We start from the raw sequence: 111,984 nt of genomic DNA on the forward strand, positions 1-111,984 counted from the left end.
CGTCGCTTTGCCCCATGAGGCGGATGTTGCGCGCCACGGCCTTGGTGGCGGCCATGGCGATGTCATCGGTGTCGGGCGCCTGGGCCCCAATCACCGGGGCGATGGCCGTGTGGAGCGGTTGCCACTCGCGGTCGAGCTTGTGCCACAGCTCGCGCAGCGCCTGCGGGTCGATGCCGAACAGGCGGAATTCAGCGTCGGCGGCCATCGATGCCTTGAGCGCCGCCAACCCGTCGTTGAAGCCTGCTGTGCCCTGGCTGAGCTGGGCCATGCTGGTCTGGATGGGCAGGCCCTCGCGCTGCTCGGTCTGCAGCGTGAGCAGGGACTTGGTGATCTGCTGCGTCAGCATGCGCAGCTCGCCCGCGGTGTTGATGCGGCTGGCGTCGCGCTCCAGCTGGATGGACGCAAAGAAGTTGAAAAACAGAATCCCCAGGTCCAGCACGATGAACAAGAGGATGGCGAGCAGCAGGTCGCGGTACTTTCCCAAGCCCAGCGAAGTTTTCATGGTGTCAGTCGAAGTAACAACCCCGCGATGGTGCCTTCGCTGTGTTGCACTTGCGTGACGCTACCCGCCCCGCACCAGGGTTTTTACTTATGCATCATTTTGGCCTCCAGCGCTTTATTCATAAGCGCCAGTAGCTACTGTTTTTATAGCACCCTTCGCCCTGTGTGCGTCACAGTGCGAAGGGTGCGCCGCCGCGCTCAGCGGCGGTCGAAACGGTCCAGCTCCATGACCTTGACCCAGGCGGCCACGAAGTCGCGCACCAGGCGCGCCTGCCCGTCGGCCTGGGCATAGACCTCGGCCAGCGCGCGCAGTTGCGAATGGGAGCCAAAGGCCAGGTCCACGCGCGTGGCCGTCCAGCGCAGCGCGCCACTGGCACGGTCGCGGCCCTCGAACAGCTCCTGCGCCTCGGACGTGGGCTGCCACACGGTGCCCATGTCCAGCAGGTGCACGAAGAAGTCGTTGCTGAGCTGCCCCACGCGCTGCGTGAACACGCCATGCGCTGCCTGCCCCACGTTGGCGCCGAGCACACGCAGGCCGCCGATCAACGCCGTCATCTCGGGCGCGCTGAGGGTGAGCAACTGCGCCTTGTCGATGAGCAACTGCTCGGCCGGCACGCGGTAGCTGGCCTTCTGGTAGTTGCGGAAACCATCGGCCTGGGGCTCCAGCACGGCGAAGGATTCCACATCGGTCTGCGCCTGCGCGGCATCCATGCGGCCGGGGGTAAAGGGCACCGTCACCGCGTGGCCTGCGGCCTGGGCAGCGGCCTCAATGGCGGCGCCACCGGCGAGCACGATCAGGTCGGCGAGCGAGAGCTTCTTGCCGCCGGTCTGCGCGGCGTTGAAGCGCTGCTGGATGCCTTCGAGCACCGCCAGCACCTGCGCCAGTCGGGCGGGCTGGTTCACTTCCCAGTCCTTTTGCGGTGCCAGGCGGATGCGTGCACCGTTGGCGCCGCCGCGCTTGTCCGAGCCACGGAAGGTGGAAGCCGAGGCCCAGGCGGTGGACACCAGCGCCGCCACCGGCAGGCCGCAGGCCAGCACCTGGGCCTTGAGCGCGGCGATGTCCTGCGCATCGATCAGCGCGTGGTCGCAGGCGGGGATGGGGTCTTGCCAGACCAGCTCCTCGGCAGGAACCTCGGGGCCCAGGTAGCGCGCCTTGGGGCCCATGTCGCGGTGCGTGAGCTTGAACCAGGCGCGCGCAAAGGCGTCGGCAAAGGCCTGTGGGTTCTGGTGGAAGCGCCGTGCGATTGGCTCGTACACCGGGTCCATGCGCAGCGACAGGTCGGCCGTGGTCATCATGGGCGGGTGCTTTTTGGACGGGTCGTGCGCATCCGGGATCAGATGCTCGGGCCGCACGTTTTGCGCTACCCACTGCTGGGCGCCTGCCGGGCTGCGGGTGAGCGCCCACTCATAGCCAAACAGCATGTCGAAGTAGCCGTTGTCCCAGGTGGTGGGGTGGGGCTTCCAGGCGCCTTCGATGCCGCTGGTGGTGGTGTCTGCGCCCTTGCCGCTGCCAAAGCGGTTGATCCAGCCCAGGCCCTGCGCCTGCAGCGGTGCGGCCTCGGGCTCGGGGCCCACCAGGGCCGGGTCGCCCGCGCCGTGGGCCTTGCCAAAGGTGTGGCCACCCGCCACCAGGGCCACGGTTTCCTCGTCGTTCATGCCCATGCGGGCAAAGGTTTCGCGCACGTCACGGCCCGAGGCGACGGGGTCGGGGTTGCCGTCCGGGCCCTCGGGGTTCACGTAGATCAGGCCCATTTGCACGGCGGCCAGCGGGTTCTCCAGGTCGCGGTGGCCGCTGTAGCGGCTGCCGGGCTTGTCGCTGGTGGCCAGCCACTCGGTCTCGGCGCCCCAGTAGATGTCTTCTTCGGGCTGGTAGATGTCCACACGGCCCGCGCCAAAGCCAAAGGTCTTGAAGCCCATGGATTCGAGCGCCACGTTGCCCGCCAGGATCATCAGGTCGGCCCAGGAAATGGCGTTGCCGTACTTCTGCTTGATGGGCCAGAGCAGGCGGCGCGCCTTGTCCAGGTTGCCGTTATCGGGCCAGCTGTTGACGGGCGCAAAGCGCTGGTTGCCTGTGCTGGCACCGCCCCGGCCATCGCCCGTGCGGTAGGTGCCCGCGCTGTGCCAGGCCATGCGGATGAACAGGCCGCCGTAGTGGCCCCAGTCGGCGGGCCACCAGTCCTGCGAGTCGGTCATCAGCGCCGTCAGGTCGGCCTTGAGCGCCGCATAGTCCAGCCCGGCAAAGGCCTGGGCATAGTCAAAGTCCGCGCCCAACGGGTTGGATGCGGGTGCATGCTGGTGCAGGATGCCCAGGTTCAACTGCTCGGGCCACCAGTCGCGGTGCGAGCGAGCGCCCTGCGTCGCACGGGCGCTGGCGCGGGCCACGGCGTGGAAAGGGCATTGGGCGGCGGATGGGGTGGCGTGGTCGCTCATGGTGGTTCTCCTGGGGGTGCAATGGAAGAACCCTTACTTTAGGCACGATCAATCGCCGTGTAAAAGCAATTGAACCAATCAAACAGATAGCAAAAACCCGTGCCGGGCAGTCACTGCACCAGAGATACCGCCGCCGAAAAGCTGAGAAAGGAGGCCGCCGTCGTCACCAGGATGATGCGCGCGATGCGCCCGTTGTCAGCCCCCATGCGCTCGGCCAGCAGCGACACGTTGCTGGCGCTGGGCAGCGCGGCGGTCAGCACCATGACCGTGAGCGCAAAGGGGCTCAGCCCCGCGCCCCACTGCATGGCCGTGGCCCCCACCGCCAGCACCAGCAGCGGGTGCAGCAGCAGCTTCATCAGCGCCACGGGCAGGTAGTCCGACACCGGCATGGGGTGGCTGGCCTGGATCTGCGAGCGCGCCAGCACCGCGCCAATGGTGAACAGCGCCACCGGCGAGGCCGCATCGGCCAGCAGCCAGGCGGTCTTTTCCACCGGCGCGGGCAGGCGCCACTCCAGGTACGAGGCCAGCGCGCCGCCCAGAATCGCCCAGGGCATGGGGTTGGCGGCCACACCGCGCAGCGCCTTGCGCGCAGCATCCAGCATGGCGGCGCGGCCATGGCCCTGGCCATCGTCCAGGCGCGAGAGCGCCACGCACAGCGAGCTGGTGACCACCATGTCCACCACGATCATCACAATCACCGGCCCGGCCGCCTGCGCGCCCAGCAACGCCACCAGCAGCGGCACGCCCATGAAGCCTGAATTGGGAAACGCCGCCACCAGCGCGCCAAAGGCCGCATCGTTCCAGCGGATGCGCTCGTTGCGCGTCACCGCAATGGCAAACGCCACCAGCACCAGGCCGCACAGCAGGTACACCGCCGCCACCGACAGGTCGAGCAACTGCGCGATCGGCGTGGTCGAGCCAAAGCGGTACAGCATGCACGGCAGCGCGAAAAACAGCACAAAGCCGTTGAGCCCTGGTATGGCCTCCAGCGGCAGCATGCGCCGCTGCGCCGCCAGGTAGCCGGCGAGCACAAGCGCGAAAAAGGGGAAGGTGACGAGCAGGATGGAGAGCACGGTGCCTGGGATTGTCTCAGCAGTGCCCAGGGCATGCCTGACCCCTGGCTTGCGCCGGTATGATCCAGCGCTTTGCCCCTTGCGCTACCCCATGTCTGCCGGTCTTAACCTCGCCCAGCTCCAGGCCGTCCGTTTCACCAGCGGGCCCTGCCTGGTGCTGGCCGGCGCCGGGTCGGGCAAGACGCGGGTGATCACGCACAAGATTGCGCACCTGATCGAGCAGGGGATGGAGCCCAAGCGCATTGCGGCCATCACCTTCACCAACAAGGCGGCGGCCGAGATGCGCGAGCGCGCCAAGGGGCTGATCGGCAAGGCGGCCAAGGACGTGGTGGTGTGCACCTTCCACGCGCTGGGCGTGCGCATGGTGCGCGAGGACGGCAAGGTGCTGGGCCTCAAGCCCCAGTTCAGCATCCTGGACCAGGATGACGTGACCAGCATCCTGAAGGACGCCGCAGGCGGCACCACCGACGCCGCCACGGCGCGCCAGTGGCAGTGGACCATCAGCCTGTGGAAGAACATGGGCCTGAACGCCGCCCAGGCGCTGGCCCAGGCCAAGGACGAGCACGAGCGCAGCATTGCGCTCATCATGCAGCGCTACGAAGAGCGCCTGACGGCCTACCAGAGCGTGGACTTTGACGACCTCATCAGCCTGCCGCTCAAGCTGTTGCGCGACCACCCCGAGGTGCGCGCCAAGTGGCAGCAGCAGCTCGGCCATGTGCTGGTGGACGAATACCAGGACACCAACGCCACGCAGTACGAGCTGCTCAAGCTGCTGGTGGGCGAACGCGGGCGCTTTACCGCCGTGGGCGACGACGACCAGTCCATCTACGGCTGGCGCGGCGCCACGCTGGACAACCTGAAAAAACTGCCGGTGGACTATCCGCAGCTCAAGGTCATCAAGCTGGAGCAGAACTACCGCTCCACCAGCGCCATCCTGCGTGCGGCCAACAACGTGATCGGGCCCAACCCCAAGCTGTTCCCCAAGACGCTGTTCAGCGAGCTGGGCGAGGGCGAACCCGTGCGCGTGGTGGACGCCGACAGCGAGGAGCACGAGGCCGAGCGCGCCGTGGCGCGCCTGCAGGGCCTGCGCGCCGCCGCCAACCCGCCGCCGGACTGGAAAAGTTTCGCCATCCTGTACCGCGCCAACCACCAGGCCAAGCCGTTCGAGAAGGCGCTGCGCAAGGCCAACATCCCGTACAAGGTGTCGGGCGGAACGAGCTTTTTTGACCGTGCTGAAATCCGCGACCTGTGCGCCTGGTTCCGGCTGTGGATCAACAGCGACGACGACCCGGCGTTTCTGCGCGCCATCACCGCGCCCAAGCGCGGCATCGGCCACACCACGCTGGGGCAGCTCGGCGCTTTTGGCGCGGCCCACCACACCAGCCTGTTTGCCGCGCTGTTTTCGCCCATGCTGCCCGCCACGCTGCCCCGGCGTGCGCTGGACGGCCTGCACGAGTTTGGCCGCTACATCAACGACCTGGAGTACCGCGCGCGCCAGACCCGGGGGGCCGAGGCAGCGCGCGCCTTTCTGACCGAATGGCTGCAGGAGATCGGCTACGAAAAGCACCTCTACGACGGCGAGGACAGCGAGAAGGTGGCGGCCGCGCGCTGGAGCAACGTGCTGGAGTTCTGCGACTGGATGGCGCAGCGCGCGGGCGGCCAGATCGACGACACGGCGGGCGCCACCACGCAGATGGAAACCAAGAGCCTGCTGGAGGTGGCGCAGAACATTGCGCTGCTGTCCACCCTGTCCGAGCGCGAGAAGGACCAGGACGTGGTGACGCTCTCCACCCTGCACGCCTCCAAGGGCCTGGAGTGGCCGCATGTGATCCTGGCGGGCGTGACCGAGGGCATGCTGCCCTTCAAGCTCGACGATGACGACGGGCGCCAGCAAAAGCTGAGCGACGACACCATCGCCCGCCTGCAGGAAGAGCGCCGCCTGATGTACGTGGGCATCACGCGCGCGCAGCGCACGCTGGCCGTGAGCTGGACGAAAAAACGCAAGAAGGGCCGCGAGATGGTGGCGGCCCAGCCCAGCCGCTTCATCGCCGAGATGGCGCTGTCGGCCACCACCGCGCGCGAAGACCCGCGCGAAAAGCTCAAGGCCCTGCGCGCCGAGTTCGCACGCAAGGCCCAGGAACGCGCCGAGCCCCCGGTGGCTTGACGCATTTTGCTACTGTTTTTATAGCTGCTTGCGCTTGTAGAATAAGCGCCACAGCCTATTTTTTACTTCAATTTCTGCCATGCTCCCATCCCCTCGTTCTCCGTCCCTGAAGGCCGCAGGTGTGGTGCTGGCTGGTGCGCTGGCCGCGCCACTGGCCCAGGCCAGCAGCGCCGCAGACCCCACCCACCCCGCCTGGCAGCGCTGCACCGCGCTGGCCGACAGCGCCCAGCGCCTGGCCTGTTTTGATGCCTGGGCCGGCCAGCAGGCCTGGCAGGCCCCAGCCGCCAGCAGTGCGCAAGCGGCTGCCCAGGAGCCCCCCAGCGGACTGCCTGACCCGGTGGACACCACCCTGCCTGCCACGCGCATGATCGAGGTGGCCCAGGTCGAGGGCTGCCGCGACACGCAGTATTCCGAGCTGTCGCGCTTCTGGGAGCTGGAGATGGGCAGCAGTTGCGGCACCTTCCGCTTTCGGGGCTACCGGCCGCTGAGCGCCTCGGTGGTGGCCTCCGACAGCGTGAACCGCCAGCCCAGCTCCCCCGCGCCCGAGCACACCGCCCTCTCCAGCGTGGCCTACCGCAGCACCGAAGCGCGCCTGCAGCTTTCGGTGCGCACCAAGATTGCGCAAAGCCTGCTCACGCAGGACCACCCCACGCACAAGGATTCGCTGTGGTTTGGCTACACCCAGCAGTCGTACTGGCAGTTGTTCAGCCCGCACATCTCGCGCCCGTTCCGCACCACCGACCACGCGCCCGAGGTGATGTACGTGTATCCCACCGACGCGCAGCTCCCCTGGGGCTGGCGCTGGCGCTACAGCGGCATCGGCTTGGTGCACCAGTCCAACGGCCAGAGCCTGCCGCTGTCGCGCAGCTGGAACCGCACCTACCTGATGACTGGCATGGAGCTGGGCAACCAATGGAGCGTGAATGCGCGTATCTGGAAGCGCATCCCCGAAAAGGCCGAGAGCGACGACAACCCCGGTATCAGCGACTACGTGGGCCGGGGCGAACTGTCCGCCTTCTGGAACCTGAACCGCGACCACACCCTGGGCGTGACGCTGCGCCATTCGCTCTCGTCCACCTCGCGCGGCTCAGTGCGGCTGGAATGGATGCAAAGCCTGGGCGCAGGGCTGGGCGGCGGCAAGAGCAACCTGCGCCTGCACACCCAGCTCTTCAGCGGCTACGGCGACAGCCTGGTGGACTACAACCGCAAGCGCACCGTGTTCACCCTGGGCCTGAGCCTGGTGGACTTTTGAGGGATAAGCTGATCTGACACAAGCCGTTACGCAATCGCATGCCGGTTTTCTTGTGACGGACATGTCCCCACGCGACAATCCGCAGCGCGCCCGGCGGCCCGTGACGGCGTGTCGGCGATAAGCGGCACATTACCGCCTTTATTCCAACGCATTGCGGGTGGCCACAGACCGGACAATTCAGCCATCGGAGATGACGACCCATGGACTTGCAATACCAGCTCAAGGCAGGCAGCTACTACCTGTACGACATGCGTGAGGCCCCCAGCGCCATCACCGGCGAGCGGCGCTTCAAGCTCAAGACCGACACCGTGGCCATCGCGTTCGACATGCACACGGGCCAGGTGCACCAGCACGGCAGCCCCACGCGCATCCAGTCCTGGGCCAGCAACATGCGCCGTCGCCTGCGCGCTGCGGGCGCGCAGGAAGTGGCCAACGACATCGTGGTCGTCTCCGGCCCGCTGCCCGTGGATGAGCTGAACAAGTGCCTGTGGGTGCGTGGCTATGTGCGCCGCATGTTTTCGCGCCTGTCCACCCTGCCCCACGGCAAGCTGCAGGCGCCGCGCGAGCCTTTCCGCAAAGCCGCTTGAAACCGCGGCCAGCGCCTCTCACCCATCAGGTGGATGGCTCAGCGTCTTCTTCGCCCTCTTCGCCTTCCTCCAGCACCTCAGCGTGCTTGACGACGGTCACTGGCACCGGGCTGGCATGCACCAGTTCCTGCGATACCGAACCCAGCAGCGCGCTGCTCAGCGCCCCCTGACCGCGCGCACCGATCACCACCATGTCGCAGCCCGTGCTCTCGGCGATGTCCACCAGCGTGTGCGCCGGGTCGCCCACGCCCACTTCGGTCACGTAGTCCAGGCCGGCCTCGTCGAGCAGGGCGCGGGCCGAGGCCATCAGGTGCTCGCCGGCCTCGATGCTGGCGGCGGCGATCAGGTCGGGGTCGCGCGAAACCACCAGCTCGTACAGCGAGGCCGGCTCCTGCACATTGGCCAGCACGAAGTCGGCCTGCAGGCCGTCGCGGGTCAACTGCACCGCGTGGTGCACGGCATCGAGAGCGAGTTCCGAGCCGTCAACGGCGATAAGGATTCGGGGCATGGCAATTCCTTTGGTGATGTCTTTGATCCAGTGTAGCGGCCCCGGACGTGCGCACCGCACGACCGCGTCCATCTGGGACAATCGCGCCCATGCTGCAGTTTGAACTCCTCACCACCGACACGGGCAGCCACGCCCGTCGCGGCCGCCTCACGCTCAACCATGGCGTGGTGCAAACGCCCATCTTCATGCCCGTGGGCACCTACGGCACGGTCAAGGGTGTCATGCCCCAGAGCCTGCACGACATGGGCGCGCAAATCATTCTGGGCAACACCTTCCACCTGTGGATGCGCCCTGGGCTGGACGTGATGCAGAGCTTTGGCGGCCTGCACGCCTTCGAGCAGTGGCACAAGCCCATCCTCACCGACTCGGGCGGTTTCCAGGTCTGGAGCCTGGGGCCCATGCGCAAGATCACCGAGGAGGGCGTGCACTTTTCCTCGCCCGTCAACGGCGACAAGCTCTTCATGTCGCCCGAGGTGAGCATGCAGATCCAGACGGTGCTCAACTCCGACATCGTGATGCAGCTCGACGAGTGCACGCCCTACGAAACCAACGGCCACAAGACCACCGAGCACGAAGCGCGCAAGTCCATGGAAATGAGCCTGCGCTGGGCCCAGCGCTCCAAGGACGAGTTCCAGCGCCTGGGCAATCCGAACGCACTGTTCGGCATCGTTCAGGGCGGTATGTACAAGAACCTGCGCCAGGAATCGCTCGAAGCCCTGGTGGCCATGGACTTCCCCGGCTACGCCGTGGGCGGCGTCAGCGTGGGCGAGCCCAAGGACGAGATGCTGGACATCATGGCGCACACCCCGCACCGCCTGCCCGCCCACAAGCCACGCTACCTGATGGGCGTGGGCACGCCCGAAGACCTGGTGGAAGGCGTGGCCCAGGGCGTGGACATGTTCGACTGCGTGATGCCTACCCGCAACGCGCGCAACGGCACCATCTTCACGCGCTACGGCGACCTGAAGATCCGCAACGCGCGCCACAAGGCCGACCACCAGCCGCTCGATACCAGCTGCACCTGCCACGCCTGCGCGGGCAAGGACGCCGTAGCCTGGGACGCTGGCGGGCGCGGCGGCTTCTCGCGCGCCTACCTGCACCACCTGGACCGCTGCGGCGAGATGCTGGGCCCCATGCTCACCACCGTGCACAACCTGCACTACTACCTGAACCTGATGCGCGAAGTGCGCGAGGCGCTCGACGCCGGGCGCTTTGGCGAATTTCGGGCGCAGTTCAAGGCAGATCGGGCGCGGGGAGTTTAATTTTGCGGTCACGCTTATCCTTGCATTTTCGACATGTACATGCATAAAATGCAAGAATGTTTGAGCGAAAAATCATGGCCAGTCTGCGCGAAGACCTGGCCAGCACCCCTGCTGTAGCCCTTCTGGGGCCCCGCCAGGCGGGCAAAACCACCGTTGCGCACGAACTGGCCCAGCAGTCCGACAACGTGTACCTTGATCTGGAATCAGAGCTGGATCGCGCCAAACTCGCATCGCCGGAGCTCTACTTGGCAGAGCGTCTGGACAGGCTGGTCGTATTGGATGAAGTGCACCGCGTTCCTGGCCTGTTCCCAGTGCTACGCGGACTGATTGACCGGGCACGGCGCAGCGGCCGACGCAGTGGCCTGTACCTGCTGCTGGGTTCCGCCTCACTCGATCTGCTGCAGCAAGCCGGCGAGAGCCTGGCGGGGCGTATCGCCTACCGCGAGCTGACTCCTTTCAACGTCCAGGAACTGCCAGAGGCCGAGCACACGCGCCTGTGGGTACGGGGCGGATTCCCTGAAAGCTATCTCGCCCGCACCCCTGCCGCCAGCCTGCGCTGGCGGCAAGATTTCATTCGCACCTATGTGGAGCGCGACATCCCACTGTTTGGCGGGCGCGTAGGCTCCGAGGCATTGCGCCGCCTGTGGGGCATGTTGGCCCATCAGCAAGGGGCATTGGTCAACGCCTCGGTGCTGGCACGCAGCCTCGCCCTGGACATGCGCACCGTCAACCGCTACCTGGATCTGCTGGTCGAAATGTTTTTGGTGCGGCGACTGGAACCCTGGCACGCCAACCTGGGCAAACGCCTGACCAAATCGCCCAAACTCTATGTGCGTGACAGCGGCTTGCTGCACGCACTGCTGGGCCTGCCCGACGAAGAGGCGCTGCTGGGCCACCCCGCCGTGGGCGCGAGCTGGGAGGGCTTTGTGCTGGAGAATCTCATCGCCGCCGCAGGAACCAGCGCCAGCGCCCACTTCTACCGCACCAGCGGCGGCGCTGAGGTCGATTTGCTCTTGAACTGGCCCAGCGGCGAATGCTGGGCCATCGAAGTCAAGCGCAGCCTCGCGCCCAAGGTCGAACGCGGTTTCCACAGCGCCTGCGAAGACCTGCAACCCACGCGCAAACTAGTCATCTACCCCGGCGACGAACCCTTCCCCCTGGGCCATGGCGTGCAGGCTATGCCGCTGGCCACGTTGTGCCACGAACTTGCCATGAGGGCCTAGCCATAATCCCGCTACCATGGCACGCATGCTGACCGTACACCACCTCGAAACCTCGCGCTCGCAGCGCGTCCTGTGGCTGCTGGAAGAACTGGGCGTGCCCTATGACCTGCGGCTGTACCGGCGCGACCCGCGCACCAAGCTGGCGCCCGCCTCACTCAAGGCCGTACACCCTCTGGGCAAGTCGCCGGTCATCACCGACGGAGACGACGTGATCGCAGAATCGGGCGCCATCATCGAATACCTGGCGGAACGCTTTGCCTGCGGCGCTCCGGCCGATCTGGCTCACCTGGTGCCCAAGCCCGGCACGCCCGAGCACCGCCAGTGCCGCTTCTGGATGCACTATGCCGAAGGCTCGCTGATGAACTGGCTGGTGATGAAGCTGGTGTTCCTTACCATCCCCACGCAGCCCATGCCCTTTTTTGTGCGGCCCATTGCACGCACGCTGTGCGATCAGGTGCAGAAGAAACTCACCGACCCCAACCTGAGCACCGCCCTGGACTTCATGGAGGGCCACCTCGCGCAGCACGCCTGGTTTGCGGGCGAGCATCTGAGCATGGCGGACTTCCAGATGAGCTTTGCCGTGGAGGCCGCTCTCTCGCGCACCGACGCTGCATCGCACCACCCCCACCTGCTGGCCTACCGCGAGCGCATGCAGCAGCGCCCGGCCTACCAGCGCGCGCTGGCCAAGGGCGGGCCGGTGGTGATGCGGGGCTGAACAGCCCGGCGGGAAGAAAGCCTCTGCGCCGGGGTCGCCGTGCGGAGCGGGTTGTCAGTCCAGCAGCTCGGGGGGCAGCGTGCCGCCGTGGGCGGCAATGCGGCTCATCACTTGCTTGTGCAGCCAGATGTTCCAGGCAGCAGAACCAGGCTCATCGTTGCCAGAGTAGCCCAACTCAGCCGCCAGTTCCTTGCGAGCCGACAGGCTGCTGTCCAGCCCCAGCAACTTGAGCAGGTCCACGATGGAGGTACGCCAGTTCAGCCCCTTGGCTCCGGGCATGGCGTCCAGAATGGGGGCCACTTCCCCCAGCGGGATGGAAGCCGGACCTGCGGGCACGGGGGATGCCGCAGGGGCAGCACCAGACGCTGCAGCAGGCGGCGCCGCCACTATTTCTTCGGCCTTGGCCGAGGGGAAAATCTTGGAAAAAATCTTGGCGAAAAAACCCATGGGGTATTACCTCCTGTAGCAGGGTGGAACAGAACCGGACACGCTGCAGGCCTGCAGGGTGCCCGGTGGGGTTCTATCACACCTCTGTGGCAGGCCTGCCCGACTGGGCCCCCGTGCCGCAGGCATGGCAGAAACGGGCAAAGGCACTCTTGCGCGTGCTGCAATGGCCGCAGCGATCGAACAGACCAATGCCGCAGTGCGGGCAGAAGTCGATCTTGTCGTTTTTCAGGTCCACCAGCCGCTCGCAACCTGGGCACACATTCTTGGCCAGGCGCGCCAGGGCCACGTCGTAGCCCAGCTCCTTGCGGCGCTCCTGGTCGGGCATGGATTCGGCCTGCTTCTGGCGCTCCAGGTAGCGGTTGAGCGCCAGGATGGCGTAGCGCCCCACCAGCACCGTGATGGCTATGCCCACCACATAGCGCACATAGCCGCCATAGCTGGGCAGGTAGGGCACCAGTTCGACGAAGAAGGCGAACAGCGCGAAAAAGATGAAGCCCCAGACAAAGGGCCAGTAGGTGCCCTTGCGCTTCTTCACGAACAGCCAGCCTGCCACCACCAGCAGCGGCAGCGTGAGCGCCAGGCGGTACAGAAAGACGCGCAGCTCCACCTTGCGGCGCTCCACACCCAGCTTCTCATAAGCGCTGGATTCCATGCGGCTGAGCTGCCGCTGCGCGGCCGTGGCGGCCTGGCGGGCATCGAGCAAGGCCTGCTGCTGCACCTCGACCGCCTGCTGCGTGCGCTGTTCGGTCTGCTTCAGCCCATCCAGCACCTTGGTGCGCGCCATTACCTCCGGGTCGTGCTCCACCCGCTGCGTCACGCTGCGCGCGGCCAGCCAGTTGTTGAAGGTCTCGCGCGCCGCCTGGCTTTCGCTGCGCGCCTTGCTGCGCTGCAGTTGCGCTTGCTCCAGCGCGGTCTGCGCATCCTGCTCGGCCTGGCGCTGGTCCCGGATTTGCGCGCGCAGCTTCTCGGCCTCGGCACGGTCCAGAAAGTCATCCACCTGCAGCGGCGTCTCTACCTTGGGCAGGTCGCCCACGATGGTGCCGCCCAGGCCGATCAGGAAACCCGCAAACACCACCGCCACCAGCCACAGGCCGCGACGGAACCATTTTTCAGACAGTCGCAATGCTTTGCTCATGATTCCCCTCTCGTTGATGCACTACCAATTTGATAGCTGATAGCGCTTTACCGTCAAGCGTTAGCGCCCGATTTGATTCAATATTTCACGGAAAACACCACGGGCTTGGATGCCAGTTGCGCCCGCGGCAGCCAGGCCAGCACCGAATCGACGGTGACGGTTTCGATGCGGTCGGCGAAGCGCTGCTCGCCCGGGTGGTCGTCAAACGCGATGTTCGCCGAGCCCATGCGCCCGCCCAGCCGCGTGAGCGCGCCGATCTTCAGCACGCTGGGTTGGTAGCCCTTGAACTGCAGCCAGGCCTGGGCCTGGTCGCGCGTGCGCACGCTGTCGGGCTCCATGGCCAGGGCCAGGGTCTCCAGCGCCCACTGGTTGGACTGCTGGTATTTGCGCCCCCAGGCGTAGCTGACCATGCTGTAGGGCGCGTGCTGCAGCGCGCGAGCGCGCGCGCCATCCTCCAGCACCGGCAGCAGGCGCTGCTGCACCTCGGGCGTGGGCACGGCCCAGACGGCCTCGTAGCGCCACAGGTCGTCGAGGAAGAACTCGCCCAGGCCCTGACGGTACAGGTGGCCCACGGCGCTGCCGCATTCGTTGAGCTTGTGCACCACGTGCCAGGGGCCGGCGTCGGTGCGGTAGGCCCAGCCCAGGTGCGAGTAGCGCAGGCCATACTTGCCCAGGTCCTGCCCGGCGCGGCCCAGCACCACCACACGGGCGCCGCTGCGCGCATGCTCGGCGTCGAGCGCGGCAGCCGTCTGCTGCGCCAGTTGCATGCCGCGCTCGATGAGCTGGGGCGTGGGCTTGCGCGCCTCGCAGGAGCGGCCGGCGTGGGCCGGCGCGGCGGCCAGCAGCAGCGCCGCCAGGGCGAGCGCGGTGAGGGGAACGGTGCTACGTGCCATGGTGGTGCTCCTCAGAGGCGTTCGTTGTGCAGCAGGGCGCGGCCCAGGGCATTGGGCACGAAGGCCAGCACCTCGCCCGCCACCGACAGCACCACGCCGGTGCCGATCACGCTGCAAGTCACTACCGTGCCCACACCGTAAGCGGAGGCCGCCACGCCGCGCCCCGCCACCTCGACGCTGACGCGCGCACCGTCGGAGGCCCGCTCCAGCACATATACCGTGCCCACGGCCGAGGCCTCGATGGACTTCACGGTGAGCACCGCCCCGGCCACCGACAGCGCGGCAGGCAAGGCGACCACCGCGCCGGACGCCGCTGCACCCACCGAGGCCGTGCCCACCACCGAGGCCACGGGCAGCAGCGAGAGTGCGGCCGAGGCCTCGCTCTGGGCACGCGCGGGCGCCGACACCAGGGCGCAGGCCAGGCCCGCCGCCAGCAGCAGGCGGGCCAGGGTTATGTTCAGCAATGCAGTCATGGATCACTCCTTGGGTTTGTACACATCATTCGGCACTGGCGGCGGCGCGGGTGGCCTCGCGGCGGCCCTGCAGACGCGCTTCGAGCAGGTCGGCCTCGTGGCGGTCGCGCAGCATCTTGGCCAGCGTGAAGGCGGTGGTCACCAGGTACAACCAGCTCACACCGAGGAAGGCTTTGTAGGTCACGTTGATGTCCATGCCCAGAAGGCCCCAGCCGGTCAGGCCCATGGCGACGGCAAAGCCACCCCAGACGACCAGCTTCCACAGCGGGGTATCTCCCGCATCGCGCCGACTGCCAGCGTTGTCGCGCACGAACTTGGCCAGCGCGAACACGGTGGAGAGGCAGAAGACATAGCCCATCACCATGAACACCTGCTCCAGTGGCTCGCCCGGCAGCCAGGCCAGACCGACGGCGCAGAGGAACACGGCAATGCCGAAGGAAACCCAGACCTGAAGCTGCCAGGCACGGGTATCACGCTGGACGACGATGGGAGCAGAGGACATGGCGGTCTGGGCACTGGGGCCGTGGTTGAACATGGGCCGCATGGTGCCGGTGCGGCGCTGCGCTGTCCGTGCCTGGATGACAAAGCGCTCCCACTCAACCCTCAAAGTATCGTTTTTCGATACTTTGAGCCCGTATGCCGCACAAAAACCCTGTGTCGGCAGCGGCCGGCGCGTACGCGACACCCGTGCACGACACGCCTCTTTCACAATCGCCGCTTGCGCCCCCTGCGCGCAAACAACCGAGAAAGAGACATGCCATGACCAAACCCTTTGACCTCGTCGTCCACGGCGCCACAGGCTTCACCGGCCGCCTCGTCGTCGAATACCTGCTGCAGCGCTACCCCGCCGGCAGCAGCCTGCGCTGGGCCATGGGCGGGCGCAGCGCCGAAAAGCTCGCCGCCGTACGGGACGAACTCGGCGCCCCGGCCGACACGCCGCTCGTGGTGACCGACACCGGCAACCCCGCCAGCCTGCAGGCGCTGATGGGCTGCACCCGCCTGGTGCTGACCACCGTGGGCCCCTACCAGCTCTACGGCAACGAACTCGTGGCCGCCTGCGCCAAGGCCGGCGTGGACTACGTGGACCTGTGCGGCGAACCCGCCTGGATGCGCCGCATGATCGACGCGCACGAGGCCCAGGCGAAGGCCAGCGGCGCGCGCATCGTGTTCTCGTGCGGCTTCGACTCGATCCCGTTCGACCTGGGCGTGTTCCTGCTGCAAACCGAAATGAAGGCGCGTTTCGGCCAGCCCGCCCACCGCGTGCGCGGCCGGGTGCGCAAGATGAAGGGCACCTTCTCGGGCGGCACGGCCGCGAGCCTCAAGGCCACGCTGGCCGCTGCCGCCAGCGAGCCCGGCGTGCTCGACCTGCTGCGCGACCCGTTCGCGCTCACACCCGGCTTCACCGGCCCGCGCCAGCCCTCGGGCAGCAAGCCCATGGTGGACGAGGCGCTGGGCGCGGACATCTGGGTGGCACCGTTCGTCATGGCGGCCATCAACACGCGCAACGTGCACCGCTCCAACTTCCTGCTGGGCCATGCCTATGGCGCGGACTTTGTGTACGACGAGATGCTGGTCACCGGCCCAGGCGCCAAGGGCGAGGCTTTTGCCAACGCCGTGGCGGCCGACAAATCGCTGGGTTCGGACAGCGGCCCCAAACCTGGCGAAGGACCCTCGCGTGAAGAACGCGAAGCCGGGCACTACGACGTGCTGTTCCTCGGCGAAGATGCCCAGGGCCACCGCCTGCGTGTGGCCGTGACGGGCGACCGCGACCCCGGCTACGGCTCGACCTCCAAGATGATCGCCGAGGCCGCCGTGTGCCTGCTGGAGAACCGCGGCACGCCCGGCGGCATCTGGACCACCGCCCCGGCGCTGGGCCAGGCGCTGATCGATCGGCTGCAGGCGAATGCTGGGCTGACGTTCAGCGTCGAATAAACGCCTCACGCCTGCAGCAGACCGGCCACGCGCGCCTGCAGGGCCTCGGGCTGCGCCTGTGCGGGCGGCACGGGCGCGCCCACGTTCAGCCCCACGCGGTTGAACAGGCCGCGCCGGAACGGGCGCACCATGGCGCCGCCCTGCTCGATGCGGCTGAAGTACGAGCCCCACAGGTTGGTCAGCGCCATGGGGATCACGGGCACGTCCAGGCCGTCGGCACGGGCACGTTCCAGGATCTTGACGATGCCGCCCTTGAAGGGCTGCAACTGCCCGTCGCGGGTGATGCCGCCCTCGGGGAAGATGGCCAGCAGGTCGCCCTCGCGCAGCACCTGGGCGGCACGCTCGAAGGCGGCCTCGTAGGTTTGCGGGTCTTCCTTGTAGGGCGCCACCGGGATGGCCTTGGCCAGCTTGAACAGCCAGCCCAGCACCGGGATGCGGAAGATGCGGTGGTCCATCACAAAGTAGATGGGGCGCGGGCTGGCGGCCATGAGCAGCACGGCATCGACAAAGCTCACATGGTTGCAGGCCAGCACGGCGGAGCCTTGCGCGGGCAGGTACTCATCGCCCTGCACCTTGAAACGGTACACAAAGCGCGAGAGCACCCAGGCCACGAAGCGCAGCAGGTACTCGGGCACGAGCAGGAAGATGTAGAACGCCACCACGGCGTTGGCCAGGCCGGTGAACAGGAAGATCTGCGGCACGGTGAAGCCCGCGCCCAGCAGCGCGCCGGCGATCAGCGAGCTGGCGATCATGAACAGCGCATTGAGGATGTTGTTGGCCGCGATGATGCGCGCGCGGTGCGTGGGCTGGGCGCGCATCTGGATCAGTGCGTACATGGGCACGCTGTACAGGCCCGCGAACAGCGACAGCAGCGCCAGGTCCAGCATCACGCGCCAGTGCGCGCCATGCTCCAGAAAAGCCGCCAGGCCCATGATCTCGGCGGGCGGCAGACTGCGCGAGGCGAAATACAGGTCGATGGAGAACACGCTCATGCCGATCGCGCCCAGCGGCACTAGGCCGATCTCGACATGCCGGCGCGAGAGCACCTCGCACAAGAGCGAGCCGATGCCGATGCCCACCGAGAACACCACCAGCAGCAGCGAAGCCACCTGCTCGTTACCGTGCAGCACCTCCTTGGCGAGGCTGGGGAACTGGCTCAGGAACACGGCGCCGAAGAACCACATCCAGCTGATGCCCAGCAGTGAGCGGAACACCACGATGTTCTGGTGCGCCAGCTTGAGGTTGCGCCAGGTCTCGCTCACCGGGTTCCAGTTGACCTTGAGCCCCGGATCGGTGGCGGGCAGCGAGGGAATGAACTCGGCCAGCACCCGCCCCACGATGGCTGCGCCCACGCAGGCAAAGCCCACATGGTGCGCGCCGATCTCGGGCACGGCGATGATCAGCCCGCCCGCCACGTTGCCCAGCAGGATGGCCACGAAGGTGCCCATCTCCACCATGCCGTTGCCGCCGGTCAGCTCGCGCTCGTTGAGCACCTGCGGCAGGTAGGCGAACTTGACCGGCCCGAACAGCGTGGAATGCAGCCCCATGAGGAAGGTGCAGCCCAGCAGCACCGGCACGTTGTGCGAGAAAAAGCCCCAGGCGGCCAGCGCCATGATGGCCATCTCCAGGCGCTTGACGAAGCGGATCAGCACCTTCTTGTCGTACTTGTCGGCCAGCTGCCCGCTGGTGGCCGAGAACAGCAGGAAGGGCAGGATGAACAGCGCGCCGATCACCAGCCCGGCCATGGCGGGCTGCAGCCAGGCCACGTTGATCTGGTAGGTCACCATGACCGTGAAGGCGAACTTGAACAGGTTGTCGTTCGCGGCGCCGGAGAACTGCGTCCAGAAAAAGGGCGCGAAGCGCCGCTGGCGCAGCAGGGCGAACTGGTTCGGATCCTCATGGCCGCTGCCATGGGCTTGGGGTGCGGGTGTGCTCATGCGTCTCTCCGTGCTTCTGGGCTTCTTCTTGGCTTCTTGTTGTGGCGGGCGGGGCGCTGTCAGTGCAGGCTGCAGGCGACACGCGGGCATGGGGCGCCATTGTGCCCGCCGACCATGGCCGGAGCATGACCCCTGGCCGTAACCGAATGCAACGCGCGCAGCACCGGCCAGGCCGCCCCGGCAGCCGCCAGGTGCTTGAGGCTGTGGCCTGCCACCCACTGGCCTGTGGCTTCGTACACGGCGTGGTCGGACAGCTCCAGCAGCTTGGCCGCGCCGTACCAGGCGATCACTGCCCCCAGGGGCACCACCCATGCGCCCGCACGCTGCGGCAGGCAGGCCAGGGCCAGCACCAGCAGCATGCCGCCCAGTTGCACCACGGCCCAGGGCAGCAGGTTGCCGGTATGGGCCCACCACAGCACGGCCAGCGGCCCGGCGGCCAGCACCACCAGCGCGGTGGTGCCCCCAGCACGGGCGCTCACCCGCTGGGCTGCAGCCAGCCCCAGCATGCCGGCAAACGCCACCGTCATGCCCAGGCGGTCCCACAACAGCCCGGCATCGTCGGGCTGCCAGTGGTACCACGACGAACCTGCCGCCGTCAGCACCAGACCCATGCAGAACAAGCGGGCCGTGGCACGCGTGGCGCCATCCAGCACCCCCGACCGCACACGGCCCAGGAGCACCAGCCCCCAGGCACCCGCCAAGGCAAACGGCAGGTTGCTCAGCACATCCAGCGCGCAAGGGATGCCCCACAGCGTGCGCTGATCGGCAAAGGCATGCTGGTGCGGGCTGGCATGCAGCACCGGCCCCCACAGGGCCAGAGCCAGAAACACCAGCCCGGCGCACAGCAGGCCGACTTCGGCGGGGGACAGACGGCGCCGGTGTGCGGCGGGAAGAACGGTGGGGGTGCGCATGGGGCCCTCCTGGTCAAGTGGTTGCGATGGGCGCAGTCTCCTGGTCGAAGCCAGCCGCACGGCCCAAAAGTTGCCACAGACGCCACCAGACCCACCATCGGTATCCATTTTTGATACCGATGCTGCGACGTCCGCGACCCGAACCCGCGCACCGCTGGGCGTCGCTTGATATGGGTCAAGGCAACGCGGCCCCGGAAATCCGTACAGTCTCCCCATGCACACCTTCCGAAATCTCCGCCGCCTCGGCCCGCTGGCTTTGCTGCTGGCCGCCTTCGCCTCCCAAGCGCAAACCCTCTCCTGCCCGACACAGGAACAAATGCGCCAGGTCAACGCCTGCCCCACCGAGGGACAGTTGCTCGCCAGCTTCCACGGCTTCTGCGGCGACGACAGCAAGGCCTACCAGGGCCAGACCGGCCCGTGCGCCGACTACGAAGTATTTCGCCGCATGAAGAACACCGCGCTGTGGGAATCTGCCGATGGCGCCTTCGACGGCTACCTGTCGTGCGAGGCCCCCGCCCCGGTCATCGCGAAATCAAGCCTGACGGCGATGCGCGTGACCAAGAAAGGCTCCATCACCGCCGTGGTCTGCCACTACGGCCCGGAGGTGCAGCTCACGCACCGCACGCGCAAGGCCTGCACCGTGCCGGCCTCGTGCGCCAGCGATCCGGCCCAGTGCCAGGCCGTGTGCGAATGAAAGGCTGACGAAGCCGGCGGCGGGTCTCCATAATCGGTGCCCATGAGCACCACCGCCGACCTCGTCACGGCCCTGAAGAAGGAACTCAAGGCCGCCCAGATGACCTATGCCGACCTGGCGCAGCAGCTCGGCATGGCCGAGTCCAGCGTCAAGCGCATGCTGGCCAAGGGCGACATGCCGCTGTCGCGCATCGACGCGATCTGCCGCGCCCTGGCGCTGGACTTCGCCGACCTGGCGCGGCGCGTGGCCGACAACCAGCCGCTGCTCCAGGAACTGACCCAGGAGCAGGAAAAGGCCGTGGTCAGCGACAAGAAGCTGCTGCTGGTGGCCATCTCGGTACTCAGCCAGTGGACGCTGGAGCAGATCGTGGCCACCTACCGCCTGAGCGAGGCCGAGGGCATCAAGTACCTCGCGCAGCTCGACCGCATCGGCATCATCGAGCTGCGGCCGCTGAACCGCTACCGCCTCAAGCTGGCCAAGACCTTCCGCTGGCGAGCGCACGGCCCGGTGATGAACTACTTCCGCGAGCACGCGCTGCTCGACTACTTCGCGGGCGGCTTCGACGGCCCCGGTGAAGGCGTGTTGCTGGTACACGGCAGCATCAGCCGCGCCCTGGCGCCCGCCTTCATGGAACGCATGCAGCGCGTGGCCCAGGACTTTGCCCAGCAGCACCTGGCCGACCAGCGCCTGCCGCAGGCCGAGCGCGAGGGCTACACCCTGCTGCTGGCCCTGCGCAGCTGGGAATTCGAGGCCTTTGCCCACATGCGGCGCTGAGCGCTCCTGCGGCGCCAATTACTCATTTTTTGATAGCACATGGCGCTTGTTTGACGAGCGCCAGGGGCAAAAACACCTCCATATTCTGCGCGCCCTGGCCGCGTACTCGCGTCGGCCAGGCACTGCTTGACACCACAAACAGAAATTACTATTCTTTAAATACAGAAATTAGCAATTTAAAGAATAGCGACATGAAAACCACCCGCCAACAGCAAGACGCCACGCGCCGCCAGATCGTGGCCAGCGCGGTGGATCTGATGACCCGCCAGGGCTTCGACGGCACGACGATGAAGGACATCGCACGCGCCGCCGGCATTGGCGACGCCACCATCTACAAGTACTTTCCCACCAAGGACCGCATCGTGCTGGGCTACCTTGACGCGGTGATCCAGCAAGCGCTGGCCGACACCCTGCAGACGCCCTGCTTCACCGATTACCAGTTGCAGGAGAAGCTCCAGCGCCTGACGGACGCTGTGCTCGAAGGTCTGCTGCCCGACCGCGAGTTCGTGACCCAAGTGCGCGCGCTGGCCCGGCGCTCCCCCTTGACCCTGCTGGCCGAGCCCCTGGCGGCGCGACAGGCCCTGCGCGAGGCCGTGACCAGCTTCCTGGATGCGGCCGAGGCGGCGGGCGAGATCGAACCCTGCGATTTCAAGGGCATGGCAGGCGGGCTCTACACCGACTACCTTGCCGGAGTGGTGAGCTATTGGCTGGCCGACACCTCCGACGAGTTCGCCGACACTGCACAGTTGGTGGACCTGTCGCTGGGCGTGCTGGTGCAGACCCTGCGCAGCGGCCTCATCAACCGCGTGCTGCAACTCGGCGGCTTCGTGCTGCGCAGCCAGATGGCGCGCCTGGCCCAGCACGGCAGCGGCTTGCTGGGCATGCTGCACATGGCGCAGCAGGCCATGGGCAGCCCCCCCCGCACAGCCACGGCTCCCGCCGCACCGCCCCAGGCCACCACCACCCGTGCGCCGCGCAAGTCGCGCGCCACGGCCGGGACTGCCGCCCCTGCCACCCCGCGCAAAAAGAAGGCCGCATGACATCCCCCGCCACCGTGAAATCCATCGCCATCCCACCCGGCACGGCCATCCACGCCGCCATGCCCGGCGCGCAGTTCTTCGACGCCTACGAGGTGGCCGACCCCCATCCCGCCCGCACGGCACTCCAGACCTGGCTGGACGTGGTGGCCCGCACGCCGCGCTGGACGCAGCAGCTCATGGCCCTGCGCAACCGGCTGGTGCGCCTGGTGGGCCTGAAAGACCTGGGCCAGCTGCACGACGCGCACCCGCCCGCCAGCGGGCGCGCCCCGGGCGACTACCGCGTGGGCGACCGCGTGGGCATCTTCCTCATCCGCCACCTGAACGACACCGAGGTGGTGCTGGGGCAGGACGACAAACACCTGGACGTGCAGGTGTCGCTGAGCAAGCACCGCCCGGGCGATGCGCCCGCCACGCTCGCGGTCAGCACCGTGGTGCACATCCACAACGCGCTGGGGCAGGCCTACATGGCGGTCGTCACGCCCTTCCATCGCCGCATCGTGCGGGCCATGCTGCAGCGGCTGGCAGACCATGGACAGCGCTGACGCGCCGCGCACCAGCCGGCTGGCGCGCGGCGCCATCACGGGCGTGGCGGCGGCACGCATTGGCGCCGCCCGCCTGGGCCAGCGCCTGCGCACGCCGTCGCCCCAGGCGCAGGCCGAGCACGAGGCCGCCGTGGGCCGCATCCTCTTTGGTGCGCTGGGGCAGTTGCGCGGCACGGCGCTCAAGGTGTCGCAGTTGCTGAGCATGCACCCCACGCTGCTGCCCGAGGGTGTGCGCCACGAGCTGGCACGCGCCCAGCACCAGGCGCTGCCGCTCAACCGCGCCCTGGTGGGTCGGGTGTTCCGCCAGGCCTTCGGGCAGGAGCCCGAGGCGCTGTTCGCGCAGTTCGAGCCCACTGCCTTCGCCGCCGCCAGCCTGGGCCAGGTGCACCGCGCACAGTTGCCTGGCGAGGGCCTGGTGGCCGTGAAGGTGCAGTACCCCGGCATCGCCGCCACCATCGCCAGCGACATGCAACTGGCGCGCGCGGCACTGCGTGCACTGGCCCACACCGATCTGCCGTTGCCCACCGATCCGGTGATGGACAGCGTGATGGACGAGATCGAGGCCACGCTGCTGCGCGAGGTGGACTACCTGCAGGAGGCCGAGCAACTGCAATGGTTCGCCGAACATGCCGCGCTGCCCGGCGTGGCGATGGCGCGGCCCCTCCTGTCGCACACCAGGGCCCAGGTGCTCACGCAGCAGTACCTGCCGGGGCTGCACCTGGACGCCTGGCTGGCCACGCAGCCGCAGCAGGCGCTGCGCGACCGGGCCGGCCAGCACCTGTGGGACTGGTTCATGCACTGCATCTTCGGGCTCGGCCGGGTGCATGCCGACCCGCACCCCGGCAACTTCCTGTTCGCCGCCGATGGCACGGTGGGCGTGCTCGACTTCGGCTGCACGCGGGAGCTCTCGGAAGGCTTTCGGACACAGATGACACGCGCCTGGTCGGCGCTGCTGCGCCCCGCCGCCGACCCGCAGCGTGACGCCCTGGTGCTGCAGGCCTACCAGGCGCTGGGGCTGGCCGGGCCCGACCTGGCACTGGCAACCTACAGCGCCGAGCTGGCCCCGGCCTTGGCCGACATGCAGGCCTGGCAGCTGGAGCCCTTCACCCAGGCCGTCTTCGATTTCAGCACCAAGCAGCCGCCCCCCATCACGCCCCCGGAGCACCAGCGCGTGCTGGGGCGCCATCTGGCGCAGGTGCCGGGCGAGATGCCCGCGTTCGATCGCATGTGGATGGGCCTGATGCACCTGCTCACCCGGCTCGGGGCACGGGTGCACACCCGCGCCGCTGGTATTCCTGAAACCGCCATTGAAAGCTCCTTGCCATGAACAACCCGCTCCTCCTGGCAGCCGCAGGCCTCGCCCTGGTCGGCCTGATCCATTCCGTGCTTGGCGAAGTCCTGGTCTTTCGCACGCTGCGCACACACGGGCTTGTTCCCACGGCCGGGTACCCGGTTTTGCGCGAGCGGCAGGTGCGCATCCTGTGGGCTTCCTGGCATCTGGTGACCGTGCTGGGCTGGGCCCTGAGCGCACTGCTCTGGCGCCTGGGGAGCGGCCCCTGGGAGCAGGATCTTGCGGCATGGGTCGCCCACACCACTACGCTCGCCCTTCCGGCCTGCGCGCTGCTGGTGGGCTTCGCCACCAAGGGCAGGCACCCGGCCTGGTGTGCCTTGCTGGTGGTCAGTGCCCTGGTGGGCTGGCGCTGACGCTGTGTGCGAAATATCACGGCAACGCCGCCCAATAGCGTTTCGGGAAACATGCCTACACAACTCTTCGCCGGACAGCTACATTGGCTTTACGCAATTCCCGCACGATAGAGCTTCCGGTTCCGCAAGGAATCACTTGTGAGGAGACCCCCATGGCACGCACCACCCTCGCCGCGGCATCCATCGCCCTGCTGGCGCTTTGCGCATTCACGGCCCCCGCGCAGGCCCGCACCACGGCCACCATCGTCATCCAGACGGCCCCGCCGCCACCGCGCTACGAGGTAATGCCGCCCCCCCGACGCAACATGGTCTGGGTGCCCGGCCACTGGGAGTGGCGCGGCCACCATCATGTGTGGGTAGAAGGCTATTGGATCAAGGCACGCCCCGGCTACCGCTACCGTGCGCCCGAGTGGGTGGAACGCGGCGGCCAGTGGCACATGCAACCGGGCGGCTGGGATCGCGACCATGACGGCATCCCCAACCGCTACGACCCGACGCCCGATGGCCGCCCCATGCCCCACCGCCCCTACGCGGACCGTGACCGCGACGGTGTACCCGACCATCGGGATCGGGACCGTGATGGCGACGGTATTTCCAACCGCCATGACCCGACGCCCGATGGCCGAGGCCGCCCCCGCGGTGACAGGGATCGCGATGGCGTGCCGAACCGCTATGACCGCGACCGCGATGGCGACGGCATCTCCAACCGCCACGACCCGACACCCGACGGCCGGGGCCGAGGCCATCCCCGTGGCGACCGGGACCGCGATGGCGTGCCCAACCGCTACGATCGGCAGCCGGGCAATCCCTACCGCAACTGACGCCTTGCGCGACGCGCGCGGCCGATGCCCCATAAGCATCTGTTGTGATGCATTAGCCAGCACGCGCGCCTAGAATGGCCCATGCAGGAGAGCAGGCGGCCCATGCCGCCTCACCGAAGGCGCAAACTCCCATACACGCTCAGGTTCCGTACTGCACCATCATCAAAGCCGTCTGGAGAGCCGCCACAGCCGTGGCGCACCGAAGGAGCAAGCCCCGTGCCGCGTTGGCACGGCGTGAATCTCTCAGGTAACAAGGACAGGGGGAGCGGCAGCTTGGCAGACGCGCCAACTGCACGCTATCAAAAATATAGCTGCTCGCGCACGCCTGACAAGCGCCAGAACCTTAAAAGGCTCTCAAAATGCGCGTGATCGTCCTCGGCGCCGGCTTGCTCGGCGTGACCTCGGCCTACTACCTCCAGCAACAGGGTCACGAAGTGACCGTCATCGACCGCCAGGCCACGCCGGGCGCGGAAACCAGTTTCGCCAACGGCGGCCAGATCTCGGTCAGCCACGCCGAGCCCTGGGCCAACCCGAGCGCACCGCTCAAGGTGCTGCAGTGGCTGGGCCAGGAGGACGCACCTCTGCTGTTCCGCCTGCGTGCCGATATGCGCCAGTGGCTCTGGGGGCTGTCCTTCCTGCGCAACTGCACGCCCGAGCGCACGCGCCACAACATCCGGCAGATCGTCAGCCTGGGCACCTACAGCCGCAGCGCGCTGCAGCAGTTGCGCCGCGACACCGGCATCCAGTACGACCAGCGCACGCAGGGCATCCTGCATTTCTATACCGACCCCAAGGAATTCGACGGCGCGCTCGGCCCGGCCGAACAGATGCGCCAGCTGGGCTGCGAGCGCCAGGTCATCAGCGCCGACGAGGCGGTGCGCATCGAACCTGCGCTGCGCCACATCCGCCCGCAACTGGCGGGGGCCACCTACACGGCCGAGGACGAATCGGGCGATGCCAACCTGTTCGTGCGCGAGCTGGCCAAGCTCTGCAAGCAGGCCGGCGTGCGTTTCCAGATGGGCGCGCACATCACGGCGCTGCGCACGGCGGGCGGCGAAATCGACCATGTGGAGCTGACCAACGCCGAGGGGCGCTTTGAGCGCATGCGCGGCGACGCCTATGTGCTCGCCATGGGCTCGTTCAGCCCGCTGTTGGCCCAGCCGCTGGGCATCCGCCTGCCCATCTACCCGGCCAAGGGCTATTCGGTCACGCTGCCGGTGAAGGATGCGCGCCTGGCGCACCAGGTGAGCCTGACGGACGACGAGTACAAGCTGGTGTTCTCGCGCTACACCAGCGCACAAGGCGACCGCCTGCGCATTGCCGGCACGGCCGAACTCAACGGTTACGACCGCAACCTGAACCAGGTACGCTGCGAGGCCATCGTGCGCCGCGTCGAGCAGCTCTTCCCCGGCGCGGGCGATACCACGCGGGCCGAGTTCTGGACCGGCCTGCGCCCTGCCACGCCCAGCAATGTGCCACTGATCGGCCGCACCCAGCTGCCCAACCTGTTCCTCAACACCGGGCACGGCACGCTGGGCTGGACGCATTCCTGCGGCTCGGGCAAGGCGCTGGCCGACATCGTGAGCGGTCGCGTGCCCGAGGTGGATTTCGCCTTCACCGGCATGCCGCAAACGCCCCAGCCCCGGTTGCTGCCTGCGGTCTGATCCCGCAGCGCCGCACGCCGCCGTTCAGCCACTCACCCCATGGTCGTGGCTGCGGCGGAAGGCAGGCGCAGTTGGGTGCGCAAGAAGCGTTCGCACTCCGCGGCGGGCAGCGGGCGACTGCAGAGGTAGCCCTGGATTTCATCGCAGCCCTGCGCCTGCAGGAAACGCCGCTGGTCCTCGGTCTCCACGCCTTCGGCAATCGTTTGCAGCCCCAGGCTGGACGCCATGTGGATGATGGCGCTGACCAGGGCCTTGTCCTCGGCATCGACGCTGATGTCGCGCACGAAAGACTGGTCGATCTTGAGCTTGTACACCTGGAAGCGCTTGAGGTAGCTCAGCGACGAATACCCCGTGCCGAAGTCGTCGATGGACATGCGCACGCCGCGCGCATGCAGGTCAGCCATGATCTCCACGGCGCGCTCGGGATCGTCGCTGGCCACGCCCTCGGTCAGCTCCAGCTCCAGGCAGGCCGGATCGACCCCCGCCTCGCTCAGCACCTGGCTGACCAGGCCGGGCAGATCCGGGTGCCTGAACTGCACGGCAGAAATGTTGACGGACATGGTCAGCGCAGGCAGGCCGGCATCCCGCCAGCGCGCCACTTGCGCCACGGCCGTGCGCAGCACCCATTCGCCGACAGGAACGATCAGCCCGGTTTTTTCGGCGAGGGGAATGAACTCGGCCGGAGACACCATGCCCCATTCGGGGTGCTCCCAGCGGATCAGGGCCTCGGCGCCGACGATGCGGTCATCGCTCAGGCGGCGCTGGGGCTGGTAGTGCAGCAGCAGTTGCCCACGTTCCAGCGCACGGCGCAATGCGCCTTCCAACTGCAAGGTGCGAGCTGCCTGTGCCTGCATATCGGGGGAATAGAAGTGGTAGGCGTTGCGCCCTTCCTGCTTGGCACGGTACATGGCCACGTCGGCATGCTGCGAGAGGGTTTCCAGGTCTTCGCCGTCCTCGGGATACATGGCAATGCCCAGCGACGGCGTCACCATGAGCTCATGGCCGCGCACCACCAAGGGCGCCGCCACCGCCTCGAGCAGCTTGCCAGCCAGATGGGCGGCGCCGTCCTTGTCGGTACCCGGAAGCACCAGCACAAACTCATCGCCCCCCATGCGGGCCACGGTGTCCTGTTCACGCACCTGTTCATGCATGCGCCGCGCCACAGCCACCAGGAGTTCATCGCCCACGCCGTGCCCCAGCGAATCGTTGATGTGCTTGAAATGGTCCAGATCCATGAACAGCACCGCCAACGGCTCGCTGGCGCGCTGGGCCATGCTGACATCGTGCGCAAAGCGGTCGGCCAGCAGGGCGCGGTTGGGCAACCCGGTGAGCAGGTCGAAATGCGCCATCCAGCGGATGCGCTGCTCGTCGGCCTTGCGTTGGCTCACGTCCGAGAAAATGCCGATGTAATGCGTAGTCTGCCCCTCGGCGTCCTGGATGCGGCTGACGGTGAGCCACTGGGGATACACCTCGCCGTTCTTGCGCCGATTCCAGATTTCGCCCTGCCACAGGCCGTGTGCCTGGATGTGGCGCCACATCTCGCTGTAAAAACCGCCGTCATGCCTGCCCGAGGCCAATACCCGGGGGTTGCGCCCGGCGACCTCCGCCAGTGAGTAGCCCGTGATGGCGGTGAACGCCGGGTTGGTGAGCAGGATTTTTTGGTGCGCATCCGTCACCGTGATGCCGTCGTTGCTGTGCGAGAAGACCTCGGCGGCCAGGCGCTGCTGGGCCTCGAAGGCCTTGCGCTGCAACCCACTGCCCAGAAAATGGCATACGCGATCGATCAGCGTGCGGTCATGCTCACGCAACGCTGCCTTGGGCTTGCTGAATACGTCCAACACGCCCAACACCACACCATTGTCCGAACGTATGGGCAGTGCCGTGCAGTGGGTCCAGCCACTGGCGAAGGCCACCGAGTGCAAGGCGCCGCGCAGCGCGGGGTTGGTCAGTTCGGGCGGCTCCTCGACGCCCGCAGCCCACTCCACCGCACCCCAGGCATCGGAGCCGGGCCGCAACGCCAGGGCACTGCGGGCATCCTCGAGCATGCCGCCCATGGCAGCCGTGCGCGGCGCCCAGACGCCAGATTGTTGCTCCAGCAGCCAGACCGTGGCACGGGCGCCAGGCAGATCGGACTCCAGCTTTGCGAGCAACCGCGTCACGATGCGACCCACATCCCGTTCGTTGGCGATCAGCTCCAGCGCATAGGCGCGCAAGGCTTCCAAGCGGCGGGTCTGGTGCTGCAAGGTCAGATCCATGACCGTGCCGGTCACCCGCACCGCCTTGCCTTGCGCGTCGCGCGTGACATAGCCGCGCGCGAGGACAGGCACATGGTGACCATTTTTGTGTTGCAAGCGCAACTCTTGCACTACCACCGTGGCGTCCGAGTGGCGCAATTCCTCGTGCAGCTTGAGCAACACCGACACATCGGACCGATGGACATGCGACTTCCACTGCACAGGGCCCGAGGGCATGTCCGCCATGCCATAGCCCAGCATGTGCCATCCCTGGGCCGAGAACTCCAGCCGCTGCCGAGACAGATCCCAGTCCCATGGCGCATCGGTTGATCCCTTGAGCACCAGTTCCAGTTGCTGCTGCGATTGCCGCAGCTTGTTTTCGGCATGTTTGCGCTGGCGCTCGTTGGCAAAGTACCCCAGGGCAAAGTCAACGTCCGCCGCCATGGCGAGGAGCAAGCGCTTGGCCTCGTCATCAAAGGCCTGTCCAGGCTCTGCCACCAGGACAAACACCGCATCCACCGCCCCATCGCAGTGCAAGGCGATGGCCACTGTGGGGGCCGAGCCAGACAATCCGTCGATCCAAACCGCTCTGTCTTCGCGCAATGCCGTGCGCGCCGTGCCCTGGCCGGGCAGGTCCTGCCCACGCACGCCACTGGTGGCCAGCGCCACCATTTCTCCCGTGTCTCGGGAGTACCTGCCAATCCACGCGGACTGCATCCCTCCCAGGCACACAGCCGCCTCACAGACGTGAGCGAACAATACGGACTCATCCGGACTCTGCACGATCGCTTGATTGCAAGCGCTCAGCGTTGCATACAGGCGTTTCTGGCGTTGGATGCGCGCCTCGGAACGCACCCTGGAAGTGATGTCCTGTATCACCACCACGCACTGCGCACTGTCGCCCTCCTGTGCCGCCGTCAGCCGCCTGATCTGCAGGTTGACCCAGGCGCTGGATCCATCACCCCTTTTGATGCTGCGATCCACCGCATACGCACTCTGGCGCCCCTGGATGACCCGCGCAAGGCCGCGCAGGTCCCGCAGTTTGTCTTTCTCGGACACCAGTGACGCCCACGTCATGGTTCGCATGCGCTCAAAGGTCAGGCCCACAATGTCCACAAACTGCTGGTTGATGCGCCCCCACTCGCGCTTGTCCAGATCAATGGTCGCAATGCCTACGAAGGGCAAGGAAAAAAACTGCTCCATCAGCCGGTCTGTACGCTGGCGCTGCACCCATTCACGCCATTGGTGCGTCTGACGGATGTGCCTCCAGAACAATGCCAGCACCACGCCCAATGCCAGCATGGCCAGCGTGATCACACCTGCCACCCACCATGCCAGCACATGCACTGGTGCAAGCACCTCCTCCCTGTCGATCTTGGCCACCACGCGCCAATCGGTGCCGGCCACGCCACGGTACGCGGCAACGACAGGAACATCGCGGTGGTCCCGGCCGATCACCTGCCCCGGAACGTCGGAGCGCAGGGCCACGGCCGCCGGGAGATCCTTGCGTGATACCGGAAACCGGAGCTTCATGGCTGTACCGCTGCGGTGGCGCAGTTCGTTCATGAACACCGCCTGATCACCATCGCGAACCACCAACAGCGTCTCACCGCTGGGGCTGGAGGTGGGCCAGGTCTGGATCACGGGGAACAGGAAGCGCTGCGGCGAAATGCTCAATCTCACCCAGGACAAGAGCCTGGGCTCTGCCGCTGACAGCTGGTACACCGGGACCAACCACTGCAACAAGGCGCCGCCACCCCCGGCCTCCTGCATGGACAGGCGAACCACGCTACCGCCCCAGCGCTGGTCTTGTGGCAGTCCCTCGACCCGGCCTGGCAAATCCCATGCCTCTACGATGGATGTCACCACCTCCCCCTGGGGCGTGATGAGCTCGATCTGGTCATAGTCGAAGGCTGACCTCAAGAGCGAAAACCGCTCCAGAATGGCCTGCTGCGCCTCATGCCCGGTCGCCGGATGCTCAATCAACCGCGCGACTTCCACCGCGAAATGTGCGTCGGCGGCCAGCAATTCGGCGTTCTTCTGGCGCTCCCCCAGCCAGTTCTCGATCTGATCGGTCTTGAGCCGTGCGATGGCCGCCAGGTTGGCGAAGGCATCCTTCTCGGCCATGGGCCCCTGGATACGCACCACCAGCCACCCCGTCAACGGCAGCACCATCGCCACCGCCAACAGCAGCGCAATGAAAGGGCGGGAGGAACCCTGCGGCGGCGTCGCCACATCCTGAACCGAGCCCGCCCCAGAACGATGCGTCATTGAAGCAAAGGCATCGCGGTACGCCTGTCGGTGGTCACTCCAAGGGGCTGTGCATCGCCCTTTGCTTCACCGAGCCTGAAAACATCCACCTCGGCGACCAGCTCCTGCGCCTGCGTCTTGAGGCTGTCCGCAGCCGAAGCCATTTCTTCCACCAGGGCAGCGTTTTGCTGGGTCACCTGATCCAGCTGGGTCACGGCTTCGCCCACTTGCGAGACTCCCAGGCTTTGCTCGTGGCTCGCTGCGCTGATCTGGCTCATCAGATCCGTCACGCGCTGGATGGCACTCACCACCTCGTTCATGGTGGCACCGGCCTCGTCCGCCTGTGCGGTACCTTGCTCCACACGCTCGACGCTGGCCGTGATGAGCTGCTTGATTTCCTTGGCCGCTTCGGCAGAACGTTGCGCCAGGCTGCGCACCTCTCCCGCCACCACCGCAAATCCGCGGCCTTGTTCGCCCGCCCTTGCGGCTTCGACCGCTGCATTGAGCGCCAGGATGTTGGTCTGGAAGGCAATGCTATCGATCACCTGGATGATGTCGGCGATCTTGCGCGAACTCTCGTTGATACCCTTCATGGTTTCCACGACCTGCGCCACCACATCGCCGCCCTTGGTCGCCACCGTACTGGCGCTGTGGGCGAGGTTGTTCGCCTGGCGCGCGTTGTCTGCGTTCTGCTGAACCGTAGAGTTGAGCTGCTCCATGGATGCAGCCGTTTGTTCCAGGGCGCTGGCCTGGCTTTCGGTGCGTGCAGCGAGGTCATGGTTGCCCGTGGCAATCTGGGCGCTCGCCGTGGCAACCTGGTGCGAACCAGCGCGCACCTGATACACCAGCGCCGCCAGGCGCTCCTGCATGTCCGAGAGCGACCGCGTGAGCACACTCACTTCATTGCTCCCCTGGGCCACCTCCACACGTGTGGCCAGGTTTCCAGCAGCAACGGCCTGCGCCAGAACCACGGCCTGACGCACAGGCTGGGTAATGCTGCGCACGAACATCAGCGCCAGCAAGAACGCCACCCCGATGCCAACCACCAGCAACGCACACATGCCATACGCCAAACGACTGGCCTGCGCAGCACGCTCCTGGAGCACCCGCGCAAGTTGCCCCACCGCATCGGTATTGAAGGCATACAAGCCGTCAATGGACTTGGTGAAGGTGTCAAAGTACACCTCCGGCGAGATGCCTGCCTGCTGCGCCTCGATCACTTCTTTCTGCGCCAGCATCAGTGTCGCTGCAGTCACCTCACGCTGCTGCCTGGCTGGCGCTTCCAAAGCATTGCGCATGGCTGCATCCGAGCCCAAGGCCTTGCCGAGGTTGCGGTTCCAATCGTCACTGAATTGCTTGGCCTGTCTGGCAAGGGACTCCAGCGCAGCGCGGCCCTGCGGGGAAATCTCGCCCTGGCTCAGCATACTGGTTCCCCTCGCGCGCATCTGGCCCATCATTTCGGTCAGCATCATGGCGTCCACGAGGCTGGAACGGGACAGCATGTGGGTGGAGAGGTTCTGATCGAGCGAAAGACCAAACTCATCCATCAATGCATCCGAGAATGCGAAATGTCCCGTGATGAACTCCGTGTGCAATCGGGTGCTCTCCAGCGCCGTCAACTGGCGCCCGGCAACACTGGGCTCCAACACCGCCCAGACCTGCCGACGCTGCGCCCACAAAGCCTGCAACGATGCACTGGCCTGGATGGACTTCAACAGGCCATCCACTCGCTCCATGGTTTGCCCCAGGGAAGCACCCACCCCCGGACGGCGCTGTGCCAGCGCCTCGTTGCCGCTCAGCATGCCGGCCGACAACCCCCGGTGGATCTGACTGAACTGGATCACCCGGTTCACCTCCACCATCGCCTTGCCACCCTCCAGTTGGCGCTGGGCCAGTGCCACATCGGCAAAGGCACGCTGCAAATACAGGGCGGTGGGCAGAGCCACCATCAACAAGGCCAGCAGACCCAGGATCAGGAACTTCTGGGCCAAGCCCAGTCGGTGCAGAAAGGAGGACATGGTCGGCACTGTAAAGAGATACACAATTTGAAACAATTCCCCCGCGCTGGTAGCAAGACTACCTAAAAACAGGTAGTGCACCACCCAAATTTCACTGGATGAAATTCGGTGGAGACTCACGCCACTAGCTGATGCCGCGCTCGTGGTTGATCACGTAGCGTGTCAGCTCTGCGACACTGTGCAGGTTGAGCTTGCGCATGATGTTGCGGCGGTGCACATCCACGGTGGAGGATGCAATGTGGAGCACTTCTGCAATCTGGTTGGAGGTACAGCCTTCGGCCACCAGTTTGAGCACCTGCCGTTCACGCACGCCCAAGCGCACAGAACCAGGCGCACCACCAGACTGGGCCACGGCAGCCCCTGTCACCACGGCGGCTACGTCCGGACACAGGTAACTGCGCCCCTGCAGAACCGCGCGGATGGCTCGCAACAACTCCTCACTCGCCTCGGCCTTGGTGACATACGCCATCGCTCCGGCCTGCAGCATGTCCAGCACATACTGCCGATCGGAGTAGGCCGAGAGCGCCACCACCTTGACCAGGGGCAGCGCCGTCAATAGGCTGCGTGTGACCTCGGCACCATTCATGCCCGGCATGCTGATATCCATGCAGACGATCTGCGCTCCCGTGCGGCGGGCTTGTTCCACCACCTCCAGGCCATTGCCCACCTGCCCAGCCACTTCGAGGTCAGACTGCGAATCCAGCAGATGGCACAACGCCTCTCGGAACAGCTGGTGATCATCGGCCAAGAGAATCCGTGTTTTCATGGGTATCGCCTGGGGGTTGGCGCGGGCATCAGATTTCAACACAGATGCGCGTCCCTTGGCCGGGAGCACTCTCCAGGCTGAACCGCCCACCCGCAAACTCAGTGGTTTCGCGCATGTTGATGAGGCCCAGACCTGCGGTGCGTCGCTCACGCATGACCTGCTCCACATCAAACCCTACCCCATCGTCAGCGATGCAAATCCGCAGCGGCCGATCCTGCAATTGCAGCTGCACGGTGATGCTCCGGGCATGGGCGTGCTTGGCTGCATTGGTCAGCGCTTCCTGGACGACACGGAACAGCGCCAATTCCAGGTCCGGAGCCAAGCGCACTTCTGCATGCTCGCACAGCACCTGCACCTGCACACCCGTACGGCGAGCAAACGGCTCGGCATAGCTGCGCACCACGGCCAGCAAGCCTCCCCGGTCCAGCACGGGGGGGTGCAACTCGGCACAGATCTCACGCACACTGAGCGTGGTGTCTTCGATGAGTGCGCGCATGTCCTCCAGGCGTTCCTCGTACTCCGGTGCACTGCGCTGCTGCGGCGGTGCCTGGCTCAGCATGTCCAGGTTGATGCGCAGGGCCGCGAGATTGGGGCTGGTGCGGTCGTGCAGTTCGCGCGAAAAGCGCCTGCGCGCTTCTTCCTGCGACTGCACCAGCCTGCGCGAGAGCTCTTCGATGTGCAGGGACATGCGCAGGCGTTCCTGCTCCTGGCGCTTGGCATCGGTGATGTTGCGCCCCACGCCCCGATAGCCGACAAACCGCCCTTGCGCATCCCAGACTGGTGTCCCGCTTACCGCACCCCAATGCACGTGACCGCGAGGATCCTGGTGTGCAACCACAAGGTCCCGAAACGGCATCCGCGCCTGGAGCACGGCCTGGTGTGCACGCCAGTCCTCCGGGGTCATGTTGAGTGTCGATAGCTCCCAGCCCGTCTTGCCCAGAAACGCCTGTTCGGACATCCCCATGTTTTGCTCAATCCCGCCTTCCAGGCGAACAAACCGGTACTGTGCATCCTGCTCCCAGTACCAATCGGCGGAGAGGCTCGCGAGCGTACGAAATCGCTCTTCGCTCCCAGCCAGATGGGTCAGGAACCGTTCGCGGCTGTCCAGCATCCGATTGAACTCCACCGCCACCGCCTGCAACTCGCGCGGGCCGACCTCCAGCATCACGCGGGCCTGGGTCTGCCCTGCAGACACTTTCGCAGCCGCCGAGTGCAGCGCATCGATCGGTCGCACAATGCGCTGACTGATGCGCCAGACCAGCAACAGCGCGAGTACCACCAAACCCAGCGCCGACATCGCCCCCCAGCGGAAGGAGCGATCCGCCTCGGCAAACACTTCGGCGGTAGGCACTCCCGCCAGCACCCTCCATCCCGCCAGCGGCACATCGGCCACGGCAAAAAGCCGCTCCACGCCATCGGCACTCAGTACTTGGGACGCATCTGCCTGGTCGTCACCGACCATGGCCCGCAAGGCATCGGGCAAAGGCAGGCCCATCCAAAAGCTTGCATCCTTGGAGCGCAACAACATGCGTCCCTGCGCGTCAGACACCGCCACCAGGGCATTGCTGGGTACGGCGGCCAGCAAGCGCTCGCCCAGAACTTCCAAATCGATCGACAGGCTCACGAGTCCCGCCACCTCCCCCTGCACATTGCGCACCGGATGGAACAAGACCACCACCCATCGACCTGACAAAGGCCCCACCGAGACCCCCCCCACGGTCATGCCCTCGGCGGTGCGCGCCTGAACGTAGCCAGGCACCAGCGCCAATTGTTCGGGCGTGATCTTGCTGTCCAAAAATGAACAATCGTTGCCTCCCTTCAGGTCTTGCACCACCAAATTGGTGAACCCAGGGTACAGGCGCACGAACTCCGCAATCAACGGATCGCATGCACGAGCGTCCAACGCCCGTACTGAAGGACGCAGCCCAATGCGTTGCAACACCGCTTCATAGTCGCGCAGCACCAGGTTCAGATTCTGCGCGGTTTGCTGCGCCAGGATGCGCACCTGATCGTTGGCGCGCTCCCTGGCTTCCAGGCGCTCCAGGTAGATCTGGCGAAAAAGCAGCCCCAGCAACGGCAGCATGGCTGCACCCAGCAGCCACAGGAGCTGTGTCCGTACAGACTGACGATAGAGGCTCCACAACGGCATGCACACTCCATGGATGCGGCGCGATGGCAGGACCATCGGCAAACCCCTTGCCGATGCGTTGCAATGCCCACTGCCGCCCTGAGCGCCGCAGTGTATGTCGTGTCAGCGCGCAGCGCCGCTGGAGTGCGCCACAAACGCAGCCAGCGCGCGCATGTCCTGCTCGGTGAGTTGCCCTTCAAACGAAGGCATCACACCCAAGCCTTCGCGCACGGCGCGCAGCACGCGGTCAGCGTCGGGCTGCAGCTCATCCAGGTTCGGCCCCACCTGACCGCTGGAAGCGGCTGCCTTGAGGGTGTGGCACAAGGCGCAGGCGGGCTGGACGGTGGAAAACAACGCCTTGCCGCGCGCCAGCACCTGCGGATCGGCGGCGTTTGCAGGGCCCGCAAGCCCCAGCAGCAAAGTCCCCAGCACGCCAGCGCCGCGAACCCACCCGAGCACAGGAGCCCTCATGCCACAGTGACGGTGACGGCGTGGTCCAACCAACTATTGTTGTTGTAACCAGAATTGTTTTCTACACGCTCTCTGGGCTGCGCATTTCCTGCTGCATCGGTGGCACGGCTCACAAGCACATGTGTTCCTGCAGAAAGCTGTACTGGCAAAACGAACTGGCGCCAGGCAAAACGCCCCAGGTTCGGCCCGACCAGTTGTGCCTGATGCCAGCTCATGCCGCCATCGATGGACACCTCCACGCCACGCACTTCTCGGGTTCCCGCAAAGGCCACTCCATGGATCTGTGTCCATCCCGCACGCAAGGCGCCCTCCTCGGACAAGGGGCCATTGATCCAGGATTTCACCACCATTTCCCACACGGAGGGCAGACCAGGATTGCCCTTGCCCCCCGGCGGAACCATGCGGTAACGGTTGGCCATGATGCCCGCGCGGGACTGCTCGCGGGTCAGGGCCACCCGCTTGACGTATTTGACGTTGTTGACGCCCTGGTACCCCGGCACGATGAGGCGCAGGGGGCCCCCATGCGCCAGGGGCAAAGGCTCGCCGTTCATCTCCCAGGCCAGCAGCGCATCGTCCAGGGCCTTGATGGGGACCGAGCGCTCCACCATGACCGTCAACGGATCCACGCCCTCGGGCAACTTCTCGCCACCGGTGCCGGTGAGGTAGGCCATGCCTTCTTCCGCACCGCCCAGCACATGGATCACCGTGCGCAGTGGCACGCCACTCCACAGCACGCAACCAGCGGCGCCCACTTGCCAGGGCGTGCCGCTGGGCTTGCTCGGGAAGAAGCCCCGACCGTTGCCCGAACATTGCAGCACGGTGGCCACGGTTTCGACGCCCAGGGTCTTGAGATCGGCCAAGGTCAGGGAGCGGGGACCCTTGACGCCTTCAAACGCCACCGTCCAGGCATCACGATGCTCCAGGATGGAGGCATCGGGAGCCGGCAGGTTGTTGCGCACAAACAAGCGATTGGTCGGCGTGACGACACTGGTGCCAAACGCCGCACGCCGCGTTTCCAGCGTATTACTGCTGTGCACGATCATGGCCTTGGGGTCTTTCCAGGCAGCCACGGCAGGCAGCGGCTTGGCACCCGCAGCGGCGCTCGATTGGGCATGGGCCTGCGTTCCCAAGCCCCCCAAGCCCAGAGCACCCAGGCCCGCCGCACTGGCGGCAAGCATCTGGCGACGTTGCAATGTGTTTGCTGGTTTCACGGTGTCTCCACTCCATCAAGAATGTTGGTCACGCCCGGTGCCGTGCACGGGCAAACGCCGAACACCCCCCGCACCAGACGAACCAAGCCATTCTCACGGCACACCCCCGTGTTGCGAGGCTTTCTCATTGTCAGCAAATGTAAAACATTCGTATTTATTGGAAACATTCGTTCCTGCACATGCCAGGCTGATGCATATTAGACGCTGCCAAACGCCGCCCTCACCATGACCCTGCGAGATGCCATGACTACAGCGCCCACACCCTTTTCTTTGTTGCGCACTGGCTTGGTAGCACTGGGCTTGGGGTGCGCCTGCGCCACCAGTCTGGCGGATATCACCGCCATCGTCGCGGTGGAGCCGACGGCCAAAAAGGCAGCGCACACCATCTTGCGCAGCCAGATGGAAGCCGGCCTGGGCAAAGCGGCGGGGCAAACCGCATCGGTCACCGTCAGCGAAGACCTTGCCGACGTGATGCGGGCCACGCGCAGTGCCGGTTACGACATCTTCATTGGCCCAGCACAGGTAGCGGCGTCCGCCCTGGACCGGGGTTACGAACTGGTGGGCGCCAACCACAAGTCGCAAAAATACGTGCTGGTCGCAGCGCCCACCACCGCTGCCGTGGGCGCATTGAAAGGGGGGCGGTTGTACCTGCCCCAGCAGGATTCGATTTACACCTACATGGCCCGCGGCATGCTCAACGAGGCCGGCCTGTCTTTCAAGGACCTGAAACAGGTGCAGTACGAGAAGTACCCGCAAGCAGGCCTCACGGCGCTGTTGCTGGGCTCCACCGACGCCACCGTGGTGCGCGAGGACGACTGGGCCGAATGGTCTGCCGCACAACCCAAGGCCGCCAAGCTGCTGGCATCCAGCCAGCCCGTGCCGGGCGGATTCACGGTGGTGGTGAAGAAAGACCTCCCGCCCGAGTTGCGCAGCCGCGTGGCACAGTGGTTCGCCACCGCCAGCGAACCCTCTGGCCTGGCCCTTGCCACTCTGAAGCCGGAGACTGCGCAATACAAGCGTGTGGCCGAACTGGGCCTGTTCACCCCGGTAGCCCTGCCCGGCGTGCAACGCGTGAATGCCAAGGAGGCGCAGCAGCTCCAGGGCCAGGGCGCATTGCTGGTGGATACGCGCACCGAGAAGGAATTCCGAACCAAGCGCATGAAAGGCGCGGTGTGGGCGCCCTACGTCGAAAAGAGCCTCAAGGACGTGGCCTTCGACCCTGCCACCGACGACTTCAGCGCCTTGGACAAGCTGCCTGCCAAGCCCATGGTGTTTGCCTGCAATGGAGCCGAATGCTGGAAGTCCTACAAAGCCGCCAAGCTGGCCGCCGCCAAAGGCCACAAGAATGTGTACTGGTTGCGCGGCGGCCTGCCGGAATGGGCGGCCGAGGGCCTGCCCACCGAGAAGGACTGATCCCGGCGCTTCAATCGGGCGTGGTGCAGAAAACCGTCAGCACGCCGGTGTAACCGTACAGCTGATTGCGCGCAATTTCGCCGGCAGCGAAAAAACCGACCAAGGGCACATCACCCAAGGCGTGGCGCACGATCTGCAGCTCGGCACCCGGCGCGCCAAAATGCGGCCCGCCCCGGCCCGAGCAGCTCACGTAAATGGCCCCCGCCACCTCTCGCTGGCGACCGGACGCCAGCGCTGGCGCTGCACCCGGCACTGGCCGCGAAATCTGCACGCCAACCGCCGAAGGCTCGGTTTCCTCAGGGGTCAACTCCTCGCGGATCTCGGTGCAAATGCGCACCAGGTCGGCCCGCGCAGCCCCGGCATTGCGCTGGCAAAAGGCCAGTAGCATGCCCGGCTCCACCGTATCGGCCAAGGCCACACCCTGGCGCGCTCCATCCAGCCCGAGGATGTGCCGCACCCGCGTGTCGTTCCCGAAATGCCCGGTGCGCCCAAAAGCCACCGCGCTGTCGGCGTTGGTCAAACCGGCCAGGGTGGACCGGATGCGGCGCACTGCTTCCTGTGGATCGTCCTGCAGGGAAACATCCAGCGTTTGCAGCAGCTCGCCCAGGGCCGGCTTGCCGTCCAGTTCCAGCACCACGTTGCCATCGGCGGCGGTGATGCGCTGCGTGGGCCCCACGGGCTGACACCCCTGGGTGACACGCGAAACCAGTTCCACCCCCGCGCCAAAAGCCACGCCCGAGAGGCCGCCGCTGAAGACACCACCCGCCGCGCCATGTCCGGCCAGGTTGCCGTTGCCCGCCACGGCAAACTGCACGCCCGCGCCACGGCTGGCACACACGCCTCCAAACAGGTAGCCCGTGCGGGTGCGCTGCGCCATTTCATCGATCAGCCCCGGAAGGTCAGGGGTGTGCCCATCGGCATGGACCAGCGCCGTGTGCGCAGCAAACGCACCGCTGCCGCCGCGCGGAAGCGGCGCCACGCCGGAAAACACGCGGTACTGGTCTGGCGGAAGGTCCAGCAGCATCACGGACAGGGCGGGCTCGTCCAGGTACTCGGCCCCGGCGGCACACACCCCCACGCCCACGGTGCCACTCCAGTCAGTGACCTCGGGCAGCTCGGCGGAGAGCACATCCAGCAGCGCCGCCGCCTCGGCCGCGTAGTGGTCGGTGATATAGAGCAGGCCCAGGGTGGGCGCGGCGGCGTACCCCGGCAAAGCCATCTGCGCGCGCAGTTGCGCCAGCACCAGGGCCACGGCCATGCGCCACTGCGGATGGGTGGCATGGGCGGTGGGAAATCGCTTCATGGACCGTCCTGCGGCGCGGGGCGCTGTGTGCTCGGCAGCACCCTCAACCGGTCGTCTTGCGCACTGCCTTCTTGGCCGGGCTGCGCTTGGCCGGGCTGCGCTTGGCCGGTGCCTTGCGGGCGGCCGCCTTGCGTGCCGGGGCCTTGGCGGCCGCGCGGGGGGCGGCTGGCGCGGACGCGGCAGGGGCTGCCGCACGCCGCGCGGCACCCTGCACCGACTGCACGCCCCGTGCAGCCATGCCGGTGGCGGTCTTCAGCGCCTCCTTGGCCAGGCCGGTGGCCATGTTGCGCGTGGTGTCCAGCGCCGTCTGCTTGGCGGCATCCTTCATGGCGCTGGCGGCAATCTGCTGGAACTGCTGCGTCAGCGCGCCCCACCATTGCATGGGATCGATCAGGCCCGCGCCCGCCCCGGCATCGGCCTTGGCGCCTGCCTTGGCCTTGGGCTTGGCCGTCTTGCGCGCAGCAGGAGCGGCTGCGGGCTCCTCAGGGGCTGCAATGTCTGCCACGCGGCTGGCCGCACCGGAGACGGCCTGCGCTGCATGGGCCAGCGTGTCGCTGGCCTTGTGCACGCCCTCCATCACGGTATCTGCGGTCTTGAGCTTGAAGGCGTTGGCCACATCACCCACGCTGAAATTCATGCCCTTGAGGGTGGCCAGCGTCATCTTCTGCACCTCCAGCGCCTGGATGGTGGCGGCCAACGCACGCGAGTTCTGCTCGAGCCAGAACTGCACTGCCTTGAGTTCTTCGATGCGCTTTTCCAGTTCTTCCACGCTGATGGTGGGAGCCACCCAATGGGACAGGTTGGGCAACTGCGGAATGCTGTTGGAAGCACCCTTGGCCAGGTTCTGGAGGAATTCGAAACCCGGCACGTATTTGCCGAAACCGAGGGGGGATGAGTCGCTCATAGCCGCTCCAATGGATGGAAAGTCGAGGATACGAACAGCTTACCCCAACGCGGCCCCTGTGCGCCATGGGCACCACCCTGCCCTGCGCACCCGCCCTGTGCCTGCACGACAGGCCAGGGCCGGTGGCGCGGGGGGATTACTTGTGCATTCCGTGGCTGCCATGGCCGCCCTGCATGGCGGGCATCTGCGCCTGCACAGGCACCTGCAGCTCCAGCTTGCTCTCGGCGCCCTGGGCGTTCTTGAACGTCAGTGTCACCGGCACGGTGCTGCCCTTGGCCAGGGGCGCCTTCAGGTCCATCAGCATGACGTGGTAGCCACCGGGCTTGAGCTCCACCGCCTGGCCTGCGGGAAGGTCCAGGCCGGTGACGGCGCGCATCTTCATCACGTCGCCTTCCATCTTCATTTCGTGCACTTCGGTCACGCCGGCCGCTGGCGAGGCGGCGCCCACCAGGCGAGTGGCCTCGCTGGCGGTCAGGCGCATGAAGGCACCCGTGGCCTTTTGCCCCTGCACGCTGGCACGCACCCAGGCACCATCCACGGTGACGGGGGCTGCCGTCTGGGCCTGGGCCAGACCCGAGGCCAGAGCGGCAGCGACGAGCAGAGAGGAAGTGATGCGGGGGAAGTTCATGGTTTTCTCCAAATCAAGACATTGCCATGGAGGCAAAAAATACAAGCAAAAATCGACTCTAGCGCCCTATCATCAAGCGCTGATAGCTATTATTTTTATAGCATTTGAGGGGGCGCCCGTGCCTGCGGCAAGGCGCCCACCATGGCCAGAGCCCACGGTTCACGCCTGGGCTCCGCGGGTGCAGCGCTGGCAGGCGCCAGCACCATGGCGTGGGCCGCTGGCGGCCCGAGCCACAAGGGGGGCAGGCACAAAAGACAGTCCGGGGCATGCACGGACGAAGGCGCTTCGGGCGCGTCCAGCGGCAAGACCAGCCGCCACTGACCGGGCGCCTGCGCGGAGCAGATGCGCTGCACTTCCAGCGCGCCGGGAACGGGTGCCCCGGCCACCGCCTGGACCACGGCCCAGCACGCCAGCAGGAAACCGGCAAACCGATGGCGGCAGCGCGTGGTCAACATGTGGCGATTGTAGGAGGCAGCATGGCTGGTGGCCTCCCGCACGTCGGAATTTCTTGACTCCGGTCAACCCCTGAACGCCGCGCACGGCGCAAGATGAAGGCATCCTCTACAAACCACGCAGAACCCATGAATACCGAACAAGCCAGCCCTTTCCAACAACAGTTGCTCGCACTGCGTGCCCAGGTGCTGGCACAACTGGCAGCGCAACGTGGCGGCACCGTGGGCCGTGCGGATGTGGCTGCGGAGCATTTTGGTCACCCCGAGGACTCCCGCGCGCAGGTCAACACTGAGCGCGACATCGAGTTCGCTCTGGGCGAACACGAAATCGCCCACCTTGCGGCCATCGACGCAGCGCTGGAACGCATCGCGGCCGGCAGCTACGGCGAATGCACGGACTGCGGCGCCGACATTGGCACGGCCCGCCTGCATGTTGCCCCCGAGGCGGCACGCTGCCTGGGTTGCCAGGAAAAGGCCGAGAAGTAAGCCCACCTGAAGCGCCTTCCCCCGCTCTCGAATCGCCGCGCGATTCGGGAGGGGGGACGCTCCCGGCGCGGCGGGGCGGCCCTTGCGCGGGAGCCCTGGCATGGGGCGCGCCAGTTTCATGCATCGCGGGCGGCCCTGACCTGGGGCGCGCCGGTGGCATACGTTGGGGGTGCCGCGTTCGCGCAATGGATCGCTGAGAGGTCAAGCCTGCAGCCGCGCAGGCAGGCCGCTGCTGCGCTGTGTGCGCTGGCGCAGCGCCTGCTCCAGCACTGCGGGCTGCGCGGCCACCAGGGTGAAGGCGTCGCGCGCGCGGGTGATGCCGGTGTACACCAGCTCCCGGCTGAGCAAGGCCCCGGCGGCCTGGGGCGGCAGCACCAGGGCGGTGTGCCCGAACTCCGAGCCCTGGCTTTTGTGCACAGTCATGGCAAAGGCGGTTTCCACATGCGCCAGCCGGGCCACACCCACCGAGCGCAGCTGCGGCCCGTCGGCAAAGTAGGCACGCAGGCCACCGCCCGGCGCCTGCAGCACGATGCCGATGTCGCCGTTGAAGACGCCCAAGCCTGCGTCGTTGCGCGTGACCATGACGGGGCGGCCTGCATACCATTCACCCCGCCCCTGCAGGAGGCCCGCGCCGCGCAAGGCCGTTTCGACCGCACGGTTGAGCCCGGCAGCTCCCCACGGGCCTTCGCGCACAGCGCACAGCAGCCGAAACCCGTCGAAGGCCCGCAGCACGCCTTGCACCCAGGCCGTGTGGGCGTCTTCCTGGGCAGGCACGGGCACGGCCATCGCGCGCAGGTAGTCGCGGTAGCAGCCCGCCGCACCCAAGCGGCCGCGCAGGGCCAGTTGCACGGCCGCCGCCGGATCGCTGCTGGCCAGCAGGTGCACGGCACCCTGGGGGTCGGCGTCCAGCACACGGCGGGCCTGGGGCGCATCGCCCTGGTTCACGGCCAGCGCCAGCGCGCCGATGGGGCCGCCAAAGCGACGGCTTTTGCGCAGCATGACCATGTGCTGTGCCAGGGCTGGCGCCTGGGCGCCGCTTTCGAGCAAGGCATCGGGCAGGGTCTGGCCCGTGGTGGCCTGCAGGTAGCGGCGGGTCTCTGTGCTGTAGCGGCCTGCCGCGGCGTCGCGGCACAGGTCGCCCAGCACGGCACCGGCCTCGACCGAGGCGAGCTGGTCCTTGTCGCCCAGCAGCACCAGGCGTGCGCTGGCGGGCAGCGCGTCGAGCAGCGCCGCCATCATCTCCAGGTGCACCATGGAGGCTTCGTCCACCAGCAGCACATCCACATCCAGCGGGTGGCCCGCGTGGTGGCGCATCTGGCGCGTGTGCGGCTGGGCGCCCAGCAGTGCGTGCAGGGTGCGCGCCGGGCCCAGGCGCTGGGCCAGGGCCTGCACGTCCAGCACACCCTGCAGCGGCGTTTGCAGGTCTTGCAGTGCACCGTCGATGGACTGGCGCAGCCGCGCAGCCGCCTTGCCCGTGGGTGCGGCCAGGGCCACGCGCCAGGGCCTGCCCGGTGGTTCCATGGCGGCCAGCAGGGCCAACAGGCGGGCGGCGGTGTAGGTCTTGCCGGTGCCCGGCCCCCCGGTGAGCACCGCCACGCGCGAGCGCAGCGCCACGGCACAGGCCAGTTGCTGCCAATCGACATCGGTATCGCCCTCGGTGCGGGCTGGGGCATCCGGCACCTGGCCTGGCTGCGCGGGCGCAAACAGGCGGGCCAGCCACTGTCTTGCCAGGGCTTCATCGACCGGCAGCGGCGCACTGGCCCGCTCACGCAGCGCCTGCGCCACGCGGGTTTCGTAACCCCAGTAGCGGCGCAGGTACAGCAAGGGCGCCGTGGCGCTGCCCCCCAGCACCAGCGGCTGGCCCTGGTCTGGCGCCACGCCCTCCTCGTGCACCACCGGGCTGCGGCGCAGGGCCTCCAGCCAATCGTCCAGACCCTGCGGCAGCGCGTGCCAGGCCTGCGCGAGGGCCTGGGGCGCCGGGGCGGGCCAGGCCAGCAGGGCTGCCGGTTCGCGCACCAAGGCCTCCAGCGGGAGGCAGGTGTGGCCGCGCCCTTCCAGGTGCGCCAGCAGCGCGGTGGCCATCAGCAACTCGGGGCGGGCCTGGGGGTCGAGCTCCGCCACCCAGCGGGCCAGTGCGCGGTCCAGGTGGCGCAGCCAACCGGCGTCCACCCATTGCTGCAAGAGTTCGAGGGGCTTGTTCATGCGGCGTTCTCGGCAGGGTCCAGCATGGCGTCGAGCGCGTCGAGCAGGGCCGTGGGCGGCGTCAGGTGGCACAGGCCCGCCTGGGGCCCGTCGATCCCGCGCAGGAACCAGAACAGCGCACCGCCCAGGTGCTGCTGCGGTGTGTAGGCTGCCCCCAGGCGCGCGCGCAGCAGGCGGTGCAGGGCCAGCAGGTAGAGCGCGGCCTGCACGTCGTAGCGGTGCGCAGCCAGGGCGGCGTCCAGCGTGTCTGCGGTGTAGGCGGCGCCGCTGTCGCCCAGGTGGTTGGATTTGTAGTCCAGCACCCAGTAGCGCCCGCCCTGCTCGAACACCAGGTCGGCAAAGCCCATGAGCATGCCGCGCAGCTCACGCTCGGGCAGTGCCGGGCGTTCGCGCCCCGCCAGCAGGTGGGTGCGGCACAGTGCATCGACCTCGGCAGCAGGCAAACGGTGCACGGGCAACCAGAACTCCATTTCGGGCAGCATGCGCTGCAGGCCGCGCAGCGACGCACCCACCGGCGGCAAGGGCAGGTGCACCACGGTGCTGAGCCAGTGCACCAGCTCGGCGGCGCGTTCGCCATGGCCCGCGCGCTCGCAGCGCCTGCGCAGGCGATCGGCCAGGGGGCCTTCGGGCTCCAGCGAAAAGCCTTCGGCCGCCAGCCATTCGAGCTGCTGGTGCAGGAAGTTGCCAGCGGCGCTGCCGCGCACGAACTGGTGCCAGGGCGCTGCCTGCGCTGCCGGGGAAAGCAGCAGGCCCTGGGCTGCGGGCGGGGTGTCGTCAAACAGGTCCAGCGTGCGGCCCCGGGGAGTAGCGGCCCAGGGATCGGGCGTTGCAACCCCGGCGGCTGGCGCGGCCAGCGGCACCAGGGGCGCAAGCTCATCGTCGGCCGGACGCTGGAGCGCCAGGGCGGCCAGGGGCACTGAACTTGGGGCGCTGGCGCGCACCAGCTGCGAAAAACTGCCGATGCCCCAGCGCCGGTCGAACTGCGCGGCATAGGGCACGCTGGGGGCCAGCACCGGTGCATCGGCCACCGGGGCCAGGGCCTGCAGTGGCACGGGCAAGGGGGTGGCCGGCTGCACGCGCAGCAGCGCGGGCTGGGCCTCGGCCAGGGCCTGCAGTTGCGTGTGCCAGTCGTGCGGCTCCAGCGCGGCCTGGGGCCCGGCCAGCAGGCAGCCCAGGGCGCTGTCGTGCGTGCGGCACTGCTTGCCGTTGCCCACGCGCACGGCGGCAAAGCCCATCCATACGCTGTGGCGCGCGCGGGTGAGGGCCACGTACAGCAGGCGCAGGTCTTCGCGCAGGCGCTCCTGGGCGGTCTGCGCCTTGAGCTCGTCGGTCCAGTGCAGGTGCTGGTGGCGCTGGCCCTGGGCATCGGGGAGCACGGGGTAGTCGCCCGCGCGCGTGCGTCCGCCGGGCACGCTCCAGGCAAAGGGCAGGCAGACCACGGGGTATTCCAGGCCCTTGCTCTTGTGCACGGTGACGACCTGCACCAGGTCGGCGTCGCTCTCCAGGCGCAGGATTTGTTCATCCCCGGCCAGGCGGTCTTCGTGCACCTGGGTGTGCAGCCAGCGCAGCAGGGCGTGTTCGCCCTCCAGGTGGGTGCTGGCCTCTTGCAGCAGTTCGGCCAGGTGCAGCACGTTGGTCAGGCGCCGCTCGCCGCCGTGATCGCGCAGCCAGCGCGCGGGTAAATCGAACTGGTGCAGGGTCTGGCGCAGCATGGTGAGCACGCCCTGGCTGTGCCAGATGGCGTGCAGCGCGCGCAGCTGGGCGCTGCGCTGCTCGAAGGCCTGGTCGTCGTCGGCCAGCGCGGCCAGCTCGTCCAGGCCCAGGCCGATGAGGCGGGTGGCCAAGCCGGTACGCAGCAGGCTGGCGTCCTGCGGATCGGCCACGGCCTGCAGCCACCAGACGAGGTCGTGTGCCTCGTCGCTGTCGAACACCGAGTCGCGGTCGGACAGGTACACCGAGGCCACGCCCCGCTGTTGCAATTGGCGCCGCACGGCGGCGGCCTCGGTGCGCGAGCGCACCAGCACCGCAATGTCTGCCGGGCGCAGGCGGCGCAACGGGGCGTCGGCCTGCGCAAAGCCGGTTTGTGCATCGGCCAGCCACTGCACGATCTGGGCGGCGCAGCGCGCGGCAAAGCGTTCGCGGTGCTCGGGGATCCCCGCCAGTTCCAGGTCGTGGTGGATGTCCAGCGCAGGCACGGGTCCATCGGCAGTCTGGAACTGCTCGGGCCGCCCGCGCGCCTGCACGGGCACAAAGGGCAAGGGGTTCTCGCCGCCCTCAGGATCACGCAGCAAAAACGCGCCCTCACCCCCGCGTGCCTCGGCACGGGCGAACAGGTGGTTGACCGCACCCACCAGCGCCTGCGTGGAGCGGTGGTTGATGACCAGCAGGTAGTGGCGCCCCTGGGTGGCGCGGCGCGCCTCCAGGTAGCTGTAGATGTCGGCCCCGCGAAAGCCGTAGATGGATTGCTTGGGGTCGCCAATGAGCAGCAGCGCGGTGTCGGGCTGGGGCGCGCGGGGCGCGTACAGCAGATCGAACAAACGGTACTGCAGGGGTGAGGTGTCCTGGAATTCGTCGATCAGCGCCACCGGGTACTGGGCCGTGATGCGCGCGCGCAGGCGTGCGCCCTGCGGTGCCTGCAAGGCCTGCACCAGGCGCTGCAGCAGGTCGCGAAAGCCGAGCACGCGGCCCTGGCGCTTGAGCAGGGCCACGCGCTGCTGCACCTGGGTGGCGGCGTGCAGGCGCAGCCGGGCAGCCAGTGGTGTTGACGCGAGCAGCGCCTGCTGCAGGTGCTCCAGCGCGGTAGAGGCTTCGGGCAGATCGAGCGGCGGCGCGCTGGCAAGGCGCGCGTCCATCAGGCCCTGGGGCGTAAGGCGGCGCCAGGCCGCCTCAGGCCACTCCAGCGACTGCCACAAGTCGCCGTCCAGCCACTGTTGCAGCGCGTCAAGCCAGGTGGTACAGCGACCGATCTGGATCTTGCGCCCGTCCCAGTGGGCCTTGTGCTGCTGCAGGTGCACCTCCAGCCAGTCGCGCAGGGCCTGCACATGCTGCGGCCAACCCGCACGCAGGGTTTGTTCCTGCTCTGCATGCGCTTGCAGGCACTGCACCAGCGTGGCGGGCTGCGCCAGCGCGGGCAGGTCGGCGTCCAGCAGCTTGTGCAGGTCGGCATGCAGCGCATCGACATGGGGCCAGATGCGGGACACGGCTTCGAACTGCGCAGGGGTCAGCCCATAGCATTGCTGGCGCCAGTAGTCCTGCACGGCCTGGGCCTGCAGGCTGTGCTCGTCGGTGCTGAGTTCTTCTTCGTCGAGTTGGCCGCTGTCCACGGCGTGCTCGCGCAGCATGCGCTGGCACCAGGCATCAATGGTGAACACGGCCGCTTCGTCCATGGCTTCGGCGGCGAGCGCGAGGCGCCAGGCGGCATGCTCGCGCTGCGGGCCGGGGGCATAGTGCTGCAGCAGCGCGGCGAGAAAGGGGTCGTCCGCAGGCACGGGGGCCAGGCCACGAAAGCACTGTGCGGCCTGGGCCAGCCGTGCACGGATACGGCTCGAAAGCTCGCGCGTGGCGGCCCGGGTGAAGGTCATCACCAGGATCTGCGCGGGCATCAGCGGCGCCCCCCCGCCATGGCCCAGCACCAGGCGCAGCACCAGGGCAGCAATGGTCCAGGTCTTGCCCGTGCCCGCGCTGGCCTCGATGAGGCGGCTGCCGTGCAGCGGAAAGGACAGCGGCTCCAGCGCCTGCGGCAGCATATCGTGCGTGCTCACAGCGATGCCTCCGTGCTGCTTGCTGCAAGGGTGGCGGTGGCAGCGCCATGGTCATGCACGCGCACCGCATCGCGGGTCCACTGCTCCAGCGGGGCCCACAGGGCCTGGGCGGCCTCGGCCAGGCTGCCGTCAGCGGCCAGGGCGTCGTAGTTGGGGTAAAAGCGTGCCCATGCCGGGTCTTGCGCCTCGCCGTCCATCTGGCTGTTGCCTTCGTAGGCGGTGCGGGCGGCCGCGTCGCTCTCCAGCAGCGCCCATGCCGTGCGGCGCGGCAGCGGCAGCGGGGCACGCTGGCCCTGGTGGCAGGCGTACAGCCAGCGGTCGAGCTGGGTGCGTGCGGCCTTGGGCTCCAGCGGCTCCCATTCCAGCCAGACGTCGCGTGCCACCAGCAGCCCCCGCAGTTCGGTACCGCTGGCAGCAGCAGCCAGGCTGCACAGCCAGGGCTGGATCATCAGGTCGGCGCGCAGGCTGCGTTTTTTGGCGTCCTGCAACAGGCGCGAGGGGGTGAGTTGCATCCACACCGCCTGTCCTGCGGCATTGCAACGCAGGCCGTCCAGCCAGTCCTGCAGGCTGGGCAGGGGATAAGACTCAAGGTCATTTTGACCTCCAACGCTCGCTGGATAAGCGCTGGTAGCTATTACATAAATAGCATTCTGGAGGTCGGCGGTTCGTATCAGCTGCACCCGCGCACCAGGCTGGGCATGGTCACGCTGCAGGCCTTGCCAGGTTTGCAGCGGGGGCAGCCATTCCTCGCCCCACTGGGCAACGATGTGGTCGCCCGGCGTGCCCAGAGGCAATAGGCCCGCACGGCGCAGGCGCTGCAGGGCCTGGCCCAGGTGGTGCTGGGGGGCGCTGTCGGGCAGCGCGGCCCAGTCGGTGGGCAGGAAATCGAGCAACTGGCGCGCTACGGTGTGGCGCTCCAGACCCGCCAGGTGGAAGGGTTCGGAGTCCTCGGGCGCATCGTCGTCGCGGTCGAACACCACGCCCAGGCGCTTGCGCAAGAAGTAGCGGGCGGGATGGCGCATCCAATCGGCCAGGTCGCGCAAGGCCAACGGCGCGGCGGCCTCGCGCGCGGGCAGGGCCTGCAGTGCGGCCGGTGCATGCTCGGGCACCGGGGCATGGGCTTCGCGCCATTCGCGGGCATGGGTGAACAGGCCGGTCTCACCCTGGAAGTAGCGCGCACTGAAGGGCTGCAGCGGGTGCTCGGTGGTGCGCTCGGCCAATGCCTGCGGCCCCCAAGCGGCCTGCAGGTAGTCCCGCAGTTGCGCAACCAGCACGGAGGGCGGCTGCTCGGTGTTGTCGCGCACGTTGCGGCCGGTCCAGCTCACATAGAACACGCGGCGCGCCGCCAGCAATGCGTCGAGCATGAGCTGGCGGTCATCGGTCTGGCGCGAACGGTCCCCAGGCCTTGCCTGGCCGGGCTGGACCATGAGGTCGAAATCGTTGCGCGGCGTGCGGCGCGGGTAGTCGCCGTCGTTCATGCCCAGCAGGCAGACCACGTCAAAGGGGATGGCCCGCATGGGCATGAGTGTGCAGAAGGTCACCCCCCCGGCGCGGAAGCGCTGCTGCGTGCTGGGCGGCTCCAGGCATTGCAGGACGGCGTCGTGCACCGTCTCCAGGGGTAGCGGCTGCGCAAAATCTGCCCCATCGCAGGCCTGGAGCCAGGCCTCCAACGCGGCCTCCAGGGATTCGAGCACTTGGCGGTCGCTGTCGTCGGTGGCCGCAAAGCACGCCGCCCAGAGTGCACGCAGGTGCTGCGCCCACTGTTCGGGCGTGGCGGGCTGGCTGGCCGCGCAGCGCCAGGCTTCCAGGCGTTCGAGCAAGGCGGCCAGGGCACCCACCAGCGCGGCATCCAGGCCGCCCACCTCGGTACAGGGTTCGATGTCTGCAAAACGGGTGGCCCCGCCGGCATAGCCCAGGAGCATGCGCTGCAAGCCAAAGTGCGCGCTGTTGGTGGCACCGCAGAGCGGCAGATCCAGGGCATTGCGGTGGTCTTGCGTCAGGCCCCAGCGGATGGCGGCCTGCGCCATCCAGTGCACCAGGGTGTCCCGATCCTGGGGCTGCACGCCGAAACGCGCCGCCAGGGCAGGCACGTCCAGCAGTCCATGCAGCTCGCTCAGCGTGCAACGCCGCGCGGGCAGGCCCCAGAGCCACTCCACGGTGGCCATCAGCGGCTGGCTGGTGCGCGGGCTCTGGTCAGCAATGTCGAAGGGGATGTGGCGCGCGTCGTCCGACGGGTACTGCGCAAACACCGCACGGATGGCGGGCGCCATGGCGTCGATGTCCGGCACCATGACCACAATGTCACGCGGGTGCAGCGCCCGGCCCTGCGGCGGGTGTGCCAGCAGCTCCAGGAGCTGGTCGTGCAGCACCTCGACCTCGCGCAAGGCACCATGTGCCGCGTGGAACTGGATCGATCGGTCGTCCGGCGCGAGGGTGCGCTGCGGGTGGTCGGACAAGGGCACCAGGTCACGGATGCGGTGCTGTACCTGCTGCAGCAGGGGCGCGTCCTGCGCCTCACCGTCATCGAACAGGTCCAGGCGCGGCATGCCCCACAGCGAGGGCTCGGCGGCAGCATCCTCATACGCATCGAGCTGGCGCACGAAATCGCGGCTTTGTCGCCCCCAGGCGGCCAACAGCGGATGGGCATGCAGGTGCATCTGTTCCAGCGGCACATCGGCCAGGTCCCGCCCTGCCCGTGCCGGAAGACGGCGCTGGTGCATGCGCAGCCATTCGCGGCCATCCATGATGTCAGCCCAGTGGTAGCGGCAGGGATTGGGAATGGCCAGCAACACCTGGCAGTGCCGCGCCATGGCGGCCAACCAGTCCAGCACCGGCTGAGGCACATGCGCCATGCCGAACAGGATGACGCGGCGCGGCAGCTGGGCACCTTGCGCTGGGAGATGCCCTTGCAGCAATGCATCCAGCGCACGCCGGTGGACCTGGGGTCGCGCTGCGGCGCGCTCGGCATCGGTCAGGCTCTGCAGCACTTCACGCCACAGCGCAGGCTGCCAGCGTTCGCTCTCGGGCAGGGCCGACAGTGCGCCGCCCGGCCCGCGCAAGCCGTCGCGTCCGTGGGCCCAGTCGTCCAGCCAATCGGGGCGATAGACTTGGTACTGATCCCACAGGTCGGCCAGGCGCCGGGCCAGCAGGTAATGGTCATGGGGCCTGCCGCTGCGCAGCGTGTGCGCCAGCGGTGCATAGTCGGGCCGCTCGGTCAGCGCAGGCAGCAGCTTCAACAGCCGCCACGTCAGCGCAGCCTTGTCTGTGGGCGCGTCAGCCCCCACCTGGGCGCCGAGCACCTGCCGGTAGCTGCGCCACAGGAAGCGCGAGGGCAGCTCCACGCGCAACGCGGCACTGACCCCGCTGCGCACGGCCATGGTCATCTTGAACCACTCGGCCATGGCATTGCTCTGCACCAGCACCACCTCAGCCTCCAGAGGTTCGAGCGGGTGGCGGTGCAACCACTCGGCCACGGTCTGGGCCAGATCCTCCATGCGGTTGCCATGCAGCGCCAGCCATCCCGGTTGCAGGGTGCGGATCAGGGTCTGCGCTCGCTCCACCATTGTGCTTTTCAGTGTCCAAAAAAGCAGTATGACATGGGCTTGCCTGGGTGAAACAAATCGCGCCAGAAACAAAAACGCCCACTGGTGAGTGGGCGTTTGCTTGTAGCGGAAACCGCTTCAATATTGGTTGCGCGAGAAGGATTTGAACCTCCGACCTTTGGGTTATGAGCCCAACGAGCTACCAGACTGCTCCATCGCGCGGCAAGACAGAAATTATAGCGTACTTTTAGGCTGCCGTTGCAGAATCTGCGGCGGGAGCAGCAACTTCTGCGCGCTCGACCAGTTCCACCAGCGCCATGGGAGCGTTGTCACCCACGCGGAAGCCCATCTTCAGGATGCGGGTGTAACCGCCAGGACGTGTCTTGAAGCGGGGGCCGAGGTCGTTGAACAGCTTGGTGACGCTGTCGCGGTCACGCAGGCGGTTGAACGCAAGGCGGCGATTGGCCACGGAGTCCACCTTGGCCAGGGTGATCATGGGCTCGATCACGCGGCGCAGTTCCTTGGACTTGGGCAGCGTGGTCTTGATGGCTTCGTGCTCGATGAGCGAATTCATCATGTTGCGCAGCATCGCTTGGCGATGCGCGCTGGTACGGTTGAGTTTGCGAAGGCCGTTTCCGTGGCGCATGGTGCTTTCCTTGTATGTTGTTCAATTGGGCAGCCGTATCAGGTACTGCCCAAGGCACTGTCCCGCGAGGGAACCTAAAATTATAACTTCAACGCTTGTCGAGCCCGGCGGGAGGCCAGTTCTCAAGCTTCATACCCAGCGTGAGACCGCGCGAAGCGAGGACTTCCTTGATCTCGTTGAGCGACTTGCGACCCAGGTTGGGGGTCTTGAGCAACTCGTTCTCGGTGCGCTGGATGAGGTCACCGATGTAGTAAATATTCTCAGCCTTGAGGCAGTTGGCCGAGCGAACGGTGAGTTCGAGCTCGTCCACTGGGCGCAGCAGGATCGGATCGAAACTTGCGCCAGAGGTGCGGGTACCAGAAGCAGGTGCTTCGAAGATGTCGCCGCCGTCCAGCTGCGCAAACACGGCGAGTTGCTCGACCAGGATCTTGGCCGACGCACGGACAGCTTCTTCTGCAACGATGGCACCGTTGGTCTCAATCTCCAGCACCAGCTTGTCCAGATCGGTGCGTTGCTCCACACGGGCGCTTTCGACGGTGTAGCTCACGCGACGCACAGGCGAGAAAGAGGCATCCAGCACAATGCGGCCAATGGTTTTGGTGGCCTCGTCGGCGTAGCGGCGCTGATTGCCGGGGATGTAACCGCGGCCCTTCTCCACCTTGATCTGCATGTCCAGCTTGCCGCCTTGGGAGAGGTGGGCAATTACATGGTCCGGGTTGATGATTTCCACATCGTGCGGAGTCTGGATGTCGCGTGCGGTGACGACGCCCTCGCCATCCTTGCGAAGGCTCAGGGTGACTTCATCGCGGTTGTGCAGCTTGAAGACCACACCCTTGAGGTTCAGCAGAATGTTGACCACATCCTCCTGCACGCCATCAATCGACGAGTACTCATGCAGCACACCTGCAATCGTGACTTCCGTCGCTGCATAACCCACCATGGACGAGAGCAGCACGCGGCGAATGGCGTTGCCCAGCGTATGGCCATAGCCACGCTCGAAGGGCTCGAGTTCCACTTTGGCCTTGTTGGGGCCGAGCTGCTCGACATTGATCGTCTTGGGTTTCAGCAGATTTGTTTGCATTCAGACTTCCTCTCAATACCCCCAGCTCGTTACACCGGTAAGGCTGGTGAAGCGCCTGTACCGCGATGCTTCGCGGTACAGGAACGATTTACGTGCTGTGACTGCCCGCCAATTAGCGAGAGTACAGTTCGACGATCAGCGATTCGTTGATGTCGGAACCGAATTCATCACGATCCGGCACCTTCTTGAACACACCCTCGGCCTTGTCGGCATTGACATCCACCCAAGCAGGCATGCCCACTTGCTGTGCCAGCTGCAAGGCTTCGACGATGCGAGCCTGCTTCTTGGACTTCTCGCGCACGGCAACCACATCGCCCACCTTCACGAGGTAGGAAGGAATGTTGACAGCCACACCATTGACCGTGATGGCCTTGTGGGACACGAGCTGGCGCGCCTCGGCGCGGGTAGAACCGAAGCCCATGCGATACACGACGTTGTCCAGGCGGCACTCCAGCAGGGAGAGCAGGTTGGCACCGGTGTTGCCCTTGCGGCGGTCAGCTTCTTCGAAGTAACGGCGGAACTGCTTTTCCATGATGCCGTACATGCGCTTGACCTTCTGCTTTTCACGCAGTTGCAGACCGTAGTCGGAAGTGCGCGCACCCGAAGTGCGGCCATGTTGACCGGGCTTGGAGTCGAACTTGCACTTGTCTGCAATGGAGCGGCGTGCGCTCTTGAGGAACAGGTCGGTGCCTTCACGGCGGGAGAGTTTGGCCTTGGGGCCGAGGTAACGTGCCACTTGAGTGTCCTTTGATATCAACTACCGCAAACCATTGCGGGAGCCGCCTGGGTCGCGTGAGCGTTCGCAGGCGGCGGTGGGCTTCGAAAAAATCAGATACGGCGACGCTTTTGGGGGCGGCAGCCATTGTGGGGAACCGGCGTCACATCGGAGATCGAGGTGATGCGGATACCCAGCGCGCCCAGAGCGCGCACCGAGGATTCACGGCCGGGACCGGGACCCTTGATTTCGACATCCAGGTTCTTGATGCCCTGCTCCATGGCGGCACGGCCAGCCATCTCAGAGGCCACCTGGGCAGCAAAAGGCGTCGACTTGCGCGAACCCTTGAAGCCCTGACCACCGGAAGAAGCCCAAGACAATGCATTGCCCTGGCGATCCGTGATGGTGATGATGGTGTTGTTGAACGATGCATGCACGTGGGCGATGCCGTCCGAAACGTTCTTGCGAACCTTCTTGCGCACGCGCTGTGCGGCGTTATTGGCAGGAGACTTAGCCATAGCGTTCTTTCAGTCTTTATTTCTTCAGAGCAGCAGCACCCTTGCGCGGGCCCTTGCGGGTGCGGGCGTTGGTGCGCGTGCGCTGTCCGCGCACCGGCAGACCGCGACGATGACGGAAACCACGGTAGCAACCGATGTCCATCAGTCGCTTGATGTTCATGGTGGTTTCGCGGCGCAGGTCACCTTCAATGGTGAACTGAGCGATCTGGTCGCGGATTTTTTCGAGATCGCCGTCCGTCAGATCCTTGACCTTTTTCGAATATGCGATGTCGCAAGCTTCGCAGATCTTGCGTGCGCGGGTGCGACCGATGCCATAGATAGCGGTCAGACCGATCTCAGCGTGCTGATGCGGCGGAATATTGATACCAGCGATACGTGCCATTTGCGTCCTCTAATACTTTCCTGATCAACCTTGACGCTGCTTGTGACGCAGGTCCGTGCAGATCACGCGCACCACACCCTTGCGGCGGATGATCTTGCAGTTGCGGCAGATTTTTTTGACCGAAGCCGAAACTCTCATTTCATTCTCCTAAAACCAGATCTAGCGCTCGGGCAAGCTCTGCCTGAAACACTTTGACCCATTGATTACTGGGCCTAAACCAACTTGCACTGGTGATTGCCAAGTGCTCCAAACCACTCCGTCATTGCTGAGTGGACCCCTCACAAGCCACCAGGCTTGAAGTTTGCCTTCTTCAGCAAGGACTCATATTGCTGGGACATCATGTAGTTCTGTACCTGCGCCATGAAATCCATGGTCACCACCACCAAGATCAGCAGCGACGTACCACCGAAATAGAACGGCACGTTGTACTTGATGATCAAGAACTCGGGCAGAAGACAGACCAGGGTGATATAGATCGCACCAATCAGGGTCAGCCGGAGCAGGATTTTATCAATGTACTTGGCCGTCTGATCGCCTGGCCGAATGCCTGGGATGAATGCACCGCTCTTCTTCAGGTTGTCTGCAGTCTCCCGGCTGTTGAAAACCAGCGCCGTATAGAAAAAGCAGAAGAAGATGATGGCAGCCGCATAGAACATCACATACACCGGCTGTCCTGGCGTCAGTGCCCCGGAAATATCCTTGAGCCAGCGCATCGAGTCACCGGAACTGAACCAGTTGACCACCGTGGCGGGCAACAGAATGATGGACGAGGCAAAGATCGGAGGAATCACACCAGCCATGTTCAACTTCAGGGGCAGGTGAGACGACTGCCCACCATACACCTTGTTGCCTACCTGGCGTCTGGCGTAATTCACCAGAATCTTGCGCTGACCACGCTCCACGAACACCACGAAGTAGGTCACCAAACCCACCAGGAGCACGATGAAGATGGATGCAACGATACTCATGGCACCCGTGCGCACCAACTCCAGCAAACCACCGATGGCACTGGGAAGTCCGGCAGCAATACCTGCAAAAATCAGGATAGAGATACCGTTACCCAAACCGCGCTCAGTGATCTGCTCGCCGAGCCACATCAGGAACATGGTGCCCGCAGTCAGACTTACTACGGTCGTCAGACGGAAACCAAAACCAGGCGACAACACCAAACCAGCCGTGCTTTCCAGCGCCACTGCAATTCCCAGCGACTGGAAGATGGCCAAGCCCAGGGTGCCGTAACGGGTGTACTGGGTGATCTTGCGACGTCCTGCCTCACCCTCCTTCTTCAATTGCTCGAAGGTGGGAACAGCATAGGTCATCAATTGAATGATGATCGATGCCGAGATGTACGGCATGATCCCCAGCGCAAACACGGTAAACCGCGAAAGCGCACCACCAGAGAACATGTTGAACAGGTTCAAAATGCCCTGCTGGCCACTGAACAGCTGTTTCAGCTGTTCAGGATCGATGCCCGGCACAGGGATATGCGCCCCGATGCGATAGACGACCAGTGCCAGCAGCAAAAAGACCAGTCGGCGACGCAGGTCGCCGTACTTGCCCGTTTTTGCAATGGAGGCTGCGCTCGTTGCCACGGATTGCTACCCCAAATCAGGCCAGAGAACCGCCGGCTGCCTCAATGGCTGCCTTGGCTCCCGCAGTGGCACCGATGCCACTGAGCTTGACCGGTGTCGAGATCGTGCCCGTCTTGATGACTTTCACGGTCTTCGCAAGTTGGCCAACCAGACCGGCTTGCTTGAGAGCCAGCAGATCCACTTCCGGCAGACCCAGCTTGGACAAGTCTGCCAGCGTCACTTCTGCGTTGTAACGCAGAGACTGCGACTTGAAGCCGCGCTTGGGCAGACGGCGCTGCAAAGGCATTTGACCGCCTTCGAAGCCCACCTTGTGATAACCGCCAGCGCGGGATTTCTGGCCCTTGTGACCGCGACCTGCGGTCTTGCCCAGACCCGAGCCGATACCGCGACCGACGCGACGCTTCGCGTGCTTGGCACCTTCTGCAGGCTTGATGCTATTGAGTTCCATCATGAACCTTTCAGAGGATCTTGACCAGGTAGCTGATCTTGTTGATCATGCCGCGCACCGCAGGGGTATCCTGCAGTTCGCTGGTACTGTTGAGCTTGCGCAGACCCAGACCACGCACAGTGGCACGGTGGGACTCTTTGGTACCGATGGGGCTGCGAACCAGTTGGACCTTGATGGTTTGTTGTGTAGACATCTAGGTTCTCCTGTCAGGCAAAAAGGTCTTCGACCGACTTGCCGCGCTTGGCTGCCACTTCTGCTGCCGTGGTGGACTTGGTCAACGCGTCAAAAGTGGCGCGAACCATGTTGTAGGGATTCGACGAGCCATGGCTCTTTGCCACGATGTCGGTCATACCCATCACTTCGAACACGGCGCGCATGGGGCCACCGGCGATGATGCCGGTACCCTTGGGGGCAGGCGCCATCATCACCGAGGCTGCACCGTGGCTTCCAGTCACTTGGTGGTGAATCGTGCCGTTCTTCAGCGACACCTTGACCATGTTGCGACGCGCTTCTTCCATCGCCTTCTGCACGGCTGCAGGCACTTCCTTGGATTTGCCCTTGCCCATGCCCACGCGACCATCGCCATCACCAACAACCGTCAGTGCAGCGAAACCAAGAATGCGACCGCCCTTGACGACTTTGGTGACGCGGTTGACCGCAATCATCTTTTCGCGCAAGCCGTCATCGCGACCTTCGTCTTGCACTCGGGGTTGAAATTTAGCCATTTTGTATTCCGATCCGCTTAGAACTGCAGGCCTGCTTCGCGGGCAGCGTCGGCCAAAGCCTTGACGCGGCCGTGGTAGGCGAAGCCCGCACGGTCAAATGCCACCTTCTCGACGCCTGCTGCCTTGGCCTTCTCGGCAATACGCTTGCCAATGACCTGGGCTGCAGCCGTATTGCCACCCTTGCCCGAACCACCCAAGGAGGAGCGGATTTCGGCTTCTGCGGTGGAAGCACTGGCCAGCACCTTGCTGCCGTCGCCAGAGATGACTGCAGCGTAGATATGAAGATTCGTGCGATTGACCGTCAGACGCGCCACGCCCTGCTGCGCAATGCGGATGCGTGTCTGGCGTGCACGGCGGAGACGCTGCTCTTTTTTGTTCAGCATGTTGCAGCTCCTTACTTCTTCTTGGTCTCTTTGATCGTGATCTTTTCATCCGCATAGCGAATGCCCTTGCCCTTGTAAGGCTCGGGAGGACGGATCGCGCGAATCTCGGCGGCCACTTGGCCCACGCGCTGGCGATCGGCGCCCTTGATCAGGATTTCTGTTGGCGTCGGAGTGGCAACGGTGATGCCGGCGGGCATTTCAATGTTGACGGGATGGGAAAAACCCACTGCCAAATTGAGCTTGTTACCTGCAGCGGAGGCCTTGTAACCCACACCCACCAGGCTGAGTTTCTTTTCGAAACCCTTGCTCACACCCACCACCATGTTGTTCACCAACTGGCGGAACGTGCCACTCATGGCATCGGCTTCGCGCGATTCATTGATCGGCGCGAAAGTCAGCTTGCCTTCACTGTTGGACACCTTGACCAGCACGTTCTGCGCCAGCGACAAGGTGCCGCCAGAACCCTTCACAGAGATCTGGTCTTCTTTGATGGACACATCCACACCTGCGGGGATGGCCACTGGTTGCTTACCTACTCGGGACATTTCAGTTTTCCTCCATGCCTCGTGTTAGGCCACGTAGCAAAGCACTTCGCCACCAACACCGGTTGCGCGCGCCTTACGATCAGTCATCACGCCCTTCGGGGTGGTCACAATGGCCACACCCAGACCGTTCATGACTTGCGGAATCGAGTCATGGCCCTTGTACACACGCAGGCCAGGACGGCTCACGCGCTCAATACGCTCAATGACCGGACGGCCAGCGTAATACTTCAGGGCAATTTCAATTTCAGACTTGCCACCTTCGGTCTTCACTTGGAAACCGTCGATGTAACCTTCGTCCTTCAACACTTGGGCGATGGCCACCTTCACTTTGGAAGAGGGCACCGACACTGTGGCCTTGGACACCATCTGCGCGTTGCGGATGCGGGTCAGCAGGTCAGCGATGGGATCACTCATGCTCATGTTCAATCTCTCCTGACTGCTTACCAGCTGGCCTTGGTGACACCGGGGATGTCACCGGCAAACGCCAGTTCACGGATCTTGGCGCGACCCAGGCCGAACTGGCGGAACGTGCCGCGCGGACGACCGGTGATCTCGCAACGGTTGCGTTGGCGCGTGGGATTGGAGTTGCGCGGGAGTTTTTGCAGACCCAGACGGGCTGCCTCACGCTCCTCATCGGTGCGCTTTGCATCGGATGCTGCGGCCTTGAGTTCAGCGTATTTCGCTGCATACTTTGCCGCCAGTTTTGCGCGCTTGAGTTCGCGCTGGATCAGAGCTGCTTTTGCCATACGCCGCCTCAGTTCTTGAACGGGAAACGGAAGCCGGCGAGCAGTGCCTTGCACTCGTCGTCGGTCTTGGCCGTCGTGGTGATGCTGATGTTGAGACCACGCAGTGCATCAACCTTGTCGTACTCGATCTCAGGGAAAATGATCTGTTCCTTGACACCGATGTTGTAGTTGCCACGGCCGTCGAATGCGCGACCAGACACACCACGGAAGTCACGCACACGGGGCAGAGCCACGGTGACGAAACGATCCAGGAATTCATACATGCGCACACCGCGCAAGGTCACCATGCAACCGATGGCCTGGCCTTCGCGGATCTTGAAGCCGGCGATAGCCTTCTTGGCCTTGGTCACCACAGGCTTCTGACCGGCGATCTTGGTCAGGTCCGCCACTGCGTTGTCCATGACCTTCTTGTCAGCGACGGCCTCGCTCACACCCATGTTGAGCGTGATCTTGGTCAGACGGGGCACCTGCATGGGCGAGGTGTAGCCGAACTGCTTCATCAGCTCGGGTGCGACTTTTTCGCGGTAATGTTGTTGGAGTCGTGCCATTTCTTACCCCTTAGGCCGTCTTGATTTCAGCACCGCTGGACTTGAACACGCGCACGCGCGAACCGTCAGCCTGCAGCTTGATACCCACGCGGTCTGCCTTGCCCGTTGCGGCGTTGTAGATCGCCACGTTCGACTGGTGAATCGGCATGGCCTTTTCCACGATGCCGCCGGTCGTACCCTTCATGGGGTTGGGCTTGACGTGCTTCTTGACCAGGTTGATACCCTCCACCACCAGATGGGAGTCATCCTTGCGCAGCGTGACGGTGCCACGCTTGCCTTTGTCGCGCCCAGTCAGCACGATCACTTCATCGCCCTTGCGAATCTTGTTCATGGCGCGTCCTTTAGAGAACTTCAGGAGCCAGGGACACGATCTTCATGAAGCGCTCGCTACGCAATTCACGCGTCACGGGGCCGAAGATGCGGGTGCCAATGGGCTCCAGCTTGTTGTTGAGCAGCACTGCCGCATTGCCGTCGAACTTGACGAGCGAACCGTCGCCACGGCGAATGCCCTTGGCGGTACGAACCACCACGGCACTGTAAATTTCGCCTTTTTTGACGCGACCACGAGGAGCAGCCTCTTTGATGCTGACCTTGATGATGTCGCCCACGCTGGCATAGCGACGCTTGGAACCACCCAGCACCTTGATGCACAGGACGGACTTCGCGCCGGTATTGTCGGCAACGTCTAACCGAGTTTCTGTCTGGATCATTTCAATATTCCCAACTTGCACCGGTGAGGCCAAGCGCCGCTTTGCGACACCCACCCACCAGTCAGTCTTGGGCCCGTCGTCCACCCTGCAAACCATTTGCAGGGCTTTTCATGGGCAGAAATTTCGCCTTTTTCTCAGCGAAGCCTGGCATTGTGGCAGAGTCCGCCAGGGGTGTCAACACCTTTATTTGCCAGGGAGGGCGACATAGCGCTCCGTCAACCGAAGGAAGGCCTCCAGGCCAGGATCCACGCCCGTCTCCTCCTGAAGAATGCGTGCCACGTCTGGGGCGGCTGCGGCGGCCTGCCGCGCATCCAGAAACAAAACCCGCCTGCGGCGCGCAAGCACGTCCTCCACCGTCCGTGCGTATTCAAACCGTGCGGCAAAACGCACCATGGCCTCGGTGACCTCCCCACCGAGCGACGCCGCTGCACCGGGCAAATCCCGGACAAACACTTCTTCGCTGCCGTAAGAATGCCACCCTTGCGGGTCACACATGCGGTGCTGCACGGGGCCGCTCGGAGTACCCACCAACGGCAAGCGCACGGTGCCGCCGGCAGGACGCCCAGGCAACAGGCCCTTTTCGAAGCACTTGTCCAGCACATCCTCGGCCATGGCCCGGTAGGTTGTCCACTTGCCTCCAGTGACCGTGACCAAGCCACTGCGGCTGACCAGCACGGTGTGCTCGCGGCTCAGGCTCTTGGTGTTGTTGCCATCATCGTCTTCAGGTTTCACCAAGGGACGCAGGCCCACCCAGATGCTGCGGATGTCGGATGGCCCTGGAGCCCGCCGCAGGTAGCGCGCCGACTCACCCAATATGAACTGCAGCTCCTGCGCAAAAGGCTCAGGCTCACGGTCAAGGTCATTGCGCGGACTGTCGGTAGTTCCGAGGATGACTTTGCCCAACCACGGAACGGCAAACAGCACCCGTCCGTCGGCTGTCTTTGGAACCATCAGCGCATGATCGCTGGGCAGAAATTCCCGATCCACCACCACATGCACCCCCTGGCTGGGTGCCACGATGGGACGGACTGGGCGATGCGTGGCCTCGCTGTCTTGCTGGCGCAGGGCATCGACCCACACACCGGTAGCGTTGACCACACAGCGGGCACGGATCTTGTACGCCTTCCCGGTTTCAGTGTCTTCACACAGCACACCGCTGACCTTGCCCGCATCGTGCACCAGCGAACGCGCGGCGCAATAGTTGACCAACAACGCCCCATGGCGAGCGGCCGTGCGCGCCAACGCCAAGGCCAAACGAGCGTCATCGAACTGACCGTCCCAGTACTTGACACCGCCTTTGAGCCCATCAGGCCGCGCCGTGGGCAGACATTGCAGGGTGCGCTGCACCCCAAGAAATTCGGTTGCGCCCAGCCCGGCACTGCCGGCCAGGGCGTCGTACATCTTCAGTCCCACCCCGTAAAACGGGGACTCCCAACACCGGTACGAGGGCATCACAAACGCCAAAGGCTGCGCCAGGTGGGGGGCATTGCGCAACAAGGTGGTGCGCTCGTGCAGGGCTTCGCGCACCAGCGCAATGTTCCCCTGCGCAAGATAGCGCACCCCACCATGCACCAGCTTGGTGGCGCGGGAAGAAGTGCCCTTGGCAAAGTCATGCGACTCAACCAGCACCACACTGAACCCACGCACCGCGGCATCCAGCGCCACGCCCAAACCCGTGGCGCCGCCACCAATGACTGCCAGATCGTAGGTGCGCTCCTCCTCCAGCCGCGCCAAGAGATCGGCACGCGAAGTGTTCAGGGGGGTGTGGTCTTGCGTCATGGAAAAAAACCGTATTGCGCCTGGATACCGTTGTGGGACTGTGCACATCAACCTGCAGGCGGCAGAGGTCTGGCCGAAGCCACCCCTGCCGCCGTGCTGGTATCAGCGCACCTTGCCGTCCTTCCAGGCCTGGAGCAAGGTGTTGTAGTTGATGGTTTCACCCTTGGGCTTTTCGTTGGCCAGCTTGGCCCACGGCGCTTGCTTGTCGCTCAGCCACTTCTTGGGGTCTTCCTTCTTGTTGAGCTTGGGCGCGCAGCGCTCCATGCCCGCACGCTCCAGGCGTGCCATCACCTGATCCATTTCGTCGGCCAGCGTGTCCATGGCGCCTTGCGGGGTCTTTTCGCCTGTGACCGCCTGCGCGACGTTCTTCCACCACAACTGGGCCAGCTTGGGATAGTCGGGCACATTGGTACCGGTAGGCGACCAGGCCACACGCGCAGGGCTGCGGTAGAACTCGACCAGGCCGCCCAGCTTGGGCGCCATGTCGGTCATGGCCTTGCTCTGGATGTCCGATTCGCGGATCGGAGTCAGACCAACGACCGTCTTCTTCAGAGAGGTTGTTTTCGCAGTCACGAACTGGGCGTACAGCCAGGCAGCCGCAGTGCGGTTGGCATCATGGTCCTTGAAGAAGGTCCAGCTACCCACGTCCTGATAGCCGTTCTGCATACCTTGCTTCCAATAGGGGCCATTGGGGCCAGGGGCCATGCGCCACTTGGGTGTGCCATCGGCATTTACCACCGGCAAACCGGGCTTGGTCATGTCGGCCGTGAAAGCGGTGTACCAGAAAATCTGCTGCGCAATCTGGCCCTGCGCAGGCACGGGCCCGGCTTCGCCAAAGGTCATGCCCGTGGCTTCCTTGGGCGCGTACTTTTTCATCCAGTCCACATACTTGGTCAGTGCATAGACGGCTGCAGGGGAATTGGTCGCGCCGCCGCGGGCCACCGAAGCACCCACGGGGGTGCACTTGTCGTCGGCCACGCGGATACCCCATTCATCGATCGGCAGGCCGTTGGGTGCGCCGATGTCGGCCGTACCCGCCATCGACAGCCAGGCATCGGTGAAACGCCAGCCCAGGGACGGGTCCTTCTTGCCGTAGTCCATGTGGCCGTAGATGGGCTTACCGTCGATCTGCTTCACGTCGTTGGTGAAGAACTCGGCGATGTCCTCGTAGGCAGACCAGTTCAGCGGTACGCCCAGGTCGTAGCCGTACTTGGCCTTGAACTTGTCCTTGATGTCTTTGCGCTCGAACAGGTCGGCGCGGAACCAGTACAGGTTGGCGAACTGCTGATCGGGCAGTTGATAAAGCTTGCCATCGGGCCCAGTGGTGAACTTGGTGCCGATGTAGTCTTTGATGTCGATACCGGGGTTGGTGAACTCCTTGCCTGCGCCAGACATGTAGTCGGTCAGGTTCATGATCTTGCCGTAGCGGTAATGCGTGCCGATCAGGTCCGAATCCGAAATCCAGCCGTCGTAGATGGATTTGCCCGATTGCATGGACGTCTGCAGTTTCTCAACCACGTCACCTTCCTGGATCAGGTCGTGCTTGACCTTGATGCCCGTGATTTCCTCGAAGGCCTTGGCCAGCGTCTTGGACTCATATTCATGGGTGGTGATGGTTTCGGACACCACCGAAATTTCCTTCACGCCCTTGGCCTGCAGTTTCTTGGCAGCGTCAATGAACCACTTCATTTCCGCCATCTGCTGATCCTTGCTCAGCGTCGAGGGCTGGAACTCGCTGTCAATCCACTTCTTAGCCTCAGCCTCCCCTGCCCAGGCCGCCTGGCCCAGGACCAGCGCCGTTGCGGCAAAAGCCACGGCCTTCAATTGCACTTTCATTACTTGTCTCCTGAATGGGACTCCCCGTTGACAACCATGAACCCCGGCCACGGGGGAGGTTCGGGCCGGCATTCCACGAAAAACGGACTCAGCCTTTGCGCAGAATGAACCCCAGCACCAGCATGGACAGCACAAAGCTGATCCACACGGTGGGCTCCGCCTCCAGCGAGAACCACTGCACCATCTTTTCGCCCAACCCCACCCAGACCAGGTTGATGTAGGCGGCGGTCAAAAGACCAATGAAAAGCCGGTCACCACGCGTCGTGGCAATGGGCAGAAAACCCTTGCGCTCGGTCGTAGGACACTTGATTTCCCACACCGTCATGCCGATGAGCATGAGCACGATGCAGGTGAAGAAAACGGCCACCGGCGTGGTCCAGGCCATCCACTCGAACATGGCGACTCCTTGATCAAACCCGGCCCATCGCAAAACCTTTTGCGATGTAGTGGCGCACAAACCAGATGACGATGGCACCGGGCACGATGGTCAGCACCCCGGCGGCGGCCAGCGTGGCCCAGTCCATGCCCGAGGCCGACACCGTGCGCGTCATCGTCGCCACGATGGGCTTGGCGTTCACGCTGGTGAGCGTGCGCGCCAACAGCAGTTCCACCCAGCTGAACATGAAGCAAAAGAACGCCGCCACACCCACACCCGCCTTGATGAGCGGCAGGAAGATGGTGAGGAAAAAGCGCGGGAAGCTGTATCCATCGATGTAGGCTGTCTCGTCGATCTCGCGCGGGATGCCGCTCATGAAACCTTCCAGAATCCACACTGCCAGCGGCACGTTGAACAGCAAGTGCGCCAACGCCACGGCGATGTGCGTGTCCATCAGCCCCACCGTGGTGTAAAGCTGGAAGAACGGCAGCAGAAAAACGGCCGGCGGCGTCATGCGGTTGGTCAGCAGCCAGAAGAACACATGCTTGTCACCGAGGAACTGATAGCGGCTGAAGGCATAAGCTGCAGGCAACGCCACGGTGAGCGAGATCACCATGTTGATGGCCACATAGATCAGGCTGTTGATGTAGCCCGAGTACCAGGACGGATCGGTGAAGATGGTCTTGTAGTTGTCCCAGGTGAAGTGCTGGGGCCAGAACGAGAAGCTCGACAGGATCTCCTCGTTGGTCTTGAAGCTCATGTTGACCATCCAATAGATGGGCAGCACGGCAAAGACCAGGTAGGCGATCAGGAACAGCGTGCGCTTCTGGAAGCGGGGTTCAGTCATGGCCGCCCTCCTTGGCGTCAGCGGTACCCATGCGCTGCATCCAGTTGTAGAGGATGAAGCACAGCAGCAGGATGATGAGGAAGTAGATGAGCGAGAACGCTGCCGCAGGACCCAGGTCGAACTGGCCGACCGCCTTTTGCGTGAGGTACTGCGACAGGAACGTGGTGGCATTGCCGGGGCCACCGCCCGTGAGCACAAAGGGCTCCGTGTAGATCATGAAGCTGTCCATGAAGCGCAGCAGCACCGCGATCATCAGCACGCCGCGCATCTTGGGCAGCTGGATGTAGCGGAACACGGCCAGCTTGCTCGCACCATCGATGCGTGCGGCCTGGTAATAGGCGTCAGGAATGGAGCGCAGACCCGCGTAGCAGAGCAGCGCCACCAGCGGCGTCCAATGCCACACATCCATCACAAGCACCGTCACCCAGGCATCGGTCGCATTGCCGGTGTAGTTGTAGTCAACGCCCATCCATTGCAACGCGGCGCCCAGCAAACCGATGTCGGTGCGGCCATAGATCTGCCAGATGGTGCCCACCACGTTCCACGGAATCAGCAACGACAGAGCCACGGTCACGAGCACGGCAGACGCCTTCCAGCCCTGCGCCGGCATGGACAGCGCCAGCAGAATGCCCAACGGAATTTCCACCAGCAGCACCGCCAACGAAAAAGTGAGCTGACGCCACAGGGCTGAATGCAGATCTTCGTCCCGCATCACGGCGGCAAACCACTCGGTGCCCACGAACACGCGGCGCTCGGGCGAGATGATGTCCTGCACCGAATAGTTGACCACCGTCATCAGCGGCACGATGGCCGAAAACGCCACGCACAACAGCACCGGCAGGATCAGGAACCAGGCTTTCTGATTCACCGGTTTGGTAGTTCCGCTCATGCCTGCTCTCCACGGCACTGTGCATTCCACGCGGCGGATGCAACTGGCGCAGCGTGATCGGCGGGATGCCCAGCAAGGGCCGCCCCGCAGCAAAGGGCGTCGTCCCCCTTCCAGGGGGAAGCCGCGCAGCGGCTCAGGGGGTAGTGTTTCATGGCAACAGCTCCTCGTTCTGATAGAAGCAGGTGTGCTCACCCAGCACCTGCAGCCACACCGCATCGCCAGGCGACGGCAGGCGTTGCTCGGGCGCGAAGCGCGCGCGCAACAGGTGTTCACCCACCTTCGCGGTCAGCATGAAATAGGTGCCGATGTCCTGCACGCGCTGCACGGAGCAGTGCAGCGCACCGGCCTGCCCCGGCTGGGCCAGCGCCAGGTATTCCGGCCGCACACCCACCTGCAAGGCGCCTTGGGGCAGGTGGCGCGGCACCGGCAGTTCCAGCGCAAGGTCGGCCACCCGCAGCTGGGCACCATCCACCTGCGCGGGCAGGAAATTCATCCCTGGCGAACCGATGAAGTGCCCCACAAACACATGCTGCGGGCGCTCGAACAACGCGTCGGGCGTGCCCAGCTGCATGACCTTGCCGCGGCTCATTACCACCACCTGATCGGCAAAGGTGAGCGCTTCCACCTGGTCGTGCGTCACGTAGATCAGCGTGAGCTTGAGCTCATGGTGGATCTGCTTGAGCTTGCGGCGCAATTGCCATTTGAGGTGGGGGTCGATGACGGTGAGCGGCTCGTCAAACAACACGGCCGCCACGTCCGAGCGCACCAGGCCGCGGCCCAGCGAGATCTTCTGTTTCTGGTCGGCCGACAGGCCTGCCGCGCGCATGCCCAGCTGGTGGCTCATCTCCAGCATCTCGGCGATCTGGCCCACGCGCTGCTTGATTTGTGCCTCGGGTACCTTGCGGTTCTTGAGCGGGAAGGCCAGGTTCTCGGCCACCGTCATGGTGTCGTAGATCACCGGGAACTGGAACACCTGCGCGATGTTGCGGTCCTGCGGTGTGGCGCGCGTGACATCGCGACCATCGAACAGCACCTTGCCGTGCGAAGGGACGAGCAGGCCCGACATGATGTTGAGCATGGTGGTCTTGCCGCAGCCCGAAGGGCCGAGCAACGCATACGCGCCACCATCCTCAAACTCCATCTTCAGCGGCAGCAGCGCATAGTCGCTGTCCTGCTGCGGGTTGGGCCGGTAGGAATGGGCCAGATCCAGCGTGATGTGCGCCATGGTCAGCAGCCTCCCGTGCGCTGCGGAGCCAGCATCAGCGCGCCGTGGCTGGCAAACACGTAGATCTGCGACGGGTCGAAATACAGTGTCACAGCAGACCCCAGTTCAAAATAGTGCACCCCCGTGAGTTGTGCCACCACCTCGCCCAGCGGCGTGGCGGCATGCACAAAGGTGTCGGAGCCCGAAATCTCGGCCAGCTCCACCTCACCCTGCAAGGCCACATCGCCGGGGCGCTGGTGCACGCGCAGCGCGCTGGCGCGCAGCCCCACGGTCAGGTCCGGCGCACTGGCGATCGGCAATGGCTGGCGCGGCGCCAGCTCCAGCCCACCCTGCAGGCGCAGGCCCGTGCCCATGGCCACGGCAGGCACCAAGTTGATGGGGGGATCGCTGAAGGCGCGTGCCACACGCAGCGAGCACGGCTCGTGGAACACATCGGCCGTGGGGCCATATTGCAGCAGCCGCCCCTCGTCCAGCACAGCGGTGTAGCCGCCCAGCAGCAACGCCTCTGCCGGCTCCGTGGTGGCATAGACCACGGTGGATTGGCCCGCCGCAAACAGTTGCGACAACTCCTCGCGCAACTCCTCGCGCAGCTTGTAGTCCAGGTTCACCAGCGGCTCGTCCAGCAGCATCAGCGGCGCTCCCTTGGCAAGCGCACGCGCCAGCGCCACGCGTTGCTGCTGCCCTCCCGACAGTTCGGCAGGCAAACGGTCCAGGAACATGTCGATGTGCAGGCGCTCGGCCAGTTCGCGCACGCGCCCGGCAATGTTCGATTCGCCGCGCAGCTTGAGCGGTGAGGCGATGTTGTCGGCAACGGTGAGCGAGGGATAGTTGATGAACTGCTGATAGACCATGGCCACATTGCGCTCACGCACCGGCATGCCGGTCACATCGCGCCCGTCCACGCGTACCTTGCCGCCCGTGGGCTCGTCCAGCCCGGCCATGATGCGCATCAGGCTGGTCTTTCCCGCCTGGGTGGCGCCCAGCAGCACGGTCACCGCATTGCTGTGCAATGCCATGTCCATGTCGTACAACCAGGTCTGTGCGCCCACTTTCTTGTGGATGCACTCCAAAACCAGCTCCATGTGCTCACCCTTTGCAACAACCCGCACTGCCAGGCCCGCTAATTGCGAACCGGTTGCGGCGCGTTGATTTTCGTATTTTTTCATTTTTGTTCTTTTTTGCGCGAATAGACCTAAGGTTAACCCTTAAATTTTTCCTTTTTTTTCGCTTTACAGTATTGCCACCGCTACACCGAGGCCATGAGCGTGAACACCAATCCCCGCCAAATCCTGCTGCTGGAAGAGCTGCGCAACCGCAAATCGGCCACTGTCGAGCAGCTGGCGGAAACCCTGGGCGTGACCTTGCAGACCGTGCGCCGCGATGTGCAGCGCCTGGCCGAGCAAGGGCTGCTCAGCCGTTTCCATGGCGGGGTGCGCCTGCCCAGCTCCACGGTGGAAAACATCGCGCACAACCAGCGTGAAAGCCTGAACTCCGCGGGCAAGGCACGCATTGCCCACGCCGTGGCGCAGGCCGTGCCCAACCACTGTTCGCTGATCCTCAACATCGGCACCACCACCGAGGCCATCGCCAAGGCGCTGCTGCGCCACCAGGGACTGCGCGTCATCACCAACAACCTCAACGTAGCCGCCATCCTGTGCGGCAACCCGGACTGCGAGGTCATCGTGGCCGGGGGCGTGGTGCGCACACGGGACCGCGGCATCGTGGGCGAGGCGGCGGTGGACTTCATCCGCCAATTTCGCGTGGATATCGCCATCATCGGCATCTCGGGCATCGAGGACGACGGCACACTGCGTGACTTCGATTACCGCGAGGTGAAGGTGGCACAGACCATCGTGGAGCACGCGCGCGAGGTCTGGCTTGCCGCCGACCACAGCAAGTTCAACCGCCCGGCCATGGTGCAGCTTGCCTCGCTGGACCAGATCGACCGCCTGTTCACCGACGAAACCCCGCCCGAACCCTTCCCCACCCTGCTGGCCAACGCCGACGTGCAACTGGTGGTGGCTACCGACTGATCTCTCTCTCCCGACTGTCCCCATGACCTACCTGCTTGCACTCGACCAGGGCACCTCCAGTTCGCGCAGCATCGTGTTCGACGAACTGGGCCACATCGTGTCCCAAGCGCAGCTCGAACTGCCCCAGATCTACCCCCGCCCCGGCTGGGTGGAGCACGATCCACTGGAGATCTGGCGCACCCAGCTCGCCACCGCGCGCGAGGCGCTGGCCCAGGCCGGCATCACGGCCGGCGACGTGCGCGCCGTGGGCATCACCAACCAGCGCGAAACCACCGTTCTGTGGAACCGCAAGACCGGCCAGCCCGTGCACCACGCCATCGTCTGGCAGGACCGGCGCGCCGAGCCCGCCTGCGCACAATTGCGCGAGCAGGGCCATGCCGACACCATCCAGGCCAAGACCGGGCTGCTGGTCGATGCCTATTTTTCAGGCACCAAGCTGCAGTGGATGCTGGACCACGTGCCCGGCGCGCGCGAGGCAGCCGAGCGTGGCGAACTGGCCTTCGGCACGGTGGACAGCTGGCTGATGTGGAAGCTCACCCATGGCGCGGTGCATGTGACCGACGTGAGCAACGCCGCGCGCACCATGCTCTTCAACGTGCGCACCAACCAGTGGGACGACGAGCTGCTGGCCCTGCTGCGCATCCCCCGGGCGCTGCTGCCCGAGGTGCTGCCGTCGAGCAGCCATTTCGGCGACATCGCCGCCGATCTGCTGGGCCACCCCATCCGCATCGGCGGCGTGGCGGGCGACCAGCAAAGCGCGCTGTTCGGCCAGGCATGCTTCAGCGCCGGCATGGCCAAGAACACCTACGGCACGGGCTGCTTCATGCTCATGCACACCGGCCAGACCTTCCAGACCAGCCGCAACGGCCTGCTCACAACCAGCGCTGCACAGCCTGGGCGGCAACCCGAATTCGCGCTCGAAGGCAGCGTGTTTGTCGGCGGCGCCGTGGTGCAGTGGCTGCGCGACGGGCTGCGCGCCATCTCCAGCAGCAGCGAGGTCGAGTCCCTCGCCCTGACCGTGCCCGACTCGGGCGGCGTGATGATGGTGCCCGCCTTCACCGGCCTGGGCGCACCCTACTGGAAGCCCGACGCGCGCGGCACCATCACCGGCCTCACGCGCGGCACCACGCTGGCGCACATCGCGCGCGCGGCCCTCGAATCCATTGCCTACCAGAGCGCCGCCCTGCTGCTGGCCATGAGCCGCGACGCCGTGGCCGCGGGCGGCCAGCCGGTGAGCGAGCTGCGCGTGGACGGTGGCGCCTGCATCAACGACCTGCTGATGCAGTTCCAGGCCGACCTCCTGGGCATCCCCGTGGTGCGCCCGGCCGTCATCGAGACCACGGCGCTGGGCGCCGCCTACCTGGCCGGACTGTCCAGCGGCGTGTACGGCAGCACCGACGAGCTTTCGCGCCTGTGGCGCGCCGAGCGCCGCTTCGTGCCCACCCTGCCAGCCGCCCGGGCCCAGGAGCTGATGGCGCGCTGGGAACACGCTGTGCGCCAAGCGACTCTCGAGTAGGCCGCCCATTCGGGTGACCCCGTTGGCGCTACCATCGTGGCCCCTGTAGTTGCCACTTCGCACCGCACCATGAGCCCTACCCCCACCTCCTCCCCGCAGCTCCCCGTGATCGCCTTCATCGGCGGCGGCAACATGGCCAGCGCCATCATCGGCGGGCTGATCCGCCAGGGCCACCCGGCCAGCCAGATCGAGGTGGTGGAGCCCTGGGAAGAGGCCCGCACGGCGCTGCGCAAGAGCTTTGCCATCGAAGCCCTGCCCGCCCCCGGCCCGCAGCTGGCACGCGCGGGCATCGTGGTCTGGGCCGTCAAGCCGCAAACCTTCAAGGACGCCGCCGCGCAGGCGCGTGCGCACACCCAGCATGCCCTGCACCTGAGCGTGGCCGCAGGCATCCGCTCGGACAGCATCGCCCAGTGGCTGGGCAGCGACTGCATCGTGCGCAGCATGCCCAACACCCCCGCGCTGGTGGGCAAGGGCATGAGCGCGCTGTATGCCCGCGCAGGGGTGAGCAATGCACAGCGCCAGAGCGTGGAAGCCATCATGGCCACCACGGGCGAATATTTGTGGGTGGAGAACGAAAAGCAACTCGATGCCGTGACCGCCCTTTCCGGCTCGGGCCCGGCCTATGTGTTCTATTTCCTGGAAGCCATGACCCGTGCGGGCACGGCCATGGGCCTGAGCCCAGCGCAGGCGCACCAGCTCGCCGTGGGCACGTTTGTGGGCGCCTCCGAACTGGCGCGCCGCTCCGACGAGCCGCCCGAAGTGCTGCGCCAGCGCGTCACCTCCAAGGGCGGCACCACCTACGCGGCCCTGCAGTCACTCGAAAAAGACGGTGTGGGCGCCAGCTTCGAGCGCGCCATGCACGCCGCCGAGCAGCGCGCCCATGCGCTTGGAAACGAGTTCGGGGCTTGAGGTGTTTTTGGCCTCCAGCGCTTATCCAATAAGCGCTGGCAGCTATGATTTTTATATCGCTTAGCGCAGGGTGTAGCTGCCCACGATCCCCAGGAACACGGTGAACCCGATCCAATGGTTCTCGCGGAACGCGCGGAAGCACCCCTCGCGCGAGCGCCCCCGGATCAGGTGCCAGTGCCAGGCCACCTGCATCAGCACAGCGGCAAGTGCTACATAAAACAGAGCACCCAGCGCAAGCGGGGCAAGCGCTACAGCCCAAATCAGCACAAAACCCAGGTAGAACGCCAGAATGGCCGCCACATCGAAGCGGCCCAGGGTGATGGCCGAGGTCTTCATGCCGATCTTCAGGTCGTCGTCGCGGTCCACCATGGCGTATTCGGTGTCGTAGGCCAACACCCACAGCAGGTTGCCCAACACCAGCCACAGCGCCAGCCAAGGTACCTCGCCGCGCACGGCGGTGAAGGCCATGGGAATGCCCATGCTGAACGCCACACCCAGCACCGCCTGCGGCATGGAAAAGAAGCGCTTGGTGAACGGGTAGAGGATGGTTACCCCCAGCGCAGGCAGCGACCAGGCCACCGTGGGCGCGTTGGTGGTCAGCACCAGGACAAAGGCCACCAGCGCCAGCGCCGCGCCCACGCCCAGCGCCTCGCGCACCGACACCGCACCGCTGGTGATGGGGCGCTGCGCCGTGCGCTTGACATGGCGGTCGAAGTCGCGGTCAGCCACGTCGTTGACGCAGCAACCCGCGCTGCGCATCAGGATGGTGCCCAGCGTGAACACCGCCAGCAGGTGCCAGCCGGGGAATCCGTCCGCCGCCACCCACAGGGCGCTGAGCGTGGGCCACAGCAGCAGCAGCCAACCCGCAGGGCGATCCCAGCGGATCAGGTCGAGGTACAGAGCGAAGCGGCTGCGGGGCAAGGTGGTCATGGGCAAGGGAAAAGGGAAGACAGCGCCGCTGGACGCGCGCCCCGGTTTATACCGCCGAATGGCCTGCGGCTTCAGCGGCGCAGGGGCAAAAGACCCCAGCGGCTCAATCCACGGCCTCTTCCGTCAGCACGGTCTGCTCCCAGGCGGCAGCCATGCCGCGCAGGAACGCCACCACCTCGGCCGGCGCCTGCAGACGCGCTGCCAGCAGCGCGGCCATGTGCACATCGCGCAGACGGCCTACCTGTTCCTGGGCCTGCAAGGCCTGGGCGTGCCAGCGCTGGGTGGCGCCCGGCAGCAGGGGCTGCAAGGCTTCGATGGTGTAGCGCAGGCGCTTGGCCAGCAGGCGGGCGCGGTGCAGGCTGGCGGGGTCGCTGGCCTTGCGCTGGGCCTTCTTCCAGCGCTGGTGCAGGCGCTCGGTGCGCTGGCGCGCCCAGTGCCGGGCGGGCCGGGGTGTGGCGGGCGCGGCCTGCGGCAGTGCCGCAATCCATTGCACCAGGCCCAGCAGGGCCTGGCCGGTCATGGGCTCCTGCAGCGCCAGGCGCACCGCCTTGCGCTGCACGGCAGCAGCCTGCTGGAAGGCTTGCGCCGTGCGCTCCCAATCGGCGGCGCGGGTGGGGGAGCCGTCCACGTAGGCCCCTTGCGCTGCGGGCAAGGTCTGGGTGCAGGCCACGTCCAGATCGCGCAGCTCGCCCAGCAGGCCCAACAGGGGCTCCAGGCCGGGCCAGGTGGGCTGCGGCAGTGACAGGTCTGGCAGACACAGCCGCAACGCCGAGCGCCAGCGACGCCAGCCGACCCGCGCCTGGTGCACCAGCTCGGGATGGTCGGCATCCAGCAGTCCGTGCAGGTTGGTGCAGAACTGGTCAAAGGTTTCGCCCAACAGCGCGGCCGCCAGGTCTTGCAGCAGGCGCCGCGCACCCAGCACGGGCGGGCGGGCGCGGCGCGGTGCATCCAGCAGGCCCTGCGCCAAGGCAAATCCGCGCTGCGCCTTGCTGGCCGACAGCGGCAGCACGGGCACGCGCCGCGCGATCTGCGCCGCCAGGCGGAACAGGGCCTCGGGCGGGCCGGCCAGCAGTTCCAGCTCCAGTTCAGCGATGGGCGCACTGCACCCGCCCGCGTGGATGCGGCCTTGGTCCAGTGCCAGCTCGATGACCACGCCACCGCGCTGGTGCAGCGTCCAGCAGGTGCGCTCGAAGTCGGTGGTAAAGCAGGGCTGCAGGGCTGCCAGCAGGGTGCCGTCGGGGTCGAGCCGCCGCCACGGGGGCGCGGCGCGCAGGGCCTTGGGCTGCAATGCGGGGCCGGGCACGGGCGTTTCCCATTCGCCGCGCTGGCTCAGGGCCGACAGCTCGGCATCAGCGGTCTTGAGGGTTTGCAGCCACTGCTCCCCCGCACCAGCGCCCTGCACACGCCGCAGGCGCAGGGCCGCGCGGCGCGCGCGCAGGTCCTGCGCCGGGGTATCGAAATATTGGTTGTGCAGTTGCTGGCGCACCGGCGCCACGCGCGCCAGGGCAGGCACAGCGGCCAGCTTGCGCAGCAGGGCCGCGCCGCCGCCCGCAGGCAGGGCGAGCTTGAGCTCGATTTCGGCGCCCGCAGCGGGCGCCGCTGCCACCGGGGTGCGGAGGGGGCTCATGCGCGGCCGGGGGGTCTCAGTCTTCCAGCAACGAGCGCAGCATCCAGGCTGTCTGCTCGTGCACGGTCAGGCGCTGGGTCAACAGGTCGGCCGTGGGCTCGTCGCTGGCCTTGTCCACCACCGCGAACAGGCTGCGCGCGGTGCGCGCCACGGCCTCGTGGCCCTCGACCAGGATGCGCACCATGTCCAGCGCCTTGGGCGGCTTGGTGGGCGCGTCGGGCACGCTGGCGAGCTTGCCGAACTCGGCGTAGGAGCCCGGCGCCACATGGCCCAGCGAGCGGATACGCTCGGCGATCGGGTCCACTGCGTTCCACAGCTCGGTGTACTGCGCCATGAACATGGCGTGCAGCGAGTTGAACATGGGCCCGGTCACGTTCCAGTGAAAGTTGTGCGTGGTCAGGTACAGGGTGTAGGTGTCGGCCAGCAGGCGCGACAACCCCTGGGCAATGGCGGCGCGGTCCTTGTCGCTGATGCCGATGTGAATGCTGGGCGCAGTGGTCTTGGGGGCTTTGGCCATGGTTTCTCCTGTGAGGTGGTGGTGCAGAAAAGGCTTGCCACGCAGGCATGGGAACACTGTAGCGCAGGCGCCCTGCGCCCAGTGCCAAAAACCCTGCGCCGGGAGCTGACCCTTCAGTTGTCCATAGCGCATGCGCGCCACCCACAGCGGATGAAACGGGCGCGGCCCAGGCCAGGGCTCCCGCGCAAGGGCCGCCCCGCCGCGCTGGGAGCGTTCCCCCACCCGAATCGCGCAGCGATTCGAGAGAGGGGGGAAGGCGCGCAGCGGCTCAGGGAGGTGTTGGTATCAAGACAAGCGCGAAACGCCCGGCAGCTCGCAGGCGTAGATGGCATTGCGCAGCGCGGCGATGGCCTCGTAGCGCGTGAAGCTGCGCCGCCATGCCAGCACCACGCGGCGCATGGGCGGCGCACTGCCGTCGGATTCACGGATGGGCAGGTAGCAGATGTGCGGCTCGTCGCTCTTGCGGCGGCGGGCCGTGGATTGCAGCGCGTCACGCGGCACCGCCAGGCGCGGCACGAGGGTCACGCCCATGCCCGCGGCCACCATGTGCTTGATGGTCTCCAGCGACGATCCTTCAAAGGTCTTGCGGATGCCCTCGGCATTGCTGGCAAAGCGCGCAAACTCGGGGCAGACCTCCAGCACGTGGTCGCGAAAGCAATGCCCAGCCCCCAGCAGCAGCATGTTTTCGGCCTTGAGTTCATGGGCCGACACGCTCTTGTGCTGCGCCAGCGGGTGAGAGCTGGGCACGGCCGCCATGAAGGGCTCGTCGTACAGCGGGGCAATGGCCAGCCCGGTGTCGGGGAACGGCTCGGCCAGGATGGCGCAATCGATCTCACCCGTGCGCAGCATCTCCAGCAGCTTGACGGTGAAGTTCTCTTGCAGCATCAGCGGCATTTGCGGCGTGCGCTTGATGGCATGGCGCACCAGATCGGGCAGCAGGTAAGGGCCAATGGTGTAGATCACGCCCAGCGTGAGCACCCCCGCCAGCGGGTCCTTGCCGCGCTTGGCAATCTCCTTGATCGCGGCGGCCTGCTCCAGCACGCTTTGCGCCTGGCGCACGATCTCCTCGCCCAGCGGCGTCACGCTGACCTCGCTGGCGCTGCGCTCAAAGAGCTTGACGTCGAGTTCTTCTTCCAGCTTCTTGACGGCCACCGACAGCGTGGGCTGCGACACATAGCATGCCTCGGCCGCGCGGCCGAAGTGCTTCTCCCGGGCCACGGCAACGATGTATTTGAGTTCGGTGAGGGTCATGAGGATGACAGTGTAAAGAACCAGGCCTTTCGCGGCCACGCCCGGGCCTGCATGCCCTCACGCGCCAGGGAAAAGCGCGCTTCAAACCACAGGCATCTTCTCCTATGATGCACCCATCATGCCCTTGCGTACACCCCGCTCACTGCACCTGCGCCTGTGGGGTGTCATCGGAATGGCCTGCCTCCCCGTCTTCCTGATGGCCTTTTTCGACTACCGCGAACGGCGTCAGGATGCCATTGTGGCCCTCGAAAACGAGGTGTCACGCATGCTGACGGCAGCGCGGCTGACCGAAGACGCCGCCCTGGGCAGCATGCGCCAGACCTTCCAGATCATGGCGCGCGCAGACAACCTGCAGTCGCTCGACCCCCAGGACTGCTCCGGCCTGGCCCAGCGCCTGCTGCAATCGATGGAGGACTTCGCCAACCTCGGCGCGGCCCTGCCCGACGGCACGGTGTTCTGCAGCGCCAGTCCTGGGCAAACGCGGGTGTCGGTGACGGACCGCAACTGGTTCCAGGAAGCCCAGAGCGGCGAGGGCATCACTTCGGGCGAATTCGTCACAGGGCGCATTTCTGGCAAACCGGGCATGGTGTTCGGCTACCCGGTGCGCGATGCCGACGGCACACTCAAGGCCGTGCTGTTTGCATCCATCCAGTTGGACTGGTTCGACAAGCTGATCGCCGAATTCAAGCTGCCGCAGGGCTGGAACGCCTTCTTGCTGAGCGACACCGGCACGGTGCTCTCCTACCACCCCGCGGCCAGCCGCCCGCCCCAGACGGCGCAGGCGCCCGCAGGCGCGGCCCCGTTCCTCCGGGCACTGCAGGAGGGGCGTCGCATCAGCGAGATCGAGGGCCTGGATGGCAACCGCCGCATGTACGGCGTCGGGTCGCCGCGCTTTTCCCGCACGCCCCTGCTGGTGGCCATCGGCGCACCGCTGGACCGCACGGTGGCGCGCATCGACCAGGGTTTCTGGTGGCGCATCCTGCTGCTGGCAGGCATTGCACTGGTGTCGGTGCTGACGGCGCGCTTTTACATCTACGGCCTGATCGAGGCCTGGACCGGCCAGATCACGGCCGCCATCGACAGCGTGGCCGCCGGCCGACTGCAGACCCGCATCCGGCGCCTCTCGCACGTGAGCGAGCTGCGGGCAGTGGAACAGGGCATCAACCACATGGCCAGCGAGCTGGAAAAACGTGAGGTCGATCTGCGCCGCCTGTCCACCGCCGTAGAGCAAAGCCCCGAGGCCATCGTCATTACCGACACGCTGGCCAATATCCAGTACGTGAACGACGCCTTTCTGCGCTCCACCGGCTACACGCGCGAGGAGGTACTGGGCCGCAACCCGCGCATCCTCAACCGGGGGCTCACCCCGCCGGCCACCTACACCGCCATGTGGGACGCCCTCAAGGCGGGCAAGGTCTGGAGCGGAGAGCTCATCAACACCCGCAAGGATGGCAGTTCCTACGTGGAGATGGCCACCATCGCACCCATCTTCGACGAGGAAGGTCAGGTCACACACTACGTCTCCACCAAGGTGGACATCACACAGCGCAAGCAATCGGAGGCGCTGGTCCACCAGTTGGCCTACTACGACGCGCTGACCGGCCTGCCCAATCGCACGCTGCTGCACGAGCATCTTCAGCAGGCGGTTGAGGCCAGCGCGCAGGGCACGGCCCAAGGGATGCTGCTGCTGATCGACATTGACCGCTTCAAGCAGATCAACGACACGCGCGGGCATGCCACGGGCGACTGGCTGCTGCGCGAGATGGCGCGGCGCATCCGGGGCTGCACCGGCGCGACCAACACCGTGGCACGCCTGGGCAGCAACACCTTTGGCATCATCGTGTCCGACATGGGCGGCCCTTCCGACCTGGCACAGACCATCGCCCGCAAAGTGCACCAGGCGCTCACCGCCCCCTACGACCTGGAAGACGCCAAGCGCCTCTACGCCACCACGAGCATGGGCATCGCCCTCTTCGGCGCTGGCATGCCCGCACCCGACACTGTGCTCAAACAGGCCGAGGTGGCGCTCTACCGCGCCAAGGACGAGGGTGGCAACGCCGTGCTGCTCTTCGATGCACCCATGCAGGCCGCCGTGGATGCCCGCGCCGCACTGGAGATGGCGCTGCGCGACGCCATCGAGACCCAGGCATTCCAGCTTTACTACCAAGTACAGGTGGACCTGCATGGCACCGTGGTGGGCGCCGAGGCACTGATCCGCTGGATCGGCGCTGACGGCAAGTTCATCTCCCCGGCCGAGTTCATCCCGCTGGCCGAGGACACCGGCCTGATCGTGCCCATGGGCCAGTGGGTGCTGGACACCGCCTGTCGGCAGCTCGCCCGCTGGCAGCGCAGCCCCGCCACACGCCACCTGACCCTGGCCATCAACGTGAGCGCGCGGCAGTTCCACCAGGCCGATTTCGCAGCCCAGCTGCGCTCGGCACTGGAGCGCCACCGCATCGACGCCAGCGGGCTGAAACTGGAGCTGACCGAAAGTGCGATCCTGGGCGACATCGACACCACCATCGAACGCATGCACCAGCTGCGCGAGCTGGGCATCCGCTTTGCGCTGGACGACTTCGGCACGGGCTACTCCTCGCTGTCCTACCTCAAGCGCCTGCCCTTCGACCAGCTCAAGATCGACCAGTCCTTCATCCGCGACATGCTGATCGACAATACCAGCAACGCCATCGTGCGCGCCGTTCTGGTGATGAGCGATGCGCTGGGGCTGAAAGTCGTGGCCGAGGGCGTGGAGACCGCTGCCCACCGGGATTTTCTGGTCGAGCACGGCTGCCAAATCTGCCAGGGCTATCTGCTGGGCCGGCCCATGCCCATCGAGGCCTGGGAAGAAGCCCACCTGGCGGTCGGCCCGACACCTGGCGACACCCCTACGCCTTGAGGTAGTCCTGCCGCCCGCCCAACCAGCGCGCCACATGCTGGCGGGCCAGGTCAGGGTGGTGGTCCAGCATGGCGGGCGCCAGGGCGCGGGCCCATTCGAGCAGGGCGGTGTCGGTGGCCAGGTCGGCAAAGCGCAGCAGCGCATCGCCCGATTGGCGTGCGCCCAGGAATTCGCCGGGCCCGCGGATCTCCAGATCGCGCCTGGCGATCTCGAAACCGTCGTTGGTCTCCTGCATGGCGAGCAGGCGCTCCTTGGCGGTCTCGCCCACGCGGCCACTGTCGTTGGTGGCGTAGAGCAGCACGCAGGCCGAGGCCACAGCGCCGCGCCCCACGCGGCCCCGCAACTGGTGCAGTTGCGACAGGCCAAAGCGCTCGGCGTGCTCGATGACCATGAGCGACGCATTGGGCACGTCCACCCCCACCTCGATGACGGTGGTACTGACCAGCACGCCCATCTGCCCGGCGCTGAACTGCGCCATGACAGCCTTCTTCTCGGCCGCTGGCATGCGCGAATGCAGCAGGCCCACCAGCACGCCGGGCAGGGACTCGCTCAGCTCCTGGTGCGTTGCCGTGGCGTTCGACAGGTCCAGCGCCTCGCTCTCCTCGATCAGCGGACACACCCAGTACACCTGGCGCCCGGCCGCCACCTGGGCGCCGATGCGCTCGATCACCTCGTCCTTGCGGCTGTCGGCGATGAGCTTGGTGACCACGGGCGTGCGCCCAGGCGGCAGTTCATCGATCACCGACACGTCCAGGTCGGCGTAGTAGCTCATGGCCAGCGTGCGCGGGATGGGCGTGGCGCTCATCATCAGCATGTGGGGCTCCATGGGCACCAAGGCCCCCCACGCTCCGCCGCTGCGCGGGTCGCTGCCCCCCGAGGGGGCTGCATCGCCTTGGGGCGGCCCGGCGTCGATGCCCTCCGCCAGCTTGCGGCGCAGTGCCAGGCGCTGCAGCACGCCAAAGCGGTGCTGCTCGTCCACGATGGCCAGCGCCAGGTTCTTGAACCGTACCTGCTCCTGGATGACAGCGTGCGTGCCCACCACCAGGGCGGCTTCGCCGCTGTGCACCTGTTCCAGCATGGTGGCGCGCTCCTTCTTCTTCTGGCCGCCTGCCAGCCAGGCCACACGCTGGCCGCGCGCAGCCAGCAGCGGCTCCAGCCAGCCCACAAGCTTGGCAAAGTGCTGCCCGGCCAGGATCTCGGTGGGCGCCATCAGCGCGCATTGCCAACCGGCCTCGATGGCGCGGCAGGCCGCCAGCGCGGCCACCACGGTCTTGCCGGCGCCCACATCGCCCTGCAACAGGCGGTGCATGGGCACGGGGCGGGCCAGGTCGGCGGCAATTTCTTCCCCCACGCGCTGCTGTGCGGCCGTGAGCGCAAAAGGCAGTTGGGCCAGCAGTTGCGCGTGCAGCGGCGCCGCGGCAGCGCCTGCGTCTGCCGCACGCAACACCGGCGCGCGCAGCCGGTCGCGCTCGCGCCGGGCCTGCCATTGGGTGAGCTGCTGGGCCAGCAGCTCCTCGGCCTTGAGGCGCTGCCAGGCCGGGTGGCTGTGGTCTTCGAGCGTGGCCAGGGCCACATCGGGCGCAGGGTGGTGCAAAAAAAATAGCGCCTCGCGCAGACTATACGGGCGTTGCAGGCCATTTTGACCCATGAATCGCGCCAAGGGCGGCTGGGCGCCGGGGGGCAGCGTTTCCGACAGGTCGGCGCGCTGCAGGGCCGTGGCAATGGCGCGGCGCAGGTACGGCTGGGGCAGGCCTGCGGTGCTGGGGTACACCGGCGTCAGCGCAGTGGGCAGTTCCCCACCCGCCACGCGAAATGCCGGGTGCAGCATCTGCCGCCCCCAGAACCCACCGCGCACCTCGCCCCGGATGCGCAGGCGCGCGCCCACGGCCAGGGTCTTGAGGTGCGAGGGGTAGAAGCTGAAGAACGTCAGCTCGCAGGTGCCCGTGGCGTCGTCCACCATCACCTTGAGCATGCGGCGCGGACGCAACTGCACCTCGCTGTGGGTCACCGTGGCCTCGATCTGCACCGTGTCGCCGTCGCGCGCATTGCGCAGCGGGGTGATGCGGGTCTCGTCCTCATAGCGCAGCGGCAGGTGCAGGGCCAGATCGATGTCGCGTAACAGCCCCAGCTTGCGCAGGGCTTGCTGGGCGGGACTGGGGGTGGCAGGCATCGGATTACGGCAGTGCATCAACACAGTGGGGGGGAAAAAGGCTACCATGGACGCAGACCTGTGTCTTTCTGTTTCCTCTTCGCCCCTTTGTCCGAACCATGCTCAAGCGCATCCGAGTCGAAGACCTGACCCTGGGCATGTACCTGCAGGAGTTCTGCGGCTCCTGGATGGATCACCCTTTCTGGCGCACCAAGTTCGTGCTGACCGATCCCAAGGACTTGGAGCGCATTCGCGCCACAGCGGTGGAGGAAGTCTGGATCGACATCTCGCGCGGCAAGGACGTCGCCCTAGGCAAGCCCTCGGTGAGTAAGGAAGAAGACGAGATCCGCAGAGCGACGGACTTTGGCGAACTGGTGGCCATGCCGCCCCTGAAGGTGGTGGAGCCCGAGAAGCCCCCACCACCCATGCGCGACCTGCGCCCCACCACCACGCAGGCCGAACTGCACCGCGCCGCCCAAATCTGCGGCCAGGCCAAGGAGGCCGTGGTGTCCATGTTCCAGGAGGCCCGCATGGGCAAGGCGGTGGACGCCGAGTCGGCCTCCAGCCTGGTGCAGGAAATTTCGGACTCGGTCACGCGCAACCCCGGTGCCCTCATCAGCCTGGCGCGCCTGAAGACCGCCGATGAGTACACCTACATGCACTCGGTGGCCGTGTGCGCGTTGATGGTGGCGCTGGCCCGCCAGATCGGTCTGAACGACGCCCAGACCCGCACCGCTGGCTTGGCCGGACTGGTGCACGACCTGGGCAAGGCCGCCATTCCGCTGGCCGTGCTCAACAAGCCGGGCAAGCTCACCGACGAAGAGTTCGACTTGGTCAAGAGCCACCCCTTGGAGGGCTGGAAGATGCTCAAGGAGGGTTCCGGCGTCGAGACCGCTGTGCTCGACGCCTGCCTGCACCACCACGAAAAGATGGACGGCACGGGTTACCCCGACCGCCTGGGCCACGACAAGCTCAGCACCATTGCCCGCATGGCCGCCATCTGCGACGTGTACGACGCCGTCACGTCCGACCGGCCCTACAAGCGCGGCTGGGATCCAGCCGAATCCATCCGCCGTATGGCAGAGTGGACCAAGGGCCACTTGGACCCGCGCCTGTTCCAGGCCTTCGTCAAGAGCATTGGTATCTACCCCGTCGGCTCACTCGTACGGCTCGAATCGGGCCGCATCGCCGTGGTGATGGAGCAGAACGTGGCGTCGCTCGTCACCCCCAAGGTCAAGGTGTTTTTCTCCACCAGATCCGACCTGCGCATTCCGCCCGAAGTCATCGACCTGTCTGTCGCGGGCACCACCGACAAGATCGTGGCGCGGGAAGACCCCGACAAGTGGCGCTTCCCCGACCTCCACACTTTGTGGAGCGGCATCCGGGGCCAGCCCTGGTAGCTCCGGCAGTTACACTGCGCACCCTTTCAATCTTGGAACGGGCCTGTCCGGCCCTCAAGCCCGATGACCGAACTGCCCTCCAGCGCCCCGCGCGCCTTCACCCTCAGCGACTTCGATTTCGCACTGCCCCCCGAACGCATTGCCCAGCACCCGGCCACCGAGCGCAGCGCCTCGCGCCTGCTGGATGGGCGCAGCCTGCCCCCGGTGGACCGCATCTTCAAGGACCTGCCCGGCCTGCTGCAGCCGGGCGACCTGCTGGTCTTCAATGACACCCGCGTCGTCAAGGCGCGCATCTTTGGCGAGAAGGCCAGCGGCGGCAAGTTGGAACTGCTGATCGAACGCGTGCTCCCCAGCGGCCAGGGCAACGAGGTCGTGGCCCACATGAAGGTGAGCAAGAAGCCGCAGAGCGGCAGCACCATCCACATGGCCGGCGGGCGCAAGGAGGGCGGTTTTGACGCGACGCTGCTCTCGCGCTGGCCCGACGACAACGGCCCTCTGTTTCGCTTTGCGCTGCACGGCCCGACGGGCGAAAGCCCCTGGGAACTGATGGAGCGCCACGGCCACCTGCCGCTGCCGCCCTACATCGAACGCCAGCAGCACACCGGCGCCGACCCCAACGCCGACCAGGACAGCCAGCGCTACCAGACCGTTTTTGCCCGCGCGCCCGGCGCCGTGGCCGCGCCCACAGCGGCGCTGCATTTCGACGACACCGTGCTGGCCGCACTGGCCGCGCGCGGCATCGAAACGGCCAGCGTCACCCTGCACGTGGGCGCAGGCACCTTCCAGCCCGTCAAGACTGAGAACCTGGCCGAACACCGCATGCACCACGAGTGGTACGACGTCCCGCTGGCCACCCTGGCCGCGCTGGAACGCTGCCGCCAGCGCGGCGGCCGCGTGGTGGCCGTGGGCACCACCACCGTGCGCACGCTCGAATCCTGGGCGCGCAGCGGCCAGACCACGGGCGAGACGGACATCTTCATCACCCCCGGCTTCGGCTTCCGGGTGGTGGACCTGCTGGTGACCAACTTCCACCTGCCAAAAAGCACGCTGATGATGCTGGTAAGTGCCTTTGCAGGCTATGAACAGGTGATGGCCCTGTACCGCCACGCCATTGCGCAGGAGTATCGCTTCTTCAGCTATGGGGATGCAATGCTTTTGAGCCGCTATGGCTCATAAAACAAGCACAAATAGCTATCAAATCTATAGCATCAAGAGCCCTTGGACGGTGCAGGCCGTGCCTGTGCTGCTCAGGAGCAGTTGCGCGGCAACACGATGCGCGGCGCCGCACCCATGGCAGGCGGCTGGTTGGCAGAAGGCGCCTCCACGCAATACACCGCCGCACCGCGTTGCACCCGCGTGACCCGCACGCCCCCGGCGCCGTACTGCTCGGTCAGGCGCATGTCCCCACCCGCTGCGCCGTTGCTTGCGGCGTCGGCTGTCCAGCGTTGGTGCGGAACAATGCGCGCCTGCTGGCGCTCCTGCGCACTGGTTCCGCCTGCAGCGCTGCGCAGTTCTTCAGCCCCCCAGCAAGGGCCTGGCAGGCTCGGAAGCCATGGCCTGCGGTGCGGGCGCTGCCAGTGGGGCCTCGGCCTGAGGTGCGACGGCAGGCGGCGCCGCGACCGCGGCGGCCAAGGCGGGCACGGCAACTGCCTGCTTTTTGCGTGCTGGCGCGGTGCGCACGCTGGGTGCAGGCTGCAGACCAGCAACCTGCGCATGCAGTTCGGCAGATGCCTCTTTGGGCGCCAGCGGTGGCAGCGTGGCAATCCACACCATGGAAGGCGCCCGGCCCGCCGGTGCTTGGAAGGCCGCACCGGACATCGCATGCAAGGGCCTGCGCGCCGCCCCCCACCACCACGACAGCGCCAACGCATGCAGCAGCAAGGACAAGCCCACAGCAGCGCCCCACCGGCGGGTGCTGGCCTCCGGCCTCACAGTGCCGCACCGTCCTCGCCACCGGGCACCCACTCCAGCAGGTCGCCCGGCTGGCACTGCAGGTATTCGCAAATGGCGGCCAGGGTTTCAAAGCGCACCCCCTTGACCTTGCCGCTTTTGAGCAAGGACAGGTTGGCCTCGGTGATGCCCACATGCGCCGCCAGGTCACGCGACTTCACCTTGCGCAACACCAGCATCTGGTCCAGCTTGACAACAATGCCCATGCGCTGCTCCGTCACACAAAGGCATCGGCCTCGGCCTGAAGGCGGCCGCCCTCAGCCAGCACGCGGGCCAGCAACAGCATCATCAGCCCCACCACCAGCACACTGATTTCAAACGACCCCAGGCCCAGCACCACCAGGCCGCCGCTCTGGCCCGAAGCCAGCCAGGAAAGCGAGGCCGTGACCGACGCCTGGTACACCAGCGAGCTTGCCAGCAGGGCCAGAAAGCCCCAGCCCAGGCCCCGGAACCCGCGCACCACCTCAGGACCGAACACGGTCCCCGCCAAAAAGGCACGGCAGATACGGTGCACACAGCCCACGGTATAGAACAGCGCCAGGCCAGGAATGCACTCCAGCGCGGCGCCCAGCCAGCGCCAGTGCGTCGCCATGGCAAGGGGCGGCTGCAAACCAGCCAGCAAAGCGGGCACCGGCAGCACCGGCATGGGCAACCAGTCCACCCAGCCCCCGGCATGGCCGATGGCCGCCCAGCGTGACAAGGACAATCCCAGGGACAGCAAGGCAATGCCCCAACTGGTCACCAGCAAAGCCCAGACCAGGCGTTGAAAACCCCGTGTGTGCACCGGGGAAACCGCGATGGAGCTTGAAGAGGTCATGGCAAAAAGTACATAGATAATTTCTGTAAAACAATAATAATATATCGCAAAGCAGAAATTTTTACCATGCCACACGTACCTCACCCACCGGCCCACAGCCAGCCATCCACATACCCAGCCCATTCGCCTCAGCGCTACATGCATCGGCTTTGCGCCATGGCCCTGGCCTGCACCGTCTTGTTGGCAGGCTGCGGCAGCGTGCCCGTTTCGTCGCTATGGAAGCTGCGCAAGCTCTCGCTGGAAACGCTGGAGCCCGCCGCCCTGCGCGCCGCCGTGGTGCACAGCCCCAGCCTGCAACTGGCACCCAATGGTGCCGTCCTGACCGTCGCGGTATCGCGTCAACTGCGGCTTGCCAACGGCGCCCACACCACCGAGCGGCTGGAAGAAAAGCTCCCGCTGCAGGCCTTGCACAGCAGTGCGGACATGCGCCCTCTCATCGAGCACGAAAGCCCCCAGTCCACCGTGCACCTGTGGCGTATCGACCCCGCCGCCCTGCCCCGACTCCAGGCGTTGCGTACACGCGCCATGGCCTGGAAGGGCACGGACGACGGCAAGCGCGAACTGACCCTGGGCGTAGAGCTGGCCGGTTGCCAGAAAGCCTCAGGCACCTGACAGGCCATCACTACCCTGATCCGCTTTTCCGAGCCGGGCGAGTACATCCCCATCGTGCGCAACATCGACCTGACCGAGACCATGTCTGCCGCCGAGCTGAAGCAGCGATTTCCCGTGTGCGGCGCAGCGGGGGAACTTTCTGGGCAACAGCCCGGTTGACATTTCCGCCGTTCAGCGGGGTCATTTGCGCCGCAGCTTCTTGACCGCGTACATCGCCGCATCGGCGCGCCGCAGCGCCGTATCTACAGTGCAACTGGTGGGATCCAGGCACACCACGCCGATGCTGGCGCCGGGGTAGTCCAGCTTGGCGGCCGATGGCAGCACCACATGGCAGGCTGTCGCGCGTTCCAGCCGCTGGTGCAGGCCTGCGATGGCCTCGGTGCCGTCCTGACCGCTGGCCGGGCCCAGCCCGGTGAACACGAATTCGTCGCCCCCCATGCGGGCCAGATAGTCGCTCTCGCGGCGCACGGCCTGCAGCTGGCGGGCCACTGCGCACAGCAGCGCATCGCCCGCTTCATGGCCGTGCTGGTCGTTGATCTGCTTGAACCCATCCAGATCCACATACGCCACCATCACGCTGCGCCCCGAGCGCCGCGCCCAGGCCAGCAGGCGCTCCAGCTCCTGGTACAGGGCGCGGCGGTTGGGCACGCCGGTCAAGGAATCGACCAAGGCCATCTCGGTAAGCTGCGCATTGCGCTGCTGCAGGGCCTGGAGCAACTGCTCGCGCTCCACCTGCTGGGCAATGAGCTTGGCAAACAGGCGCAACACCTTCTCAGCGTGCTGCGGCAGATGCGCCGCTTTAGAACTGGCAGCACACAGCGTTCCGAACACCACGCCATCCGACAGGTTGACAGGAACGCTCACATAGGTCTGGATGCCCAGGCTGGCCGCCGCTTCCGAATCGCCCCAGCACGCTGGTACATCCTGTGTGAAGAAGCGTCCTTCCTGCAGCGCTCGGCGGCACAGGGTGTCTCCCCAGGGCACGGCCAGGCCTTCCGGTATCTCCAATTGCCTGGAGTTGCGCGCATAAAGCACATGCTGCAAGGACTGCTGAAAGTCGATCCGCGTGAGGTAGGTGGCCTCCATGCGGGTGACTTCCTCCAGCATTTCCAGCAAGGGCCGCGCCAGATCTTCGAGCGACCGCGCACTGGCCAGCGAATCGGAAAGGCGCGAAAGCAGCGGATCCATGGCGTCACCTGAAGAGTCTGCGCGGAGAACCGTCCCCGCGCGGAGAAACGATACTACCGGCCGCCCTCTTGTTGCAACCGAAACGTCCGCGCCTGACCAAAGTGCCCACAACCGATGAAAGGCACGGGTGGGCGCAGCGCCGACAGCGGTGAGGGGTGGTTGGCGCACAGCACCAGGTGACCTCGGTCCTGTGGAATGACGGCGCGCTTGCCTTGCGCGTGCGAGCCCCACAACATGAAGACCACCGGCCGCGGCCCCTGGGCCACGTGGCGGATGACGGCGTCGGTCAGCAGCTCCCAGCCCTGTCCCGCGTGGCTGGCGGGGCGGCCCTCTTCCACCGTGAGCGTGGTGTTGAGCAACAGCACGCCGTTGCGCGCCCATTGCACCAAACTGCCGCCGGGCTGCGGCCAGGCGGGCGCTGGTGTGCCCAGGTCGCGCTGCAGTTCCTTGAAGATGTTGCGCAGCGAAGGCGGCAGCGCCACGCCGGGCGCCACCGAAAACGCCAGCCCCTCGGCCTGGCCCCGACCATGGTAGGGGTCTTGCCCCAGGATGACCACACGCACGTCTTCGGGCGGAGTCAGCTCCAGCGCGCGCAAAGGGCGCGGCGGAAAAATGGTGGCCCCAGCATCGAGTCGCGCCTGCAGAAAGCCCAGCAGCCTATGGCCAGCCGTACTGGCGAAGAAATCTTGCACCAGCGGCTGCCAGCCCGGCGCCACGGGCCAGTCGGCCGGGTCGGCGCTGAGCAGCAGCGTGGGGGCGCTCTGCGGATCATTCATGGTCAAAATGGCCTCCAGCGCTTATCCATAAAGCGCGAGCAGCTATCAATTTTGAATATCAAGCAAAGAGCTTGGCCAGTTCGAGGCCGGGCTCCGGCGCGCGCATGAAGGCCTCGCCCACCAGGAAGGCGTGCACACCCGCGTCGCGCATGGTCTTCACGTCGGCCGGTGTGAGGATGCCCGACTCGGTGACCAGCAGGCGATCTTTGGGAACATCCTTGAGCATGCCCAACGTGGTGTCGAGCGTGACCTCGAAGCTGCGCAGGTTGCGGTTGTTGATGCCGACCAGCGGGGTCTTGAGCTTGAGCGCACGCTCCAGCTCGGCGCGGTCGTGCACCTCCACCAGCACGGCCATGTCCAGGCCGCGCGCGATGGCCTCGAAGTCCGCCATCTGCGCGTCATCCAGACAGGCGGCGATCAGCAGGATGGCGTCGGCCCCCATGGCGCGGGCCTCATACACCTGGTACGGGTCCACGAGGAAGTCCTTGCGCAGCACGGGGAGCTGGCAGCTCGCGCGCGCCTGTTTGAGGTAGTCCACACTGCCCTGGAAGAACTGCTTGTCGGTCAGCACCGACAGGCAGGCCGCGCTGACCTGGCCGTCGCCCTCGGCGTAGCTCTGGGCGATGTCGGCGGGAATGAAGTCGGCGCGGATCACGCCCTTGCTCGGGCTGGCCTTCTTGATCTCGGCGATCACGGCCGCCTGGCCCTTGGCGATCTTGGCGCGCAGCGCGCCTTCGAAGTCGCGCGTGAGCACGCGGCTCTCGGCGTCCTGGCGGATGGTGGCCAGGGACAGGCGCTTTTGCGCGGCGGCCACTTCTTCGTGCTTGACGGCGACGATTTTGTTCAGGATGTCACTCATGGGGAGCTGCCTTGTCGGCCCCTGCAGGGGGCTGTTTCAGAATCTTGACGAACACGCGGTGCATGGCGACGCCCACGACGATGAACAGCGCCGAGACACCCAGCGCAATCCACAGGCCAGGGTCTTGCCACACCTCAGTGCTCCATGGCGTTGTGCGCCATTCGTGGCCCATGAGACCGGCGCGGCCGAGACCAGCAGACGCCGCGCAAGGGCCGCCCCGCCGCGCTGGCGTTGTCCCCCTTCCCACGCGAAGCGTGAGAGAAGGGGGAAGCCGCGCAGCGGCGCAGGGGGTTGTTCTCCATCTCAGGCCACCGCCAGCGCGTGCGTGCGCGTGACGAGCTGATCGAGCTTGGCTTTTGCCGCGCCCGCGTCGATGGCGGCGCGCGCCTGGGCAATGCCCTCGGCCATGGTGGGCACCACGTTGGCGGCGTACAGCGCGACACCGGCGTTGAGGCACACGATTTCGCGCGCGGGACCCGTATCGCCCGCCAGCACGCCCAGCAGCATGTCGCGCGACTGCTCGGGCGTTTCGACCTTAAGTGCGCGGTTGCTGGCCATCTGCAGGCCGAAGTCCTCGGGGTGGATTTCGTACTCGGTGATCTCGCCGTTCTTGAGCTCACCCACCAGCGTGGCGGCGCCCAGGCTCACTTCGTCCATGCCGTCGCGGCCATAGACGACCACGGCATGCTCGGCGCCCAGGCGTTGCAGCGCGCGCACCTGGATGCCCACCAGGTCGGGATGGAACACGCCCATAAGGATATTGGGCGCGCCCGCCGGGTTGGTCAGCGGCCCCAGGATGTTGAAGATGGTGCGCACGCCCAGCTCCCTGCGCACGGGCGCCACGTTTTTCATGGCAGGGTGGTGGTTGGGCGCGAACATGAAGCCGATGCCGATCTCGGCGATGCACTGCGCGATCTGCTCGGGCTTGAGGTTGATGTGCACGCCCAGCGCTTCCAGGGCGTCGGCGCTGCCGCTCTTGCTGGAGACGCTGCGCCCACCGTGCTTGCTGACCTTGGCCCCGGCAGCGGCGGCCACGAACATGGCACAGGTAGAAATGTTGAAGGTGTGGGCCCCGTCGCCGCCCGTGCCCACGATGTCCACCATGTGCGTGGTGTCCTGCACATGCACCTTGGTGGAAAAATCACGCATCACCTGCGCTGCAGCGGTGATCTCGCCGATGGTCTCCTTCTTCACGCGCAGGCCGGTGATGATGGCTGCCATCATCACGGGCGACATCTCTCCGCCCATGATCAGGCGCATGAGGTGCAGCATCTCGTCATGGAAGATTTCGCGGTGCTCGATGGTGCGCTGCAGCGCTTCCTGGGGGGTGATGGACATGACGGTAAGTCTCCTCTGTCGATTAAGCGCTGGGTTGCTCGGTGAAGGCCAGCTTGAGTCCGAAGCCGATGAACATGGCGCCCGCCACGCGATCGAGCCAGTGCATGCCCTTTTGCACGGCGCCCACGCGCCGCGCCATCCACGAGGCAGCGAGCGCCCACAGCGCATTCACAGGAATGGCGTTCACGTTGAACAGCACCCCGAGCAGCACGAAGGCCAGGGCCTTGTTTTCGGTGGCGGGGGCGATGAACTGCGGCACGAAGGCGAGGAAAAAGATGGCGACCTTGGGGTTGAGCACATTGGTCCAGAACCCGCCCAGGAACACGCCGCGCAGCGATACCGCCTGCTGCGGTGCGGCCTGCGCGGCGGCGATGGCGGCACCATTGCCGCCCCCGGCGCGGGAGAACAGCATGCGCACACCCATCCAAAGCAGGTAGGCGGCGCCCAGCCACTTGAGCACGGTGAACGCCGTGGCCGAGGTGGCCAGCAGCGCCCCCACGCCCACGGCCGCGGCGAAGACGTGTACGAAGCACCCCGCCGTGATGCCCAGCCCGGCCACGATGCCGACCCGCGTGCCCGAACGCAGCGCGTTCGAGACGATGTAGAGCACGTCCGGCCCTGGCGTGAGGTTGAGCAGCCAGCCAGCGGCGATGAACATCAGCAGCTGGTGCGTCTCGATGCTCACGACCGCTGCTCCAGGAAGTTGCGCAGCATGGCGTGGCCGTGCTCGGTGAGGATGCTCTCGGGGTGGAACTGCACGCCCTCGATGGGCAGCTCCTTGTGGCGCACGCCCATGATCTCGCCGTCCTCGGTCCAGGCGGTGATCTCCAGCACCTCGGGGCAGCTCGCGCGCTCGATGGCCAGTGAGTGGTAGCGGTTCACCGTGAACTGCGCGGGCAGCCCAGCGAACACGCCCTTTTGCGTGGTGGTGATGACGCTGGTCTTGCCGTGCATGAGTTGCTGCGCGCGGATGATGCGGCCGCCAAAGGCCGCGCCAATGCTCTGGTGCCCCAGGCACACGCCCAGGATGGGCAGCTTGCCGGCAAAGTGCTGGATGGCAGCCACCGAGATACCAGCTTCCAACGGAGAGCAGGGGCCGGGCGAGATCACCAGGCGATCAGGTGCGCGCGCGGCGACGCCCTCGATGGTGATCTCGTCATTGCGGAACACCTCCACATCGGCACCCAGTTCACCGAAGTACTGGACGATGTTGTAGGTGAAGCTGTCGTAGTTGTCGATCATCAAGAGCTTCATGGCTGGCTCCCTTGCGAAGGCGCACGCAGGCGCGCGAATTCGCGGTGTTCGAAGGCGATGTAGGCCTCCATCATGCTGCGGTAGATGGCCTCGATGACGTCGGGCTGGCCGCCTTCCTGGGCCGCACGGGCGCGCACGCGCGCCACGATGGCCTCGATGCGCTCCTCGTCGCGCACCTGGTTGGCGTCGTTCTTGATGCGCGCGGCCTGCGTCATGTAACCGCCACGGGTCACCAGCAGGGGCACCAGCACGTCGTCGAGGGCGTCGATGTGACGGCGCACGTCTTCCATGGTGGTGCAGTGCTGGGTGTTGTCGATCGCGCGGTTCATTCCAGTCCTTCCTCTACCAGTTCTGCGGCGCGCAGCAGGGCGCGGGCCTTGTGTTCTGTTTCGCGCCACTCCATCTCGGGCACGGAATCGGCCACCACGCCTGCGGCGGCCTGCACATAGAGCTGCCCGTCCTTGACGATGGCGGTGCGGATGGCGATGGCCAGGTCCATGTCGCCCGCGTAGCTCAGGTAGCCGCAGGCGCCGCCATACACGCCGCGCTTGACGGGTTCGAGCTGGTCGATCAGCTCCATGGCATGTACCTTGGGCGCACCAGTGAGCGTACCTGCGGGGAAGGTGGCCTTGAGCACGTCCATGCTGGTCATGCCGTCGTGCAGCAAGCCTTCGACGTTGCTCACGATGTGCATCACATGGCTGTAGCGCTCCACCACGAAAGCCTCCGTCACCTTCACGCTGCCGGTCTTGGCGATGCGCCCGATGTCGTTGCGCGCCAGGTCGATCAGCATCACATGCTCGGCGCGTTCCTTGGGGTCGTTCACCAGTTCGATCTCGGCGGCCTTGTCCAGTTCGGGCGTGGCACCGCGCGGGCGCGTGCCTGCCAGGGGCCGGATGGTGACCTTCTGGCCCTCGGGCGTACTTTCCTGGCGCACCAAAATCTCGGGGCTGGCGCCCACCACATGGCTGTCGCCCAGGTGGTAGTAGTACATGTAGGGCGAGGGGTTGAGCGAGCGCAATGCGCGGTAGAGCGACAGCGGCGAGGCCTCAAAGCGCTTGTGGATGCGCTGGCCCACCTGTACCTGCATGAAGTCGCCTGCCGCGATCAGTTCCTTGGCGCGCTCCACGGCAGCCAGGTAGTCCTGCTTGGCAAAGCTGCGCTGGGCGGGGTGGCTTTCCGTGGGTTTGACCACCGGGGCGCTCACCGAGTATTTGAGCTGGTCCTTGAGTTCGCGCAGGCGCTTTTTGCCGCGGGCATAGGCCTCGGTCTGGCCTGGGTCGGCATAGACGATGAGGTAGAGCTTGCCCGAGAGGTTGTCGATGACGGCCAACTCCTCGCATTGCAGCAGCAGGATGTCGGGCATGCCCAGGGTGTCGGGCGGGCAGGTGTGCTCCAGCTTCTTTTCGATATGGCGCACCGCGTCGTAGCCGAAGTAGCCCGCCAGGCCGCCGCAAAAGCGCGGCAGGCCGGGACGCAGGGCGACCTTGAAGCGCTTTTGGTAGGCCTGCACAAAGTCCAGCGGGTTGCCAGGCGCGCTCTCCACCACCTGGCCGTCGGTCACCACCTCGGTGACGGCATCGGCGCCAAAGCCACGCGAGCGCAGCAAGGTGCGTGCGGGCAGGCCGATGAAGCTGTAGCGGCCAAAACGCTCGCCCCCCACCACGGATTCGAGTAAAAAACTGTACTTGCCGCCGTCACGCGTGTGCGCCAGCTTGAGGTACAGGGACAAGGGGGTTTCCAGGTCGGCGAAGGCTTCCGCGATCAGCGGAATGCGGTTGTAGCCTTCGCGCGCAAGGCTTTGAAATTCAAGTTCGGTGATCACGGGGGAGGCTCCCTGCTCGGGCGGGGCGGCTTCCCGTTGGATGGGAGCGCACCGCAGTTCATGGGTCAGGCCCGCTGCGGGGCCCAGGGTGCACGCCGGGAGGCTCCCGGGTGCCGGTCAGGTGTTCAGGCAGACAGGCTTGCGCCAGGGCCAGGCTCCCCGGTCGCTGCGACCTGTGATGAACACGCGGTGGATGAACATGCGTGCAGTGTAGCAAATGCGGTTGCGTCCAGTCGCCCCCAGAGCGCAAGGTCAGGAGCCGCTCCCCCATGGAAACCCTGATGCGCGCCCTCCCCCAGATGGGCACAATTTGTTTCATTAAGCGAACGCTCGTTCTTTTTCGTGAGGATCTTTATGCGCAAAGCACTGCACGCCCTTTTTCTTGCCACCGGCCTATGCTGGGCCTCGGCGTCGCTGGCAGCCGTGGAGATTTCCGGCATCAAGCTGGAAGACAGCATCACCATCGCGGACACCAAACTCCAGCTCAATGGCGCAGGCATCCGCTACAAAGGGCCGTTCAAGGTGTATGTGGGCGACCTGTACACCACGCAGCCCGTGAAGTCGCTGGACGAACTGCTCGCGGCCCCTGGTCCCAAACGCCTGACGATGACCTTCCTGCGCGAGATCAACTCTGCCGACTTCGGCAAGTTGCTCACCCGGGGCATTGAGGACAACACCAGCAAGGCGGAGATGTCCAAGATCATTCCGGGAATGATCAAGATGGGCGAGATTTTTGCCGCCAACAAGTCCTTTGCCCCCGGCGATGTGTGCGCGCTGGAATGGGACCCCGCCAAGGGCCTGAGCATCTGGGCCAAAGGCAAGCTGCAGTCCGAACCCTTCAAGGACCCTGCCTTCTTCAAGGCGCTGATGTCGATCTGGTTTGGCCAGAACCCTGCCGACTGGAAGCTCAAGGACGCCATGCTGGGCGCCAAGTGATGCTCCAGCCACAGTCCTGAGCACCAAGACCTGTCCATGCGGCAGGTCTTTTCATTGGTGCGTGGCCGAGGTGTCGCCTGGTCGACACTTTATAGAGGATTGCGCGAATAGCACGCACCTCCTCGCCCCGATAAGCTGACCCTCAGACGCCCAGCCCCAGCGCCAGCGAGGTTCCAGGCAGGAGACACATGCTCCAGCCGCCCACGCCTGTCTGCTCCATCGTTACCCAATACCCGATATCCGAGACCACCATGAATTTCAGCAACCTCCGCGTCGGCCCCCGTCTGGGCCTGGGTTTTGGCGTCATCCTGTTGATCACTGCCATCATTGCCTTGGGCGGCATGTGGCGCATCGGCGTGCTCAAGGACGCCAGCGAACGCGTGGCCACGCGCGAGATCGAACAGCGCACGCTGGTGGAAGACTGGGCCTCGGACATCCGGCTGAACTGGGTGCGTACCGAAGCCTTCCTCAAGGCCATCGACACGGCCTACATGGAACAACTCACCAACGAGATGAAGACCACCGCCACGGCCACCGAGGGCAAGGTCAAGCGCATCGAGGAACTGGTGCAGGACAGCCGCGGCAAGGCACTGTTGGCCGACATCGCCACGGCGCGTGACACCTACCTCGCCAAGCTGGCCGAGATCCGCGAACTGCACCGTGGCGGCGAGCCGACCATTCCCGCCATGGTGGACCAGCAACTGCGCCCCCTGGCCAACAAGTACCTGCAGGCACTGGACGCGCTGCGCTCCTTCATGGCCAGCCAGTTGAGCGCCAGCCAGCAGGACACGGCCACCATGGCCAGCGCCAGCCAGACGCTGCTGGGCGTGGGCGCCCTGGCGGCCATTGCGCTGGGCACCTTCATGGCCTGGATGGTGACGCGCTCCATCGTCACCCCGCTGCGCCAGGGCATGCGCGCCGCCGAGAAGATCGCCGACGGAGACCTGACCCAGCCGCTGTCCACCACGGCCCGTGACGAGACCGGTCAACTGCTGCAGGCCCTGGCCCACATGCAGGCCAAGCTCGCATCCATCGTGTGCGACGTGCGCCGCAACGCCGAAGGCGTGGCCACCGCCAGCAACGAAATTGCCCAGGGCAACAACGACCTGTCGGCACGCACCGAGCAACAGGCCAGCGCGCTGGAGCAAACCTCCGCATCCATGGAGCAACTGGGCTCCACCGTGCGCCAGAACGCCGACAACGCGCGCCAGGCCAACCAACTGGCGGTCAACGCTTCCAGCGTGGCTCAGCAGGGCGGCGAGGTGGTGGCCGAGGTGGTGCAGACCATGAAGGGCATCAGCGCGGCCAGCAACAAGATTGCGGACATCATCAGCGTGATCGACGGCATCGCCTTCCAGACCAACATCCTGGCGCTCAACGCCGCCGTGGAAGCCGCCCGTGCCGGCGAGCAGGGCCGGGGCTTTGCCGTGGTAGCCAGCGAGGTGCGCTCGCTGGCCGGACGCAGCGCCGAAGCGGCCAAGGAAATCAAACAACTCATCAGCGCCAGCACCGAGCGAGTGGAGGCCGGCTCTGCGCAGGTGGACCGCGCAGGCGCCACCATGCAGGAGGTAGTGGGCGCCATTCGCCGCGTGACCGACATCATGGGCGAGATCAGCGCCGCCAGCAGCGAGCAAAGCCAGGGCGTGGCCCAGGTGGGTGAGGCCATCACCCAGATGGACCAGGCCACGCAGCAGAACGCCGCGCTGGTCGAGGAAAGCGCTGCCGCCGCAGACAGCCTGCGCAACCAGGCGGCGCAACTGGTACAGGCCATGTCCGTGTTCCACACGGGCACGGGCAGCAGCGCTGCGGCACGCAGCCGCATGGAGCAAGCAGCGGCGCCTGCGCCCACGCCTGCGCCAACCACACTGCCGGGCCACGGTGCGCAGCGCCGCCTGGCGGCCTGACCTACGCCAGCTGCGCGAGCGAATCCACCCAGCCGTCCGCATCCACGCTGCGGGCGTCTTGGCCGTGGTTGTAACCGTAGGTCACCAGCACCACCGGGCAGCCGGCCGCGCGGGCGGCCTGGGCATCGTTGCTGGAGTCGCCCACCATCAGGGTGCGCGCAGGCTGGGTGCCCAGGGCCTCGCAGGTTTTGCGCAGGGGCAGCGGGTCGGGTTTCTTGCGCTCAAAGCTGTCGCCGCCGAACACATGCTCGAAATGCCCCGCCAGCCCCTTGGCGTGCAACAAGTCCACCGCAAACGCGTGCGGCTTGTTGGTCAGACAGGCCAGGCGCAGGCCACGCGCACGCAGCGCCTGCAAACCCTGGTCCGCACCGGGGTACACCTGGGCACACTGGCCGTTGATGGCGCGGTAGTGTGCCTGGTAACTGGCCCAGGCCTGCGCAAACAATGCTTCGATTTTGATAGCGCGTTGCGCTTCATCCATGGGCGCCAGCACATGATTGAGCACTGAACGCAGCAAATGCTCCGATCCCTTGCCCACCATGCGTTCGATCTGCGTCGCGTCGATCGGCGGCAAGGCCAGGTCATGCAGCATGCGGCCCAGGGCCCCGGCAAAGTCGCCCAGGGTGTCCACCAAGGTGCCGTCAAGGTCGATGATCGCGGCGTCCAGCGCCCCTACTTGCAAGGGGACCTGCATCACGCCAGCTGCGCCCGCATGGCGTCGATCACGCTGCGGTAGTCGGGCTTGCCAAAAATGGCGCTGCCCGCCACGAAGGTGTCGGCCCCAGCGTCGGCCACGCGGCGGATGTTCTCCTGCTTGATGCCGCCGTCCACCTCCAGCCGGATGTCCTTGCCGCTGGCGTCGATGCGCTTGCGCACGGCCTCGATCTTGCGCAGTGCCGAGTCGATGAAGCTCTGGCCGCCAAAGCCGGGGTTGACGCTCATGATGAGGATGAGGTCGATGTCATCGATCACCCAGTCCAGCACGTCCAGCGGCTGCGCGGGGTTGAACACCAGCCCCGGCTTGACGCCCTTGGAGCGGATGGCCTGGATGCTGCGGTGCACATGGCCCGAGGCGTCAGGGTGGAAGCTGATGTAGTCGGCACCGGCCTCGGCAAAGGCGGCGGCCAGTGCGTCCACGGGCTGGATCATCAGGTGCACGTCGATGGGTACGGCCTGGCCTGCGGGCGTGACGGCATGGGGCTTGAGCGCCTGGCACACCATGGGGCCAAAGGTCAGGTTGGGCACGTAATGGTTGTCCATCACGTCGAAATGGATCCAGTCGGCACCGGCGGCGATGACGCTGCGCACTTCCTCGCCCAGGCGGGCAAAGTCGGCGGACAGGATCGAGGGGGCAATGCGGTAGGTGGGGCTCATGGCGCCATTGTCGCAGTTACCATTCGCGACATGAGCCCCAAGCATGCTTTCAGCGTCGAAGTCCAACCCGAATACCTGGCCGGCCAATCCGACCCGGCCCAGGACGACTACCAGTTTGCCTACACGGTCACGGTGATCAACCAGGGCACGGTGGCAGCGCAACTGATCTCTCGGCACTGGGTCATCAGCGACGCCCTGGGGCATACCCAGGAGGTCAAGGGCCTGGGGGTGGTGGGCCGACAGCCCCTGCTCCAACCGGGCGAATCCTTCCAGTACACCAGCGGCTGCCCCCTGCGTACGCCCACGGGCACCATGCACGGCCATTACCACTGCGTGGGGGAGGACGGCGAAGCGTTCGAAGTGCCCATCCCGCTGTTCCTGCTGGAAGCCACAGGTACGGGCCCCACCAGCGCTCCCCTGGGTGCGAGGGTGCTGCATTGAATGCGCCCCTGACCACCGCAACGGCCGAGCTGGAACAGCTGCTGGCCCGGCTGAACCCCGGCGCAGGCCTGGCCGAGCGCCACCTGTGGCTGCTGGAGCTGACGGGCTGGGTACGCGGGGACCAGGCGTCCGTCCCGGCCACACTTGACCGGGTGCAGGCCTTCATCGATGCGGTGGATGCGCGCCCGGAGCTGCAATCGCGCCTGCAGGCCTGGTGGCAGGTGCTGGTGGAGACGGTGGACATCACCACCTTGCTGGCCGATTTTGGCTTTGCGCCGCGCAACGCCATGGTCAGCGAAATGGCTGCACGCCTGCGCCACAAGCTGCTGCCCGGCAGCCCCGAGACGCTGGACGCCTCGGAGCTGTTCAGCCTGGCGCTGCCCACGGCCTTTGACGCCCAGTGGCTGGCCGCGGTACCCGAGCCGCAGCTCAACCGGCTGGTGCGCCTGTTGGCCGGCCCGGACAACCAAGGGCTGCAGTGGAAGACCGCGCTGCTGGACGCCATCACCTACTGCGCCGGGCAGATCCTGTCCACCGGCTTTGCCCCTGACCTGCGCCTGCGCATGAGCGAGCAGGCGCGCGAGTCCCAACCGTTCCACGCGCTGATCCGCGACGTGGAAAGCCTGCGCGTGGAGGTGCTGCACGGCCTGCGCACGCCCGAGCGGCTGGACGAGGCGGCGCAGCGCCTGCGCGAGCGGCTCGAAGCCTGCCGCGCCGCTGCCGCCACGGTGTACCAGCATTTCGAGGACAGCGGCATCTCGGTGGGCCTGGTGTTTCGTGTGCGCCAGTTGCGCGAGCGCATCCTGCGCGTGCGTGCGCTGCTCGATTGCGTGCTCTCGCCCACCCTGGCCCTGAGCGCCGCACAGTTGCTGGCACAGCTCGTCAAGGTGGGGCAGGAGCGGCGCAGCCTGCGCGCGCTGCTGCGTGCCAATTCATCCTTGCTGGCGGCCAAGGTGGCCGAGCGCAGCGCCGAGACCGGCGAGCACTACATCACCCGCACCCCGGCCGAATACCGCGCCATGGTGGGCAAGGCCGCCGGGGGCGGCGCGGTGATGGCCTTCACCACGCTGGTCAAGTTTGGGCTGTATGCGCTGGCGCTGTCGGCCTTCTGGGGTGGCTTTCTGGCGGGCGTGAACTATGCCCTGAGCTTTGTGCTGATCCAGTTGCTGCATTTCACCGTGGCGACCAAGCAGCCCGCCATGACGGCACCGGCCATGGCCGCCAAGCTCAAGGAGCTTGACTCCGACAGCGCCGTGCAGTCCTTCGTGGACGAGGTCACGCACCTGGTGCGCTCGCAGGTGGCAGCCGTGCTGGGCAACGTGCTGGTGGTGTATCCCGCGGCGCTGCTGCTGACGCTGGGACTGGCATCGGTCCTGGGGGCTCCCTTCCTCAGCGAGGACAAGGCACTGCATGTGCTCGACTCGCTGCACCTGCTCGGCCCCTCGGTGCTGTTTGCGGCATTCACCGGGGTGCTGCTGTTTGCGTCCAGCATCGTCGCCGGGTGGACGGAAAACTGGTTCGTCCTGCACCGCTTGGATTCGGCCCTGCGCTACAACCCGCGCATCACACACTGGCTGGGTGCGCAGCGGGCCGCGCGCTGGGCAGGCTTTCTGCGTGACAACATTTCTGGCTTTGCGGCCAACATCTCGCTGGGCTTCATGCTGGGGTTGACACCTGCGGTGGCGGGTTTTTTCGGCCTGGGGCTGGACGTGCGCCACGTGACGCTGTCCTCCGGGCAGTTGGGCGCGGCCACCGCCAGCCTGGGCCTGCAAAGCCTGCACATGCCTGCGTTCTGGTGGGCTGTGGCGTTGATTCCCCTCAATGGCGCACTGAACGTGGGCGTCAGCTTTGTGCTGGCTTTCCGGCTGGCGCTGCGCGCGCAAAACGTCAGTGGCGTGGATCGCTCGCGGATCTACCACGCGATCCGTTCACGCCTGCGCAGCGCACCCATAGGGTTTTTCTGGCCAGTGCGCCCGTAGTGGCGTACAAAGCCCTCTGTCCTACACCCTGGCCGGTGTTTGGCATGTAAATTCCTTGGCAGGTTTCCTGCCACCGCCCGCCCCCTGCCACCGCAGGCGGCGATGCCCATTGCCTGACCGCCCCCTTTGGGCCACCCCCGATCGACGCGGAGACACAATGACATGAACGAAATCCTTACCTTCTGGGCGCAGTGGCTGCGCCCCTCGGCCGGACTGCCCACGGTGCAATGGTCGCTGCTGCTGGCCGTTGCTGCGCTCACCGGCTATCTGTTCCAACGCCATGTGGGCTTGCCCAAGGTGGTTGGCTACTCGCTCGTGGGCACCGTGGCCGGGCTAGCGGGCTTCAGCGGCGCGGTTTGGCCGCTGCAGGGCATCGGCCTGTTTCTGCTGGAGCTGGGCATGGCCATCGTGCTGTTCGAATGCGGGGGCCGCACACCGCTGCGCTGGTTCCGCCACAACCCCATGGTGCTGGTGCAGAGCATTGCCGAGTCTGCACTGACCTACTTTGCCGTGTACTGGGTGCTGCTGTGGCTGGACGTGCCTGAGCGCGCCGCCATACCGCTGGCGCTCGTCGCCCTGGCCGCATCGCCCGCCGTGCTCACGCGCGTGGTGGCCGATACCCAGGCCGCAGGCCCGGTGACCGAGCGCGCCATCGTGCTGGCCACGCTGTCCACCCTGTATGCCTTGACGCTGGGCAGCGCACATTCCGAACTCATCAACCGCAGCAGCGTCACGCTGGTGGATCGCCTGTCCCCCGTGCTGGTGGTGCTGGGCGTGTCCATCCTCGTGGCGGCCGTGCTGGCGCTGGTACTGCGCTCGGCGCTGCGCATCATGAGCCCCACGAGCGAGAACACCTCCATGTTGCTGCTCGCCCTGGTGGCAGCGGCCACCACGGTGGCCGCCCATATGGGCGGCTCTGCGCCGTTGGCGGCTTTGCTGGCAGGCATGCTGATCAAGCAGATGCACCCGCGCCCCTGGGCCTGGCCTCGGCAGTTGGGCAGCGCCTCGTCCATGCTGACCATGTTGATGTTCGTGCTGGTATCCACCGTGGCCGCTCAGGCCGACTGGAATGCGCCGGTGGTCGGTGTGGTGCTGGCCCTGATTCTCGTGCGCCTGCTGGCCAAGGCCGTGGGCGTGGGCCTGGGCAACGTGGGCAGCGGTGCCAGTTGGCGCCAGGCGCTGTGGGTAGGCATGGCGATGACGCCCATGTCGGCCATTGCGCTGCTGATTGCCTCGCAGTTCGCCATGGCATCGCCTTCCACCGGCCACCTGATTGCCGGTGTGGCCCTGCCGGCCATTTTGCTCATGGAGGTGCTGGGCGCCATCCTGGCCACCGTGGCCATCTACCGCACGGGCGAGAGCTCCAAGCCCTGGTGGGCAGCTCTGGCACGCAACCGCCAAGGAGGAGACAGCAATGGCGCTTGAGGCCTTCCACCATTCCGAACCCCTGACGCTGGGTGTGGAGCTGGAGCTGCAGCTCGTCAACACGCACGACTACGACCTGGCCCCCTACGCCGAGGACATGCTGCGCCTCATGAAGAAGATCCCGCTGCCCGGCAGCGTGGTGCCCGAGATGACGAACAGCATGATCGAGATCTCCACTGGCGTATGCCACAGCAGCAGCGAGGTGCTGGGCCAGCTCATGCCCATCCGCGATGCGCTGGTCAAGTGCGCGGACAAGCTCAACATCGCCGTGGTCGGCGGTGGCACGCACCCATTCCAGCAATGGCACGAGCGGCGCATCTACGACAAGCCGCGCTTTCGCGAGCTGTCCGAGCTGTATGGCTACCTGTCCAAGCAGTTCACCATCTTCGGCCAGCATGTGCACATCGGCTGCCCCGACGCCGACTCTGCACTCCTCATGCTGCACCGCATGAGCCGCTACATCCCGCACTGCATTGCGCTGTCGGCCTCCAGCCCCTTTGTGCAGGGACAGGACACACAGTTCGACTCGGCGCGGCTCAACTCGGTGTTTGCCTTCCCGCTCTCGGGCCGCGCGCCTTTTGTGCTGACCTGGGAGGCCTTTGGCCAGTTTTTCGACAAGATGACGCGCACCGGCGTGGTCAAGAGCATGAAGGACTTCTACTGGGACATCCGCCCCAAGCCCGAGTACGGCACCATCGAAATCCGCGTGTTCGACACGCCGCTGACCATCGAGCGCGCGGCGGCGCTCTCGGGCTTCGTGCAATCGCTGGCCGCCTGGTTTCTGGCCGAACAGCCCTTCATGCCCGAAGAAGACGACTACCTCGTCTATACCTACAACCGCTTCCAGGCCTGCCGCTTCGGGCTGGACGCGGTGTACGTGGACCCGGCCACGGGCCAGCACATGCCGCTGCGCGAGCACCTGGTGCAAACGCTGGACCGCATTGCCGGACACGCCGCCACCCATGGCGCCACCGCGGCGCTGCACCTGCTGCGCAGCGAGGCACAGGCAGGCCAGAACGATGCCCGCTGGCTGCGCGAGCGCCAGCGCCAGGAGCAGCTCCTGGCCGAGGTCAGCCGCCAGGCAGCGCTGCGCTTTCGGGGCGGCGGCTGAGTCCCAGGCAATCCAGCGCACAATGCGCACCCATGGGTGAATTCGACCTGATCCGCCGCTTCTTCACACGGCCCGCCGCCGCGCCCGGTGTGGCGCTGGGTGTGGGCGACGACTGCGCACTGCTGCAGCCCACCCCCGGCATGCAATGGGCCATTTCCAGCGACATGCTGGTCGAAGGGCGGCATTTCTTTGCGGGCACCGACCCTCAGCGCCTGGGCCACAAGGCCCTGGCGGTCAACCTCTCGGACCTGGCCGCCTGCGGCGCCCGGCCGCGCGGCTTCACCCTGGCGCTGGCCCTGCCCGAGGCCAACGAGGCCTGGCTGCAAGCCTTCGCCCAGGGCCTGCTGCAGCTGGCCGACGCGCACGACTGCCCGCTGGTGGGCGGCGACACCACGCGCGGGCCACTGAACCTGTGCGTCACCGTGTTTGGCGAAGTGCCCACCGGCCAGGCGCTGCTGCGCAGCGGTGCGCGGGCAGGCGACGACCTGTACGTGAGCGGCCACCTGGGCGATGCCCGACTGGCGCTGGAAGCCCTGCTGGGCCGTATCCAGCTGCCGCAGCCCCTGTTGCAGGCCGCGCAATGGCGGCTGGAGCAGCCCACGCCGCGCGTGGCCCTGGGCCTGGCGCTGCGCGGCATTTCCAGCAGTGCCATCGACGTGAGCGACGGGCTGCTGGGCGACCTGGGCCATGTGCTGCGCGCCTCCGGCACAGGGGCCACGGTGGATGCGTCAATTGCTATTACTTTGATAGCTGCTTGCGCTGATTCAGAAAGCGCAAAGTGCCAATTTGACCTTGATTTTTTGCGGCAATGTGCGCTGGCCGGGGGCGACGACTACGAACTGCTGTTCACCGCCCCGGCGGCGCTGCGCTCTGCCGTGGCCCAGGCGGCACAGGCCTGCGGCACGGCGGTCACGCGCATAGGACGCATCGAGGCCGAACCCGGCCTGCGCCTCGTGGACGCCCAGGGCCAGGCGCTGGATGCGCAACGCTACGCCTCGTTCGACCATTTCGGCTGAGGCGCGCGCCTTCCTCAAGGCATCTTGTCCAGCAGGCGCTTGACCGTTCCATCGGCTTTGAGCTGCTCAAAGGCCTGGCGCGTGCGCTCGACCACCTCGGACGGCGTTGAGAGGCTGTAGGCCATGTACAGACCGGTCGAGGCCTCTTGGAGCGTGAACACCCGCTCCAGTTGGGAGCAGTCCACCGCAGCCTCCTTGCACAGCGGCTGAACCTCCCCGGCCGTGAGCGGCACCAGATCGACCTGGCCACTGACCAGCTTGCGAAAGTTGTCCAGCGGCTGGGCCGACACCACCAGCTTGGTAAAGCCCTTGGACTGCAGGTACTGCTGGCGCACGTCGTCGCGCATCACGCCGATGCGGAAGGCGCGCGCAGCATCCAGGTGCGGCACCTCCACCGCCCGACCACGCCAGCGGTACAGGTGGTATTCGATCTTCATGATCTCGCCCGTCCAGTGGAACAGGGCTTCACGCGCGGGGGTGCGCGCAATCAGAAAGATCAGCACATGGGGCTGCTTGAGTGCCAGATCGTAGGCCCGCGCCCAGGGGTACAGGTTCACTCGGTAGTCCTGGAAGCCTGCGCGCTGCAACGACTGCTCGACCACCTCGGTCACCGGCCCCACCACCCGGCCATGCTGCACGTAGGTGTAGGGCGGAGCATCTTCGGTCACCGCCTGGATGGTCTGTGCCGACAATGAAGTGAACGCGCAGGCCCACGACAGGCCCAGCAGTAGCTTGGTGACAAAGCTCATGGCGTTGCTCCTGAGGAAATGACAGGTGGAACGACGGGCCCCGCGACCCTGTTACGCCCCGCCTCCTTGGCGCGGTAAAGGGCCTCATCGGCCAGGTGGTACAGCGCATCAAACTCCATCGGCGCCTCCGGACGGCTGACCGCCAGTCCAATGCTCACGGTCACCACCGACGCTGCCGCCGACTGGGGATGGGCGATGGCGCAGTCCTGAACCTTCGCCCGCAGGCGCTCGGCGACCCTGGTTGCGCCCTCCAGGTCAGCCCCGGGCAGCAGCACGGCAAACTCCTCACCGCCGATGCGCGCCACCATGTCTCCGGCACGGATCAAGCCCGCTTGCAGGGCATGTGCGACGGCCTGTAGGCATTCATCCCCAGCGACATGCCCCAGACGATCGTTGTATGCCTTGAAGAAATCGACATCGCAAATCAGCAGCGCCAGCGGCATTTTTTCTCTGCGTGTCCGCCGCATCTCGATGGTCTGCAACTCATCGAAATGCCGGCGATTCGGCAGCCCCGTCAAGGCATCGGTGCGCGCAAGGTTCTGAAGGCGCTGGTTGGCCGTTTCCAGCTCGGCGGTTCGCTCTTGCACCAGCATCGCCAAATGGTCTCGGTGGGAAGCAAGCTCCTTTTCGTATCGCTGCTGCTGTTCCAGGTAGGCCGACAAACTGTGCTGCAGCTGGTTGACCCCTTCCACCAGGTCGCTCAATTCATCCTGTGCGTGCTCCACCCGCTGCAGGCGGAGCAAGCCATGCAGATTGCCTGGCCGCACACGCGCCAGATGCAAGGCGACGCGCTGCACATGCGCGGTCACCATGCGATTGAAGACCCCCATGATCAAGGCGGCCAGCAGCACGGACTGCAGCAACTGCACCAGCACAATGGACGACAAGGCGCCCCGAAGCCGTTGCCACAACACACTTTCATCACCCGCCAGTTGCAGCTCGCCCACCACCTGGCGCCCCCCTGGAAATGGTTCGTAGGCCAGCTCCAAGGTGCGCGCAGGCGCCCACCCCGGCGCAGACCATCCCGCACGCACCTGCTCAATGACCTCGGGCGCCTGGTTGGCCAGCGCCACCTTGACGGCCACACGCCCCACCGACGGCACGCGGATCGCACTGTGCACATGCGCCTGCAAGGCGTCGCGGTCCAACTCCCAGATCGCCTTGGACAAGGTGGCCGCCGAGGCCTGCTCGATCTGCACCAGCTCGGCCTGCATGCGCTCGCGCCCCTCGGTCCAGGCCAGCGCTGTGAACACCGCGACGCTCAGCACAATGAAGAGCCCACAGAACACCATGGTCGCCCATGCCAGCCGCACGCCCAATGACCGGCGCCGCAGCCCGGTGTGCGAGTCCTCCGACGGGGCAGCCTCACGGTCTGTCGGTGGGACTACTGCCATTTACGCTGAATCCGGTCATAGGTGCCGTTGCGCACGATCGCTTGCAAGCCCTTGCGGAACTGCTCCACCATGGCATCGGGAGTCTGCGCGCCAAACGCCATGTAATAGCCGCCCTGGCTGCTCAAGGCGTCGATGCGCAGGACGTCCTGCAAGGTCTTGTCCGGCGCATGGCCCGCCTGGCGCACCAACTGGTACGCCGTCAAGCGGTTCATGATCCACAGGTCGATGCGGCCTTGTTGCAGCTTGTCGAAGTTGAGCTCGTTGCGGACACTCGACTGCAGGTTCTTCCCTTTATGAAAGCCCTGCGTCAACAAATACTCCTCGCCCACTGTTTGCTGCACCGTACCGATCTGCCAGCGCTTGGCGTCTTCGAGCGAAGCCAGCCGGATCTCTCGCCCCGTGAGGGCATACAGGTGGTAGTCCGCTGGAGCAATCACCCCGACCCATTTGAAGCTCTTTTCCCGCTCGGGCGTCCGCAAAATGGAGTAGATCAGCACTCCAGGGGTGCTAATGGCCGTTTCGTAGGCACGCGCCCAGGGCACGGACTGGAACTGCCCCTGCAGGCCCAGTTCCTTGAGCACTGCCTCGACAACTTCGGTGCCCAGTCCTGTGATCCGCCCGCGCTCGGTGTAGTTGTAAGGCGGAAACTCCTCGGTCAAAACGCGCACCGGTTCGGCGGCTGACACCGCACCAAATCCCGAACACACACAGCACAGCACTGCCACCCAACGCGGCCAGCCCCAGGGCGGTGATGCGCGTGCCATGGTAGGCGGCACATTGACGGAACGGGAAGCAGTTGTCATGGCAATCGGCAGAGGGTGGCGGGAAGTATCGACGCCCCTCAGCCAAGGGTCAAGCTCCACCGGCACCATGGCCACATGGCTATGCCTCTTCTCCCAACACTACAGCCATGCTCACTGCCATTTGCGCTGCAACCGGTCGTAGGTGCCGTTGCTGCGCAGCGCATCCAGCGCCTTGCGAAAGGATTCGACCGTGACATCAGGCGTCTGCGCGCCAAATGCCATGTAGTAGCCCTCGCTGCTGAGTTCCGGAATCCGATAGACCTTCAACAAGGTTTGCTGCGGGTCATCGCCCGCCTGGCGCGCAAGATAGGAGGCTGTCAGCTCACTCATGATCCAAAGATCCACCCGCCCGGCCTTCAGTTTTTGGTAGTTGTGCTCGTACTTCACGCTCGATTGAAGGTGCTTCCCTTTTTCAAACCCACGCTTGACCAAGAATTGCTCGCCTACGTCCTCGTTCACGGTACCAATCTGATAGTTCTTCGCGGCCTCCAGAGAATCCACCCGGTAGTGGTATCCCGGGCGTCCGTAGAGGTAATAGACCGTCGGCGCAATCACCCCCACCCACTTGAAAGACTTGTCGCGCTCCGGCGTGCGTCCGATGCTGTAGATCAACACACCGGGGGTGGTGCGTGCCGTTTCGTAGGCACGCGCCCAAGGCATGGATTGAAACTGCCCCTGCCAACCCAGCTCCTTGAACACCGCCTCCACCACCTCGGTGCTCAGCCCCGTGATACGGCCGTTCTCGGTGTAGTTGTAGGGAGGAAATTCCTCTGTCAGCACTCGCACGGGCTCGGCTGCTCTGGCGGCCATACCTGTCCACACGGCGATGCACAGCGCGACCATCCAGCGTGCACGGCGCAGGAACATGGCCATGACCGCAAGAGCTTGAAGTCCCAGGTGCATGCGAATGGGCTGCATGAATACCCTTTCCATATTGAGCGCACCGTCACGATAGCACGGCACGCGCTCCCAGCAGCTGCTGCACCAGCGGATGGGCCACGCGGCGCTCGGTGCTGATGGCGTAGTACTGCTCCTCCACCCCCTCGCACGCACCCAGCAGGCGCACCTGAATGCGCCGCTCCAGTTCGGCCTGCGCGGCCACCGCGCCAGGAAACACACCCAGCCCCGTGCCACCAAAGGCCTCCAGCAAGGCGTTGTCCTCGAACTCGCCCACCACGCGCGGGCGCAGGCCCTGCTGGGCCAGCCATTGGTCGATCTGGCCGCGCACGATGACGTGCTGCGTGGGCAAAAGCACCGGCACCTCCTGCAGCGACGCCGGAAAGCCCTGCGCGGCCTGCTCCCACCACTGCGGCGCCGCGTACCAGCCCATGGCCGAGCGGCCCAGCGGGTGGTTGTGCACCCGCAGGTGCGGACGCAAGGGCGCGGGGTGGTCGGCCAGCACCACATCCAGCCGATGCAGCGCCAGGTCGGCGAGCAACTCGGCCATTTCGCCTTCGTGGCACACCAGGCGCAGGCCCGGAACCGCCAGCACCGGGCGCAACAGGCGCTGCACTTCCAGCTTGGGCAGACCATCGGCAATGCCCACCACCAGGCGCACGGCGGGTTGTTGGGCCTGGGCGCGCACCAGTTCGGGCAAGGCCTCGCCCAGCTGAAAGATCTGCTCCGCCTGGCGCAGCGCTGCCACGCCGGCTTCGGTCAGCGCCAGGCCCCGGCCTGCGGGCCGCAGCAACTGGCAGCCCAGGTCGCGCTCCAGTTCCCGCACCTGGGCGCTCACGGTCTGCACGGCCATGTCCAGCCGCGCCGCCGCGTGGGACATGCTGCCTTCCTTGGCCACCATCCAGAAGTAATACAGGTGCCGGTAGTTGAATGGAATGCTCATGTTCAGATATTACAGGAACCAATTTCTTGTTTCTTCTGCTTTTTTCTAAGCATCAATTCCCCTACCGTTGGAGCACCTGTTTTTTTCACTGGAGACCACACCATGAACTCACCCTCGCTTTACCGCTCCGGTGCTGCACACACCGGCATCGCCGCCACCCTGGGCACGCACCGGGTGCTGCGCAACACGTATGCGCTGCTGTCGCTCACGCTGCTGTTCAGCGCCGCCGTGGCCAGCCTGTCGGCGGCCCTGCGCCTGCCGCATCCGGGCCTGCTGCTCACGCTGGCCGGCTACTTCGGCCTGCTGTTCTTCATCCACAAAAAGCAGAACAGCGGTTGGGCCGTGGGCGGTGTGTTCGCCCTGACCGGCTTCATGGGCTACACGCTGGGCCCGGTGCTGGCGGCGCAACTGGCCCTGCCTGGCGGCGCACAGACCATTGCCATGGCGCTGGGCGCCACCGGTGCCACCTTCCTGGCGCTGTCGGGCTGGGTGCTGGCCACGCGCCGTGACTTCAGCTTCATGGGCGGTTTTCTGTTCGCGGGCATGGTGATTGCCATCCTCGCCGGGCTGGCGGCCATGTTCTTCCAGATGCCCGCGCTGGGTCTGGCGGTGTCGGCCATGGTGGCTCTGTTGTCGGCCGGTCTGATCCTGTATGAGACCAGCCGCATCGTCAACGGCGGTGAAACCAACTACGTGCTCGCCACGGTGGGCTTGTTCGTTTCGCTGTTCAACCTGTTCACCAGCCTGCTGAGCCTGTTTGGCCTGGGCGGCAACGACTGATCGCCCCCTTTGCAAGGATTGTTTGCCATGACCACTTCCATCTCTCGTACCGCTGCCGCCGTCATCGCCCTGAGCATGGCCGCGTTCGTGTTGCCCACCACGGCCCATGCCAAGCGCCTGGGTGGTGGCGCGCGCAGCATCCCACCCTCCAGCATTGGCAAGGCCCCGGCGAAGCCTACGCCCCCAGCAGCACCCCAGGCCCCTGCGGCACCAGCAGCGCCAGCGGCAGCAGCGGCCCCTGCGCCCGCTGCGGCGGCAGCACCGGCCGCACGCGGACCCAGCATGATGGGCACCATGGGCGCCGCCGCTGTAGGCGCTGTCGCGGGCACCATGGCGGGCAATGCCCTGGCAGGCAGTGCCAGCGACAAGGATGCCAAGGCCAAGAAGGAAGCCGAAGCCCAGGCTGCCGAAAAGGAAGCCCAGGAGCTGCAACGCAAGGCCGACGAAGCCAAGGCCAAGGCAGCCGCCGCACGCGCTGCGGCGCAGTAAAGCCAGGGCTGGCGGGTGCTAGCATGGCCGGCAGTGCGCCACGCACTGCCGATTTCGCATAGGAGAACCCCGCCGTGCCCCTGCCCTCTGCCCCTTCGCAAGCCCGCTTTCCTCTGAACCTCTGGGCCTGCGCCGCACTGCTGCTGTTCAGCACAGGCGCACTGGCCCAGGACGCCGTGTCGCGTATTGCCCGCGTGACGGTGTACCCCGGCGTGGCGGCCGTGGAGCGCGTGGCCAAGGTGGCCGCAGGTGCCCGCAGCCTCACCATCGCCTGCCTGCCCGCATCGCTGGACGCGCAAAGCCTGCAGATCCAGGCCGACAGTGGCGTGCGCGTGGGCGAATTCCATGTGCTGACCGAGGATCGCGATGTGGCCACGGCCTGCGCCAGCCCGCTGGACGGCCGCATCCGCGAGCTGGAAGACCAGATCGCTGCCCTCAAGGCCGAGGCGGGTGGCCTGCAGTTGGTGGACCAGTACCTCAAATCCGTGGCGGCAGGCCCTGCGGCCGACGATGGCACGCCTGCCGCCCGCACCGCCTCCCCACCCCCAGCGCAAATTGGCAGCACCGCCGACGTGCTGCGCAAGACCGGCCAGGACACCAAGGCACGCAGCCACCAGCTGCAGCGCAGGCAGGAAGCGCTGGAACTGTCCCTCAAACCCCTGCTGGCCGAGCGCGAGCGCCTGGCCAGCCAGCGCACACGCGTGGTGTCGGTCACCGTGAACCTGGCCGCCGAACGCGACGGCGAACTGCGCCTGAACTACCAGGTGCGCGGCCCCGGCTGGCAACCCAGCTACCGCGCCACGCTGGACACAACCAAGGCCAGCGTGCAGATCGAGCGCCTGGCCTTGGTGGCCCAGAACAGTGGCGAAGACTGGGGCAACGTGCAACTCCTGCTCTCCACCGGCCAGCCCCAGCGGGCCACGCAGGGGCGCTTGCCCCGGCCGTGGACTCTGGACGTGGCACCGCCCCCCCCACCAGCCGCCGCCATGCCCATGGCGGCCATGGCTCCTGCTCCCGCCGCCCCCGCACCCAAGGCCATGGAACGCCGCCAGGCCGAGGACATGCCCAGCTTCGACGTGAGAACCGTGGACAAGGGCTTTGCCACCGAATTTGCGGTGCCCCAGCGCATTTCCGTGCCATCCAACGGCCAGCGCATCACCCTGGCGCTGGGCACCCACCAGGCCCCGGCGCGCCTGCTGGTGCGCGCCGCGCCTGGCGTGGAAGAGGCCGCCTACCTGGTGGCCGACATGGCCCCGCCCCCCGGCGTGTGGCCCGCGGGCAGCGTGGGCCTGTACCGCGACGGCGCCTACGTGGGCACCGGTCGCCTGGACTTTGCGGCACTCCCATCCACCGCACCGGGCGAAGGGCCGCGCACCAGCCTCTCGTTCGGGCGCGACGAGCTGGTGCAGGTGCGCGCTGAAGCCCCACAGCAAATGACCGGCAGCACCGGCCTG

The 111,984-nt window shown here is 66.1% G+C and carries 107 protein-coding genes, 1 tRNA gene and 1 riboswitch (2 of these 109 only partly in view); of the genes, 34 read left to right on the top strand and 74 right to left on the bottom strand.

Features of this window, described 5'->3' with window-relative positions; genetic code table 11:
- The 3 genes from MJ602_RS08215 to MJ602_RS08225 all read right to left on the bottom strand — a co-directional run.
- Positions 1-502, bottom strand: the beginning of a protein-coding gene (locus MJ602_RS08215) for an ATP-binding protein (protein ID WP_243020319.1). Its footprint begins 1,532 nt before the window's first position; the window shows 502 of its 2,034 coding nt (coding positions 1-502); its start codon is at positions 500-502; its stop codon lies beyond the left edge, outside the window.
- Positions 503-699: 197 nt separating this feature from the next.
- Positions 700-2,931, bottom strand: coding sequence for a catalase/peroxidase HPI (gene katG / locus MJ602_RS08220; RefSeq protein ID WP_243020320.1), 2,232 nt, complete (start codon positions 2,929-2,931; stop codon positions 700-702).
- A gap of 110 nt (positions 2,932-3,041) precedes the next feature.
- Positions 3,042-4,004 carry an AEC family transporter gene (locus MJ602_RS08225; protein ID WP_162015097.1) on the bottom strand — a complete coding sequence of 321 codons (963 nt, stop codon included), beginning with the start codon at positions 4,002-4,004 and terminating at the stop codon, positions 3,042-3,044.
- Positions 4,005-4,095: 91 nt separating this feature from the next.
- Between MJ602_RS08225 and MJ602_RS08230 the strand changes: the two genes are divergently transcribed.
- The 3 genes from MJ602_RS08230 (at position 4,096) to MJ602_RS08240 (ending at position 8,007) form a co-directional block, all read left to right on the top strand.
- A complete protein-coding gene (locus tag MJ602_RS08230) occupies positions 4,096-6,168 on the top strand; it encodes an ATP-dependent helicase (protein WP_243020321.1) in 2,073 nt (690 codons plus the stop codon).
- A 79-nt stretch (positions 6,169-6,247) separates the two neighbouring features.
- The gene (locus tag MJ602_RS08235) at positions 6,248-7,420 is read left to right on the top strand and encodes a phospholipase A (protein WP_243020322.1); all 1,173 of its coding nucleotides are present in this window, start codon (positions 6,248-6,250) and stop codon (positions 7,418-7,420) included.
- A 200-nt stretch (positions 7,421-7,620) separates the two neighbouring features.
- Positions 7,621-8,007, top strand: a complete 387-nt coding sequence (locus MJ602_RS08240) for a hypothetical protein (protein ID WP_162015094.1) — start codon at positions 7,621-7,623, stop codon at positions 8,005-8,007.
- A 25-nt stretch (positions 8,008-8,032) separates the two neighbouring features.
- Here the strand turns inward: MJ602_RS08240 and MJ602_RS08245 are convergent, their stop codons facing one another.
- Positions 8,033-8,515 carry a universal stress protein gene (locus MJ602_RS08245; RefSeq protein WP_162015093.1) on the bottom strand — a complete coding sequence of 161 codons (483 nt, stop codon included), beginning with the start codon at positions 8,513-8,515 and terminating at the stop codon, positions 8,033-8,035.
- A gap of 89 nt (positions 8,516-8,604) precedes the next feature.
- Between MJ602_RS08245 and tgt the strand changes: the two genes are divergently transcribed.
- Genes tgt through MJ602_RS08260 form a run of 3 tightly spaced genes read left to right on the top strand, consistent with a single transcriptional unit; the run spans position 8,605 to position 11,715 of the window.
- Positions 8,605-9,777: a tRNA guanosine(34) transglycosylase Tgt gene (tgt, locus tag MJ602_RS08250; protein WP_162015092.1), complete on the top strand. Its 1,173-nt coding sequence runs from the start codon at positions 8,605-8,607 to the stop codon at positions 9,775-9,777.
- 56 nt (positions 9,778-9,833) lie between these two features.
- Positions 9,834-11,000, top strand: a complete 1,167-nt coding sequence (locus MJ602_RS08255; RefSeq protein ID WP_243020323.1) for an ATP-binding protein — start codon at positions 9,834-9,836, stop codon at positions 10,998-11,000.
- A 25-nt stretch (positions 11,001-11,025) separates the two neighbouring features.
- Entirely contained in the window at positions 11,026-11,715 is a 690-nt protein-coding gene (locus tag MJ602_RS08260; protein WP_243020440.1) for a glutathione S-transferase family protein, read from the top strand.
- Positions 11,716-11,769: 54 nt separating this feature from the next.
- Here MJ602_RS08260 and MJ602_RS08265 read toward each other — a convergent pair whose 3' ends face one another.
- From MJ602_RS08265 to MJ602_RS08285, 5 genes are all read right to left on the bottom strand, one after another.
- A complete protein-coding gene (locus MJ602_RS08265) occupies positions 11,770-12,162 on the bottom strand; it encodes a DUF3597 domain-containing protein (RefSeq protein WP_162015089.1) in 393 nt (130 codons plus the stop codon).
- A gap of 76 nt (positions 12,163-12,238) precedes the next feature.
- Positions 12,239-13,297 carry a zinc ribbon domain-containing protein gene (locus tag MJ602_RS08270; RefSeq protein WP_243020324.1) on the bottom strand — a complete coding sequence of 353 codons (1,059 nt, stop codon included), beginning with the start codon at positions 13,295-13,297 and terminating at the stop codon, positions 12,239-12,241.
- A 77-nt stretch (positions 13,298-13,374) separates the two neighbouring features.
- Entirely contained in the window at positions 13,375-14,190 is an 816-nt protein-coding gene (locus MJ602_RS08275; RefSeq protein ID WP_243020325.1) for a DUF2145 domain-containing protein, read from the bottom strand.
- A gap of 11 nt (positions 14,191-14,201) precedes the next feature.
- Entirely contained in the window at positions 14,202-14,663 is a 462-nt protein-coding gene (locus tag MJ602_RS08280) for a hypothetical protein (protein WP_243020326.1), read from the bottom strand.
- 25 nt (positions 14,664-14,688) lie between these two features.
- Positions 14,689-15,165 (bottom strand): YiaA/YiaB family inner membrane protein, encoded by a 477-nt coding sequence (locus tag MJ602_RS08285; RefSeq protein WP_162015085.1) that lies wholly within the window; start codon positions 15,163-15,165, stop codon positions 14,689-14,691.
- A 257-nt stretch (positions 15,166-15,422) separates the two neighbouring features.
- Here MJ602_RS08285 and MJ602_RS08290 point away from each other — a divergent pair, with 257 nt between their 5' ends.
- On the top strand, positions 15,423-16,595 hold the full coding sequence (locus MJ602_RS08290; protein ID WP_243020327.1) for a saccharopine dehydrogenase family protein: 1,173 nt from the start codon (positions 15,423-15,425) through the stop codon (positions 16,593-16,595).
- Between the two features lie 5 nt (positions 16,596-16,600).
- Here MJ602_RS08290 and MJ602_RS08295 read toward each other — a convergent pair whose 3' ends face one another.
- On the bottom strand, positions 16,601-18,532 hold the full coding sequence (locus MJ602_RS08295; protein ID WP_243020328.1) for an MFS transporter: 1,932 nt from the start codon (positions 18,530-18,532) through the stop codon (positions 16,601-16,603).
- A 59-nt stretch (positions 18,533-18,591) separates the two neighbouring features.
- Positions 18,592-19,443, bottom strand: a complete 852-nt coding sequence (locus MJ602_RS08300) for a hypothetical protein (RefSeq protein ID WP_243020329.1) — start codon at positions 19,441-19,443, stop codon at positions 18,592-18,594.
- A 214-nt stretch (positions 19,444-19,657) separates the two neighbouring features.
- On the opposite strand from MJ602_RS08300, the gene MJ602_RS08305 reads away from it, so the two are divergent.
- The 8 genes from MJ602_RS08305 to MJ602_RS08340 all read left to right on the top strand — a co-directional run bounded on the left by MJ602_RS08305 (position 19,658) and on the right by MJ602_RS08340 (position 26,682).
- Positions 19,658-20,137 (top strand): hypothetical protein, encoded by a 480-nt coding sequence (locus tag MJ602_RS08305; protein WP_243020330.1) that lies wholly within the window; start codon positions 19,658-19,660, stop codon positions 20,135-20,137.
- A gap of 42 nt (positions 20,138-20,179) precedes the next feature.
- A complete protein-coding gene (locus MJ602_RS08310) occupies positions 20,180-20,911 on the top strand; it encodes a helix-turn-helix domain-containing protein (RefSeq protein ID WP_243020331.1) in 732 nt (243 codons plus the stop codon).
- A gap of 191 nt (positions 20,912-21,102) precedes the next feature.
- A complete protein-coding gene (locus tag MJ602_RS08315) occupies positions 21,103-21,951 on the top strand; it encodes a TetR/AcrR family transcriptional regulator (RefSeq protein WP_243020332.1) in 849 nt (282 codons plus the stop codon).
- Positions 21,948-22,493, top strand: a complete 546-nt coding sequence (locus MJ602_RS08320) for a DUF2867 domain-containing protein (protein WP_243020333.1) — start codon at positions 21,948-21,950, stop codon at positions 22,491-22,493. Before MJ602_RS08315 ends, MJ602_RS08320 begins: the two co-directional genes overlap by 4 nt.
- A complete protein-coding gene (locus MJ602_RS08325) occupies positions 22,480-23,820 on the top strand; it encodes an ABC1 kinase family protein (RefSeq protein WP_243020334.1) in 1,341 nt (446 codons plus the stop codon). Before MJ602_RS08320 ends, MJ602_RS08325 begins: the two co-directional genes overlap by 14 nt.
- Positions 23,817-24,197, top strand: a complete 381-nt coding sequence (locus MJ602_RS08330; protein WP_243020335.1) for a hypothetical protein — start codon at positions 23,817-23,819, stop codon at positions 24,195-24,197. Before MJ602_RS08325 ends, MJ602_RS08330 begins: the two co-directional genes overlap by 4 nt.
- Positions 24,198-24,349: 152 nt before the next feature.
- Positions 24,350-25,018 (top strand): YXWGXW repeat-containing protein, encoded by a 669-nt coding sequence (locus tag MJ602_RS08335; protein WP_243020336.1) that lies wholly within the window; start codon positions 24,350-24,352, stop codon positions 25,016-25,018.
- Positions 25,019-25,180: 162 nt separating this feature from the next.
- Positions 25,181-25,288: riboswitch (glycine riboswitch) on the top strand.
- 89 nt (positions 25,289-25,377) lie between these two features.
- On the top strand, positions 25,378-26,682 hold the full coding sequence (locus MJ602_RS08340; protein ID WP_162015074.1) for a D-amino acid dehydrogenase: 1,305 nt from the start codon (positions 25,378-25,380) through the stop codon (positions 26,680-26,682).
- Between the two features lie 32 nt (positions 26,683-26,714).
- Here the strand turns inward: MJ602_RS08340 and MJ602_RS08345 are convergent, their stop codons facing one another.
- The 6 genes from MJ602_RS08345 to sorT all read right to left on the bottom strand — a co-directional run bounded on the left by MJ602_RS08345 (position 26,715) and on the right by sorT (position 37,760).
- Positions 26,715-31,187, bottom strand: a complete 4,473-nt coding sequence (locus MJ602_RS08345; RefSeq protein WP_243020337.1) for an EAL domain-containing protein — start codon at positions 31,185-31,187, stop codon at positions 26,715-26,717.
- Positions 31,184-33,184: a methyl-accepting chemotaxis protein gene (locus MJ602_RS16735; protein ID WP_279236004.1), complete on the bottom strand. Its 2,001-nt coding sequence runs from the start codon at positions 33,182-33,184 to the stop codon at positions 31,184-31,186. The genes MJ602_RS08345 and MJ602_RS16735 overlap by 4 nt, the downstream gene beginning before the upstream one ends.
- Positions 33,185-33,308: 124 nt before the next feature.
- The gene (locus tag MJ602_RS08355; protein WP_243020338.1) at positions 33,309-33,950 is read right to left on the bottom strand and encodes a response regulator; all 642 of its coding nucleotides are present in this window, start codon (positions 33,948-33,950) and stop codon (positions 33,309-33,311) included.
- A 28-nt stretch (positions 33,951-33,978) separates the two neighbouring features.
- Positions 33,979-36,099: a sensor histidine kinase gene (locus tag MJ602_RS08360; protein WP_243020339.1), complete on the bottom strand. Its 2,121-nt coding sequence runs from the start codon at positions 36,097-36,099 to the stop codon at positions 33,979-33,981.
- A 102-nt stretch (positions 36,100-36,201) separates the two neighbouring features.
- The gene (gene sorU / locus MJ602_RS08365; RefSeq protein WP_242455263.1) at positions 36,202-36,537 is read right to left on the bottom strand and encodes a SorU family sulfite dehydrogenase c-type cytochrome subunit; all 336 of its coding nucleotides are present in this window, start codon (positions 36,535-36,537) and stop codon (positions 36,202-36,204) included.
- Positions 36,538-36,545: 8 nt separating this feature from the next.
- Positions 36,546-37,760: a SorT family sulfite dehydrogenase catalytic subunit gene (gene sorT, locus MJ602_RS08370; protein WP_242455262.1), complete on the bottom strand. Its 1,215-nt coding sequence runs from the start codon at positions 37,758-37,760 to the stop codon at positions 36,546-36,548.
- A 225-nt stretch (positions 37,761-37,985) separates the two neighbouring features.
- Here sorT and MJ602_RS08375 point away from each other — a divergent pair, with 225 nt between their 5' ends.
- Positions 37,986-39,173, top strand: a complete 1,188-nt coding sequence (locus tag MJ602_RS08375; protein WP_243020340.1) for a PhnD/SsuA/transferrin family substrate-binding protein — start codon at positions 37,986-37,988, stop codon at positions 39,171-39,173.
- A 10-nt stretch (positions 39,174-39,183) separates the two neighbouring features.
- Here the strand turns inward: MJ602_RS08375 and MJ602_RS08380 are convergent, their stop codons facing one another.
- From MJ602_RS08380 to MJ602_RS08395, 4 genes are all read right to left on the bottom strand, one after another.
- Positions 39,184-40,476, bottom strand: a complete 1,293-nt coding sequence (locus MJ602_RS08380) for an FIST signal transduction protein (RefSeq protein ID WP_243020341.1) — start codon at positions 40,474-40,476, stop codon at positions 39,184-39,186.
- A 43-nt stretch (positions 40,477-40,519) separates the two neighbouring features.
- A complete protein-coding gene (locus MJ602_RS08385; protein ID WP_243020342.1) occupies positions 40,520-41,380 on the bottom strand; it encodes a PhaM family polyhydroxyalkanoate granule multifunctional regulatory protein in 861 nt (286 codons plus the stop codon).
- Between the two features lie 136 nt (positions 41,381-41,516).
- Positions 41,517-42,008, bottom strand: a complete 492-nt coding sequence (locus MJ602_RS08390) for a copper chaperone PCu(A)C (protein ID WP_162015016.1) — start codon at positions 42,006-42,008, stop codon at positions 41,517-41,519.
- A gap of 95 nt (positions 42,009-42,103) precedes the next feature.
- Complete coding sequence (locus MJ602_RS08395) at positions 42,104-42,463, bottom strand: hypothetical protein (protein ID WP_243020343.1); 360 nt, start codon at positions 42,461-42,463, stop codon at positions 42,104-42,106.
- Between the two features lie 126 nt (positions 42,464-42,589).
- On the opposite strand from MJ602_RS08395, the gene MJ602_RS08400 reads away from it, so the two are divergent.
- The gene (locus MJ602_RS08400) at positions 42,590-42,946 is read left to right on the top strand and encodes a TraR/DksA family transcriptional regulator (protein WP_243020344.1); all 357 of its coding nucleotides are present in this window, start codon (positions 42,590-42,592) and stop codon (positions 42,944-42,946) included.
- A gap of 201 nt (positions 42,947-43,147) precedes the next feature.
- Here MJ602_RS08400 and recD read toward each other — a convergent pair whose 3' ends face one another.
- The 28 genes from recD to MJ602_RS08540 form a co-directional block, all read right to left on the bottom strand.
- Positions 43,148-45,148 (bottom strand): exodeoxyribonuclease V subunit alpha, encoded by a 2,001-nt coding sequence (gene recD, locus MJ602_RS08405; protein ID WP_243020345.1) that lies wholly within the window; start codon positions 45,146-45,148, stop codon positions 43,148-43,150.
- Positions 45,145-48,909, bottom strand: a complete 3,765-nt coding sequence (recB, locus tag MJ602_RS08410) for an exodeoxyribonuclease V subunit beta (RefSeq protein WP_341474749.1) — start codon at positions 48,907-48,909, stop codon at positions 45,145-45,147. The genes recD and recB overlap by 4 nt, the downstream gene beginning before the upstream one ends.
- Positions 48,906-52,472: an exodeoxyribonuclease V subunit gamma gene (gene recC / locus MJ602_RS08415; RefSeq protein ID WP_243020346.1), complete on the bottom strand. Its 3,567-nt coding sequence runs from the start codon at positions 52,470-52,472 to the stop codon at positions 48,906-48,908. Before recC ends, recB begins: the two co-directional genes overlap by 4 nt.
- A gap of 124 nt (positions 52,473-52,596) precedes the next feature.
- Positions 52,597-52,673: transfer RNA gene (locus MJ602_RS08420), tRNA-Met, on the bottom strand.
- A 25-nt stretch (positions 52,674-52,698) separates the two neighbouring features.
- The gene (rplQ, locus tag MJ602_RS08425) at positions 52,699-53,097 is read right to left on the bottom strand and encodes a 50S ribosomal protein L17 (protein WP_162015011.1); all 399 of its coding nucleotides are present in this window, start codon (positions 53,095-53,097) and stop codon (positions 52,699-52,701) included.
- Positions 53,098-53,185: 88 nt separating this feature from the next.
- Positions 53,186-54,178 carry a DNA-directed RNA polymerase subunit alpha gene (locus MJ602_RS08430; protein ID WP_243020347.1) on the bottom strand — a complete coding sequence of 331 codons (993 nt, stop codon included), beginning with the start codon at positions 54,176-54,178 and terminating at the stop codon, positions 53,186-53,188.
- Positions 54,179-54,290: 112 nt separating this feature from the next.
- Positions 54,291-54,914, bottom strand: a complete 624-nt coding sequence (rpsD, locus tag MJ602_RS08435; RefSeq protein ID WP_162015009.1) for a 30S ribosomal protein S4 — start codon at positions 54,912-54,914, stop codon at positions 54,291-54,293.
- 92 nt (positions 54,915-55,006) lie between these two features.
- The gene (gene rpsK / locus MJ602_RS08440) at positions 55,007-55,411 is read right to left on the bottom strand and encodes a 30S ribosomal protein S11 (protein ID WP_042427966.1); all 405 of its coding nucleotides are present in this window, start codon (positions 55,409-55,411) and stop codon (positions 55,007-55,009) included.
- A 16-nt stretch (positions 55,412-55,427) separates the two neighbouring features.
- Positions 55,428-55,793, bottom strand: coding sequence for a 30S ribosomal protein S13 (rpsM, locus tag MJ602_RS08445; protein ID WP_162015008.1), 366 nt, complete (start codon positions 55,791-55,793; stop codon positions 55,428-55,430).
- Positions 55,794-55,817: 24 nt separating this feature from the next.
- Positions 55,818-55,931 carry a 50S ribosomal protein L36 gene (rpmJ, locus tag MJ602_RS08450; protein ID WP_005793651.1) on the bottom strand — a complete coding sequence of 38 codons (114 nt, stop codon included), beginning with the start codon at positions 55,929-55,931 and terminating at the stop codon, positions 55,818-55,820.
- Positions 55,932-56,071: 140 nt separating this feature from the next.
- Entirely contained in the window at positions 56,072-57,385 is a 1,314-nt protein-coding gene (secY, locus tag MJ602_RS08455) for a preprotein translocase subunit SecY (RefSeq protein ID WP_243020348.1), read from the bottom strand.
- A 16-nt stretch (positions 57,386-57,401) separates the two neighbouring features.
- Positions 57,402-57,833 (bottom strand): 50S ribosomal protein L15, encoded by a 432-nt coding sequence (gene rplO, locus MJ602_RS08460; RefSeq protein ID WP_162017977.1) that lies wholly within the window; start codon positions 57,831-57,833, stop codon positions 57,402-57,404.
- A 10-nt stretch (positions 57,834-57,843) separates the two neighbouring features.
- On the bottom strand, positions 57,844-58,026 hold the full coding sequence (rpmD, locus tag MJ602_RS08465) for a 50S ribosomal protein L30 (RefSeq protein WP_162015006.1): 183 nt from the start codon (positions 58,024-58,026) through the stop codon (positions 57,844-57,846).
- Between the two features lie 13 nt (positions 58,027-58,039).
- Complete coding sequence (rpsE, locus tag MJ602_RS08470; protein ID WP_162015005.1) at positions 58,040-58,558, bottom strand: 30S ribosomal protein S5; 519 nt, start codon at positions 58,556-58,558, stop codon at positions 58,040-58,042.
- Between the two features lie 17 nt (positions 58,559-58,575).
- Positions 58,576-58,941 (bottom strand): 50S ribosomal protein L18, encoded by a 366-nt coding sequence (rplR, locus tag MJ602_RS08475; protein ID WP_162015004.1) that lies wholly within the window; start codon positions 58,939-58,941, stop codon positions 58,576-58,578.
- A gap of 11 nt (positions 58,942-58,952) precedes the next feature.
- Positions 58,953-59,486, bottom strand: a complete 534-nt coding sequence (gene rplF, locus MJ602_RS08480; RefSeq protein WP_162015003.1) for a 50S ribosomal protein L6 — start codon at positions 59,484-59,486, stop codon at positions 58,953-58,955.
- Between the two features lie 24 nt (positions 59,487-59,510).
- A complete protein-coding gene (gene rpsH, locus MJ602_RS08485) occupies positions 59,511-59,906 on the bottom strand; it encodes a 30S ribosomal protein S8 (RefSeq protein ID WP_162015002.1) in 396 nt (131 codons plus the stop codon).
- A 20-nt stretch (positions 59,907-59,926) separates the two neighbouring features.
- Complete coding sequence (gene rpsN / locus MJ602_RS08490) at positions 59,927-60,232, bottom strand: 30S ribosomal protein S14 (RefSeq protein WP_162015001.1); 306 nt, start codon at positions 60,230-60,232, stop codon at positions 59,927-59,929.
- 8 nt (positions 60,233-60,240) lie between these two features.
- A complete protein-coding gene (rplE, locus tag MJ602_RS08495) occupies positions 60,241-60,780 on the bottom strand; it encodes a 50S ribosomal protein L5 (RefSeq protein WP_162015000.1) in 540 nt (179 codons plus the stop codon).
- 10 nt (positions 60,781-60,790) lie between these two features.
- On the bottom strand, positions 60,791-61,111 hold the full coding sequence (rplX, locus tag MJ602_RS08500; RefSeq protein WP_162014999.1) for a 50S ribosomal protein L24: 321 nt from the start codon (positions 61,109-61,111) through the stop codon (positions 60,791-60,793).
- Between the two features lie 10 nt (positions 61,112-61,121).
- Positions 61,122-61,490: a 50S ribosomal protein L14 gene (gene rplN, locus MJ602_RS08505; RefSeq protein ID WP_162014998.1), complete on the bottom strand. Its 369-nt coding sequence runs from the start codon at positions 61,488-61,490 to the stop codon at positions 61,122-61,124.
- 183 nt (positions 61,491-61,673) lie between these two features.
- Positions 61,674-63,269, bottom strand: a complete 1,596-nt coding sequence (locus MJ602_RS08510; protein ID WP_243020349.1) for a glycerol-3-phosphate dehydrogenase/oxidase — start codon at positions 63,267-63,269, stop codon at positions 61,674-61,676.
- 102 nt (positions 63,270-63,371) lie between these two features.
- Complete coding sequence (locus MJ602_RS08515; protein ID WP_243020350.1) at positions 63,372-65,105, bottom strand: ABC transporter substrate-binding protein; 1,734 nt, start codon at positions 65,103-65,105, stop codon at positions 63,372-63,374.
- A gap of 88 nt (positions 65,106-65,193) precedes the next feature.
- Positions 65,194-65,502, bottom strand: coding sequence for a DUF2160 domain-containing protein (locus MJ602_RS08520; protein WP_162014995.1), 309 nt, complete (start codon positions 65,500-65,502; stop codon positions 65,194-65,196).
- 13 nt (positions 65,503-65,515) lie between these two features.
- Positions 65,516-66,328 (bottom strand): carbohydrate ABC transporter permease, encoded by an 813-nt coding sequence (locus tag MJ602_RS08525; protein ID WP_162014994.1) that lies wholly within the window; start codon positions 66,326-66,328, stop codon positions 65,516-65,518.
- Positions 66,321-67,217 carry a carbohydrate ABC transporter permease gene (locus MJ602_RS08530; protein WP_162014993.1) on the bottom strand — a complete coding sequence of 299 codons (897 nt, stop codon included), beginning with the start codon at positions 67,215-67,217 and terminating at the stop codon, positions 66,321-66,323. Before MJ602_RS08530 ends, MJ602_RS08525 begins: the two co-directional genes overlap by 8 nt.
- 148 nt (positions 67,218-67,365) lie before the next feature.
- Positions 67,366-68,442: an ABC transporter ATP-binding protein gene (locus MJ602_RS08535; protein ID WP_243020351.1), complete on the bottom strand. Its 1,077-nt coding sequence runs from the start codon at positions 68,440-68,442 to the stop codon at positions 67,366-67,368.
- Between the two features lie 2 nt (positions 68,443-68,444).
- Positions 68,445-69,524 (bottom strand): ABC transporter ATP-binding protein, encoded by a 1,080-nt coding sequence (locus MJ602_RS08540; RefSeq protein WP_243020352.1) that lies wholly within the window; start codon positions 69,522-69,524, stop codon positions 68,445-68,447.
- A 183-nt stretch (positions 69,525-69,707) separates the two neighbouring features.
- On the opposite strand from MJ602_RS08540, the gene MJ602_RS08545 reads away from it, so the two are divergent.
- From MJ602_RS08545 to proC, 3 genes are all read left to right on the top strand, one after another.
- On the top strand, positions 69,708-70,475 hold the full coding sequence (locus tag MJ602_RS08545; protein ID WP_162014990.1) for a DeoR family transcriptional regulator: 768 nt from the start codon (positions 69,708-69,710) through the stop codon (positions 70,473-70,475).
- Positions 70,476-70,497: 22 nt separating this feature from the next.
- On the top strand, positions 70,498-71,991 hold the full coding sequence (gene glpK / locus MJ602_RS08550) for a glycerol kinase GlpK (RefSeq protein WP_243020353.1): 1,494 nt from the start codon (positions 70,498-70,500) through the stop codon (positions 71,989-71,991).
- 69 nt (positions 71,992-72,060) lie between these two features.
- Positions 72,061-72,900, top strand: coding sequence for a pyrroline-5-carboxylate reductase (gene proC, locus MJ602_RS08555; RefSeq protein WP_243020354.1), 840 nt, complete (start codon positions 72,061-72,063; stop codon positions 72,898-72,900).
- A gap of 60 nt (positions 72,901-72,960) precedes the next feature.
- Here the strand turns inward: proC and ubiA are convergent, their stop codons facing one another.
- The 4 genes from ubiA to MJ602_RS08575 all read right to left on the bottom strand — a co-directional run bounded on the left by ubiA (position 72,961) and on the right by MJ602_RS08575 (position 77,225).
- Positions 72,961-73,830, bottom strand: coding sequence for a 4-hydroxybenzoate octaprenyltransferase (ubiA, locus tag MJ602_RS08560; protein ID WP_243020355.1), 870 nt, complete (start codon positions 73,828-73,830; stop codon positions 72,961-72,963).
- A 103-nt stretch (positions 73,831-73,933) separates the two neighbouring features.
- Positions 73,934-75,457 (bottom strand): CYTH and CHAD domain-containing protein, encoded by a 1,524-nt coding sequence (locus MJ602_RS08565; protein ID WP_243020356.1) that lies wholly within the window; start codon positions 75,455-75,457, stop codon positions 73,934-73,936.
- Between the two features lie 16 nt (positions 75,458-75,473).
- On the bottom strand, positions 75,474-75,974 hold the full coding sequence (locus MJ602_RS08570; RefSeq protein ID WP_162014985.1) for a Dps family protein: 501 nt from the start codon (positions 75,972-75,974) through the stop codon (positions 75,474-75,476).
- Positions 75,975-76,259: 285 nt separating this feature from the next.
- Positions 76,260-77,225, bottom strand: coding sequence for a LysR substrate-binding domain-containing protein (locus tag MJ602_RS08575; protein WP_243020357.1), 966 nt, complete (start codon positions 77,223-77,225; stop codon positions 76,260-76,262).
- Positions 77,226-77,343: 118 nt separating this feature from the next.
- Here MJ602_RS08575 and MJ602_RS08580 point away from each other — a divergent pair, with 118 nt between their 5' ends.
- Positions 77,344-80,121 (top strand): bifunctional diguanylate cyclase/phosphodiesterase, encoded by a 2,778-nt coding sequence (locus MJ602_RS08580; protein ID WP_243020358.1) that lies wholly within the window; start codon positions 77,344-77,346, stop codon positions 80,119-80,121.
- Here the strand turns inward: MJ602_RS08580 and recG are convergent.
- Entirely contained in the window at positions 80,111-82,291 is a 2,181-nt protein-coding gene (gene recG / locus MJ602_RS08585; protein ID WP_243020359.1) for an ATP-dependent DNA helicase RecG, read from the bottom strand. The genes MJ602_RS08580 and recG overlap by 11 nt on opposite strands.
- Before the next feature lie 98 nt (positions 82,292-82,389).
- Between recG and MJ602_RS08590 the strand changes: the two genes are divergently transcribed.
- Together MJ602_RS08590 and queA are read left to right on the top strand one after the other, a co-directional pair.
- Positions 82,390-83,670, top strand: a complete 1,281-nt coding sequence (locus MJ602_RS08590; RefSeq protein WP_243020360.1) for a cyclic di-GMP phosphodiesterase — start codon at positions 82,390-82,392, stop codon at positions 83,668-83,670.
- Positions 83,671-83,733: 63 nt separating this feature from the next.
- On the top strand, positions 83,734-84,846 hold the full coding sequence (queA, locus tag MJ602_RS08595) for a tRNA preQ1(34) S-adenosylmethionine ribosyltransferase-isomerase QueA (RefSeq protein WP_243020361.1): 1,113 nt from the start codon (positions 83,734-83,736) through the stop codon (positions 84,844-84,846).
- Between the two features lie 71 nt (positions 84,847-84,917).
- On the opposite strand, the gene MJ602_RS08600 is transcribed toward queA, so the two are convergent.
- The 4 genes from MJ602_RS08600 to MJ602_RS08615 all read right to left on the bottom strand — a co-directional run bounded on the left by MJ602_RS08600 (position 84,918) and on the right by MJ602_RS08615 (position 86,437).
- Complete coding sequence (locus tag MJ602_RS08600; RefSeq protein WP_243020362.1) at positions 84,918-85,070, bottom strand: hypothetical protein; 153 nt, start codon at positions 85,068-85,070, stop codon at positions 84,918-84,920.
- Positions 85,071-85,185: 115 nt separating this feature from the next.
- Positions 85,186-85,557, bottom strand: coding sequence for a hypothetical protein (locus tag MJ602_RS08605; protein ID WP_243020363.1), 372 nt, complete (start codon positions 85,555-85,557; stop codon positions 85,186-85,188).
- Between the two features lie 41 nt (positions 85,558-85,598).
- On the bottom strand, positions 85,599-85,826 hold the full coding sequence (locus MJ602_RS08610; protein ID WP_162014978.1) for a helix-turn-helix domain-containing protein: 228 nt from the start codon (positions 85,824-85,826) through the stop codon (positions 85,599-85,601).
- Positions 85,827-85,837: 11 nt separating this feature from the next.
- Positions 85,838-86,437, bottom strand: coding sequence for a DUF2975 domain-containing protein (locus tag MJ602_RS08615; RefSeq protein WP_243020364.1), 600 nt, complete (start codon positions 86,435-86,437; stop codon positions 85,838-85,840).
- A gap of 138 nt (positions 86,438-86,575) precedes the next feature.
- Between MJ602_RS08615 and MJ602_RS08620 the strand changes: the two genes are divergently transcribed.
- On the top strand, positions 86,576-87,049 hold the full coding sequence (locus MJ602_RS08620; protein WP_243020365.1) for a hypothetical protein: 474 nt from the start codon (positions 86,576-86,578) through the stop codon (positions 87,047-87,049).
- A gap of 180 nt (positions 87,050-87,229) precedes the next feature.
- Here the strand turns inward: MJ602_RS08620 and MJ602_RS08625 are convergent, their stop codons facing one another.
- From MJ602_RS08625 to trpE, 9 genes are all read right to left on the bottom strand, one after another.
- Complete coding sequence (locus tag MJ602_RS08625; protein WP_243020366.1) at positions 87,230-88,237, bottom strand: GGDEF domain-containing protein; 1,008 nt, start codon at positions 88,235-88,237, stop codon at positions 87,230-87,232.
- Between the two features lie 53 nt (positions 88,238-88,290).
- A complete protein-coding gene (locus MJ602_RS08630) occupies positions 88,291-89,013 on the bottom strand; it encodes a uracil-DNA glycosylase (protein WP_243020367.1) in 723 nt (240 codons plus the stop codon).
- A gap of 58 nt (positions 89,014-89,071) precedes the next feature.
- Positions 89,072-89,872, bottom strand: a complete 801-nt coding sequence (gene trpC / locus MJ602_RS08635; protein WP_243020368.1) for an indole-3-glycerol phosphate synthase TrpC — start codon at positions 89,870-89,872, stop codon at positions 89,072-89,074.
- A complete protein-coding gene (locus tag MJ602_RS08640; RefSeq protein WP_243020369.1) occupies positions 89,865-90,005 on the bottom strand; it encodes a hypothetical protein in 141 nt (46 codons plus the stop codon). The genes trpC and MJ602_RS08640 overlap by 8 nt, the downstream gene beginning before the upstream one ends.
- Before the next feature lie 170 nt (positions 90,006-90,175).
- On the bottom strand, positions 90,176-91,210 hold the full coding sequence (gene trpD / locus MJ602_RS08645) for an anthranilate phosphoribosyltransferase (RefSeq protein ID WP_243020370.1): 1,035 nt from the start codon (positions 91,208-91,210) through the stop codon (positions 90,176-90,178).
- A gap of 22 nt (positions 91,211-91,232) precedes the next feature.
- Positions 91,233-91,868: a LysE family translocator gene (locus MJ602_RS08650; RefSeq protein WP_243020459.1), complete on the bottom strand. Its 636-nt coding sequence runs from the start codon at positions 91,866-91,868 to the stop codon at positions 91,233-91,235.
- Positions 91,869-91,891: 23 nt separating this feature from the next.
- Positions 91,892-92,464 carry an aminodeoxychorismate/anthranilate synthase component II gene (locus MJ602_RS08655; RefSeq protein WP_243020371.1) on the bottom strand — a complete coding sequence of 191 codons (573 nt, stop codon included), beginning with the start codon at positions 92,462-92,464 and terminating at the stop codon, positions 91,892-91,894.
- Positions 92,461-92,793, bottom strand: coding sequence for a chorismate mutase (locus tag MJ602_RS08660; protein WP_243020372.1), 333 nt, complete (start codon positions 92,791-92,793; stop codon positions 92,461-92,463). Before MJ602_RS08660 ends, MJ602_RS08655 begins: the two co-directional genes overlap by 4 nt.
- A complete protein-coding gene (gene trpE, locus MJ602_RS08665; RefSeq protein ID WP_162014969.1) occupies positions 92,790-94,289 on the bottom strand; it encodes an anthranilate synthase component I in 1,500 nt (499 codons plus the stop codon). The genes MJ602_RS08660 and trpE overlap by 4 nt, the downstream gene beginning before the upstream one ends.
- Before the next feature lie 354 nt (positions 94,290-94,643).
- Here trpE and MJ602_RS08670 point away from each other — a divergent pair, with 354 nt between their 5' ends.
- The gene (locus MJ602_RS08670; protein ID WP_162014968.1) at positions 94,644-95,225 is read left to right on the top strand and encodes a chalcone isomerase family protein; all 582 of its coding nucleotides are present in this window, start codon (positions 94,644-94,646) and stop codon (positions 95,223-95,225) included.
- A 251-nt stretch (positions 95,226-95,476) separates the two neighbouring features.
- Entirely contained in the window at positions 95,477-97,129 is a 1,653-nt protein-coding gene (locus MJ602_RS08675; protein ID WP_243020373.1) for a methyl-accepting chemotaxis protein, read from the top strand.
- Position 97,130: 1 nt separating this feature from the next.
- Here MJ602_RS08675 and gph read toward each other — a convergent pair whose 3' ends face one another.
- A complete protein-coding gene (gene gph / locus MJ602_RS08680) occupies positions 97,131-97,823 on the bottom strand; it encodes a phosphoglycolate phosphatase (protein ID WP_243020374.1) in 693 nt (230 codons plus the stop codon).
- Positions 97,823-98,503, bottom strand: coding sequence for a ribulose-phosphate 3-epimerase (gene rpe, locus MJ602_RS08685; RefSeq protein WP_162014965.1), 681 nt, complete (start codon positions 98,501-98,503; stop codon positions 97,823-97,825). Before rpe ends, gph begins: the two co-directional genes overlap by 1 nt.
- Before the next feature lie 30 nt (positions 98,504-98,533).
- Here rpe and apaG point away from each other — a divergent pair, with 30 nt between their 5' ends.
- The 5 genes from apaG (at position 98,534) to thiL (ending at position 104,475) form a co-directional block, all read left to right on the top strand.
- Positions 98,534-98,944, top strand: a complete 411-nt coding sequence (gene apaG, locus MJ602_RS08690) for a Co2+/Mg2+ efflux protein ApaG (RefSeq protein WP_162014964.1) — start codon at positions 98,534-98,536, stop codon at positions 98,942-98,944.
- The gene (locus MJ602_RS08695; protein ID WP_423246697.1) at positions 98,941-100,923 is read left to right on the top strand and encodes a site-specific recombinase; all 1,983 of its coding nucleotides are present in this window, start codon (positions 98,941-98,943) and stop codon (positions 100,921-100,923) included. Before apaG ends, MJ602_RS08695 begins: the two co-directional genes overlap by 4 nt.
- 162 nt (positions 100,924-101,085) lie before the next feature.
- On the top strand, positions 101,086-102,348 hold the full coding sequence (locus tag MJ602_RS08700; RefSeq protein WP_243020375.1) for a cation:proton antiporter: 1,263 nt from the start codon (positions 101,086-101,088) through the stop codon (positions 102,346-102,348).
- Entirely contained in the window at positions 102,338-103,459 is a 1,122-nt protein-coding gene (locus MJ602_RS08705; RefSeq protein ID WP_243020376.1) for a YbdK family carboxylate-amine ligase, read from the top strand. The genes MJ602_RS08700 and MJ602_RS08705 overlap by 11 nt, the downstream gene beginning before the upstream one ends.
- A gap of 32 nt (positions 103,460-103,491) precedes the next feature.
- Positions 103,492-104,475, top strand: a complete 984-nt coding sequence (gene thiL, locus MJ602_RS08710) for a thiamine-phosphate kinase (RefSeq protein ID WP_243020377.1) — start codon at positions 103,492-103,494, stop codon at positions 104,473-104,475.
- A 14-nt stretch (positions 104,476-104,489) separates the two neighbouring features.
- Here the strand turns inward: thiL and MJ602_RS08715 are convergent, their stop codons facing one another.
- The 5 genes from MJ602_RS08715 to MJ602_RS08735 form a co-directional block, all read right to left on the bottom strand.
- Positions 104,490-105,224 carry a substrate-binding periplasmic protein gene (locus tag MJ602_RS08715; protein ID WP_243020378.1) on the bottom strand — a complete coding sequence of 245 codons (735 nt, stop codon included), beginning with the start codon at positions 105,222-105,224 and terminating at the stop codon, positions 104,490-104,492.
- Positions 105,221-106,618 carry a GGDEF domain-containing protein gene (locus MJ602_RS08720; RefSeq protein WP_243020379.1) on the bottom strand — a complete coding sequence of 466 codons (1,398 nt, stop codon included), beginning with the start codon at positions 106,616-106,618 and terminating at the stop codon, positions 105,221-105,223. Before MJ602_RS08720 ends, MJ602_RS08715 begins: the two co-directional genes overlap by 4 nt.
- Entirely contained in the window at positions 106,609-107,421 is an 813-nt protein-coding gene (locus tag MJ602_RS08725; protein WP_243020380.1) for a substrate-binding periplasmic protein, read from the bottom strand. The genes MJ602_RS08720 and MJ602_RS08725 overlap by 10 nt, the downstream gene beginning before the upstream one ends.
- A gap of 111 nt (positions 107,422-107,532) precedes the next feature.
- Positions 107,533-108,339, bottom strand: a complete 807-nt coding sequence (locus tag MJ602_RS08730) for a substrate-binding periplasmic protein (RefSeq protein ID WP_243020381.1) — start codon at positions 108,337-108,339, stop codon at positions 107,533-107,535.
- A gap of 28 nt (positions 108,340-108,367) precedes the next feature.
- Entirely contained in the window at positions 108,368-109,261 is an 894-nt protein-coding gene (locus MJ602_RS08735) for a LysR family transcriptional regulator (RefSeq protein ID WP_243020382.1), read from the bottom strand.
- A gap of 102 nt (positions 109,262-109,363) precedes the next feature.
- On the opposite strand from MJ602_RS08735, the gene MJ602_RS08740 reads away from it, so the two are divergent.
- The 3 genes from MJ602_RS08740 to MJ602_RS08750 form a co-directional block, all read left to right on the top strand.
- Complete coding sequence (locus MJ602_RS08740) at positions 109,364-110,041, top strand: Bax inhibitor-1/YccA family protein (protein WP_243020383.1); 678 nt, start codon at positions 109,364-109,366, stop codon at positions 110,039-110,041.
- Between the two features lie 27 nt (positions 110,042-110,068).
- The gene (locus MJ602_RS08745) at positions 110,069-110,530 is read left to right on the top strand and encodes an ABC transporter substrate-binding protein (protein WP_243020384.1); all 462 of its coding nucleotides are present in this window, start codon (positions 110,069-110,071) and stop codon (positions 110,528-110,530) included.
- A gap of 74 nt (positions 110,531-110,604) precedes the next feature.
- Positions 110,605-111,984, top strand: partial view of a DUF4139 domain-containing protein gene (locus MJ602_RS08750; protein ID WP_243020385.1) — the 5' portion only. It continues 282 nt past the right edge of the window; 1,380 of the gene's 1,662 nt are visible here — the first part of the coding sequence; it begins with the start codon at positions 110,605-110,607; its stop codon lies off the right edge, out of view.

The sequence above is a fragment of the Simplicispira sedimenti genome, assembly GCF_022760965.1.
GTDB classification, from domain to species: domain Bacteria; phylum Pseudomonadota; class Gammaproteobacteria; order Burkholderiales; family Burkholderiaceae_C; genus Simplicispira; species Simplicispira sedimenti.

Excerpts from the sequence above, each read along its gene's own strand:
- katG (WP_243020320.1), bottom strand. The coding sequence starts at position 2,931 with ATGAGCGACCACGCCACCCCATCCGCCGCCCAATGCCCTTTCCACGCC.
- MJ602_RS08230 (WP_243020321.1), top strand. The coding sequence starts at position 4,096 with ATGTCTGCCGGTCTTAACCTCGCCCAGCTCCAGGCCGTCCGTTTCACC.
- MJ602_RS08235 (WP_243020322.1), top strand. The coding sequence starts at position 6,248 with ATGCTCCCATCCCCTCGTTCTCCGTCCCTGAAGGCCGCAGGTGTGGTG.
- MJ602_RS08240 (WP_162015094.1), top strand. The coding sequence starts at position 7,621 with ATGGACTTGCAATACCAGCTCAAGGCAGGCAGCTACTACCTGTACGAC.
- MJ602_RS08245 (WP_162015093.1), bottom strand. The coding sequence starts at position 8,515 with ATGCCCCGAATCCTTATCGCCGTTGACGGCTCGGAACTCGCTCTCGAT.
- tgt (WP_162015092.1), top strand. The coding sequence starts at position 8,605 with ATGCTGCAGTTTGAACTCCTCACCACCGACACGGGCAGCCACGCCCGT.
- MJ602_RS08255 (WP_243020323.1), top strand. The coding sequence starts at position 9,834 with ATGTTTGAGCGAAAAATCATGGCCAGTCTGCGCGAAGACCTGGCCAGC.
- MJ602_RS08260 (WP_243020440.1), top strand. The coding sequence starts at position 11,026 with ATGCTGACCGTACACCACCTCGAAACCTCGCGCTCGCAGCGCGTCCTG.
- MJ602_RS08265 (WP_162015089.1), bottom strand. The coding sequence starts at position 12,162 with ATGGGTTTTTTCGCCAAGATTTTTTCCAAGATTTTCCCCTCGGCCAAG.
- MJ602_RS08270 (WP_243020324.1), bottom strand. The coding sequence starts at position 13,297 with ATGAGCAAAGCATTGCGACTGTCTGAAAAATGGTTCCGTCGCGGCCTG.
- MJ602_RS08275 (WP_243020325.1), bottom strand. The coding sequence starts at position 14,190 with ATGGCACGTAGCACCGTTCCCCTCACCGCGCTCGCCCTGGCGGCGCTG.
- MJ602_RS08280 (WP_243020326.1), bottom strand. The coding sequence starts at position 14,663 with ATGACTGCATTGCTGAACATAACCCTGGCCCGCCTGCTGCTGGCGGCG.
- MJ602_RS08285 (WP_162015085.1), bottom strand. The coding sequence starts at position 15,165 with ATGTCCTCTGCTCCCATCGTCGTCCAGCGTGATACCCGTGCCTGGCAG.
- MJ602_RS08290 (WP_243020327.1), top strand. The coding sequence starts at position 15,423 with ATGACCAAACCCTTTGACCTCGTCGTCCACGGCGCCACAGGCTTCACC.
- MJ602_RS08295 (WP_243020328.1), bottom strand. The coding sequence starts at position 18,532 with ATGAGCACACCCGCACCCCAAGCCCATGGCAGCGGCCATGAGGATCCG.
- MJ602_RS08300 (WP_243020329.1), bottom strand. The coding sequence starts at position 19,443 with ATGCGCACCCCCACCGTTCTTCCCGCCGCACACCGGCGCCGTCTGTCC.
- MJ602_RS08305 (WP_243020330.1), top strand. The coding sequence starts at position 19,658 with ATGCACACCTTCCGAAATCTCCGCCGCCTCGGCCCGCTGGCTTTGCTG.
- MJ602_RS08310 (WP_243020331.1), top strand. The coding sequence starts at position 20,180 with ATGAGCACCACCGCCGACCTCGTCACGGCCCTGAAGAAGGAACTCAAG.
- MJ602_RS08315 (WP_243020332.1), top strand. The coding sequence starts at position 21,103 with ATGAAAACCACCCGCCAACAGCAAGACGCCACGCGCCGCCAGATCGTG.
- MJ602_RS08320 (WP_243020333.1), top strand. The coding sequence starts at position 21,948 with ATGACATCCCCCGCCACCGTGAAATCCATCGCCATCCCACCCGGCACG.
- MJ602_RS08325 (WP_243020334.1), top strand. The coding sequence starts at position 22,480 with ATGGACAGCGCTGACGCGCCGCGCACCAGCCGGCTGGCGCGCGGCGCC.
- MJ602_RS08330 (WP_243020335.1), top strand. The coding sequence starts at position 23,817 with ATGAACAACCCGCTCCTCCTGGCAGCCGCAGGCCTCGCCCTGGTCGGC.
- MJ602_RS08335 (WP_243020336.1), top strand. The coding sequence starts at position 24,350 with ATGGCACGCACCACCCTCGCCGCGGCATCCATCGCCCTGCTGGCGCTT.
- MJ602_RS08340 (WP_162015074.1), top strand. The coding sequence starts at position 25,378 with ATGCGCGTGATCGTCCTCGGCGCCGGCTTGCTCGGCGTGACCTCGGCC.
- MJ602_RS08345 (WP_243020337.1), bottom strand. The coding sequence starts at position 31,187 with ATGACGCATCGTTCTGGGGCGGGCTCGGTTCAGGATGTGGCGACGCCG.
- MJ602_RS16735 (WP_279236004.1), bottom strand. The coding sequence starts at position 33,184 with ATGTCCTCCTTTCTGCACCGACTGGGCTTGGCCCAGAAGTTCCTGATC.
- MJ602_RS08355 (WP_243020338.1), bottom strand. The coding sequence starts at position 33,950 with ATGAAAACACGGATTCTCTTGGCCGATGATCACCAGCTGTTCCGAGAG.
- MJ602_RS08360 (WP_243020339.1), bottom strand. The coding sequence starts at position 36,099 with ATGCCGTTGTGGAGCCTCTATCGTCAGTCTGTACGGACACAGCTCCTG.
- MJ602_RS08375 (WP_243020340.1), top strand. The coding sequence starts at position 37,986 with ATGACCCTGCGAGATGCCATGACTACAGCGCCCACACCCTTTTCTTTG.
- MJ602_RS08380 (WP_243020341.1), bottom strand. The coding sequence starts at position 40,476 with ATGAAGCGATTTCCCACCGCCCATGCCACCCATCCGCAGTGGCGCATG.
- MJ602_RS08385 (WP_243020342.1), bottom strand. The coding sequence starts at position 41,380 with ATGAGCGACTCATCCCCCCTCGGTTTCGGCAAATACGTGCCGGGTTTC.
- MJ602_RS08390 (WP_162015016.1), bottom strand. The coding sequence starts at position 42,008 with ATGAACTTCCCCCGCATCACTTCCTCTCTGCTCGTCGCTGCCGCTCTG.
- MJ602_RS08395 (WP_243020343.1), bottom strand. The coding sequence starts at position 42,463 with ATGTTGACCACGCGCTGCCGCCATCGGTTTGCCGGTTTCCTGCTGGCG.
- MJ602_RS08400 (WP_243020344.1), top strand. The coding sequence starts at position 42,590 with ATGAATACCGAACAAGCCAGCCCTTTCCAACAACAGTTGCTCGCACTG.
- recD (WP_243020345.1), bottom strand. The coding sequence starts at position 45,148 with ATGAACAAGCCCCTCGAACTCTTGCAGCAATGGGTGGACGCCGGTTGG.
- recC (WP_243020346.1), bottom strand. The coding sequence starts at position 52,472 with ATGGTGGAGCGAGCGCAGACCCTGATCCGCACCCTGCAACCGGGATGG.
- rplQ (WP_162015011.1), bottom strand. The coding sequence starts at position 53,097 with ATGCGCCACGGAAACGGCCTTCGCAAACTCAACCGTACCAGCGCGCAT.
- MJ602_RS08430 (WP_243020347.1), bottom strand. The coding sequence starts at position 54,178 with ATGCAAACAAATCTGCTGAAACCCAAGACGATCAATGTCGAGCAGCTC.
- rpsK (WP_042427966.1), bottom strand. The coding sequence starts at position 55,411 with ATGGCTAAGTCTCCTGCCAATAACGCCGCACAGCGCGTGCGCAAGAAG.
- rpsM (WP_162015008.1), bottom strand. The coding sequence starts at position 55,793 with ATGGCACGTATCGCTGGTATCAATATTCCGCCGCATCAGCACGCTGAG.
- rpmJ (WP_005793651.1), bottom strand. The coding sequence starts at position 55,931 with ATGAGAGTTTCGGCTTCGGTCAAAAAAATCTGCCGCAACTGCAAGATC.
- rplO (WP_162017977.1), bottom strand. The coding sequence starts at position 57,833 with ATGGAACTCAATAGCATCAAGCCTGCAGAAGGTGCCAAGCACGCGAAG.
- rpmD (WP_162015006.1), bottom strand. The coding sequence starts at position 58,026 with ATGTCTACACAACAAACCATCAAGGTCCAACTGGTTCGCAGCCCCATC.
- rpsE (WP_162015005.1), bottom strand. The coding sequence starts at position 58,558 with ATGGCTAAATTTCAACCCCGAGTGCAAGACGAAGGTCGCGATGACGGC.
- rplR (WP_162015004.1), bottom strand. The coding sequence starts at position 58,941 with ATGCTGAACAAAAAAGAGCAGCGTCTCCGCCGTGCACGCCAGACACGC.
- rplF (WP_162015003.1), bottom strand. The coding sequence starts at position 59,486 with ATGTCCCGAGTAGGTAAGCAACCAGTGGCCATCCCCGCAGGTGTGGAT.
- rpsH (WP_162015002.1), bottom strand. The coding sequence starts at position 59,906 with ATGAGCATGAGTGATCCCATCGCTGACCTGCTGACCCGCATCCGCAAC.
- rpsN (WP_162015001.1), bottom strand. The coding sequence starts at position 60,232 with ATGGCAAAAGCAGCTCTGATCCAGCGCGAACTCAAGCGCGCAAAACTG.
- rplE (WP_162015000.1), bottom strand. The coding sequence starts at position 60,780 with ATGGCACGACTCCAACAACATTACCGCGAAAAAGTCGCACCCGAGCTG.
- rplX (WP_162014999.1), bottom strand. The coding sequence starts at position 61,111 with ATGAACAAGATTCGCAAGGGCGATGAAGTGATCGTGCTGACTGGGCGC.
- rplN (WP_162014998.1), bottom strand. The coding sequence starts at position 61,490 with ATGATCCAGACAGAAACTCGGTTAGACGTTGCCGACAATACCGGCGCG.
- MJ602_RS08510 (WP_243020349.1), bottom strand. The coding sequence starts at position 63,269 with ATGACGCAAGACCACACCCCCCTGAACACTTCGCGTGCCGATCTCTTG.
- MJ602_RS08515 (WP_243020350.1), bottom strand. The coding sequence starts at position 65,105 with ATGAAAGTGCAATTGAAGGCCGTGGCTTTTGCCGCAACGGCGCTGGTC.
- MJ602_RS08520 (WP_162014995.1), bottom strand. The coding sequence starts at position 65,502 with ATGTTCGAGTGGATGGCCTGGACCACGCCGGTGGCCGTTTTCTTCACC.
- MJ602_RS08525 (WP_162014994.1), bottom strand. The coding sequence starts at position 66,328 with ATGACTGAACCCCGCTTCCAGAAGCGCACGCTGTTCCTGATCGCCTAC.
- MJ602_RS08530 (WP_162014993.1), bottom strand. The coding sequence starts at position 67,217 with ATGAGCGGAACTACCAAACCGGTGAATCAGAAAGCCTGGTTCCTGATC.
- MJ602_RS08535 (WP_243020351.1), bottom strand. The coding sequence starts at position 68,442 with ATGGCGCACATCACGCTGGATCTGGCCCATTCCTACCGGCCCAACCCG.
- MJ602_RS08540 (WP_243020352.1), bottom strand. The coding sequence starts at position 69,524 with ATGGAGCTGGTTTTGGAGTGCATCCACAAGAAAGTGGGCGCACAGACC.
- glpK (WP_243020353.1), top strand. The coding sequence starts at position 70,498 with ATGACCTACCTGCTTGCACTCGACCAGGGCACCTCCAGTTCGCGCAGC.
- proC (WP_243020354.1), top strand. The coding sequence starts at position 72,061 with ATGAGCCCTACCCCCACCTCCTCCCCGCAGCTCCCCGTGATCGCCTTC.
- ubiA (WP_243020355.1), bottom strand. The coding sequence starts at position 73,830 with ATGACCACCTTGCCCCGCAGCCGCTTCGCTCTGTACCTCGACCTGATC.
- MJ602_RS08565 (WP_243020356.1), bottom strand. The coding sequence starts at position 75,457 with ATGAGCCCCCTCCGCACCCCGGTGGCAGCGGCGCCCGCTGCGGGCGCC.
- MJ602_RS08570 (WP_162014985.1), bottom strand. The coding sequence starts at position 75,974 with ATGGCCAAAGCCCCCAAGACCACTGCGCCCAGCATTCACATCGGCATC.
- MJ602_RS08575 (WP_243020357.1), bottom strand. The coding sequence starts at position 77,225 with ATGACCCTCACCGAACTCAAATACATCGTTGCCGTGGCCCGGGAGAAG.
- MJ602_RS08580 (WP_243020358.1), top strand. The coding sequence starts at position 77,344 with ATGCCCTTGCGTACACCCCGCTCACTGCACCTGCGCCTGTGGGGTGTC.
- recG (WP_243020359.1), bottom strand. The coding sequence starts at position 82,291 with ATGCCTGCCACCCCCAGTCCCGCCCAGCAAGCCCTGCGCAAGCTGGGG.
- MJ602_RS08590 (WP_243020360.1), top strand. The coding sequence starts at position 82,390 with ATGCTCAAGCGCATCCGAGTCGAAGACCTGACCCTGGGCATGTACCTG.
- queA (WP_243020361.1), top strand. The coding sequence starts at position 83,734 with ATGACCGAACTGCCCTCCAGCGCCCCGCGCGCCTTCACCCTCAGCGAC.
- MJ602_RS08600 (WP_243020362.1), bottom strand. The coding sequence starts at position 85,070 with ATGCGCCTGACCGAGCAGTACGGCGCCGGGGGCGTGCGGGTCACGCGG.
- MJ602_RS08610 (WP_162014978.1), bottom strand. The coding sequence starts at position 85,826 with ATGGGCATTGTTGTCAAGCTGGACCAGATGCTGGTGTTGCGCAAGGTG.
- MJ602_RS08615 (WP_243020364.1), bottom strand. The coding sequence starts at position 86,437 with ATGACCTCTTCAAGCTCCATCGCGGTTTCCCCGGTGCACACACGGGGT.
- MJ602_RS08620 (WP_243020365.1), top strand. The coding sequence starts at position 86,576 with ATGCATCGGCTTTGCGCCATGGCCCTGGCCTGCACCGTCTTGTTGGCA.
- MJ602_RS08625 (WP_243020366.1), bottom strand. The coding sequence starts at position 88,237 with ATGGATCCGCTGCTTTCGCGCCTTTCCGATTCGCTGGCCAGTGCGCGG.
- MJ602_RS08630 (WP_243020367.1), bottom strand. The coding sequence starts at position 89,013 with ATGAATGATCCGCAGAGCGCCCCCACGCTGCTGCTCAGCGCCGACCCG.
- trpC (WP_243020368.1), bottom strand. The coding sequence starts at position 89,872 with ATGAGTGACATCCTGAACAAAATCGTCGCCGTCAAGCACGAAGAAGTG.
- trpD (WP_243020370.1), bottom strand. The coding sequence starts at position 91,210 with ATGTCCATCACCCCCCAGGAAGCGCTGCAGCGCACCATCGAGCACCGC.
- MJ602_RS08650 (WP_243020459.1), bottom strand. The coding sequence starts at position 91,868 with ATGTTCATCGCCGCTGGCTGGCTGCTCAACCTCACGCCAGGGCCGGAC.
- MJ602_RS08655 (WP_243020371.1), bottom strand. The coding sequence starts at position 92,464 with ATGAAGCTCTTGATGATCGACAACTACGACAGCTTCACCTACAACATC.
- MJ602_RS08660 (WP_243020372.1), bottom strand. The coding sequence starts at position 92,793 with ATGAACCGCGCGATCGACAACACCCAGCACTGCACCACCATGGAAGAC.
- MJ602_RS08670 (WP_162014968.1), top strand. The coding sequence starts at position 94,644 with ATGCGCAAAGCACTGCACGCCCTTTTTCTTGCCACCGGCCTATGCTGG.
- MJ602_RS08675 (WP_243020373.1), top strand. The coding sequence starts at position 95,477 with ATGAATTTCAGCAACCTCCGCGTCGGCCCCCGTCTGGGCCTGGGTTTT.
- gph (WP_243020374.1), bottom strand. The coding sequence starts at position 97,823 with ATGCAGGTCCCCTTGCAAGTAGGGGCGCTGGACGCCGCGATCATCGAC.
- rpe (WP_162014965.1), bottom strand. The coding sequence starts at position 98,503 with ATGAGCCCCACCTACCGCATTGCCCCCTCGATCCTGTCCGCCGACTTT.
- apaG (WP_162014964.1), top strand. The coding sequence starts at position 98,534 with ATGAGCCCCAAGCATGCTTTCAGCGTCGAAGTCCAACCCGAATACCTG.
- MJ602_RS08700 (WP_243020375.1), top strand. The coding sequence starts at position 101,086 with ATGAACGAAATCCTTACCTTCTGGGCGCAGTGGCTGCGCCCCTCGGCC.
- MJ602_RS08705 (WP_243020376.1), top strand. The coding sequence starts at position 102,338 with ATGGCGCTTGAGGCCTTCCACCATTCCGAACCCCTGACGCTGGGTGTG.
- thiL (WP_243020377.1), top strand. The coding sequence starts at position 103,492 with ATGGGTGAATTCGACCTGATCCGCCGCTTCTTCACACGGCCCGCCGCC.
- MJ602_RS08715 (WP_243020378.1), bottom strand. The coding sequence starts at position 105,224 with ATGAGCTTTGTCACCAAGCTACTGCTGGGCCTGTCGTGGGCCTGCGCG.
- MJ602_RS08720 (WP_243020379.1), bottom strand. The coding sequence starts at position 106,618 with ATGGCAGTAGTCCCACCGACAGACCGTGAGGCTGCCCCGTCGGAGGAC.
- MJ602_RS08725 (WP_243020380.1), bottom strand. The coding sequence starts at position 107,421 with ATGACAACTGCTTCCCGTTCCGTCAATGTGCCGCCTACCATGGCACGC.
- MJ602_RS08730 (WP_243020381.1), bottom strand. The coding sequence starts at position 108,339 with ATGCAGCCCATTCGCATGCACCTGGGACTTCAAGCTCTTGCGGTCATG.
- MJ602_RS08735 (WP_243020382.1), bottom strand. The coding sequence starts at position 109,261 with ATGAGCATTCCATTCAACTACCGGCACCTGTATTACTTCTGGATGGTG.
- MJ602_RS08740 (WP_243020383.1), top strand. The coding sequence starts at position 109,364 with ATGAACTCACCCTCGCTTTACCGCTCCGGTGCTGCACACACCGGCATC.
- MJ602_RS08745 (WP_243020384.1), top strand. The coding sequence starts at position 110,069 with ATGACCACTTCCATCTCTCGTACCGCTGCCGCCGTCATCGCCCTGAGC.